The organism is Pseudomonadota bacterium, assembly GCA_039193195.1.
Classification (GTDB): domain Bacteria; phylum Pseudomonadota; class Gammaproteobacteria; order Steroidobacterales; family JBCBZW01; genus JBCBZW01.
Map to the genome: position 1 here is coordinate 459,636 of JBCCWS010000001.1, position 82,894 is coordinate 542,529.

The 82,894-nt window shown below is 64.3% G+C and carries 69 protein-coding genes, 2 tRNA genes, 1 pseudogene and 1 riboswitch (1 of these 73 running past the window's edge); of the genes and pseudogenes, 35 read left to right on the forward strand and 37 right to left on the reverse strand.

Translation table 11 applies throughout. The features are described from left to right. The 7 genes from AAGA68_01970 to AAGA68_02000 form a co-directional block, all read right to left on the reverse strand. Nucleotides 1-601, reverse strand: partial view of a chemotaxis response regulator protein-glutamate methylesterase gene (locus AAGA68_01970; GenBank protein MEM9383800.1) — the 5' portion only. 497 nt of this gene lie to the left of the window's left edge; the window shows 601 of its 1,098 coding nt (coding positions 1-601); its start codon is at nt 599-601; its stop codon lies off the left edge, out of view. Then, nucleotides 598-1,413 carry a protein-glutamate O-methyltransferase CheR gene (locus AAGA68_01975; GenBank protein MEM9383801.1) on the reverse strand — a complete coding sequence of 272 codons (816 nt, stop codon included), beginning with the start codon at nt 1,411-1,413 and terminating at the stop codon, nt 598-600. The genes AAGA68_01970 and AAGA68_01975 overlap by 4 nt, the downstream gene beginning before the upstream one ends. 128 nt (nt 1,414-1,541) lie before the next feature. Beyond that, a complete protein-coding gene (locus tag AAGA68_01980; GenBank protein ID MEM9383802.1) occupies nt 1,542-3,605 on the reverse strand; it encodes a methyl-accepting chemotaxis protein in 2,064 nt (687 codons plus the stop codon). 11 nt (nt 3,606-3,616) lie between these two features. Continuing rightward, the gene (locus tag AAGA68_01985; protein ID MEM9383803.1) at nt 3,617-4,135 is read right to left on the reverse strand and encodes a chemotaxis protein CheW; all 519 of its coding nucleotides are present in this window, start codon (nt 4,133-4,135) and stop codon (nt 3,617-3,619) included. Then, a complete protein-coding gene (locus tag AAGA68_01990) occupies nt 4,132-6,186 on the reverse strand; it encodes a chemotaxis protein CheA (GenBank protein ID MEM9383804.1) in 2,055 nt (684 codons plus the stop codon). The genes AAGA68_01985 and AAGA68_01990 overlap by 4 nt, the downstream gene beginning before the upstream one ends. Next, nucleotides 6,183-6,548, reverse strand: coding sequence for a response regulator (locus AAGA68_01995; GenBank protein ID MEM9383805.1), 366 nt, complete (start codon nt 6,546-6,548; stop codon nt 6,183-6,185). Before AAGA68_01995 ends, AAGA68_01990 begins: the two co-directional genes overlap by 4 nt. After that, a complete protein-coding gene (locus AAGA68_02000; GenBank protein MEM9383806.1) occupies nt 6,541-6,828 on the reverse strand; it encodes a hypothetical protein in 288 nt (95 codons plus the stop codon). Before AAGA68_02000 ends, AAGA68_01995 begins: the two co-directional genes overlap by 8 nt. A 197-nt stretch (nt 6,829-7,025) precedes the next feature. Here AAGA68_02000 and AAGA68_02005 point away from each other — a divergent pair, with 197 nt between their 5' ends. Both AAGA68_02005 and AAGA68_02010 read left to right on the forward strand, forming a co-directional pair. Beyond that, a complete protein-coding gene (locus AAGA68_02005) occupies nt 7,026-8,963 on the forward strand; it encodes a hypothetical protein (protein ID MEM9383807.1) in 1,938 nt (645 codons plus the stop codon). Between the two features lie 106 nt (nt 8,964-9,069). Further along, nucleotides 9,070-9,777: a DUF2490 domain-containing protein gene (locus tag AAGA68_02010; GenBank protein MEM9383808.1), complete on the forward strand. Its 708-nt coding sequence runs from the start codon at nt 9,070-9,072 to the stop codon at nt 9,775-9,777. A gap of 34 nt (nt 9,778-9,811) precedes the next feature. Here AAGA68_02010 and lipA read toward each other — a convergent pair whose 3' ends face one another. The 12 genes from lipA to AAGA68_02070 form a co-directional block, all read right to left on the reverse strand. Beyond that, nucleotides 9,812-10,753 carry a lipoyl synthase gene (gene lipA / locus AAGA68_02015; GenBank protein MEM9383809.1) on the reverse strand — a complete coding sequence of 314 codons (942 nt, stop codon included), beginning with the start codon at nt 10,751-10,753 and terminating at the stop codon, nt 9,812-9,814. 65 nt (nt 10,754-10,818) lie between these two features. After that, a complete protein-coding gene (gene lipB / locus AAGA68_02020) occupies nt 10,819-11,505 on the reverse strand; it encodes a lipoyl(octanoyl) transferase LipB (GenBank protein MEM9383810.1) in 687 nt (228 codons plus the stop codon). A 32-nt stretch (nt 11,506-11,537) separates the two neighbouring features. After that, nucleotides 11,538-11,873: a DUF493 domain-containing protein gene (locus tag AAGA68_02025; protein MEM9383811.1), complete on the reverse strand. Its 336-nt coding sequence runs from the start codon at nt 11,871-11,873 to the stop codon at nt 11,538-11,540. Nucleotides 11,874-11,916: 43 nt separating this feature from the next. Then, on the reverse strand, nt 11,917-12,801 hold the full coding sequence (locus tag AAGA68_02030) for an aminotransferase class IV (protein ID MEM9383812.1): 885 nt from the start codon (nt 12,799-12,801) through the stop codon (nt 11,917-11,919). A 19-nt stretch (nt 12,802-12,820) separates the two neighbouring features. After that, entirely contained in the window at nt 12,821-13,954 is a 1,134-nt protein-coding gene (locus AAGA68_02035; protein MEM9383813.1) for a D-alanyl-D-alanine carboxypeptidase family protein, read from the reverse strand. Between the two features lie 97 nt (nt 13,955-14,051). After that, nucleotides 14,052-14,903 (reverse strand): septal ring lytic transglycosylase RlpA family protein, encoded by an 852-nt coding sequence (locus AAGA68_02040; protein ID MEM9383814.1) that lies wholly within the window; start codon nt 14,901-14,903, stop codon nt 14,052-14,054. Continuing rightward, nucleotides 14,900-15,895: a lytic murein transglycosylase B gene (gene mltB, locus AAGA68_02045; GenBank protein MEM9383815.1), complete on the reverse strand. Its 996-nt coding sequence runs from the start codon at nt 15,893-15,895 to the stop codon at nt 14,900-14,902. The genes AAGA68_02040 and mltB overlap by 4 nt, the downstream gene beginning before the upstream one ends. Then, nucleotides 15,892-17,040 carry a rod shape-determining protein RodA gene (gene rodA, locus AAGA68_02050; protein ID MEM9383816.1) on the reverse strand — a complete coding sequence of 383 codons (1,149 nt, stop codon included), beginning with the start codon at nt 17,038-17,040 and terminating at the stop codon, nt 15,892-15,894. Before rodA ends, mltB begins: the two co-directional genes overlap by 4 nt. Before the next feature lie 6 nt (nt 17,041-17,046). Further along, the gene (gene mrdA, locus AAGA68_02055; GenBank protein ID MEM9383817.1) at nt 17,047-18,936 is read right to left on the reverse strand and encodes a penicillin-binding protein 2; all 1,890 of its coding nucleotides are present in this window, start codon (nt 18,934-18,936) and stop codon (nt 17,047-17,049) included. Nucleotides 18,937-18,961: 25 nt separating this feature from the next. Then, nucleotides 18,962-19,456, reverse strand: a complete 495-nt coding sequence (gene mreD / locus AAGA68_02060; protein ID MEM9383818.1) for a rod shape-determining protein MreD — start codon at nt 19,454-19,456, stop codon at nt 18,962-18,964. Then, nucleotides 19,453-20,418 (reverse strand): rod shape-determining protein MreC, encoded by a 966-nt coding sequence (mreC, locus tag AAGA68_02065; protein MEM9383819.1) that lies wholly within the window; start codon nt 20,416-20,418, stop codon nt 19,453-19,455. Before mreC ends, mreD begins: the two co-directional genes overlap by 4 nt. Nucleotides 20,419-20,624: 206 nt before the next feature. Further along, nucleotides 20,625-21,665, reverse strand: coding sequence for a rod shape-determining protein (locus AAGA68_02070; GenBank protein MEM9383820.1), 1,041 nt, complete (start codon nt 21,663-21,665; stop codon nt 20,625-20,627). Between the two features lie 115 nt (nt 21,666-21,780). On the opposite strand from AAGA68_02070, the gene gatC reads away from it, so the two are divergent. The 9 genes from gatC (at nt 21,781) to AAGA68_02115 (ending at nt 33,478) form a co-directional block, all read left to right on the forward strand. After that, nucleotides 21,781-22,068, forward strand: coding sequence for an Asp-tRNA(Asn)/Glu-tRNA(Gln) amidotransferase subunit GatC (gatC, locus tag AAGA68_02075; GenBank protein MEM9383821.1), 288 nt, complete (start codon nt 21,781-21,783; stop codon nt 22,066-22,068). A gap of 69 nt (nt 22,069-22,137) precedes the next feature. After that, the gene (gene gatA, locus AAGA68_02080) at nt 22,138-23,604 is read left to right on the forward strand and encodes an Asp-tRNA(Asn)/Glu-tRNA(Gln) amidotransferase subunit GatA (protein ID MEM9383822.1); all 1,467 of its coding nucleotides are present in this window, start codon (nt 22,138-22,140) and stop codon (nt 23,602-23,604) included. Beyond that, complete coding sequence (gatB, locus tag AAGA68_02085; protein ID MEM9383823.1) at nt 23,601-25,049, forward strand: Asp-tRNA(Asn)/Glu-tRNA(Gln) amidotransferase subunit GatB; 1,449 nt, start codon at nt 23,601-23,603, stop codon at nt 25,047-25,049. Before gatA ends, gatB begins: the two co-directional genes overlap by 4 nt. Beyond that, complete coding sequence (locus AAGA68_02090) at nt 25,033-26,010, forward strand: Hsp33 family molecular chaperone HslO (GenBank protein ID MEM9383824.1); 978 nt, start codon at nt 25,033-25,035, stop codon at nt 26,008-26,010. Before gatB ends, AAGA68_02090 begins: the two co-directional genes overlap by 17 nt. 21 nt (nt 26,011-26,031) lie before the next feature. Then, nucleotides 26,032-26,961 carry an aminotransferase class IV gene (locus tag AAGA68_02095; protein MEM9383825.1) on the forward strand — a complete coding sequence of 310 codons (930 nt, stop codon included), beginning with the start codon at nt 26,032-26,034 and terminating at the stop codon, nt 26,959-26,961. A gap of 151 nt (nt 26,962-27,112) precedes the next feature. Next, complete coding sequence (locus AAGA68_02100; GenBank protein ID MEM9383826.1) at nt 27,113-28,093, forward strand: metalloregulator ArsR/SmtB family transcription factor; 981 nt, start codon at nt 27,113-27,115, stop codon at nt 28,091-28,093. A gap of 57 nt (nt 28,094-28,150) precedes the next feature. Continuing rightward, nucleotides 28,151-29,041 (forward strand): methylenetetrahydrofolate reductase, encoded by an 891-nt coding sequence (gene metF / locus AAGA68_02105; protein ID MEM9383827.1) that lies wholly within the window; start codon nt 28,151-28,153, stop codon nt 29,039-29,041. 108 nt (nt 29,042-29,149) lie between these two features. Continuing rightward, a complete protein-coding gene (gene metH, locus AAGA68_02110; GenBank protein MEM9383828.1) occupies nt 29,150-32,899 on the forward strand; it encodes a methionine synthase in 3,750 nt (1,249 codons plus the stop codon). Nucleotides 32,900-33,007: 108 nt separating this feature from the next. Continuing rightward, nucleotides 33,008-33,478, forward strand: a complete 471-nt coding sequence (locus AAGA68_02115) for a hypothetical protein (GenBank protein ID MEM9383829.1) — start codon at nt 33,008-33,010, stop codon at nt 33,476-33,478. A gap of 9 nt (nt 33,479-33,487) precedes the next feature. On the opposite strand, the gene moeB is transcribed toward AAGA68_02115, so the two are convergent. Together moeB and prmC are read right to left on the reverse strand one after the other, a co-directional pair. Beyond that, nucleotides 33,488-34,243 (reverse strand): molybdopterin-synthase adenylyltransferase MoeB, encoded by a 756-nt coding sequence (gene moeB / locus AAGA68_02120; protein ID MEM9383830.1) that lies wholly within the window; start codon nt 34,241-34,243, stop codon nt 33,488-33,490. A gap of 11 nt (nt 34,244-34,254) precedes the next feature. Beyond that, the gene (gene prmC, locus AAGA68_02125) at nt 34,255-35,136 is read right to left on the reverse strand and encodes a peptide chain release factor N(5)-glutamine methyltransferase (protein ID MEM9383831.1); all 882 of its coding nucleotides are present in this window, start codon (nt 35,134-35,136) and stop codon (nt 34,255-34,257) included. Nucleotides 35,137-35,259: 123 nt separating this feature from the next. Between prmC and AAGA68_02130 the strand changes: the two are divergent. After that, nucleotides 35,260-36,615: pseudogene (locus AAGA68_02130) on the forward strand (pyridoxal-phosphate dependent enzyme). Between the two features lie 115 nt (nt 36,616-36,730). Beyond that, a complete protein-coding gene (locus AAGA68_02135; protein ID MEM9383832.1) occupies nt 36,731-37,903 on the forward strand; it encodes a cystathionine gamma-synthase in 1,173 nt (390 codons plus the stop codon). A 17-nt stretch (nt 37,904-37,920) separates the two neighbouring features. Here the strand turns inward: AAGA68_02135 and AAGA68_02140 are convergent, their stop codons facing one another. Next, nucleotides 37,921-38,916, reverse strand: coding sequence for an NAD(P)H-quinone oxidoreductase (locus AAGA68_02140; protein MEM9383833.1), 996 nt, complete (start codon nt 38,914-38,916; stop codon nt 37,921-37,923). A gap of 325 nt (nt 38,917-39,241) precedes the next feature. Here AAGA68_02140 and AAGA68_02145 point away from each other — a divergent pair, with 325 nt between their 5' ends. The 3 genes from AAGA68_02145 (at nt 39,242) to AAGA68_02155 (ending at nt 42,804) form a co-directional block, all read left to right on the forward strand. After that, nucleotides 39,242-40,612 (forward strand): MATE family efflux transporter, encoded by a 1,371-nt coding sequence (locus AAGA68_02145; GenBank protein MEM9383834.1) that lies wholly within the window; start codon nt 39,242-39,244, stop codon nt 40,610-40,612. A gap of 135 nt (nt 40,613-40,747) precedes the next feature. Further along, nucleotides 40,748-42,367 carry a bifunctional diguanylate cyclase/phosphodiesterase gene (locus AAGA68_02150; protein ID MEM9383835.1) on the forward strand — a complete coding sequence of 540 codons (1,620 nt, stop codon included), beginning with the start codon at nt 40,748-40,750 and terminating at the stop codon, nt 42,365-42,367. Between the two features lie 8 nt (nt 42,368-42,375). Beyond that, nucleotides 42,376-42,804, forward strand: coding sequence for a BLUF domain-containing protein (locus tag AAGA68_02155; GenBank protein MEM9383836.1), 429 nt, complete (start codon nt 42,376-42,378; stop codon nt 42,802-42,804). A gap of 9 nt (nt 42,805-42,813) precedes the next feature. On the opposite strand, the gene AAGA68_02160 is transcribed toward AAGA68_02155, so the two are convergent. The 5 genes from AAGA68_02160 to hemA are packed head-to-tail and all read right to left on the reverse strand — an operon-like array spanning nt 42,814 to nt 48,866. Further along, nucleotides 42,814-45,030, reverse strand: coding sequence for a S9 family peptidase (locus tag AAGA68_02160; GenBank protein ID MEM9383837.1), 2,217 nt, complete (start codon nt 45,028-45,030; stop codon nt 42,814-42,816). Continuing rightward, entirely contained in the window at nt 45,027-45,389 is a 363-nt protein-coding gene (locus AAGA68_02165) for a hypothetical protein (protein MEM9383838.1), read from the reverse strand. Before AAGA68_02165 ends, AAGA68_02160 begins: the two co-directional genes overlap by 4 nt. A gap of 38 nt (nt 45,390-45,427) precedes the next feature. After that, on the reverse strand, nt 45,428-46,465 hold the full coding sequence (locus AAGA68_02170; protein MEM9383839.1) for a cysteine synthase A: 1,038 nt from the start codon (nt 46,463-46,465) through the stop codon (nt 45,428-45,430). Nucleotide 46,466: 1 nt separating this feature from the next. Beyond that, nucleotides 46,467-47,558, reverse strand: coding sequence for a peptide chain release factor 1 (gene prfA / locus AAGA68_02175; GenBank protein ID MEM9383840.1), 1,092 nt, complete (start codon nt 47,556-47,558; stop codon nt 46,467-46,469). Between the two features lie 51 nt (nt 47,559-47,609). Beyond that, entirely contained in the window at nt 47,610-48,866 is a 1,257-nt protein-coding gene (hemA, locus tag AAGA68_02180; GenBank protein ID MEM9383841.1) for a glutamyl-tRNA reductase, read from the reverse strand. Between the two features lie 208 nt (nt 48,867-49,074). Between hemA and AAGA68_02185 the strand changes: the two genes are divergently transcribed. The 7 genes from AAGA68_02185 (at nt 49,075) to ychF (ending at nt 55,342) form a co-directional block, all read left to right on the forward strand. Beyond that, nucleotides 49,075-50,724 carry a tetratricopeptide repeat protein gene (locus tag AAGA68_02185; protein MEM9383842.1) on the forward strand — a complete coding sequence of 550 codons (1,650 nt, stop codon included), beginning with the start codon at nt 49,075-49,077 and terminating at the stop codon, nt 50,722-50,724. Further along, nucleotides 50,652-51,461, forward strand: coding sequence for a lipoprotein insertase outer membrane protein LolB (gene lolB, locus AAGA68_02190; GenBank protein ID MEM9383843.1), 810 nt, complete (start codon nt 50,652-50,654; stop codon nt 51,459-51,461). The genes AAGA68_02185 and lolB overlap by 73 nt, the downstream gene beginning before the upstream one ends. Before the next feature lie 177 nt (nt 51,462-51,638). Then, a tRNA-Gln gene (locus tag AAGA68_02195) sits at nt 51,639-51,713 on the forward strand. Between the two features lie 41 nt (nt 51,714-51,754). Further along, the gene (locus AAGA68_02200) at nt 51,755-52,729 is read left to right on the forward strand and encodes a ribose-phosphate diphosphokinase (GenBank protein ID MEM9383844.1); all 975 of its coding nucleotides are present in this window, start codon (nt 51,755-51,757) and stop codon (nt 52,727-52,729) included. A gap of 85 nt (nt 52,730-52,814) precedes the next feature. Next, nucleotides 52,815-53,459, forward strand: a complete 645-nt coding sequence (locus AAGA68_02205; protein ID MEM9383845.1) for a 50S ribosomal protein L25/general stress protein Ctc — start codon at nt 52,815-52,817, stop codon at nt 53,457-53,459. A 129-nt stretch (nt 53,460-53,588) separates the two neighbouring features. Next, on the forward strand, nt 53,589-54,251 hold the full coding sequence (gene pth / locus AAGA68_02210; protein ID MEM9383846.1) for an aminoacyl-tRNA hydrolase: 663 nt from the start codon (nt 53,589-53,591) through the stop codon (nt 54,249-54,251). Next, nucleotides 54,251-55,342 carry a redox-regulated ATPase YchF gene (gene ychF / locus AAGA68_02215; GenBank protein MEM9383847.1) on the forward strand — a complete coding sequence of 364 codons (1,092 nt, stop codon included), beginning with the start codon at nt 54,251-54,253 and terminating at the stop codon, nt 55,340-55,342. The genes pth and ychF overlap by 1 nt, the downstream gene beginning before the upstream one ends. A 640-nt stretch (nt 55,343-55,982) precedes the next feature. Here the strand turns inward: ychF and AAGA68_02220 are convergent. Then, nucleotides 55,983-56,195 (reverse strand): hypothetical protein, encoded by a 213-nt coding sequence (locus tag AAGA68_02220; protein ID MEM9383848.1) that lies wholly within the window; start codon nt 56,193-56,195, stop codon nt 55,983-55,985. A gap of 514 nt (nt 56,196-56,709) precedes the next feature. On the opposite strand from AAGA68_02220, the gene AAGA68_02225 reads away from it, so the two are divergent. After that, nucleotides 56,710-56,786: transfer RNA gene (locus AAGA68_02225), tRNA-Met, on the forward strand. Between the two features lie 412 nt (nt 56,787-57,198). Here AAGA68_02225 and AAGA68_02230 read toward each other — a convergent pair. Beyond that, nucleotides 57,199-59,595, reverse strand: a complete 2,397-nt coding sequence (locus tag AAGA68_02230; protein MEM9383849.1) for a serine/threonine-protein kinase — start codon at nt 59,593-59,595, stop codon at nt 57,199-57,201. Nucleotides 59,596-59,767: 172 nt separating this feature from the next. Here AAGA68_02230 and AAGA68_02235 point away from each other — a divergent pair, with 172 nt between their 5' ends. Both AAGA68_02235 and AAGA68_02240 read left to right on the forward strand, forming a co-directional pair. Next, nucleotides 59,768-60,319 (forward strand): ECF-type sigma factor, encoded by a 552-nt coding sequence (locus tag AAGA68_02235; protein MEM9383850.1) that lies wholly within the window; start codon nt 59,768-59,770, stop codon nt 60,317-60,319. 116 nt (nt 60,320-60,435) lie between these two features. After that, nucleotides 60,436-60,822, forward strand: a complete 387-nt coding sequence (locus AAGA68_02240; protein ID MEM9383851.1) for a hypothetical protein — start codon at nt 60,436-60,438, stop codon at nt 60,820-60,822. A gap of 113 nt (nt 60,823-60,935) precedes the next feature. Here AAGA68_02240 and AAGA68_02245 read toward each other — a convergent pair whose 3' ends face one another. Further along, complete coding sequence (locus AAGA68_02245) at nt 60,936-63,512, reverse strand: carboxypeptidase-like regulatory domain-containing protein (protein MEM9383852.1); 2,577 nt, start codon at nt 63,510-63,512, stop codon at nt 60,936-60,938. A gap of 146 nt (nt 63,513-63,658) precedes the next feature. Further along, a riboswitch (cyclic di-GMP riboswitch) is annotated at nt 63,659-63,744 on the reverse strand. Between AAGA68_02245 and AAGA68_02250 the strand changes: the two genes are divergently transcribed. From AAGA68_02250 to AAGA68_02265, 4 genes are all read left to right on the forward strand, one after another. Continuing rightward, a complete protein-coding gene (locus tag AAGA68_02250; protein MEM9383853.1) occupies nt 63,706-63,915 on the forward strand; it encodes a hypothetical protein in 210 nt (69 codons plus the stop codon). (Overlaps the previous riboswitch by 39 nt.) A 155-nt stretch (nt 63,916-64,070) precedes the next feature. Beyond that, entirely contained in the window at nt 64,071-64,799 is a 729-nt protein-coding gene (locus tag AAGA68_02255; GenBank protein MEM9383854.1) for a hypothetical protein, read from the forward strand. 285 nt (nt 64,800-65,084) lie between these two features. Beyond that, nucleotides 65,085-65,735: an ATP-binding cassette domain-containing protein gene (locus AAGA68_02260; GenBank protein MEM9383855.1), complete on the forward strand. Its 651-nt coding sequence runs from the start codon at nt 65,085-65,087 to the stop codon at nt 65,733-65,735. Continuing rightward, nucleotides 65,732-67,135, forward strand: coding sequence for a hypothetical protein (locus tag AAGA68_02265; GenBank protein ID MEM9383856.1), 1,404 nt, complete (start codon nt 65,732-65,734; stop codon nt 67,133-67,135). Before AAGA68_02260 ends, AAGA68_02265 begins: the two co-directional genes overlap by 4 nt. 206 nt (nt 67,136-67,341) lie before the next feature. Here AAGA68_02265 and AAGA68_02270 read toward each other — a convergent pair whose 3' ends face one another. After that, complete coding sequence (locus AAGA68_02270; protein ID MEM9383857.1) at nt 67,342-67,500, reverse strand: hypothetical protein; 159 nt, start codon at nt 67,498-67,500, stop codon at nt 67,342-67,344. A 373-nt stretch (nt 67,501-67,873) separates the two neighbouring features. Here AAGA68_02270 and AAGA68_02275 point away from each other — a divergent pair, with 373 nt between their 5' ends. Continuing rightward, nucleotides 67,874-68,314 (forward strand): DUF6491 family protein, encoded by a 441-nt coding sequence (locus AAGA68_02275; GenBank protein ID MEM9383858.1) that lies wholly within the window; start codon nt 67,874-67,876, stop codon nt 68,312-68,314. Nucleotides 68,315-68,346: 32 nt separating this feature from the next. Here the strand turns inward: AAGA68_02275 and AAGA68_02280 are convergent, their stop codons facing one another. From AAGA68_02280 to AAGA68_02290, 3 genes are read right to left on the reverse strand one after another with little or no spacing between them, the layout of a single operon-like run. Further along, the gene (locus AAGA68_02280) at nt 68,347-69,555 is read right to left on the reverse strand and encodes a hypothetical protein (protein ID MEM9383859.1); all 1,209 of its coding nucleotides are present in this window, start codon (nt 69,553-69,555) and stop codon (nt 68,347-68,349) included. Next, entirely contained in the window at nt 69,545-70,270 is a 726-nt protein-coding gene (locus tag AAGA68_02285; GenBank protein MEM9383860.1) for a hypothetical protein, read from the reverse strand. The genes AAGA68_02280 and AAGA68_02285 overlap by 11 nt, the downstream gene beginning before the upstream one ends. A gap of 17 nt (nt 70,271-70,287) precedes the next feature. Continuing rightward, nucleotides 70,288-71,154 (reverse strand): radical SAM protein, encoded by an 867-nt coding sequence (locus tag AAGA68_02290; GenBank protein ID MEM9383861.1) that lies wholly within the window; start codon nt 71,152-71,154, stop codon nt 70,288-70,290. A 393-nt stretch (nt 71,155-71,547) separates the two neighbouring features. Between AAGA68_02290 and AAGA68_02295 the strand changes: the two genes are divergently transcribed. Both AAGA68_02295 and AAGA68_02300 read left to right on the forward strand, forming a co-directional pair. Further along, nucleotides 71,548-72,510: an AraC family transcriptional regulator gene (locus AAGA68_02295; protein MEM9383862.1), complete on the forward strand. Its 963-nt coding sequence runs from the start codon at nt 71,548-71,550 to the stop codon at nt 72,508-72,510. Between the two features lie 81 nt (nt 72,511-72,591). Next, on the forward strand, nt 72,592-74,220 hold the full coding sequence (locus AAGA68_02300) for a hypothetical protein (protein MEM9383863.1): 1,629 nt from the start codon (nt 72,592-72,594) through the stop codon (nt 74,218-74,220). 75 nt (nt 74,221-74,295) lie between these two features. Here AAGA68_02300 and AAGA68_02305 read toward each other — a convergent pair whose 3' ends face one another. Then, nucleotides 74,296-75,780: an alanine/glycine:cation symporter family protein gene (locus AAGA68_02305; protein ID MEM9383864.1), complete on the reverse strand. Its 1,485-nt coding sequence runs from the start codon at nt 75,778-75,780 to the stop codon at nt 74,296-74,298. Nucleotides 75,781-75,931: 151 nt separating this feature from the next. On the opposite strand from AAGA68_02305, the gene AAGA68_02310 reads away from it, so the two are divergent. Continuing rightward, nucleotides 75,932-77,695, forward strand: coding sequence for a DEAD/DEAH box helicase (locus tag AAGA68_02310; GenBank protein ID MEM9383865.1), 1,764 nt, complete (start codon nt 75,932-75,934; stop codon nt 77,693-77,695). 240 nt (nt 77,696-77,935) lie between these two features. Here AAGA68_02310 and AAGA68_02315 read toward each other — a convergent pair whose 3' ends face one another. Then, nucleotides 77,936-81,097 (reverse strand): hypothetical protein, encoded by a 3,162-nt coding sequence (locus tag AAGA68_02315; GenBank protein MEM9383866.1) that lies wholly within the window; start codon nt 81,095-81,097, stop codon nt 77,936-77,938. Beyond that, nucleotides 81,094-82,008: a hypothetical protein gene (locus AAGA68_02320; protein MEM9383867.1), complete on the reverse strand. Its 915-nt coding sequence runs from the start codon at nt 82,006-82,008 to the stop codon at nt 81,094-81,096. Before AAGA68_02320 ends, AAGA68_02315 begins: the two co-directional genes overlap by 4 nt. Before the next feature lie 417 nt (nt 82,009-82,425). Between AAGA68_02320 and AAGA68_02325 the strand changes: the two genes are divergently transcribed. Further along, nucleotides 82,426-82,776, forward strand: a complete 351-nt coding sequence (locus tag AAGA68_02325) for a dihydrofolate reductase (protein MEM9383868.1) — start codon at nt 82,426-82,428, stop codon at nt 82,774-82,776. The last annotated feature ends 118 nt before the right edge of the window (nt 82,777-82,894 follow it).

Consider the following 82,894-nt stretch of genomic DNA (forward strand, 5'->3'; position numbering starts at 1 on the left):
GGGCCGTATCGTCGAGGTCTTCGAACACGGTCTCTAGCGCTTGCGTGCCTCCGGTAGAGGCGCCGATCGCGACCAAGGGGCTGCGCCGCTTGCTTGCGGAAACCGCCAGGCGTTTGGCCGGGAGCACCACATCGGCCGTGTGCCTTTCCTGTCGTCCGATCGGCGGCGCTTGGCGCACCGTGCGCTTGCGTACTGGGGACAGCTGAACGCTCGCGGCTGCTCGCACCTTGTCCGTGATGATGATCTTGCCCTCTTCGATCGCCGCCGAGGAGCTGAGCTTGGGCTTGCTCATCACATCGACGGCACCCGCTCGCAGCGCTTCCACGCAGGTTGCGTTCTTGCCGTTGATCAAGGTGGAGCAGATCACTACGGGAATCGGTCGCTGGGACATGATTCGGCGCAAGAACGAGAGGCCGTCCATGCGCGGCATCTCGATGTCCAGCACGATCACATCCGGCACCCGCTGTTTGATCACGTCGACGGCCTGAAACGGATCGTGGGCGGTCGCCATGACACGCATGTCCGGTTGGCTATCGATCATCTCGCGCAGTGCCTCACGCACGGTGGCAGAGTCATCGACGATCAGGACCTCGATGCTCATCGAGTACCTCCGCTACGACGCTGGTAGAGCGAAGGCCCGACCGCCTCCATGTCGAGGTCCTTCGCAGGAAAGTGTTCGGAATGTCCGGTGATCAACAGCCCCCCGGGCGCAAGTCGGTCCCGCAGAGCTCGAACCACCTTGAGCCTATTCGGACTATCGAAGTAGATAAGGCAGTTGCGGATCATGATGACGTCAAATCCGGTGGCGACTGAGTAGGGTGTCTCCACCAGATTCAGCTGCCGCGAGGTCACGCGGCGTCGCAGGTCGGGCGCTATGCGAACGTACCCGGTCAGCCGACCGTGGCCGCGCAGGAAGTAGCGCTCGCGCAAGGCTTGATCGAGCGTGTCCACGTCCTTCGCCGGATAGATGGCGTTTTGTACCTGGCGTAGCGCCTGCGCATTGATATCCGTGGCCAAGATCTCAAAGGCGGGTCCGCCCTGAAGTCGCTGGTATTCGGCCAGCGCGATCGCTAACGTGTACGCCTCCTGGCCGATAGAGGCGGCTGCACTCCACGTGCGCAGGAGTCGTCCTCCGCGCCGATGGGCGCCAAGAATCTGCGGAAGGTAAACCTGCGTGAGGTACTCAAAGTGGTGAGCCTCGCGCATGAAGCTGGTGGTCTGCGTGGTCACTGCTTCGCAGATCAGATCGCGCTCCCTACCGATACCCCCCTGCCTGAACAGGTACTCGCAGTAGGCTTCCAGCGAGTGCTTGCCGAGTTCGCGCATGCGACGCTGAAGGCGGGTCTGCAGCATGGACCGGTGGCGCTCGTCGATGACTAAGCCCCAGTGGTCGAAAATGTAGCGTGCGAGCATCGCAACGGGTCCCGCGGCGAACGCGCTTGCAGTGATCGGTTGTTGCACTGGTAATGGTCGACGACAAGTTGGATGTACCGGAGCTGAGCGGTGCACCAGCTAACTGCTGGTGCACCGTTCCAGAAGTCTTAGCCAGCGTCTCTATAAGGTTCGAAGTGCGTGTCGTCCACCTCTTCTCCGCCCAAAAGGTCGATGGCGAAGCCATCGTCATGGGCGGCAGGTGGTGGGGAGGGTCGGCGAGTCGCGGTGGACGTCGTCGAGCGCGTGGGTGCCGTTGCGCTGCTGGCGCCGAGCACGGGCGTGCCCTGGCGGACGTGGTCATCGAGCTTGAAGAACGCGAGCAGCGACTGTAGCTCCGAGGCCTGGCCGGCAAGCGCATCGGATACGCTCGAGACCTCTTCCGAAGCGCTCGCGTTCTGCTGCACGACGCCGTCCATCTGGCGCATCGCTTCGTTGATCTGCTCCGCGCCGATATTCTGCTCTCGACTCGCCGCTGAGATCTCTCGCACGAGCTCAGCAGTGCGCTCTATGTTCGGCACCAAGGCCTCTAGCTTCGCGCCAGCCTCCTTGGACAAGCCTAGGGTTTCGCTGCTCAGTTCGTTGATCTCCGCCGCAGCCTGTTGGCTGCGTTCGGCCAGCTTGCGCACTTCTGCAGCTACCACTGCGAAGCCCTTGCCATGTTGACCAGCACGCGCGGCCTCCACCGCCGCGTTGAGGGCGAGAAGATCCGTTTGACGAGCGATCTCCTGCACGATGTTGATTTTCTCGGCGATCGTCTCGATGGAGGCCAGGGCCTTGTTGACCACCTCGCCGCTCGAGCGCGTATCGCCCGACGCGTTGTCGGCGATCGTCTCGGTGGTGGAGGCATTGTCCGCGGCGTGACGAATGTTGGCTGCCATCTCCTCCACCGCTGATGAGGCTTCCTGCGTGGCTGACGACTGCTCGGTGGCGCCGCGGGAGAGTTGTTCCGCAGAGGAGGCCAGCTTAGTGCTCCCGTGGGCGACCTGGTTGGCGGTGTGGGCCGCGTTACTCACCACGTCGCGAAGGCGTGTGAGCATCGTCGCGTTGGCATCGAGCAAGTCCTTGAATTCATCGTTACCGCTCACGGTCTCCGACACGGTCAGATCGCCCTTGGCCACCGCCTGGGCCATCCGGACCGCCTTGTTGAGGGCCGTGGTGATCGTGCTGGAGATCCACAGGCCTGCAGCGCACCCCACGACGAGTACGGCCACCACCATCTGCAGCAGCGTATTTCGGGCCGACTTGTAGCTCTGATCGCTGATCTGCGTGTCTCGCTCCATGGCGGCGAGGTTGCTAGTGACGAGGTTGCGCAGTGCCTCGCGGGTGCGAGAGAGCGACTCATCGCCCTCGCCCGCGGAGCGCTCGAAGGCGCGCCGGTTGCCATTCTCCATGGAGGTCTCCATGGCGGCGGTGGCGTAGCGCTTGTAGCCTCCCCACCCCTCTGTCAGCTGCGACATCGCTTGCCCGCCGCTGCCGGCGAACAGAGTTCGCAGCACTTCGACCTTCTCATCGGCGGAGGCGTAACGGGCTTGTGCGTTGTCAAAGTGCTTGCTCATCTCGTCATCGTCGTTGGCGATGATCAGGTTCTTCTCAGAGCGTACGGACTGCACCATGTCTTCCTTCAGGCGCGCGATAGTCAGCAGGGCCTGATCCGCAATCTGCGGGATGCTAGCGGCGCGATCGAGAAGCGTGGTTATCGCCCGTTCGGCGGTGCCAATCGCCTCCCGCGCCTCGTTCGACGACAGCTCACGGGCGCGAGCGTTGGAGTTGAGCATGGACAGGCGGATCACCTGGGCGTTGTTCTCCACGTAGCCCGCCCAGGCAGCTTCGAATTCGGCCACGTCCGCGTTGCTGCCATCACCGATGAGCGCCTTCAGGGTGCTCAGCTTCTGCTCGATCTCTTGACGATTGCTGTCGATCAGGCGCTGATAGCGCTCCACGACTACCGGGTCCTCGGCGAGCACGATGTTCTTCTCGGAGCGGGCGATCTCCAAGGCGAGGCGCTGAATGTCCTGCGCCGTGGTCACTCGCATCGTCGACTCGGTGGCGAGCGTCTTGAGTCGAGCGTTCATGCCCCCGAGCTTGTCGATACCGATATAGCCAAGGCCGCCGGCGAACGCGAGTAGAAGCGTGAAGGCACCTGTGAGCTTGAGTTTGATGGTAAGTCGCATTGGGCGATCTCCTACGCGATCAGCGGCTTGGTGGATTCGACGCTTGTGTCGAAGACATTTTCGAGGTTCAAGATGATCGTCAGTCGCTCACGGATCCGGGCGATGCCCGTGATGAGTTTTCCGTTCCATTTGCTGCCGCTCTCCGGCAGCTCTTCGATGGTCAGTTCTTGCACAGGTTCGACGTTGTAAACAGCGTCTACGGCCATCGCCACGCGCGTTGTCTCTCCCTCCACTCTCACTTCGAAGACCACCGTTCGGGTGCTTTTTCCCTGGTCCCTAGGCGGCATGCCAAAGCGGTAGCGTAGGTCGATCACGGGCACGACGTTGCCACGCACATTGATGACGCCAGGGGCGAACCTATTGGCGTGCGGCACGGGCGTCATAGAGACGATGTCGAGAATCTCCTGCACGCGCATCACGTTGATTGCGAACACCTCGCCACCGAGCTCGAAGGTGAGCAGGGTGTTGACGGTCTCTTCCTCAACGATGACGTCGGGCGGCGCTGTCGCCGGTGTGGCTGCGTCATTCATGCAGCACCTCGAGGTTTGCTTCTGCGGTCAGTGGAGCCAGTCTTGGCGATCGGGATCAGGGCGCCCACATCGACGATCAGGGCGACGCGCCCGTCGCCGAGAATGGTGCCCCCCGCGATCCCTCTGCAGTGGCGGTGGAGGCGCGTCATGGGCTTGATCACCGTCTGGCGCTGTCCGATGATCTCGTCCACCACCAAGCCAAGGCGCTCACGCCCCACGCGGACGACGACCACGCGACGATCCTTCCCAGGCGTGTACGGGAAGTCGAACAGCTCATGCATGCGTGCGAAGGGTACGTACTCATCGCGGATCGTAATCATGCGCCGGCTCTCGCTGGCCAGATCTTCCTGCGCGCTGATGTCTACGCACTCCTCGATAGCATCCAACGGTAGGACAAAGGCGCCTCCGTTCACGTTCACGTGGAACCCCTCAACGATGGCAAGCGTTAGGGGCAGGCGCAGGGTGATGCGAGTGCCACGACCCTGCTCGGTCTCCACGAAGATGCTGCCGCGCTGGTCTTGGATCGTGCGTCGAACCACGTCCATGCCGACGCCGCGGCCGGACACGTTGGAGACCACGGTGGCGGTGGAGAAGCCGGGTTCGAAGATCATCATCTGCAGGGTGGTATCGGGAACTTCCTGGTCCTCCGTCAGTAGGCCGCGCTCGATCGCGCGCTCGCGCACCTTGGATAGGTCGATGCCGGCCCCGTCGTCGGTGATGGTGATGTGAACCTCACCGCCCTCGTGTCGAGCGGCCAGCTGCAGGCGGCCCTTCTCCGGTTTACCAGCCGCGACGCGCGCTTGCGGGGACTCCAGGCCATGGTCCATCGAGTTGCGGATAAGATGGACCAAGGGGTCGTTCAGTAGCTCGATGAAGTACTTATCGATTTCCGTCTCCTCGCCGAGCACCTCGAAGGAGATGTTCTTGCCGAGCTCCTTGCTCAGGGTGCGCGTGATGCGGCGGAACTTCGAGAACAGGAGTCCGATGGGCACCATGCGAATGTCGAGGGTGTCGTCGCGCAGGTTCGTCACCAGGCGATCGATGTCTTCGGACACCGCGCGCAGGGCGGGGTCCGCGTAGCGATCTGAGATGTCAGCGAGGCGTGACTGAGCGATTACCAACTCACCTACCTGGTCCATCAGACTGTCGAGCTTCTCCGCCGATACGCGAAGACTCTCCGATCCCTTGCTAGCACCATTAGAGGTGCTGGGAGCGGCTGGTTTCTCCGCCTTGGCCGCGTTCTCTTTGGCGCCCTTCGCCTGCTGTTGACCATCGGGGGGCGGCGCAGCTGAAGGGGGTGAGCTATTGGCGGCTGCGTCTTCCCTGGCAGCCTCGAGCAGAGTGATCTCCAAGGTGGCGTTATCGGCCACAAACACGAACACATCTTCGACCCGCTCGCGTCCCGCATCGCTCTCGAGGGTTATCTCCCAGCCTAGGTGGCAGGCCGTTGGGTCGAGTTCGCTTAGAGGCCGTACACGGTCGCAGAGCAAAGACGCTTCGATGGCGCCCAATTCGCGCAGCTCCTCGAGCAGCAGCAGCGGGTTGGTGCCGTAGCGAAACGCGTTGTCTTCCGGGTAGAAGACAATGCGGTAGTTGCACATCTCGCCGCTGCCGTCGTTGCGCCCGCGTCCCTCGCCCGCGGGAGCCGCTGGTGCGCCACCTTCGCCGGGGGCTGTGGGTCCCATCGCGGCTTCCAAGCGGGCTGCGATCGGATCGCCGTCGGCGGGTTGCGCGCTGCCGTCGAGTAGGTGGGCGATGTGATCCCCGGCCTCGAGGGAAATCTCGATCAGCTCGGGGGTGAGCGCCACCTGACCGGTCCGCACCGTATCGAAGGCGGTTTCGAAGCGATGGGCGAAAGCGACGATGTCATCGAAGCCGAACATCCCGCCCGAGCCCTTGATTGTGTGTAGGGCACGAAACGCTTCGTTGATCAGTTCGGCATCTTCATTACCGTCCTGCATCGCCAGCAGGGCGGTCTCCAGACGCGTCAACAGCTCAGCGGCTTCCTCGCGATAGGTATCGCTTGGGTCGCGTCTGCTGGCGTCGCTCATGAGCCGACCAGCTTGCGCACGACAGCGACGAGCTGCTCGTTCTTAAAGGGCTTGACGATCCAACCGGTAGCGCCGGCTGCCTTGCCTTCGGCTTTGCGACTGTCCTGGCTTTCGGTGGTGAGCATTACGATGGGGCGCCCAGTGAAGCTGGCCTTCGCTCGCAGGCCCTTGATCAGCCCGATGCCATCGAGGTTGGGCATGTTGAGGTCTGTGATCACCATGTCCACCGTGTCATCTGCTTTGTCGAGCCCATCTGCTCCGTCCACGGCGGTGACCACCTGATAGCCGGCAGTTTCGAGTGTTAGCTTTACCATGTCGCGGATAGACTCGCTGTCGTCCACCGCCAAGATGCGTTTACTCACAGATCTGACTCCACAATGGGGCAAGGTCGGGTTGCTCGCTGCTGCTCTTGGCGAATGCTCCACCCTCTTCGAGTAGATTTCTAACTGTATTAGCTGAGAGGCAACCACGGACTCGTTTCTCGAACTCATCGCGACCTTCTAGGTAGATTGCGATGAGTAGTTGCAGGCCGGCGAAGTCGATCTGCTCCACCCGGTCGAGGTCCAGACCGTCCGACATTATTGTCGCGGAAAGCTCTTGAGATGAAGTGGCGCTCATGGCTGAAATTGTCAGGCTTTTCATGCTCGCTGCTCCTTACCAATTCGGACCTTACGAATGAGATTGCCAGCTAATAAAAATCAAAAACTCAGGGTGGTTCACGCTTTTCCTGACGGTACGGCAAGTACGATCAAAAACCGTGAATTCGCCGAGGTGGCACACTAGGTAGTGCCCCTTAGGATCGGTGTTCACGATTACCACAGCGGGCGAAGCTAATTCCCATGCAGAGCAGTGCCAGCGTATTGACGGTCGCCGATTCCGAAGCGGAGTACGCCGGCTCAGCGATGACCCCTTCTTTGACGCTCGAAGACCTCGCCGGTGTCAACAAATCGTTGGGGGATGTGTCTGCTGCCGTTGAGAGGACTTTTCTCGGTGCAAGCAAGCGCACGATGCAAACTGCGCGTGACCTGCATCACGTGAGCCAATTGGTCGAGAAACTGGTTACGCCAGCCGAGCGCCCCATGGAAGAGCAGGTCGCCTCTCTCGCTGGGGATGCGTTTGCGGTGCAACCGAGCGTAGAAGACTCATCCTCCGAGTGGGCAGCTCTCCAGGAGATCGCGCGCAAGGCGGAGGCGATGTGTGCGGAGCTCGAGTCGCTCGACCGCTGCTATCAGATGTTTCCCGTGCTGCGCGTTCTCACGCAGATCCATGGCAGCTCGCTGAATGAGGAGAGCCGCGACCTCGACTGGTTCGCCGACGCCATCGGTAGTGAGGCGGATCGCGGCGGACAGGTAGTGGGTAATCTGCTGGTTACGGTCAAACGGCAGGCTTCGAAGCTCCGCGGGTCCATCCGCCAAGCCTTCGAGGGTGAGCAGCAATTGCGCGACGCCTTGGCGGAGTCAGAGGTGGTCATGGCGCGCTCCGCCGAGCAAATCGGCGCGCATGAGCGTGCCCACGAGCGCGCGTTTCGTGCCGTCCACGATCGCCAGCGCGCGATCAGCTCCGCCACGAGTGAACTCGTGTCCTCCATGCAGTTTCAAGATGCCTTTCGCCAGCGCGTGGAGCACGTTCAGCATGCCCTCGAGCAGCTGGTGTCCTTGCGTGAGCGGCAGGTGCTTCCCGGCTTCGAAGCCGATCGGATGCTGGACGGCGCCGAACTATCGGTCGCTCAAGCGGTGTTGGTCAGTATCGTAAGAGACCAGACCGAGTCTCTGGCGCAAGACTTGGCTCAAGAGCATCGGCAGCTTGAAAGTGCCTTGAGTCGACTCGTCGAGCAGGTAGATGCGCTCGGTTCGGACCTGGCCAATGCCCTTGGCGGTTCCGAGCGGCAGGTAGCCGAGCACACGCTCGACTCGACCCTGCGCAACTACGCGGTGCAGGTGGGAATGCTCGCGAGGGTGTTTCACGGACGCTCGGCGATCACCAGATCTTTGAGAGCGGCGCTGGCCGAAATGGACACGGATCTTCTCGACTTGGAGCAGGTGGGAGAGGCGATCTTCCTCCTTGCCGTCAACGCGGTCGTGCTCGCGGCCCGCCTGGGCGCTGAGGGGCGAGCGATCGAGCAGATCGCTCAGCAGGTGCGTAGCAACAGCACGGAGGCGGGCACGGCGATTCGCCTCGTGCGCAAACTAACCGATGAGCTCCGTGCCCTTTGCATGAACGCGACCCAGGACGAGCAAACCGTAGCCGCTAGATCTGACGCGCAACCGTCGGTCACAGACCAAGAGGTTGCCGACAACCCTAATGGGGAGGCCCTTGACGAAGCGCCCGCGGCGGACGACCCTGCCGTCGCAGGGGGCGCCGACCTGCGCTCAGCTGGTGCTTTGCGCGCTCGCTCTGCAGCGCTCATGGCGGCGCTTGAGCAGCGTGGCGAGCAAAGCGATGAGGTGCTCGGATTTTGCCGGAACATCTACGCCGGGTTTGCCGCAACGCGCACGGAGTTCTCAAGGTTGGACGGCGCGGTGCGTAGCTTATCGGCAACGAGTGCCGCTTGGGCGGCCCGCGCGGGCGAACACTCGCTCGACCTTCACCTGCGGCCGGATCTGGTGCGTGCCCTGGCAGACTACTTCAACGCGCACTACACGATGCAGAGCGAGCGGATCACGCAGGGCCTTGCCCTAATGCTGGGCGATGATGCTCCGGCCGCGGACGCCGCGGACGACAATGCCTCACCTGCCGTTGAGGAAAAGGAAGACGACTTGAGTGACATCCTATTTTAGAGGTTATCGTGGTCACCCACCCACCCGTTGGCGAGTGGTGTGCTGTCACACCTAGAGAGCCCGCCACACCACGGGCGTCGCCCGGGATAACCGAAGGGGATCTGCGATGAAGCCGGCTTGTTTGACGGCCGTGTTGATGAGTGCCGCGCTGGTGATGCCGGCTCTCGTATCCGCGCAAGCGGTGGACGAGGATCAACTCGGCGCCTGGTACATGTACTTTTACGATGTTCGTTTCGAGGACTCACGCTTTGGCTTGCAAGGCGATGGCCAGTGGCGTAACTGGGATCTCGGCGGCGATCTCGAGCAGCTGCTATTGCGCAGCGGCGCCACCTTCACTCCGGAGGACAGCAACACTACCTTCACCTTCGGGTATGCGAGTATCACCTCCGGGTCCTTCGGGCCTAGCGATGCGAGTCAGCACGAGCATCGCATCTACCAAGAGGCCCTGATCCGCCAACGAGTGGGGTCGAGAGTGCGCCTACGTCATCGCCTGCGCACGGAGCAGCGCTTCGTGGAGGACCAGGACTTCCGCACCCGTTTCCGCTACGCGCTGTTCGTCGACATCCCCCTCAATCGGCGCGAGATGAACCCCGGGGCGTACTACCTGGCCCTGTACGACGAGGTGTTCATCAATTTGGAACGTAACATCGGCGATGGCCGTCGTGTCGATCGCGTCGACCGTAACCGCCTCTACGGCGCCCTCGGCTATGTCGTCACGAGCACGCTGAAGGTGCAAGGGGGCGTGATGCTACAGTCGAGCGGCAGCATCGATAAGCCGCAGCTTCAGCTGAGCCTGCACCAGGCATTCCGCTGATCCCGGGCCCTGGCGGCGAGGCCGCCCGTGCAGCTCACGTTGTGGGGTGGCCCTCACGCCCCGCGAGCACCTGGTCCGCCTGCACATCCGCATGGTACGAGGATCTCACCAGCGGGCCGCTGGCCACGTGGGTGAAGCCCATCGCGTAGCCTTCGCGTTCGTACTCGGCGAACTCGTCTGGGTGCACGAAACGCTCCACGGGAAGATGGTGTCGCGTCGGCTGCAGATACTGGCCGATCGTCAGCATCTCGCAGTCGTGGGCGCGCAAATCGCGCATCACTTCGAAAATCTCCTCGCGCTGCTCGCCTAGACCCACCATCAGGCCCGATTTCGTCGGCACCGTGGGATGAGAGGCGTGAAACTCGCGAATGAGCTTCAGTGAATGCTGGTAGTCAGAGCCCGGGCGCGCCTGGCGGTATAGGCGAGGCACGGTCTCGAGGTTGTGGTTGAACACGTCCGGCGGTGCCCGGTGCATGATCTCCAGCGCACGGTCCATGCGTCCGCGGAAGTCCGGTACCAGCACCTCCACCTTGGTGTTCGGGCTGCGCTCGCGAACGGCCTGAATGCAGTCCACGAAGTGGCCGGCACCCCCGTCGCGCAAATCGTCGCGATCCACCGAGGTGATGACCACGTAGCGCAGTGCCATGTCGCGGATCGTGTTGGCGAGGTTGACCGGCTCGTCAGCGTCCAGCGCCTTCGGTCGTCCGTGTGCGACATCGCAGAAAGGGCAGCGGCGGGTACAGATGTCCCCCATGATCATGAACGTGGCCGTGCCCTTGCCGAAGCACTCCGCGATGTTGGGGCAGGACGCCTCCTCACATACGGTGTGCAGGGCGCTATCGCGCAGGATCTTCTTCAGATCGCTGACAGCGGTGGTGGCGGGCGACTTCACGCGAATCCAGCTTGGCTTGCGCACGCGCTCGGTGGTCGGCTCCACCTTGATAGGAATCCGCGCCATCTTCTCCTCGGCGCTCATCTTGCGGCCGGGTTCGAGACGTCGCGCCCGAGCCGGCGGCGGCGCGGGTGGGGTTTGGGTGTCGCTCATGCGGGGTGTTCCTCGTGGGCACGGGGTGCGCAGGTCGGAGCGCGCTCGACGTAGCGCAGCGATTGCCCCGTATTGTACGCGAGGCGGCGCAACAGTTCGGCGCTCACCAGATCGCCCATCCGCGCGACCGTGAGATCGCGGGGGGCACCCTCGTCGATCATCCGAGTCACCTCGAGTCCCTGGTACCCGCAGGGGTTGATGCGGCCGAAGGGGCTCAGATCTGCATTTACGTTCAGGGCGATGCCGTGGTAGCTGCAGCCGCGCCGGATGCGCAGGCCAATGCTGGCGATCTTGCGTCCCTGCACGTAGACGCCTGGCGCTGATGGATCCGCCGCTGCTTCGATGCCAAATGGGGCGAGCGAGCTGACTACGCTCTGTTCGAGCACGCTCACGAGCGAGCGTGCCCCGAGGCCGTAGCGGCGCAAGGCCAGCAGGGGGTAAAGCACCAGCTGACCCGGCCCGTGGTAGGTCACTTGGCCGCCGCGATCGGTCTGCACCACGGGGATGTCCTCGCGCGCCACCCGCACGTGATCATGGGATGCGTTCAAGCCGAGCGTGAAGACCGGCGGATGCTCCACCAGCCACACCTCATCCGGTGAGACGCCGCCGCGCTCACCGGTGTACCGCGCCATCGCGTCCCGGGCATGCGAGTAGGCGATTGGGCCCACGCGACACAGATGCAACGCAGCGAGGGGAGGCTCGCCGGCGGCGACGCTCACAGGGCCCACAGCACCTCGTCGTTGGCCGTTAGGGCCGCGTAGGCAGCGTCTAGCTGATCCTTGCTCTCGGCGCGCACGGTGGCGGTGATCGAGGTGTACTTGCCGCCGCGGCTGGGGCGCTCGGCGATCCCGTCGCGCTCGACGGCGGCGAAGTGGCAATCGAGGATACCGATCACCACGTCGCGAAAGGGCCTAGCGCTTTCGCTATCGCGGCCGATGACTTTAATCGGGAAGTTGACGGGAAACTCCAGGGGCGTCTCCTCCAGCGCCTTCAGGCGATTGGCCTGAGACAGCACGCGCGGCGGCGTGTCGTTGCCGTTTTGGTTGGTCATAACGCTCCTCCTTTCGTCGAATACTCATCTAGGCGACTTGGTCTCAGTCGCGATCCTCTGGCCCCCCTGCGGCGACTGATGCTCGGTAGCGGTCCCACGCGTCGCGCCAGTGACGACCGGGCCGGCCGTCGCCGATCGAATGCTCATCCAAACGCGTCACGGGCAGCACTTCGCGCGTTGTGCTGGTGATCCAGACCTCCTCTGCTTCGCGCAGAGCCTGCAGGGCAATCGGCCGTCTCTCGCAGCGTACGCCAGCCTGGGCTGCCTGCTCCAGCACCCAGTCGCGGCTGACACCCGGCAGGATATCGGGGCCGTCGGGCGGGGAGACAAGGGTGTCATCGATCCAGGCCAGCACGTTGCTCGTAGAGCCTTCGTTCACCAGGCCGTCGCGGTGTAGGAGTGCTTCGGCGGCACCGGCCGCTCGGGCCTGCTCGCGTGCCAGCACGTTGCCGAGCAAGGAGGTGGTCTTGATATGGCAGGCGCGCCAGCGCAGGTCATCCAGGGTTACTGCGTGCAATCCCGCCTCGCGTGCTGCAGCGGGAGGTGGGGGGCTATCCATCAGCATTACCAGGGTGCGCGGCTCGGCGGTGGCGGGGAATGTGTGCGCGCGCTTTGGGCTGTCTCCCCGAGTCACCTGCACGTACAGGGCAGCCCGAGGAGGCACGAGCTGTGCATTGGCCGACAGCACGTCGTGTAGCAAGGCAGCCCAGTCCTCAGCCGCGAAGGGGTTCGCACAGGCGATGAACGCTAGGCTGCGTGCCAGCCGCGCCAGGTGGCGGTCGGTGAGAAACGGCAGCCCGTCGTAGGCAGCGATGACTTCGTAGACAGCATCACCGAACAGAAACCCTCGGTCGAGTACGGGAATGCGCGCCTCCTCCACGGGCAGGAGCTCGCCATCGAGGTAAGCCATACCGAGTACATTGGCCATCGTCAGTGCCCCCAGCGCCCTAGTTGAACCACATTATCACCTGGTCCCAGGTGCGCTTGACGAAGCTGCCAGGGATCACCGGTGTCAAGGTGGTCAGGGGCGTATCGACCACCGTCTCGCCGTCCAGCGTCACCTGCAGGCGGCCGAGCGTCTGTCCACCGTCTACGGGCGCGACGGCACGCTCACTGACCGTGGTGCTCGCCTGGAGACGATCGTAGCTACCGCGCGGGATGGTAATCCACAGGTCTTGCTCGATACCGAGTGGCACCTGTTCCACATCGCCCTTCCACACCCTCACGCTGGCGATCGTGTCGCCTGCGCCGTAGAGACGATGGGTGGCGTAGTAGCGAAATCCGTAATTCAGCAAGGCGCGGCTAGCGCTGGCGCGTGCCCGCGCCGATTTGGTCCCCATCACCACGGAGATCAGGCGCTGGCCGTCGCGTTCGGCGGAGGCTGCCAAGCAGTAGCCGGCGGCCGCCGTGTAGCCGGTCTTCAGACCGTCAGCACCCTCGAAGTTCCCGAGCAGGGGGTTACGGTTGCGCTGGGGTTTCTCGATCGGGCCGAACTTGAACTCGCGCTCGGAGTAGAGCGGGTAGTACTGGGGGAAGTCGGCGATCAGTCGTCTCGACATGGCGGCCACATCGCGAGCCGTGACTCGGTGGCGCTCGGCGGGCATTCCCGTGGCGTTGCGAAACTGGCTGTTCACGAGTCCCATGGCCAGGGCCTGCTGTTCCATGCGCAGGGCGAAGGCGTCCTCCGTGCCCGCGATGTGCTCGGCCAGGGCCACGCTGGCGTCGTTGCCGGACTGCACGATGACCCCGCGAATGAGGTCTTCTACGCGCACCCGATCGCCCACCTCGATGAACATCTTCGAGCCGCCCATGCGCCAGGCACGCTCGCTCACAAGCACCTCTTCATCGAGCGTGAGGCGGCCATCGCGCAGCTCGGTGAACACTAGGTAGGCTGTCATTATTTTCGTTAGGCTGGCGGGATCGACAACAAGATCCGCCTCCCGTTCGGCCAGCACCTTGCCCGTTTGGAAGTCGATGAGGATGTAGCTGCGGGCGTCGACCTGTGGGGCGGCGGGGACGGGTAGCGAGGGCAGCTGCGCCGTCACGCTACCAGCAGCGATCGACAGTAGGCAGGAAAACACCAATCGGGAGCACATCGAATGCATGCGTAACCTTGGGCCTCTCGGCGGTTAGATCTTGACCGGGGCGCTGCGAGGTCGCCGCAGCAGCCTGCACTTGCTAGTAGCCGGTCAGGAATGTATCGGTAATGTTCGCGAGTCGCATCCGCTCGACGAGCTCGTCGTAGGCGCGGACGTCTGAGAAGGGTCCGACCCGAACGCGGAAGGCAGGTTCCGGTGGTTGCGCTCGATGGATCACGACGTTCGCAAAGCCGAGCGCCTGCAGGCGCGTGCGCAGGCGCTCGGCGTTAGCGGCGTCGGAGAACGCCCCGACCTGTACGAAGAACTCGGCGAAGCCCCCGGACGGCGCCCCCTGCGTTGGGATAACTTCCGGCGGCGGCGCAGCGTACGTCGCTGGGGTGGCGAGCAGCGTATCGGCGCGGGGGGCGGGCGCAGCGGGCGCCGAAACCACCTGTACCTCCACCAGACCCGTGCCCGGGCCGATCAGCTCCAAGCGGCGAGCGGCTTCGTAGCTCAGGTCGATCAAGCGATTCTTGACGAAGGGGCCGCGGTCGTTGACGCGCACCACGATAGCGCGGCCGTTGGCGAGGTTGCGCACGCGCACGTAGGTCGGGATCGGCAGGGTCTTGTGCGCCGCGCTCAGCGCGTACATGTCGTAGATCTCGCCGCTCGCCGTCGGCCGACCGTGGAACTTTGCGCCGTACCAGGAGGCGACGCCGCGCTCGCGGTAGTCGGCCGCCTGCATCATCACGTAGTAGCGCTGTCCCATCACTTCGTAGAAGGGAGCGTTGCCAGCGCGATTCACGCGGGCGCTCGAGTGCGAGGCCTTGCTGGAGCTACTGCTGCTATCTGCGCCACCTGAGCTGGCGCAGCCGGCGATCGCCATGGCCAGCGCGACGATGATGATGGTGCCCAGCCAAGATCGCCGGCGATGTGCGCCGGTGCTGCTCACCGGGCGGCTTGCTCCAGCTTGTCAGCCACCGACCTGCCCAACGTCACGACGGCCATGGCGTAGAGCACGCTATGGTTGTAACGGGTGATGACGTAGAAGTTGCGCAGCCCGACCCAGTATTCGGGTCCGTCGTCACCATCGAGGCGCATGAAGACCGCCTTCGCGTCATCCGCTAGCGCCTCATCGATGCGCAGGCCCGCGGCACGCAGGCTGCCCACCGTGTGCGAGAGGGCCAGTTTGGTCGCCGGCAATGAGGCGGGATCGGTGCCCGCCGTTAGCGTGGCTGGCACGACGATAGGCTCACCCGGTCGCCAGCCATGCTCGTCGAGGTAATTACCGATGCTGGCGATGATGTCTGGCCAGTTCTGCCACAGATCTCGGCTGCCGTCCTCGTTGGCATCGACCGCGTAGGCCATGTACGAGCTCGGCATGAACTGGGGTGCTCCCATCGCGCCAGCGTAGGACCCCATGGCAGTGTGCGGATCGAGATCACCCGCGTGGGCAAGCTCGAGGAAGCGGGTGAGCTCACTTCGGAAGAACTTGGCGCGCGGTGGGTAGGCGAAAGCTAGGGTGCTGAGAGCGTCGATGACCCGATAGCCGCCCTGGGTGGTGCCGTAGTTGGTTTCGATGCCGAGGATGGCCACGAACACGCGTGGTGGGATCCCGTAGCGCTCGGAGGTGGCGTCGAGAGCCTCGCGCTGGCTGGCCCAGAAGCGCGCACCGGCACTGATGCGCGGTTCGCGGACGAACAGATCGCGGTAGTCATGCCAGGGCTTGGTGCGCTCGGCAGGCCGGCTAATGGCCTTCACTATCGACGATTTTACTTGCGCGTCGGCGAGTAATTCCGTTAGCCACGCGCTGTCGATAGAACGCTCGCGGGCGGTGGTCTCGATGAATGCGGCGACGTCGGCATCGGCCACATCCAGGGCGTGGGCCACGTTGGCGACGGCGACCAGCGCCAGCCAAGCGGCGCAGGAGAGTCCTTTGCTCACCTCGAGAGCAGCCTCCGGTGTGTCTGCACGGACATGAGGATACCGAAACCGGCCATGATGGTCACCATGGAGGTGCCGCCGTAGCTCACCAGAGGCATGGGCACGCCGACCACCGGCAGCAGGCCACTCACCATGCCCGTGTTGACGATCAGATACACGAAGAACGTGAAGCTGAGGCTGCCGCTGAGTAGGCGCGAATAGGTGTCTTGCGCTTGTACCGCGATCATCAAGCCACGACCGATCACGAGCGCGTAAGCGGCGAGCATCGTGAGCACGCCCATCAGCCCGAATTCCTCGCCGAGCACAGCAAAGATGAAGTCCGTGTACGGCTCTGGCAGAAAGTCCAGGCTGGCCTGACTGCCGTTGGTCCAGCCCTTGCCGAACACCCCCCCTGAGCCGATTGCAATCTTCGACTGGATGATGTGGTAACCGCTGCCGAGAGGGTCGCTCTCCGGGTTGAGGAAGGTGAGCACGCGTTCTTTCTGATAATCGTGCAGGTAGACAAACCACAGGGCAGGTGCGGCGGCGGTTGCGGTCAGGCCGCCGACCGTGATCAGGCGCCAACTCAGACCGCCGAGAAAGAGCACGATGAGGCCGCTGACGGCGATCAGCAGGGCCGTTCCAAGATCCGGTTGAAGTGCGATCAGTGCGGTCGGAACCAGCACCATCGCCAAGGCGAGAAACATGATCCATAGGGAAGGCGGGAGGGGCCGTGGATGCAGCAGCCAGGCGACCGCCATCGGGACCGCCAGCTTCATGATCTCCGAGGGTTGGAAGCGCATGAAGCCAAGGTCGAGCCAGCGTTGGGCACCACCGCCTTCGTCGCCGAGAAAGAGCACGGCCACCAGCAGCCCAGTTCCACCCAGAAACGCCCAGGGTGACCAGATGCGCAGGTAGTTGGGCGGGATCTGAGCGATCACCAGCATGGCGATAAAGGCGAGGCCGAGGCGAACGGCTTGGCGAATTAGCAGGTACTCGCTCTGTCCGCTCGCGCTGTAGAGCACAACCAGGCCCAAGGCGCAGAGGGCAAAGAGGGCTAGCAGCAGAGGCAGATCGAGATGGAAGATACGGAACAGTGCGCCCGCACGGCTCGGGTTGGCGGAGCCGTCGGCATAGCCGGTGGACAGGGGATTGGCGCTGCTCATGGAGCGCTAGTTCCCCGCTACCGTGCCGGCGGCTGGCGTGGCCGGCAGTAGGTAAGCGTCCATCACCGTACGCGCGATGGGCGCTGCCACGCGGCTGCCGCTACCGCCATTCTCCACGATCACGGCCACGGCGATCTGTGGGTATTCAAAGGGGGCGAAGGCCACGAACCACGCGTGGTCGCGCAGGGCCTCGGCGATCTCCTCCTCGTTGTATTCGTCATCCTGGGCCACGGTGAACACCTGTGCGGTGCCAGACTTACCTGCCATCAAGTACGGGCTGGACCGGCCGACCGCGCGGGCCGAGCCTCGCGTACCGTGCACCACGCCCTGCATCGCCTGGAGCACCTCCTGCCAAGCCTCCGCAGTCGCCTCCAGAGGAGCCAGCTTCTGCGTGGGCTGCGTTTGCATGCGGCCATCTTCTTCCCCGCGCACCGCCTCGACGATGCGAGGAGCGTAGCGCTCGCCGCGGGCGCCGAGGATCGCCGTGGCACGAGCGAGCTGCAGCGGGGTGCTGAGCATATAGCCCTGGCCGATGCCCGCGATTACGGTCTCTCCCGGGAACCACACCTGGTCCGCTCGCCGACGGAACGCCGTACGTTTCCATTCGGTGGAGGGCACTAAGCCGGCGTGCTCGCTGCCGATGTTCAGGCCGCTGCGTGAGCCGAGGCCGAAGCTCGTGAGGAAGTCGTGCATCACGTCCACCCCTAAGCGTGTTGCAAGCTCGTAAAAGTACACGTCGCAGGATTGCTCAATCGCGCCGTGCAGATCCACGTGCCCATGGCCCTGAGGCTTCCAGTCGCGGTAGCGATGTGAATCGCCGGGAAGTTGGAAGTAGCCAGGACACCAATGAGTCTCCGTGCCGTCGATGGCTTGCAGGGTCAGTCCCGCTAAACCGAGGATCGGCTTGATCGTGGATCCCGGCGGGTACGCGCCCTGTAAGGCGCGATTGAATAGGGGCTTGTCGTCGCTGCGCACGAGCAGGTCGTACTGAGCCTGCGAGAGTCCTGTGCCGAATAAGTTGGGATCGAAGGATGGGCTGGAGTAGAGGGCGATGACCGAGCCGTCGCGCGGGGAGACGGCGGCAATCGCGCCACGGCGTCCTTGCAGCGCTGCCGCGGCCGCTCGCTGCACGCGCACGTCGAGCGTCAGCATGATATCCCGGCCCGCCTGCGGCGGGTCGTTCTTAAGAGTCTTCAGTGAACGGCCTTGGGCGTTGACCAGAATCTGGCGATAGCCAGGCCTGCCCTGGAGCGTGTCTTCCAACGCGCGCTCGATGCCCGTGCGCCCCGTGTGCGTGGTGCCTGCGTAGCGTGCCGACTCCAACCGTTCCAGATCGCGTTGGCTGAGGCTGGCGACGTAGCCCACCGTGTGAGCGGCTATGCTGCCGAGTGGGTAGCGCCGCGCCAGGCGCGCGCGCACGTCGGCGCCCGCGAAGAACTGGCGCTGGACGGCGAATTGCGCAACTTCGTCATCCGTTAGCTGATACTTCAGGGGTACCGGCTCGAAGCGCCGATGGCGCTTGTAGTCCCTTCGGAAGCGCTCCAGGTCACCGTCGGAGAGGGTGATCACGTGGCCCAGGCGAGCGAGGGTCTCGTTGAGGTCATCAACGTCTTCCGGGGTGATCTCCAGCTGGAAGGACGGCAGGTTGTCGGCGATGCGGATGCCGTTGCGGTCGCTGATCAAGCCGCGGGTCGGCGGAATCGGCTCGATCTTCACCCGATTCCCCGTTGAGAGCGCCTGGTAGTGCTCGTGGTTGAGGACCTGCAGGAAGGTAAGGCGACCGATCAAGGCGAGGACGGCGACCAGCGAGAGCACGGCGGCGACGGCCATGCGCGTCGCGTACAGACGCACCTCCCGATCCGTGTCCTTTATGTTGCGTCTGTCTTGGGCACTCATGGGTGCGGGTGGCGCCGCCAGGCGCTCAGCTGTCGGTGGCGGTGGTGGCGACGCGCGTACTGCTCACCAGCGCAAGTAGGGGCCACAAAGCCAACACGGTCGCGGCGCTCGTGAAGCGGGCGAAGCCACCGGTAGGTTGCCCTGCCACGCCGTCCACCCACATGAGCAAAAACTCGTAGAGCGCGGCCAGCAGCGCCACGCTTGCGGTCTGGTGGCTGATTGGTGAGACCCGCATACGTAGGCGGAAACGTTGTGCGAGGGCAGCCACGATGATCAGGGCTAGGGCATGCTGACCGAGGAAGGTGCCTTGAAGTGCATCGAGCAGAACGCCGCACACCCAGGCAGCAATCAGGCCGAAACTCTCCGGACGGCGCAGCACCCAATAGACTGTGAGCATCGGTAGCCAGGGCGGGCGTGCCAATTCGATCTCGGGGGGGAGTGGCATCACGCTCAGGGCAAGGGCGAGGATTACCGAGACGACGATGATCCCGGTGGCGGTCTTGCTGACGCCGCCGGTCATCGCTCCAGAGTGCTGGCGGTAAGTGCGCTGCTTGCGCTCTTGGCGTCGGCGTCGTCCTTCGTCGACGAACTCGCACTCGCATCGGCCGTGAGGGTGGCTGGGTTGCCGCTGGTGCCCGCACCCTCCTGCGACCACACGAGCAGGAGCTCGCGAGTTTGGTTTAGGCGTGCGGCGGGCTCTGCCTCGACAGTGGCGAAGGACTCGTCACCGTGGTGATCGATGGACGAGACCCTAGCCACCGGGTAGTTAGCCGGGAAGCTGCCACCAAGGCCGGAGGTAACGAGCAGGTCGCCCTCCCGAATGTCTGCTGACTTGGGTACGAAGGGAAGGTTCAGGCGCCCCGTGTCGCCCGTTCCATAGGCGATCGTCAGCAGCCCCGTGCGGTTGACGGCCACCGGGATGGCGTGGCTGGGGTCGCTGATCAAGATCGCCTCTGAGGTCATGTCGTCGGCACGCAGCACCTGGCCTACGATCCCCTCTGCGTTGACCAGCGCTTGGCCGGGGAATGCTCCCGCATGCAGCCCGCGGTCGATGACAACGCGGTGGCGAAAGCGGTCGTCGATGTCCACGGCCATGATTTCGCCGTGGAGCACACGATCGCTGATGCGCGCAGTCGAGTCCATCAATGCTCGAAGGCGTGCGTTCTCGGCTTCCAGCGCCGACAGGCGTAGCAAACCGACGCCGAGTTCTTGCTGGCGTTGGCGCAGGGCAGCGTTCTCGCGCCTAAGGCTGCGCTGGTCTCGAAAGTTGTCGCCCACCCACGCGACCATGGACGCTGGCGCATCCACCACGAGTTGTACGGGGTAGACGACGGCCGACAGAACCCGGCGAATCTGATCGAGGTGGTGGAAGCGCGCATCAGCCCACATGAGGCAGATGGACATCGCGCCGAGGAGCACCAGCCTCAGGCCCAGATTGCCGCGTTGAAAGCGAGGGTTTGGCTGATGATCGTCGTACGTCACAGCTCGGTGGTGCTCGGCAGCCTGCGTTGCAAGAATTACTCCACAATTCTCGCCGTTTTACAGGGCAATGCAAACAGTTACAAGTGTTAGATCAACAAATTGCGCCTGACAACGACGTTATGTGTCCAATCCGCGGGCACGCGATGGCAGATTCGTGCGCCAGTTCAAAAACCCGTGCGCGTGGGAGTCGGCCGTCGGCGTCTGATCTAGTCCAGGCTGAAGATGCCCGGCCCTTGCTCATCGAGCAGTTCCAGGGCCCGACCACCGCCTTTGGCCACGCAGGTGAGCGGGTCTTCGGCGACGAGCACGGGCAAGCCGGTTTCCTCTTGTAGCAGCTTGTCGAGGTCCCGTAGCAGGGCGCCACCGCCGGTGAGGACTATGCCGCGCTCGGCCACGTCAGCACCCAGTTCTGGCGGCGTCTTTTCCAGCGCCGTCTTCACCGCCCCGACGATGCCCTGGAGGGGCTCCTGCAGCGCTTCCAGGATCTCGTTGCTGTTCAGAGTGAACGAGCGAGGTACACCTTCGGCCAAGTTGCGCCCCTTCACGGAGATCTCCAGCACCTCGCGGCCGGGATACGCCGAGCCGATCTCATGCTTGATGCGTTCGGCGGTGGCGTCCCCGATGAGGATGCCGTAGTTGCGTCGAACGTAGCTCATGATCGCCTCGTCGAAGCGGTCACCGCCAATGCGGACCGATTCCGCGTAGACGATGCCGTTGAGCGAGATCACGGCCACCTCCGAGGTGCCGCCTCCCACATCGAGCACCATTGAGCCGCGGGCTTCGTGCACCGGCATGCCGGCGCCAATCGCCGCGGCCATCGGCTCGTGGATCAGGTGCACCTTGCGCGCGCCCGCATGGACGGCGGAATCCTCGATCGCCCGCCGCTCCACGGGGGTGGAACCGTAGGGAACGCAGACCAGCACGCGCGGCGAGGGCCGCATTAGGCGGCTCGCGTGGGCGCGACGGATGAAGTACTGCAGCATCTTCTGGGTGACCACGAAGTCGGCGATCACCCCGTCCTTCATAGGCCGGATCGCCCGGATGTTGCCTGGCGTGCGGCCAAGCATCAGCTTGGCTTCCGTGCCGACGGCACAGACGCTCTCGCCGCGCCCAGCATTCTCTTTGATGGCCACCACGGAGGGTTCGTCGAGTACGATGCCGACACCGGGCGCGTAGATCAGCGTGTTGGCGGTGCCTAGGTCGATGGAAAGGTCGTTGGAGAAGTAACCGCGCAGAGTCTTGAGCATGGTTCACGCATGGCAATGGTGAAGCCCGCCACGATAGCAATGGGTGTCACCATGAGCAAGGCGCGTGTATCATCCTGCGCGTCTTCGGATCCCTTTTTTTCGAGGAAACTGCGCCATGTCCCTGACCCCCGATGAGGTCAAAAAGATTGCTCACCTGGCACGCCTATCCATAGGCGAGAAGCAGGTACCGGACTTCGTCGACAACCTCTCGCGGATCATCGATTTCGTCCAGCAACTGGAGTCTGCTGACACCGCCGGCGTACAGCCGATGGCGCATCCCGTGCCGAGTACCCAGCGCCTGCGCGCGGACGAGGTGAGCGAGACCGATCATCGCGAACGCTATCAGCGCAATGCCAGCAGCGTGCAGGAGGGCCTCTACCTGGTCCCCCGTGTCATTGAGTGATGGCCCGTAAGCGCTCGCACGTGGCGCCCTGGGTCACCGTCTTGTCCTGCTGCTGTCCGAGACGCCCTCATGCATGATCGATCCCTGTCCGAGCTGGCTGCCGCCCTGCGCACTCGGGAGGTGAGTGCCGTGGAGCTGGCGCGCCATTTCCTTGAGCGAATCGCGACCCACAACCCGCGCCTGAACGCGTTCATTACCGTGACCGAGGCGCAGGCGGTGGCTCAGGCCGAGGCGGCCGACGCGCGCATCGCCGCTGGCGAAGGTGGCCCGCTCACGGGCATTCCGATCGCTCATAAAGACCTCTTCTGTACGCGGGATGTGCGCACCACCTGCGCCTCGCGCATGTTGGAGCACTTCATCGCCCCCTACGACGCGAGCGTCGTCGAACGGCTCGGCGCCGCCGGTTGCGTGATGCTCGGCAAGACCAATATGGACGAGTTCGCGATGGGCTCGTCTAACGAGAACAGCTACTTCGGGCCCGTGCTTAATCCCTGGGACGAGGCGCGAGTGCCTGGCGGGAGCTCGGGGGGCTCGGCCGCCGCGGTGGCCGCGCGCCTGGTCCCCGTCGCCACGGGCACGGACACGGGAGGATCGATCCGCCAGCCCGCAGCGCTCACGGGCATCACCGGCGTCAAACCCACCTACGGCGCGGTGCCTCGCTACGGCATGATCGCGTTCGCGTCCAGCCTCGATCAGGGCGGCACGCTCACACATAGCGCCGCCGATGCAGCCCTGATGCTCGAGGCGATGTGCGGCTTCGATCCGCGCGACAGCACGAGTGTCGATCGGCCGATGGGCGGCTACGCAGATGCGATCGCCAACGCCGAGCGCCTGGACGGCCTCAAGGTTGGGCTGCCCTTGGAGTTCTTTGGGGATCAGCTCGACAGCGCGATGCGCGCGCCCCTCGACGCGGCCGTCGCCACCCTGCGTGAACTCGGTGCCGCGGTGGTGGACGGGGTGAGCCTCGAGCACGTCGATCTCTCGGTGCCGGCCTACTACGTGGTGGCGCCCGCCGAGTGTTCCTCCAACCTGTCGCGTTTCGACGGCGTTCGCTACGGCTACCGCTGCGAAGACCCCAAGGACCTGCTCGACCTCTACACGCGCAGCCGAGGCGAGGGCTTCGGCGAGGAGGTCAAGCGGCGCATCATGACCGGCACCTACGCGCTCTCCGCCGGCTACTATGATGCGTACTACTTGAAGGCTCAGCAGGTGCGTCAGCTGATAAGCGGCGACTTCGCCAAGGCCTTCGAGCAGGTGGACGTTTTGCTCGCGCCCACTTCGCCGACGCCTGCCTTTCCCCTCGGCGAGAAGACTGACGATCCGATCACCATGTACCTGAACGACATCTACACCATCGGCGTCAGCCTCGCCGGCCTGCCCGGCATGTCCGTGCCCTGCGGTGCGGTCGAGGGGTTGCCCGTGGGGATGCAGATCATCTGTCCTCACTTCGAGGAGGCGCGCATGCTGCGAGTCGCTCACGCCTACCAGCAGGCCACGGATCATCACAAGCTTGCCCCTGAGGGGGTGGTCTCATGAGCTGGGAAGTGGTGATCGGCCTCGAGGTTCACGCGCAGCTGCTTACGAATAGCAAGATATTTTCTGGGTCCCCAACGGCCTACGGCGCGGATCCTAATACGCAGGCTAGCCTCATCGATCTGGGCTATCCCGGTGTCTTGCCAGTGCTGAATGCGAAGGCGGTAGAGATGGCGGTGCGTCTGGGCTTGGCGATCGACGCCGAAGTAGCCTATCGGTCCGTATTCGCGCGCAAGAACTATTTCTATCCCGATCTACCAAAGGGCTATCAAATCTCTCAGTACGAGCTCCCGATCGTTGGGAGCGGGCATCTGGATATCGTCCTCGACGACGGCAGCGCCAAGCGCGTAGGGATTACCCGTGCGCATCTCGAAGAAGATGCGGGTAAGTCCTTGCACGAGGATTTCGATGGTCAGTCTGGGATTGACCTCAACCGCGCCGGCACGCCGCTGTTGGAGATTGTCTCCGAGCCAGACCTGCGCAGCGCGAAGGAAGCGACGGCCTACCTGCGAAAGCTGCGCACGCTCGTGCAGTATCTGGATATCTGCGACGGCAACATGCAGGAAGGCTCTTTGCGCTGTGATGCGAACGTCTCCATTCGCCCTCGCGGCGAGCGTACGCTGGGCACTCGGGCAGAGCTGAAGAACCTGAATTCAATTCGCTTTCTCGAGCGCGCCATCAACTACGAGGTGGAGCGGCAGATCGATGTGATCGACGGCGGCGGGCAAGTGGTGCAGGAGACTCGTCTCTACGACGAGGGCAAGGACGAGACGCGCGCAATGCGCAGCAAGGAAGAGGCGAACGACTACCGCTACTTCCCGGACCCGGATCTGCTGCCGGTGGAAATCGACGACGCTTACATCCGTGAAGTGCGGGCGAGCCTGCCGGAGCTTCCCGACGTCAAGCTCGCTCGCTTCGAGCAGGACTACGGCCTCGGCCCCGTTGATGCGCAAGTGCTCACCGCCAGCCGAGCGGTTGCGGATTACTTCGAGACCGTGGTGGAGAAGGTTGGCCAAAACAACGCCAAGCTCGCCGCCAACTGGGTGATGGGGGATCTCTCCGGGGCGTTGAACAAGGAAGCTCTGGAGATCGACGAGAGTCGCGTGGCGGCCGATCATCTGGCAGGCCTGTTGAGTCGGGTCATCGACAAGACGGTCTCCGGCAAGCTCGCCAAGCAGATCTTCGAGGCGATGTGGGCTGGCGAGGGCGATGCCGATGCGATCATCGAGGCGAAGGGTCTGAAGCAGATCACTGACAGCGGCGCGATCGAAGCGATGGTGGATGAGGCGATCGCCAACAACCCTAAGCAGCTCGAGCAGTACAGGGCGGGTAAGGAAGCTCTGCTGGGGTATTTCGTAGGTCAGGTGATGAAGGCGAGCAAGGGTAAGGCAAATCCCGCTCAGGTGAACGAATTGCTCGAGGCCAAGCTCAATGCCAGTGACGGGTGAACCGCCAGCGCCTCCGCGAGACGATCCGGCGGATGAGGATGCGCAGCGCATCGAGCGCCATCCTGACAAGGTGCGGCGCTTCGTGTTCGAAGACACGCCCGTGCGCGGACAGCTCGTCGATCTAACGTCGAGTTGGAAGACTGCCCTGGCCTCTCGTCCGTACAGCATTCCCGTGCGTGAGGTGCTCGGTCAGGCGATGGGCGCTGTCGCCCTGCTCGCCTCCTCGCTCAAATTCGATGGCCGCATGACGCTGCAGGTGACTGGCGAAGGCCCCTTGCGCATGCTGGTGGTCCAGTGTCGAAGTGATTTGACCATGCGCGCAATGGCGCAGGCAGAGGACAGGGCACGCGAGGTGAGCTGCTTTCGCGATCTCGTGGGTGAAGGACGTCTCGTGCTTAGCATAGAGGCCACCGACGGCCAGCGATACCAAGGCATCGTCGCGCTGGACCAGCCGACGTTCGTCACCTGCCTAGAGGATTACTTCGCAAACTCGGAGCAGCTTCCAACACGCTTATGGCTGTCGGCGCAGCGCCAGCGGGTGGTAGGCTTGTTGCTACAGAAGATGCCCCTTGAAGAGAACGCGCCTGAGGCGAGCGTGTTGGAGGCGGGTAACCACTGGAACCGCTTGCAGGGTTTGGTCGACGTGATGCCGCCCGACGTCCTGACCCGCCATGGCGATGGGGCGCTTCTGCGCTATCTGTTCCCGCGCGACGATGTGCGCTTGTTTGATCCCACACCCGTGAAGTTCCGCTGTCCGTGCTCGCGGGAGCGTATCGAGCGCGTCCTGCGCATGATGGGGCGTGAGGAGGTAGAGGCAGAAATCGTCGAGAGTGGGTCCCTGAGCGTGTCCTGCGAGTTCTGTGGTAGCGCCTACGCGTTCGACGGGGAAGATGTACTCGAGGTGTTCTCCCGCGTTGACGACCGACCCGCAGGCGGCACGGGCGACGTCATTCTGCACTGAACCGCTTCAAGGGTAGGCACTATGAGCAGCAATAGGGGCACGCACGAATATGTCGACGATCCGCGCAATGCGCAGATCCTGATCAACGTCAGCGGCGAACTCGTGCCACGCGCCCAAGCCACCGTTTCTGTGTTCGACTCGGGGTTCATCTTAGGCGACGGCGTATGGGAGGGCTTGCGGGTGCACGATGGCGGCATCGCCTTCCTCGATCAGCATCTCGATCGTCTGTTCCAGGGGGCGAAGGCCATCGACATGGACATCGGCCTGTCGCGCGAGCAGCTCACCGCGCGTCTGTTCCAGACCCTAGCGGCGAACGAGATGCACGACGGGGTACATATCCGCCTGATGGTGACCCGGGGAATCAAGGCTACGCCTTACCAGGACCCACGTGTCACTATCGGCCAGGCCACCGTGGTGATTATCGCCGAGCATAAGAATCCCCTGCCGAGCACGGTGGAGCAGGGTATCCGCCTCGCCACCGTGCACGTGCGGCGCGGCTACCCCGATGTGCAGGATCCGGCGCTCAACTCCCACAGCAAGCTCAATTGCATCACCGCCTGCATTCAAGCGGCCAAGGCCGGCGCCGATGAAGCCCTGATGCTCGATCCACACGGCTTCGTCGCCACCTGCAACAGCACCCATTTCTTCATCGTGCAGCCGAACGGGGAGCTGTGGACTTCGAGTGGAGACTACTGCTTGGGTGGCATCACGCGGGCGAATGTCATCGCCCTAGCGCGAGAGCAGGGCATGACCGTGCGCGAGCGCAACTTCACGCTGACTGACGTGTACTCGGCGGCCGAGGCTTTCGTGACGGGCACCTTTGCCGGTCTTGTGCCTGTGACGGAAGTCGACGGGCGATCGCTGACACCGAGGCGCGGGCCGGTGGTCGAGCGGCTCCAGCAGGCCTACCAGGCCTGGCTCGTTCAGCACCTGGTGCGAAAGCGCGCCTGAGGGCATGGGAGCCGCGTCCGGCGCGCCCTCGAGTCCCGAACCTCCCTGTTGCTTCCCGCCATCGCCGAAGGCAAGGCGTCCTGGCGCTGATCAGGCTCCGCCGTGACGCCGGTCATTTGCAAAGTATAAAGATATCTGCATACTCGTATGCATGGGTGAAGCGCTGGCGCACACAATCGAGAGCTTGAAGGCGGTCGCCGAGGAGAGTCGGCTGCGCCTACTTGCCGTTTGTAGCCAAGGTGAGCTAAGCGTCACCGAATTGACGCGCATCTTGGGGCAGAGTCAGCCGCGGGTGTCCAGGCACCTGAAGGTGTTGCAGCACGCGGGGCTGCTGCTGCGCTTTCGGGAGCGTCATTCGGTGCTTTATCGCGCTGTCACCCGCGGCCTCGGCGCTGAGCTGGTGCGCCAAGCCTTGGCCATGGTCGCGGACGACGACCCGCAGCTGCTTCGAGATCGCGAGCGCCTCGCGGAGATTCGCGCCGAGCGCGCGAGCGCAGCTGCCAGCTACCTGCGTTTTCACGCGGAGGATTGGCACCGTCTGCTAGACGCGAGCATTGGCACTGCCGAATTCGCCAGGGCCGTATTGAACGCACTCGATGGGATGCGCGATGGCCACCTGGGGGAGCTGCTCGATATCGGCACCGGAACTGGGCGGATCCTGAAGCTGCTCGGGCGCCACGCGGAGAGCGCCGTTGGCATCGATCTGGATCCGGAAATGCTGAAGGTGGCGAGGGCCGCGCTGCACGAGTCGGGCTTGGATCGGCAGGCGATGGTGCGCCAGGCAGATATGTACAACCTGCCCTTCGCCGCGGCGAGCTTCGACACGGTCACGATGGATCAGATCCTGTTCGAAGCGCAGCGGCCGGCGGAGGTGGTGGCCGAAGCCTCGCGGGTGCTACGGGCAAACGGTTGCCTGCTAGTGGTCGATTTCGCCAGCAGTGCAGACGCCGCCAAGGCGCTCGATGGCGAGGGCCTCGCGCAGCAATTCGGCGTTAGAGAGTCCGACGTCGAGGAGTGGCTACGACGCGCCGGCCTCACCCATCAGCGCACCACGCGACTCGCCAGCGAATCGTTAACGGTGATGCTCACCGTTGCCCAGCGTGCCCCAGCCCAGCAGGTCGTGGCCGCATGAATACAACAACAGTACGAGTCCGCGCCTGCGGGCCCCTGAGATGACTTGGAGTTACCGATGAAAACGTCTAGCCGCCCTGCGCCAGCGGTCTCCTTCGAGTTTTTCCCGCCGAAAGACGAGACGATGGCGGAGACGCTGTGGCGCTCCGTGGAGCATCTCGAGCGCTTGAGCCCAAGCTTTGTCTCCGTTACCTACGGCGCTGACGGCTCGACGCGCGACCGCACCCACGAGGTGGTCACCCGCATCAAGCAAGAGACCACCATGGAGCCGGCGGCCCACCTCACCTGCGTGGATGCCACGCGGGAGGAGATCGATGACATCGCCCGCCAGTATTGGGATGCGGGCATCCGCCACATCGTCGCTTTGCGCGGAGATCCCCCGGGCGGGCAGACCAGCTATACGCCGCACGCCGGTGGCTACGCTTACGCCGCTGATCTGGTGGAAGGGCTGAAGCGTATTGGCGACTTCGAGGTCTCGGTGGCGGCCTATCCGGAAGTGCATCCCTCCGCACCGAGCGCACAGTTTGATCTCGTGAACCTCAAGCGCAAGGTCGATGCCGGCGCCACCCGCGCCATCAGCCAGTTCTTCTTCGACTGCGACCACTTCCTTCGCTTTCGCGATCGCTGCGCATCGGTGGGTATCGAGGCGGAGATCGTGCCCGGTCTGCTGCCCGTGACAAATTACGCACGCATGCTGGTGTTTGCCGATCGCTGCGGCACCTCCGTGCCCGACTGGCTGGCGCAGCGCTTCGAGGGTCTCGACGACGATCCCGTGACTCGTCGCCTGATCGCGGCTAACACTGCGATTGAGCAAGTCGATTATCTGCGTGAGCGAGGAGTGGAGAACTTCCACTTCTACACGCTCAACCGCTACGAGCTCGTGTACGCCATCTGCCATTGGTTGGGCGTGCGCGGAAAGACTCCGAGCGATAGCCACAAGGCCGCGTGATCGGCAGGCACTAGCGAGCACGGCCAACGCCGCACGCCGGCCGCCCACGGAGCGACCGGCGCGACGTCGTCTCCAACGCATCCCAACTCTCCCCTAGGAATCTCCACCATGGCTTCAGCATCCGAAACGCGCATCGCCGCCCTGCACGCCCTTCTCGAGGAACGCATCCTCGTGCTCGATGGCGCCATGGGGACCATGATTCAGCGCTACAAGCTGGATGAGGCCGCCTACCGCGGTGAGCAGTTCAAGGACTGGCACCTCGATGTGAAAGGCAACAACGACATGTTGGTGCTGACCCAGCCGCAGATTGTGAAGGAGATCCACCGCGCTTACCTCGAGGCAGGGGCGGATATCGTTGAGACCAACACCTTCTCGGCTAACCACCCTGCGCTCGCGGACTACGACATGCAGGATTACGTGCGCGAGGTGAACCTCGCCGGCGCACGCCTGGCGCGCGAGGTGGCTGACGAGGTGACCGCTGAGACGGGCCATCAGCGCTTCGTCGCTGGCGTTCTCGGCCCGACCAACCGAACCGCATCCCTATCGCCGGACGTCAACGATCCGGGGAAGCGCAACATCACCTTCGACCAGCTCGCCGACACCTATGCCGACGGTGCACGCGCGCTTATCGAGGGCGGCGCAGATATGATGCTGGTTGAGACGATCTTCGACACCTTGAATGCCAAGGCAGCCCTATTCGGTATCCGTCGCGTGTACACCGAGCTCGGTATCGAGCTACCGATCTTCATCTCGGGCACGATTACGGACGCCTCCGGTCGCACGCTCTCTGGCCAGACCGGCGAGGCCTTCTGGAACTCCGTACGCCACTCCAACCCGCTGCTCATCGGCCTCAACTGTGCGCTGGGTGCCGAGGAGCTACGCCCCTACCTGGAAGAGCTCTCGAACATCGCTGACACGAACGTGAGCGCGCACCCGAACGCGGGTTTACCCAACGAGTTCGGTGAGTACGATCAAACGCCGCAGGAGATGGCGGCGATCATTCGCGAGTTCGCGCAGTCAGGGTTCCTCAATGTGGTCGGCGGCTGCTGCGGCACGACGCCCGATCACATTCGCGCCATCGCTGAGACCGTGCGTGATATGCCCCGTCGGCAGATCCCCGACGTGCCGCGCAAGATGCGCCTTAGTGGCCTCGAGCCGCTGAACATTGGTGCAGACAGCCTGTTCCTCAACGTGGGGGAGCGCACCAACGTCACCGGTTCGGCAAAGTTCCGTAAGCTGATCGAGGCCGACGACTACAACGCCGCCCTCGACGTGGCTCGCCAGCAGGTGGAGAGCGGAGCCCAGGTGATCGATATCAACATGGACGAGGGCATGCTCGACTCCGAGGCTGCAATGGAGCGGTTCATGAACCTGATCGCTGGCGAGCCGGATATCGCTCGCGTGCCGGTGATGATCGATTCCTCCAAATGGAGCGTGATCGAGGCGGGCCTTAAGTGCACCCAGGGCAAGGCCATCGTCAACTCCATCAGCATGAAGGAAGGCATCGAGCCCTTCCTCGAACAGGCGCGCATGGTGCGCGACTACGGCGCAGCCGTGGTGGTCATGGCTTTCGATGAAAAGGGTCAGGCAGACACGATCGAGCGCAAGCACGAGATCTGCAAACGCTCCTATGAGCTGCTCACGCAGGAGCTCGATTTTCCGCCCGAGGACATCATCTTCGACCCGAACATCTTCGCGGTAGCGACGGGTATCGAGGAGCACAACAACTACGGCGTAGACTTCATCGAGGCCACGCGCCTGATCAAGGAGAACCTCCCTCATGCGGCAGTGAGCGGCGGCCTCTCCAACGTGTCCTTCTCCTTCCGCGGCAACAACCCCGTGCGCGAGGCGATGCATAGCGTGTTCCTCTACCATGCGATCCGCGCGGGCATGGACATGGCCATCGTCAACGCTGGCCAGCTGGCGATTTACGACGACATTCCCGACGAGCTTCGCGAGCACGTGGAGGACGTAATCCTCAACCGTCGCGACGACGCCACGGAGCGTCTCCTGGACATCGCCGCCAAGTACAAGGGCGACGGGTCGGCAGCGAAGAAGGTCGATAACAAGGCATGGCGCGAGCTGCCGGTGGAGAAGCGCCTGGAGCATGCCCTTGTCAAGGGCATCGACGAGTTCGTGATCGAGGACACGGAGGAGGCTCGCCAGGGCGCGGAGCGTCCCCTGCACGTGATCGAGGGGCCGCTGATGGACGGTATGAACGTGGTCGGCGATCTCTTCGGTGCCGGCAAGATGTTCTTGCCCCAGGTAGTGAAATCGGCTCGCGTAATGAAGAAGGCTGTGGCCCATCTCGTGCCGTTCATCGAGAAGGAGCAAGAGGAGAGTGGCGGTGGTGCCCGTAAGTCGAACGGCAAGATCCTGCTCGCCACGGTGAAGGGCGACGTGCATGACATCGGCAAGAACATCGTCGGCGTCGTGCTCCAATGCAACAACTTCGACGTGCTCGACATGGGTGTGATGGTTCCAGCGGAGAAGATCCTCGATAGGGCCCGCGAGGAGAACGTCGACATCATCGGATTGTCCGGTCTTATCACCCCGTCCCTGGACGAGATGGTGCACGTGGGATCAGAGATGCAGCGCCTGGGTATGGATATCCCGTTGTTGATCGGTGGCGCGACCACCTCACCAGCGCACACGGCCGTGAAGATCGATCCGCAGTACGAAGGCCCTGTGGTGTACGTGAAGGACGCCTCGCGCGCCGTGGGCGTGGCCCAAGCCCTGGTGGGCGAGGACTCCCGCGTCACCTTCATGCAGAAGGTGAGCTCGGACTACGAGAAGCGTCGAAAGCAGCACGCCGGTCGCCATCGCAAGACGCCGAGCCTGACGCTCGAAGAGGCCCGCGCCAACCGCCTGCAGCCGGACTGGTCTAGCTACACCCCGCCCCGCCCCCTGAAGTCGGGCATTCACACCTTCGAGGATTATTCGCTCGAGGAGCTGATGCCGTACTTCGATTGGAAGCCGTTCTTCAACGCCTGGCAGCTGGCCGGTAAGTTCCCCCAGCTCCTGGAGGATCCGGTGGTCGGCGAGGAGGCGACCAAGCTCTACGTCGATGCGAAAGCAATGCTGAAGCAGATGGTGGACGAGCGCTGGCTGCAAGCTAAGGCAGTAGTTGGGTTCTTCCCCGCCAACACGGTCAATCAGGATGACGTAGAGATCTATGCGGACGAGTCGCGCAGAGAAGTGCTGCAGACCTTGCGCAACCTTCGCCAGCAGAAGACCAAGCCCGATGGCCACTCGCACCTGTGCCTCTCGGACTTCGTGGCGCCGCGCGAGAGCGGTGTCATCGACTGGGTGGGCGGCTTCGCCGTGACCGCCGGCATCGGGATCGAGGAACACGTGGAGCGCTTCGAGGCGGCCCACGATGACTACAGCGCGATTATGCTCAAAGCCCTCGCAGATCGTTTCGCCGAAGCCTTCGCTGAGGCCATGCACGAGAGAGTGCGCAAGGAATTTTGGGGCTATCAGCCCGAGGAGTCACTCAGCAACGATGAGCTCATCGACGAGCGCTACCAGGGGATCCGCCCAGCCCCCGGCTACCCCGCGTGTCCCGATCACACCGAGAAACAGACCCTGTGGCGCTGGCTCGACGTGGAGGCGCGCACGGGAATTCGCCTGACCGAGTCCCTGGCGATGTATCCAGCCTCATCTGTAAGCGGTATGTACTACTCCCATCCCCAGTCTCAGTACTTCGTGCTCGGCACGATCGCTCGCGATCAGGTGGAGGACTACGCCGTGCGCAAGGGTATGAGCGTGGAGGAAGCCGAGCGCTGGCTGGCTCCCAATCTTGGTTACGACCCGCGGCAGGAGACCGCCGAGTCCGCCCGCGAGTCAGCTGCCTGAGCCGTGCAGGCGGCGTGCATTAATGGGAATGACTCTCATTTGCGTTTAGCTTTGGGGTAGACTATCGTGACACGGGAACGATAGACGCCACTGAACGACGGAGTGCCGATGACCGCCATCCCCGTTACGCGAATGAGTGAGCTGAGCACGGGCGCTCAGCTAATTCTCTGGGCGGCACGCCACCTGGTGGGCGCCGCCATCCGCGACAAGGGAACCCCCTGGTGTGTGCCGCGCAGCTTCGAGATCGCGGGCGCGGCCAGCGCCCTGGAGAGCCTCAAGGATCTGGTGGTGGCCGTCGCCCAGCAAACGCCGCGTCAGTTGGTGGTCGCCAATCCCTCAGCGGGGCAGCTCACGCGCGATGAGGTCACCTTCGCGGCCGCCCTGACGGGCGATCGGGACGCTGCCAGCGTAGTGGAAAGCACCGGTGAGGAGATCCCTGAGTACCTGAGTCGGCTGCGTGAAGTCATGGCCTCGGCGGGCCTACCGCTCACGCGCTTGGGCACCCCTGACCGAGGACTACTGCGCAGCGGGCGTGCTCCGGCAATGTATGCCAACCCGGGCCTGGCCGACCTGCACTGAGCCTTCCCGTCAGGCGCACACCGGGCACGCGGGGTCGCGTGCGAAGCGCAAAGAACGCCACTGCATAGTCAGGGCGTCGTAGGTCATCAATCGCCCGGCGCTGTCTTCACCTAATCCTAGAATAAGCTTAAGCGCCTCCGTTGCCATCATTGCCCCTACGGTGCCAACCAGGGGGGCAAACACGCCGTTGCCCTGACAGTTCTCGCTCGCCTCATCGCTCTCGGCGAACAGGCAGCGGTAGCAAGGTGTCTCCTCACCATGCAGGCGACGACGGTCGTGCCTGAACACCGCCAGCTGCCCTTCGAAGCGGATGGCTGCGCCGGAAATGAGGGGTGTACCGACCTCGGCGCAGGCGGCGTTCACGGCGAAGCGGGTGGCGAAGTTGTCGCTGCCATCCAGTACCACGTCGACCGCGGCGACAGCGTCCCTCAGGCCCTCTTCGTCCAATCGCCTGTCGAGTGGATGCAGTGTCACCTGATCGTTGACATCACGCAGGGCGCTAGCCGCGGCCGCCGCCTTCCGCTCGCCCACATTGCGGGTCCTGTAGAGCACCTGACGCTGCAGGTTCGTCGCGTCCACGCGGTCGAAGTCGTTCAACCACAGGGCCCCGAGGCCGGCCGCCGCGAGGTAGAGGCTGGCCGGTGAGCCAAGCCCGCCCAGACCCACGATCAACGCGCGCCCCGCGCCAATCCTCCCCTGCCCGGCCTCGCCCACCTGGGACAGGGCTATGTGTCGGGCGAAGCGCAGGCGTTCGGCGTCGCTCAAGGTGGGGCTCGTCACTGCTGTAGCCCCGGCGGCGGGCGCAGGCCCGGGCTACGGCCTTGGGTGACGCGTTCGTGACCGCTCAAGTCCAACCCCGTGTCGATCTCTGCGTAGCCGGCGGCCGTGAACAGTTCGCGCACGACTGGGCCCTGCTGATAGCCATGTTCGACGATCAACCAGCCCCCTTCACGCAGGTGGGAGCGGGCGCCGCGAACGATCTCTCGCATGGCATCCAGCCCGTCCTCCCCGCTGATCAGAGCGACGCGCGGCTCGAAGCGCAGGTCCCCCTCGCGCAGGTGTGGATCGTCCCGCGTCAGATAGGGGGGATTGGAGGCGATGAGTTGGAATCGCTCATCGGACTCAAGCGCCTGCCACCAGTGGCCGTGGCGCAATCGCAAACTGAGTCCGAGACGCTCGGCGTTGACCCGGGCTAGGCGTAGGGTGTCGTGATTGATGTCGGTCGCCGTGAGCTGCCAGTGGGGGGACTCGCTGGCGAGCGCCAGGGCGATCGCGCCGCTGCCCGTACCCAGGTCGAGGACGCGGGCGGCGGGCACGGCCCAGCGGTCGATCGCATCGCGCAAGCTCAGCGCACGCTGCACGAGGGTCTCCGTATCGGGGCGCGGGATCAGCGTGCGCTCGTCCACGCGCAGGGGCAGGGACCAAAACTCCCGTTCGCCGAGAATGTAGGCGATCGGTTCACCCTCGGCGCGGCGGCTGATGAGGGCGTCGCACGCGTCAAACTCCGCCCGCGTGCACGGATGCTCGGCCCAGGCCCTGAGCCAGCTCCGCGGGCGGCCGAGCGCTCGCGCCACGAGCACTTCTGCATCGAGGGGGGCGAGGCCGCGCTCGCGGGCGTGGCTGAGCACCTGAGCGATCGACAACTCCTGGCCAGTCATGGACGCGATGGTAGCCGAATCGCGGCTCTGGCGGTCAGGCGAGCGCTTCGTGATCGCGGGCTCCCTTGATGCGGTGCGATTAGGATTAGAATTCCGCCGAGATCGCAGGAGGCCGAGACGCAGATGATCTACTCCAACGTGCTCGAGATGGTCGGCAACACGCCGCTGCTCGAAGTTCAGCGCCTAGACACGGGACCGTGCCAGCTGTTTCTGAAGCTTGAGCTGCTCAATCCGGGCGGGTCGATCAAGGATCGCATCGGGGTTGCGATGATCGACGCTGCCGAAGCGCGCGGTGATATCAAGCCCGGCGATACGATCGTGGAGGCCACCGCCGGCAACACGGGGATCGGCCTGGCGCTCGCCGCTTCCCAGCGCGGCTACCGTCTGGTGCTGGTGATCCCGGACAAGATGAGCCAGGAGAAGATATTCAACTTGCGCGCCATGGGCGCGGAGATACTCCTCACCCGCTCCGATGTGGGGCGCGGCCACCCGGAGTACTACCAAGACCTGGCCAAGTCCTACGCCGAGGAACACGGCGCCTACTACATCAATCAATTTGCTAACCCGGACAATCCGACCGCCCACGAGGAACACACAGCGCCGGAGATTTGGGAGCAGATGGCGCATGATCTCGACGCGGTGGTGGTCGGCGTTGGCACCTCCGGCACGATCAGCGGCATGACCCGCTTTTTCAAGCGCGTGGCGCCACACGTGAAGATGGTGCTGGCCGACCCGCGCGGCTCGATCCTCGCGGACTACATCGCCACCGGCGAGATCGGCGAGAAGGGCTCCTGGCTGGTGGAGGGGATCGGCGAGGACTTCATTCCTGACATCGCCGATCTGAGCGGCATCGGCAGCGCCTACAGCATCAGCGACGATGAGTCCTTCGCTGCCGCGCGCCAGCTGCTGCGCGAGGAGGGCCTGCTCGCAGGGTCGTCTTCGGGTACGCTGCTCGCCGCGGCCTTGAAGTACTGTCGGGAGCAGACCGAACCGAAGCGCGTGGTCGCTTTCGCCTGCGACACGGGCAATAAATACCTCTCCAAGCTGTACAACGACTTTTGGATGGAGGATCAGGGCTTCATCGAACGCCAGACCCACGGCGACCTGCGCGACCTTATCGGTCGCCCCCACGGTCAGCGTGCCACGGTGACCGTGGGCCCAGACGATGTGCTCACCACGGCTCACAACCGCTTGCGCAACGCCGGCTTCTCCCAGCTTCCGGTGATCGAGGACGCCACGCTGGTCGGCGTACTCACGGAAGAGGACATCATGCGCTATGTCTTTGGCCACCCCGGGCGCTTGCGACACCCGGTGCGCAGCGCGATGCGCACGGCTTTCGCCAAGGTGGAGAAGGACTTCTCCATGAACAATACGGTCTCTCTGCTCACGGGGGTGCCCTACGTGGCGGTCACCGACCACGACCAGTTCCTAGGCCTGATCACCCGTGCCGATATGCTCAACTACATGCGCAAGCAGATGAACATGCCGGAGGGCACGGAGCTCGCGCCCAATGTCGACGCTGACGCCGCGGCTGCCGCGCTCCTTTCACCGTCCGGTGCCGGCGACTGAACAGATTCGATAATCGAGGAACTTCATGAGCGATCAGTCTTCCCACGGCGCCGACCAGCACCTGGCGACCCGAGTCATCCACGCCGGCCAGCACCCGGACCCTGTGACCGGTGCCGTCATGCCGCCGATCTCCCTGAGTTCCACCTACGCTCAGGAAAGCCCCGGCGTGCACAAGGGCTACGAGTACTCACGTTCGGAAAACCCCACGCGCATGGCGTGGGAGCGTTGTATCGCGGACCTCGAGAGCGGTGTGCGCGGCTGTGCCTTCGCGTCCGGGCTCGCGGCGATCGCGACCATCCTCGAACTGCTCCCTGCTGGCAGTCACCTGGTGGCCAGCGATGATCTCTACGGAGGCACCTACCGCCTGTTCGATCGCGTGCGGGCGAACAGCGCTGGCCTGCAGGTCACCTTCGTCGACACTGGCGATGTCGATGCCGTGCGCGCGGCGATCACACCGGAGACGCGCATGCTCTGGGTGGAGACACCGAGCAACCCGATGATGCGGCTCACAGATCTAGCCGCGCTCGGTGCACTGGCGGGAGATCACGACTTGATCGCCGTGGCCGACAACACCTTTGCGACGCCGCTGATCCAGCGTCCCCTGGAGCTCGGCTTCGACATAGTGATGCACTCGACCACCAAGTATCTCAACGGCCACTCGGACATCATTGGGGGCGTGGCCGTGACCCGCGAACAAGAGCTCGGCGAACAGCTCGGCTTCCTGCAATTCGCCGTCGGCGCCGTAGCCAGCCCCTTCGATAGCTTTCTAGCCCTGCGCGGCGTGAAGACTCTCGCCGTGCGCATGCGCGCCCACAACGAGAACGCGGCCAAGCTGGCGGACTGGCTGTGCCGGCATCCTCAGGTGCTGCAGGTGTTCTATCCCGGTTTGGAAGGTCATCCGCAGTTTCAGCTGGCGCAGCGCCAGATGGATGGCTTTGGCGGCATGATCAGCCTGCGCGTGGCGGGCGGCCTTGATGGGGCCAAACGGATGCTTGAGCGGCTCGGCGTATTCACCCTGGCGGAGAGTTTGGGTGGCGTGGAGAGTTTGGCCAACCACCCTGCCATCATGACCCATGCTTCCGTGCCTGCCCAGCGGCGCGCCGTGCTCGGTATCGGCGATGACCTGGTGCGCTTGTCCGTCGGCATAGAGGGTGTGGAAGATCTAATGGCTGATCTGGAGCAGGCCCTCGACGGCTGATCGCGGCCTCGATCCCACTAGGCACCGTCTGGGTCCACCACTAACACCACCTTGCCGCGTGTCTCGTTGCGGGCGAGAAGGTCGTGAGCCTCTTCCACCTTGGTCCAGGGGAGGATGCGATCTATCACAGGTCTTAGGCGTCTTTCAGCAAATGCTGGAGTTAGGTGCGTCTCGAAGTCTCGGGCCAGCTGAGTCTTGTGCTCCAACGGGCGGTTGCGAAGGGTGGATGCCTGAAGCTTAAGCCGCTTGCGAAAGAACAGGCCCAGGTTGACCCGTTCGGCCGCCGCGCCCCCCATGAGCGCCAAGGTGACGATACGCCCGTCCTGGGCGGCTGCGCGAATGTTGGCATCGAGATAGGACGCGCCCATGAAGTCGACGATCACGTTGGCCCCGCGCCCGCCGCTGAGTTCGCCTACTCGCTCAGCGAAAGACTCCGCTCGGTAATCGATGGCTGCGCAAGCACCTAGGGATAAGCATAGCTCATGCTTGCTCGTGCTCGCGGTGACCAGCACCCGGGCCTCTAGCAAGTTCTTGGCGATTTGGATGGCGGCGGTGCCCACACCGCTCGCGCCCGCGTGCACTAGGGCGGTTTCTCCGGCCTGCAGTTGCGCCTGCCAGACAAGGGTTTGCCAGGCGGTCATGAAGACTTCCGGAAGGGCCGCCGCCTCGATGGTGTCGAGGCCCGCCGGCACCGCCATCGCGAGCACCTCGGGAATGATGACGTACTGTGCAAAGCCGCCGCCCGCAAGCAGGCTGCACACGACATCGCCAACGTCGAATCGCTGACACGCCTTGCCCGTAGCCACGACCTCGCCCGCCATCTCCAAGCCCAAGATCTCGCTTTCGCCTGGCGGTGCAGGGTAGTGGCCAGTGCGTTGCATGAGATCCGCGCGGTTGGCGGCCGTAGCCACTACGCGCACGAGCAGCTCATCGTGGGCCGGCGCCGGGTCGGGCCGGTCGACGAATACGAGTCGGCTATTCGGCCCCATGTCTTGGATGGCCACGGCGCGCATACTGGTCTCCCGGCTGAAGCTCCCCCGAACGTGGTGCTGGCGAGCTTTTAGTGCCTCGCCCTATCCTTGGCTCGTCTTGCTCTGCCCGTGCGGATATCACGATCGTACGTGATGCTTCGCATGCGCAGCGCGTCCGCCTAGGATCCCTAGCCTGGACTATTCATGAGTCTTCTGCAGCGACCGGCGATACAAAGGAAACACACGGCGCGTTCAGTTATGGCGCTCGCCGCATGGCGGAGTACGCCTGCGCGCCATCCCGTGCTCTCCTGCGTCTCGCCACCCTTGCGACGAAGACTGATGAATCATCCAAGCTAGTGTGCCCGTCATGATGCCTGCATCCGCCGCCGCTGCCACGCCGACGCGTGGCGAGGTCTTGCGAATCGCCACGCCGCTGATCCTCTCGAACCTCTCCGTGCCGCTGCTCGGCATGGTGGACACAGCGGTCGTTGGGCACATGGGGGAAGTGCACTACTTGGGCGCCGTCGCCGTAGGCGCCAGCGTGTTCAGCCTGCTCTTCTTTGGTCTGAACTTCCTGCGCATGGCGACGACCGGGTTGGTGTCCCAGGCCGCGGGAGCGGGCGAGGGCGACACTCTGCGAGTCACCTTGATGCAGGGCGTATTGGTCGCGCTTGTGTGTGCCACGCTGCTGCTGCTGCTGCAGCATCCAATGCGCGAACTGGCCATGTCGTTGCTCGGCGTGACCGCGGCGGTCGGGCAAGCAGCGCGCGCCTACTTCGATGTACGGGTCTGGAGTGCGCCGCTAGTGTTGGTCAACTTCGTGCTCGTGGGGTGGCTGGTGGGGCTGGCGCGCACGCGCGCCGTGCTAGCGGTTACCTTGACCATCAACCTTGCCAACATCTTGCTCGACCTGCTGTTCGTATATGGCCTTGGCTCAGGAATTCGTGGCGTTGCCGCGGCTACCGTTCTGGCCGAGTTGCTCGGCATGCTCACGGCGGTCATGGCGGCGCGCGGTGCCCTATTGGATTACCCTGCACGGCATCTCCAGCAATGGTCGCGAAGCACCTTCAGCGCGGCCATTGCTTGGCGGGGCTTATCGCGTCTGTTCGCATTGAACGGCAACCTGCTGGTGCGGACCTTGGCCCTTCAACTGGCGTTTCTCGCGCTGACCGGGCGCGGAGCACGCCTGGGCGAGACGATCCTGGCCGTCAATGCGGTCCTGCTGACCTTCCAGCACGTGATTTCCTACGGCTTAGATGGCTTCGCTCAGGCGGTGGAGGCATTGGTCGGCCGAGGGCTCGGCGCTCGGCGACAGCTCGCGGTCGAGCACGCCGTGCGCTACGGCTTTGAATGCGCGGTCGCCGTGGCCGCGTGCGGCGCGCTCGTGCTCGCCTTGGGAGGTGGCGCACTGGCCGATATGCTGACCGACCAAAGCGCCGTGCGCGAGGGCGTGCGGCGCTACCTACCTTGGCTCGTGGTGTCACCCCTGATCAGCCTGTGGAGCTTCATTTTCGACGGCGCTTTCATCGGCGCCACCGCCGCTCGTGAGATGCGAAACGCCATGGTGCTTTCCACCTTCGTCGTCTACTTGCCCGCGCTGTGGCTGCTCGCCGATTGGGGCAATCACGGGCTGTGGGCTGCCTTTTCCTTATTCATGCTTGCCCGCGCAATCACTATGGCCGTGGCCTTTCCGGGCGCGGTCCTGGCGCGTGCCGTAGCGACCGACGCGAAAGTGTGAACCCAGTTGTCCGGCGATGGGATGTCCCATCGGAAGCTGCGGAGAACTGTGAAGTGGACGCTGTGGTGATTGTCAGGTGTACCGGACACTCACGGGTCAGACCGTGACCTCCGCGCAGTGCCGCCCGGGATGCCTGTGACCTCGCCCACGCCCACAGCTCAACGACCCTCGTCCTCCCCCTCTGCCGACGCCCAGGGCGTTCCCCCGCAGGCCCTCCACCTGTGGGAGCTAGTCTCTACGGCGAGCACACCCCTAGGGGTGGTGGATGAGGCCGGTGCGGTGGTTCACAGCAACGCGGCCTTGGACGACCTTCTCGCGCAAGCGACCTTCCTCGCCGAGTGGCTGCGCGACGTCGAGGCGACGCAAGCTAAGCGCACTTCCGTCTCGGTGCCTGGCCAGTCGCCGGTGGAGCTCTACCTCGAAGCCCTGCGAGACGGTCATCGATTGCTCTTCGCTTGGCGCGAAGATGCGACCGAGCCGGGCGCCGATCGAGACCCCCTGACTGGGCTTGGCAGTCGTGCTCGCTTCGAACGTCTCTTGAAGAGCGAGCGCTACGACACGCTCCTGCTGCTAGATCTGGATCGTTTCAAGGCGATCAACGATACGCTTGGCCACGACGCCGGGGATCAGCTCCTCAAGCTCGCCGCCAAGCGCCTCCTCAAGGCGATTCGCAACGATGACCCAATCGTGCGGCTAGGCGGTGATGAGTTCGCGATCTTCCACTGCGTAGGCGAGGGCGGCGTCGCGACGGCGGTCAGGATTGCCGAGCGGATCATCAAGCTCCTCGGCGGGCCGTTTCTGGTTGATTCGCAGACCGTACACGTAGGCGCAAGCGTCGGCGTTGCGTCCCTGCGCGCAGGGGACACCTCCCGGGAAGAGCTGTACCGCCACGCAGACCTTGCCCTCTACGCAGCCAAAGCGAACGGTCGAAACAGGTACTGGTGTTTCGAGGAGGCGCTCGAGGCGCAGGCCAATGACCGGCGCGAGATGGAGGCGCAGCTGCGCCAGGCCTTGATGTTGGGGCAACTCCGACTCTACTACCAACCCCAGGTGGACACGACGGATCGACATGTATGCGGCGTCGAGGCCTTGCTGCGTTGGGATCACCCCCATCGCGGTGAGTTGACTCCGGAACACTTCGTGCCGATGGCGGAGGAAATCGGCGAGATTCGTCCTATCGGTGAGTGGGTGTTGCGCCATGCCTGTGCCCACGCAAGCGAGTGGCCGAACGAGCTGTCGGTGGCGGTCAATGTTTCCGCCGGGCAGATCATAGACCCGCGCTTCATCGACACGGTCCGAGCGGCCCTGGACGCTGCCAAGCTCGCGCCCGCGCGCCTGGAGTTGGAGGTCACCGAGGGGGTGTTGATGTCCAACTTCCCCCTGATCCTCGAGCGCCTGAGTGCGGCCAAGGCGCTCGGAGTGTCCGTGACCTTGGATGAGTTCGGTACGGGTTACTCCTCCCTGAACTACCTCAACCGCTTTCCCTTCAGTCGGATCAAGATCGCGCGTTCCTTCGTGCGCGGCCAGCAGGATGATCCACGCGCGCGAAACCTCGTGAAGTGCGTGCTGGCATTGGGCGATAGCTTGGGGATCAGCACCTTGGCATCGGGCATTGAGACGCAAGCGCAGTGCGACGCCCTCATCGCCATTGGCTGTCGTGAAGGGCAGGGGTGGCTATTCGGCGCGCCACTGAATCACGAGGACTTGGGCGCCTACTTGCGCGAACACGAATTGTCCCCACTCGATACACCATAGGAGTCCCCATGGCGACAGACATCTATCAGCTCGTGTACGTGAGTCGCTGCGTCATCGAAGGCGATGAGAAGGAGTACCGCGCGCAGATCGACGCGATCCTCAAGGCCTCACGCGAGAACAACCAACGCGACGAGATCACTGGCGCACTCCTTTGCAACCGGCGCTACTTCGCCCAGGTGCTCGAGGGCGGGCAGGACGTGGTGCAAGACGCCTACGAGCGGATCCAATGCGATGAGCGCCACGAGCAGACCACGGTGCTACGCTTTCGGTCGGTACCGCGCCGTGACTTTGGCGAGTGGACCATGGCGTACGAAGGACACGACAGCGAGGCGCTGGAGTCCTTCGATCGTTTGACGCAGGAATCGCGCCTGAAGCTCGAAGAGCTGGACGGCCTCGATCTAGTTTCGTTGCTGCAAGCGCATCTGCAGGTTGCCTAGGCTACTCATTCATTTCGGGGCGGGCGAACCAAGGCCCACGACGCCGATCAGAAACGCGTACTCGAGGGCGTAGTCGCGTAGGCGCTGATAGCGCGCCGCAGACCCTCGGTGACCGGCCTCCATGTCCGTGTACAGCAGCAGTGGATGCGTGTCCGTCTTCGTCGTCCGTAGGCGGGCCACCCATTTGGCCGGCTCCCAGTACTGCACCGCCGGATCCTGCAGGCCGGAGGTCACCAGCATCGCGGGGTACGCCTGATCGCTCACGCGATCGTAGGGCGAGTACTGGCGCATGTACGCGTAATCCCCCGGTTCGTTCGGGTTCCCCCACTCGTCGTACTCGAAGGTGGTGAGCGGGATCGACTCATCCAACATGGTCGTGAGTACATCAACGAACGGCACGCCGGCGATAAGCGCGCGAAAGCGCTTGGGCGCCATGTTGGCCACCGCCCCTATCAGCAACCCGCCGGCGCTTCGCCCGCTGCCGACGAGCCCGTCTGGCGCCGACCAGCCCTGCTCGACCAGCGCCTGCGCGACGTCGATAAAGTCGGTGAAGGTGTTCAGTTTGTGCTGCATTCGGCCATGTTCGTACCACGCGCGCCCCAGCTCCTGACCGCCGCGGATGTGGGCGATGGCAAAGACGAAGCCACGGTCGACCAAAGGCAGCATGCGCAGGGCGAAGTCAGGCTCCGAATCGATGCCGTAGGCGCCGTAACCGGTGAGGTACAGGGGCTGGCTGCCGTCGGGCTCCATGTCGCGACGGCGTAGGAGCGTGACCGGTACCTGAGCGTCGTCGCGTGCGGTGACCGTGAAGCGCTCCACCGCGTAGCGCTCGCGATCGAAGGTGGGGCCCGCGTAGTCTTGCTTGAGCACGCGCCTCTCGCCGCTCAGTAAATCGAGTTCGAAGATCGTCTCAGGTGTTGCGAGGGAGGAGTAGCTGTAGCGCAAGGAGGAGCTCGATGGATCTGGGTTGTCGTCGATGCTCGCCACGTAGGCGGGTTCGCTAGCGGCGATGAGGTATCCGGTGTCGAGGCGAGGTACATCGTCCTCGCCGCGTGGCAGTACCCGCAGGCGACCGATACCGGACTCGGTCTCCCCTAGCACGACGGCGTGGTCGAATACGGCGAAGTCGGTCAGCAAGACCTCCTCGCGCTCTGGGACCAGCAGCTCCCAGTTCTGGCGCTTATCGGCGTTCACTACGTCCGTGCGATACAAGCGGAAGTTGGGGGCGTCCCCGTTGGAGAGCAGGTACACGGCATCGCCCGCGGTCTCCACGACGTATTCATGGCCGGCTTGGCGCGGCAACAAGGGAACGGGCGTGCCGTCGGGGGTATGGGCGTCGAGCAGACGTACCTCGGTGGTCAGGGTGCTCGTGAGGTCAATCTGCAGGTAGCGCTCGTCGCGCGTGCGCCCGATCGTGAGATAAAAGGTGCTATCGGGCTCCTCGTACACCAGAGCGGGTGGTGTAACAGGCTGGTCTAGGCGAATCCTGAAAACCCGATGGGGGCGTAGGGTCTCCTCCTCTCGGCGCACGAAGAACAGGGTTTGGTTGTCCGCCGCCCACGCCAGGTCCGCTTCTAGTTGCTCAATGCGCGGCACGAGCACCGATTTTCCGGTGGCGATCTCGCGCACGTGCAGGTCGTACTCGCCGCGGGCGCGCGTGTCCTGGGTGTACGCTAGGAGGCGGCCATTATCGCTGACGGCAATGGCGCCTACCTCATAGAATTCATGGCTGGCCGCTTCCACGTTTTCATCGAGCAGGATCTCCTCTCGCGCCTCCAGGGTCCCCTTGCGGCGCGCGTGGACGGCGTACTCCCTGCCCGCTTCGTAGCGAGCGTAGTACCAGTAGCCTGAGTCGAAAACGGGGACGGTGGCATCATCGGGCTTCAAGCGGGAGAACAGATCCTGGTAGAGCGCCTCGCGCAGGGCCGCGTGGGGTGCCAGGCTAGCCTCGGTGTAGGCGTTTTCAGCACGCAGGTAGTCGAGCACTTGAGGGTTGGACCGCGCGTCGTCGCGCAGCCAGTAGTAGGGATCGACGCGCGTCTCCCCGTGAGCAAACAGCTCGTAGGGCTGTGCAGGCGCGATCGGTGGCTTGGGCGTCGGCTTCGCGTCATGGGACATCGGGGCGGTGGTCTCCTGGAGCGTTGGCGCGGATTCGGTTATGGCGGCGTCGTGGACGGTGGCGCCGAGCACTAGCCACCAAAGGGCGGCTCGTGCGGCGCCTGTCATCGCTCGCGCGCGAGAAGTGAACGGGTGCGGTTGTTCCAACGCAACCCGCTCGTACGGCTCGGTGCGGGCGCGTGAACCGTGAGACTGAGCAGCGCGGCGGAGCGCACGCCGTGGTAGTTCTCGGCGGGAGCGAGGCCGCGGTGGGTCATTCTCGCGCCGTCGATGATGAGGGTGCTCATGTCGCTGCGCACGAGCAGCACGTCGGCACCAGCCCCTGAGCGCAGCGGCTGTGATCCTTGGGTTGTCTCACCTGTCAGACGCCCGAACATGGCCACGGCGCTGAGCAGTAGGCTTAGGGAATCGATGGCGAACAGGCGTGATGCCAACGTGGCCTCAGGGGCGGTGGTAAGGCGCGGCATGGGGGCATTCTCGGCGGTGAGTGATTCGAGGTCTTGGCTTACGCGGAGGGCGTGATGGTCTCGGCCTGTCGCAAGAGCCAGTCGGGCACGGCAAAGCCGCGGTCCCGTAGCCAGTCGGGATTGTACAAACGCTTCATGTAGCGCAGCCCCGTATCGCACAGAATGGTCACGATCGTCTTGCCAGGTCCCAAGGCCTGGCCGAGGCGAATGGCGCCGGCCACGTTCACGCCGCTGGACGAGCCGAGCAGCAACCCCTCCTCGCGCATCAGGTCGAACACCAGAGGAACGGACTCCTCATCCCCGATGCGGTAGGCCACGTCCACCCTCACGTCCTCGAGGTTGGCGGTGATGCGGCTGTTTCCGATGCCCTCGCTAATGGAGCTACCCTCCACCTTCAGTTCGCCATGGCGGTAGTGGTTGAACAGCGCGGAGCCGGTCGGGTCGGCGAGGCCGATCTTCACCTTCGGGTTGCGAGCACGCAGGGCCATGGCCACGCCGCCGAGGGTGCCGCCGGTGCCTGCGGCGCATATGAATCCGTCCACAGTGCCGGCGGTCTGATCGAAGATCTCGGGGCCTGTAGTCGCGGCGTGCATCTCGCGGTTCGCCGTGTTGTCGAACTGGTTTGCCCAGAAGGCGCCGCGCGGGTCGCTCTGCGCCAGCGTCTCGGCTTCTCGCTTGGACACGTGCACGAAGTGGTTCGGGTCTTTGAATGGGACAGCGGGGATTAACTTCACTTCCGCTCCGTAGGCTTGAAGGGTCTGCACCTTCTCCACGCTCTGCGTGTTTGGCATGACTATGCGAACCCGATAGCCGAGGGCGTTGGCCACCACCGCGAGGCCGATGCCCGTGTTGCCTGCTGTGCCCTCGACGATGGTGCCGCCCGCCTCGAGCATGCCGCGCGCTTCGGCGTCGCGCACGATGCCCAGTGCGGCGCGATCCTTCACTGAAGCGCCGGGGTTCATCCACTCGGCCTTGCCGTAGATCTGGCAGCCGGTGAGCTCGCTAGCGCGCTGCAGGCGGATCAGCGGAGTGTTGCCGATCGCCTCGCAGACGTCGCGATAGGGTGCGCGTGCCATGTTAGTTAGATTCCTTGGCTAACCTTGCCATGAGGTCTGCCTGATGTTGACTGACGAGGGGCTCCACCACGAGATCGAGCGCACCGCCGACGACTTCTTCTAAGCGGTAAAGGGTCAGGTTGATGCGATGGTCGGTGACGCGGCCCTGGGGGTAGTTGTACGTGCGGATTCGCTCGGAACGGTCGCCGGAGCCCACCTGTAGCCGCCGGTCTTGCGCTATAGCGCTGGTTCGCTTTTCCTGCTCCGCATCCTGCAGGCGAGCCTGTAGCAGGCTCATGGCCCGAGCCTTGTTCTTGTGTTGGGAACGTTCGTCCTGACACTCGACGACGGTACCCGTCGGCAGGTGGGTGATGCGCACGGCTGAGTCCGTCTTGTTGACGTGCTGGCCGCCGGCGCCTGAGGCGCGGTAGGTGTCAATGCGAAGCTCGTCCGAGCTGATCGTGATCTCGCCGAGGTCGTCCGCCTCGGGTAGGATCGCTACGGTACAGGCAGAGGTGTGGATGCGCCCCTGCGTCTCCGTGGCAGGCACGCGCTGTACGCGGTGGGTGCCGGATTCGAACTTCAGCTTCGAAAACGCACCCTGACCTTCCACGCGGGTAATGATCTCCCTGTAGCCGCCGTGCTCGCCCGGCGCCTCGCTGAGTATCTCCACACTGAAGCGGTGCTTTTCCGCGTAGCGCTGATACATGCGGAAGAGGTCGCCAGCGAAGATCGCGGCCTCATCGCCGCCAGTGCCCGCGCGGATTTCGAGGAAGATGTTCTTGTCATCGTTTGGGTCGCTCGGCAGCAGGTGCGTGCGCAGGGCGAGCTCGAGTCGCTCGATGTCGTCCTTCGCCTGGGCGATCTCCTCGTTGGCGAGCTCGCGCATCTCTGGGTCAGAGTCTTTGGCGAGCTCCTGTGCCGAGGTCATCGCATCCTGTGCCTCGCGCCAAGACGAGAAATCACGCGTCACCGGCTCCAGCTTGCCGTGTTCGCGCATGAGCTTTTGGAAGCGGGGTTGGTCGGCGATCACTTCCGCCTCGCCCAACAGGGCGCCCACCTCTTCAAAGCGTTCACATAATGCTTCTAACTGATTGAGGATGCCCTGCTGCATAGGCCCTTGGTTTGAGTGAATAGATTGGGTAGCCGCCGGTAGGCGGCTGAGCTACTGCGGCTTGGTGACGCCGAACAGCTCACGCGAGGTGGCGAGGAGGGTCTCGTCACCGTCTTCGCCCGCCACGCGCATGCGGGTGGTCGGCGCGTGCAGCAGCTTGTTGGTGAGCGTGGTGGTGACCCACGCCAGCACCTCGTCCGCGTCACGACCGGCGGCCAGCATGCGACTGGCATGCTCCTGCACATCCGCGCTCACCACTTCAGCCTGGTGGCGCACTTCTCGGATCACAGGCACTGCATCGAGGAGCTTTAGGTTGCGCTCGAAGCGGGTGACCTCGTTGTCCACAATCTTGACCGCCGCCCGCGCCGCTTGTTCCCGCAGGCGCATGTTGTCTCGGACCACCTCTTCAAGATCGTCCACCGTGTACAGGTAGATGTCTGGTAGTTCACCCACCTCGGGGGCGACATCGCGCGGCACGGCGAGATCGACGATGAAAATGGGCTTACGCTTGCGCGCCTTGAGGGCCCGTTGCACCAGCGGCGCATCAAGGATCGGCTCTGGGCTGGCCGTGGAGCAAATCACCATGTCGGCTTCTGCCAGGTGCTCGCCGATGTCCGACAGGGGAACGGCGAAGGCGGAGAGTGAGTCCGCCAGGCGGCGGGCTCGATCCGCGCTGCGATTGGCGAAGATCATGCGCCGCAGGCCGCGGCTGCGCAGGTGACGCGCCGCCAGCTCGATGGTCTGCCCAGCGCCCACGAACAGTGAGGTCTGGCGCGAGAAGTCCGAGAAGATGCTGCTCGCAAGGCTTACGGAGGCGGACGCCACGGAAACTGCCGAGGCGCCGATGCCGGTGTCGCTGCGAACTTGCTTGGCCACGGAGAAGGCCTGCTGAAACAGGCGATTCAAGACCGGCCCGACCGCACCGTGTTCGCCGGCGAGGCGGTACGCGTCCTTCACTTGGCCGAGGATCTGCGGCTCGCCCAGGACCATGGAGTCTAGGCCGCATGCGACCCGGAAGGCATGGCGGATCGCGTCTCCCTGTTCCTTGGTGAACAGCGACTTATCGGCCTCGCCGCCGAGCGCGCGTGTCTCGCGCAGCCAATCGTTGGCCTGGGTACTGCCGTCGTCCGCGCCAACCACGTAGAGTTCTGTACGATTACAGGTGGAGACGATCATCCCCTCCTGCACGTCGGGCAAGCTGACCAGCGAGCGCAGCGCGTCCGGAATCCCAGCGGGGTCGAAGCTCACGCGCTCGCGCACGGCGAGGGGCGCGGTGTGGTGGTTCAACCCGAGAACGAAAAGCGACATGCGATTGCTATCCGGCCCAAAATGCCGACGATGACCTACTTTGGGATTTTCCGAGGTTCTGGCTGTCAACACAAGATGTCTCAGCCGCTGTCAGGTGCTTTTGTCATGTCGCCCGTCCATGCGTGACGACACCCACAGGCTCCCCTCCCTGTTGACGCGGCGCCCGCTTTGGGTACTCGCCGCCTTCCTAATGCCTATGGGTTGCGCAATGCAGCAGTCCTCGGATCGAGGTGAGGCGGAGGTGCCCTACGACGGCCAGCTCCCCTTCGTCAGCGCCAGTGGTGAGGCCAGTTACCACGTGCTGATGGGAGAGATTGCCCTGTCTCGCGGCGAATGGGGCGTGAGTGCGTCGGAATATCGAAAAGCCGCCGAGCTGAGCGAAGATCCCCAGACCGCCGAGCGCGCCGCCCGTGTCGCCTTCGATCACGGCTTGTGGGAGGACGCTCACGCCAGCGCGCGGCGCTGGTACGCCCTCGCCCCGCAGGCCACCGGCGCGCGCAGCATGCTCACGGCCATGGAGGTCCGCCGCGGTAACCGGGCACAAGCGCGGTCCCTGCTCGATCGCCTGCTCGCCGACGCCGAGCGCGAAGGTTGGCTCGGCGACGGCATCACGATGGCGGCGGCGCTGCTCAACGCCGAGGGCGCCTGGGGCACTGCCCTGCCGCTCATGGACGAGATTGCTAGTCGCTACCCGCAGATGCCCGAGGCGCAGGTGAGCTTGGCGACGCTCTACCTGCGCGCCAACCGTGCAGAGCGGGCACTTGCCCCGGCTCGCGAGGCCGTCCGTCTGGATCCTCAGTGGCTGCGGGCGCACACGCTGCTGGCCACCGTACTGCTCGAGTTACGGGAGATCGACGAGGCCTTGGACGTCGCTTCCGCCGCCGCCGAGCTCGCGGACGCAGGGCCCGACTACCGCTTGCGTCACGCGATGCTGCTGATCTCCGCCGGCCGCGAGGGCAAGGCGCGCGACATGCTCGCCGACCTGGTCGAGGAGTACCCGACCATGTCCGCCGCCTCGCGCCAGGCCGGCCTGTTGGCCCAGCGCCAGGGCCGCTACGACGACGCCAGGTCCTACTTCCGCCGACTTCTGGGCACCGGGCAGCAGACGGCCGCGCTCTACTTTCTGGGGCGCACGGAGGATCTGGCCGGCAATCGTACTGGCGCCTTGCGTTTCTATCGTCAGGTGAGCGGCGGGGAGTACCTGCTGCCCGCCCAGATACGCGTCGCCGCGATACTCGGTGAGCAAGGCCGAGTGGACGAAGCGCTCGAAGGCCTCGACGCCCTTGCCCAAACCGAGCCGCGCCATGCGGTTGACGCAGCGGAGGCCAGCGCTGCCGTCATGCGCCGGGCCGGTCGGGCGGAGCAGGCGCTCGCCACCTACGATGACGCCATTGTGCGTTGGCCAGACGAGCAGGGCTTTCGCTACGAACGTGCGTTCTTGCTCCTGGAACTTGACCGTGCGGGCGAGGCGATCGTGGCCCTAGAGGCGCTTGTCGACGACTATCCCGAAGACGCGAACGCCCTGAATGCGCTCGGCTACACCTTGGCCGATCGAACCGACCGCTACCGCGAGGCCTGGCGGCACATCCAGAAGGCGATCAGCCTGGAACCGGACAATGCCGCGATCATCGATAGCTTGGGCTGGATCGAGTACCGCCGCGGCCGTTTGGGCAGAGCCATCGCGCATCTACAGCGCGCCTATGCGCTGCTGCCCGATCCGGAGATCGCCGCACATCTGGGTGAGGTGCTGTGGATCGCCGGGCGGCGCCAAGAGGCGCGGTCCGTATGGCAGGCCGCCCTCAAGAGCTTCCCGGGCGATCAAGATTTGAGCGCCGTCATGGCGCGCTTCGCCGAGTGACGGGCGCGCCACAAGGGGACGAGCCTTGCGATTTCGTGCCCGTTCGTTGCGCACTGGCGGTCGTTCGCAACCCTTGTCGTCGTTGCCGAACGCCGCATTCCCCTCGCCGCCGATTGCTGCTATCACTCGGTGCGTGGGTCGTCGCCACCACCGGGGGATTGCATGGGTGCGCGACGACCCCTTCATTGCCACCGGGGGTAACGCCGAACATGGCCAGATACGAGCAACTGGAGCGGTTGCGCGACCTCGACTCGTGGTCGTTACAGGGCAGGGTAGCCCTTTCCACGAAAGCCGACAGTTTCAGCGGCTCCATCTTCTGGGAGCAGGTCGACGAAGACCTGAATCTGCGCTTTCGGGCTCCCCTCGGCCTCGGCGGGTTCCGCGTCAGCGGCGATGATGAGATTGTCGAGGTGGAGATGTCGTCGGGGGATTCGTTCATCGCTGAGGATCCCGGCCCGGAGTTCGAGCGGGCCTTTGGCTGGTCCTTACCCGTCCACAGCCTGCGCTACTGGATGCTTGGGCTTCCCGGCCCCGGCGAGTACCAAGAGTTGCTCGACGGGCGCGGCACACCGAGCCGCCTCAGCCAGGACGGCTGGACAGTAGAATATGAAGGATTTCAGCGCATTGACGACAGCTATCTGCCGACCAAGCTGCGCATCACCGGGCGCGGTGTGCGTATCAGGCTAGCGGTGGATCGCTGGAATCTGGAGCCCGTGGCAGCCGCGACGGCCCTCTAGGGCACCGCGTTTGCCCGTGCGCACCAGGGGCTCGGCCAAGACCTGCCGCACGGATGCGCCGCCCCCGCGTTGACACCCCTCGCCAACCCTCGGAAAATCGCGGGTTTCCCGGGTTCTGCCGCCGGCTCCGCGATCGACCATAGACGCTCGCCGGGGTAGGGTCCGAGGACCGATTTTTGGGGCGTAGCCAAGTGGTAAGGCAGCGGGTTTTGGTCCCGCCATGCGTAGGTTCGAATCCTACCGCCCCAGCCATCTTTCCTTTCCGTCGCTCAAAGGCTGTCGAGATCAACACCGTGCTGCCGCTTAAGGAACCCCAGTCCGAACGGGCCATGTCGGTGTTCGCCGGTAATGCCACGCCGGAGCTCGCCGCCAGCATCGCGCGCTACCTCGGCTTGCCGCTGAGCAAGTGCTCCGTCGGCCATTTCAGCGATGGCGAAGTGGCGGTGGAGATCATGGAGAATGTGCGCGGTCGCGACGCCTTCATCGTCCAATCGACCTGCCCGCCCACCAACAACAACCTGATGGAGCTCCTCGTGATGGCCGACGCCTGCCGGCGCGCCTCGGCGGAGCGCATCACGGCGGTGGTGCCGTACTTTGGCTACGCGCGTCAGGATCGTCGCCCCCGCGCCCAGCGCGTGGCGATCACCGCGAAGCTGGTGGCGAACATGATCACCACCGCAGGCATCGATCGGGTGCTAACCATCGACTTGCACGCCGACCAGATTCAAGGCTTCTTCGACATTCCCGTGGATAACGTGTACGCCTCGCCGGTGCTCCTCGGCGACATGTGGAAGCAGAAGATGCAGGATATCGTGGTGGTGTCGCCGGACGTGGGCGGCGTGGTGCGCGCGCGGGCCTTGGCCAAGCGCCTGGACGATGCGGATCTCGCCATCATCGACAAGCGGCGCCCGCGCGCCAACGAGGCGCAGGTGATGAACATCATCGGTGAGGTGGAGGGCAAGTCCTGTGTGCTTGTCGATGACCTCATCGATACGGCCGGCACGCTCTGCCAGGGTGCGGCCAAGCTAAAGGACAGCGGCGCCGCAGCCGTCGTGGCATACGTGACGCACCCAGTGCTGTCCGGCCCCGCCGTGGAGCGCATCGCCAACTCCGAACTCGACGAGCTAGTGGTGACCGATACCATCCCCCTCGACGAGCACGCGCGGGCCTGCCCGCGCATCCGTCAGCTCAGCGTGGCGGGGCTTTTGGGTGAGTCCATGCGACGGATTTCCGATGAGGAGTCCGTGAGCTCCCTCTACGTCGACTGAGCCTACTGAAAAGCTTTGGTGCGTGCGGTGACCAGGTCGCGGGTCACCGTGCGCTGTGTATCACGCTTCAACCTTGGAGATAACCATGAGCGTGGATTTTGAAGTGAGAGCAGACTTCCGGGAGGACCTGGGGAAAGGTGCGAGCCGCCGCCTGCGTCGTTCCGGTAAGGTGCCCGCCGTGCTGTACGGTGGTCACCGAGACCCTCGTGCCCTGAGCCTCGATCACGATCGGCTGCTGCATCAGCTCGACAATGAGGCCTTCTACTCGCAGGTGTTGACGATCACCGTCGGTGAGAAGTCCCAGCCGTGCATTTTGAAGGATGTGCAGCGACATCCGCACAAGATGCTGATCATGCACGTGGACTTCCAGCGGGTGATGGAGGACGAAGCCATCCGCATGCTGGTGCCGCTGCACTTTGAGGGCGAGGACAAGTCTCCCGGCAAGCGTGAAGGCGGTGTGTTCCAGCACACCCTGAACGAGATCGAGATCTCGTGTCTGCCCGCGAACTTGCCTGAGTTCATCGTGGTGGACTGCTCGGCGCTGGAGATCGACGGCAACTTGCACCTCTCGGACCTGACCTTCCCGGAAGGTGTCGAGAGCATCGAGCTCGCCAACCACAGCAACGACCTCACGGTGGTCAGTGTCTCTAAGCCGCGTGCGGCCAAGGCGGACACGGATGACGATGCTGGTAGCGCCGAGGGTGGCGGCGAGGAGAGCAGCGAAGGCTAAGGCTGCTCGCGCGTTCTCAAGGGATTATCCCGGCGGCCGGGTGACCGTAAGGTGGCCCGGCCGCTCTCTTTTCAGACCGGCAGTAGTGGGATGCGTAGGCCCGAAAGCGGTCCGCGATACGAAGCGACCATGAGTAACATCAAACTGATCGTTGGCCTCGGCAACCCGGGGCCCAAGCACGAGGCCGATCGCCACAATGCGGGCTTCTGGCTCGTCGATGCCCTCGCCAGCGCCGGCAGCGCCGGCAGCTTTGCCAGCGAGCGCAAGTTCCTGGGTGATATCTGCCAAGCCTCAATAGCGACCCGCAACGTGCGTCTGCTCAAGCCGACCACATTCATGAACCGCAGTGGTCAGTCCGTGCGTGCGGTGATCGACTTCTACAAGATCGAGGCCGAGGAGGTACTGGTGGTGCATGATGAGCTCGATCTACCGCCGGGCACAGCGCGCTTCAAGCGAGGCGGCGGCCACGGTGGTCACAACGGCCTGCGCGACCTCATCGCTCACATCGGCAAGCAGTTTATGCGTCTTCGGGTGGGGATTGGTCATCCCGGCAGCCGAGAGCAGGTGGTCGGATTCGTGCTCAAGGCGCCCGGTAAGAAGGAGGCAGAGCGAATCGACGATGCGCTACGTGAGTCGCTGAGCGCCGTAGAGTTGCTGTTGCGAGAGGGAGAGCAGAAGGCGATGAATCAGCTGCATACGCGTGCCAACGCCCCTGATGAACCCCCAGGTGAACACACCGCGACCCTAAGGCAGCAGGGCGTTGCGTCTAATGACAAGAAGGAAGAATCCTGATGGCTATTCGATGCGGCATCGTTGGCCTGCCCAATGTCGGTAAGTCGACCCTGTTCAACGCCCTTACCTCTGCGGAGATCCCGGCCGAGAACTACGCCTTCTGCACCATCGACCCGAACGTGGGGGTGGTGTCCGTGCCCGATCCGCGCTTAGGGAAGCTAACGGATATTGTGAGTCCCCAGAAGACGATTCCTACCACCGTCGAGTTCGTCGATATCGCCGGTTTGGTGGAGGGCGCATCTCGCGGTGAGGGGTTGGGAAACAAGTTCCTCGCGAACATCCGCGAGACTCATGCGATCGCCCATGTCGTGCGGTGCTTTGAGAACGATGACGTGATGCACGTAGCCGGGCGCGTGGATCCAGTGGGTGACGTGGAGGTGATCAACACCGAACTCGCCCTGGCGGACCTGGCGACTGTAGATAAGGCTCACGACAAGGTACGGCGCCAAGCGAACACGGGCGATAAGTCCGCGGTCGTGCAGCGAGACCTTCTCGCTCGCGTTCAAGCCCACCTCGATGAGGGCAAGCCGGTGCGTTCCCTGGGGTTGGAAGCGGAGGAGCTGGCGACGCTGCGTGAGCTTCACTTGCTGACGGTAAAGCCCGTGCTGTACGTGGCAAACGTCAACGACGACGGGTTTGAGCAGAATCCCCACCTGAACGCGCTGCGCGTGCTCGCCGAAGAGGAAGGTGCCCAAGTGGTCGTCGTGTGTGCGGCGATGGAGGCAGAGATCGCCCTTCTCGATGATGAGGACAAGTCGGAGTTCCTCATTGAGATGGGGCTGGAGGAGCCTGGCCTGGATCGCGTTATCCGCGGCGCCTACCGCCTGCTCGGCCTACAGACTTTCTTTACTGCAGGCGAGAAGGAAGTGCGTGCCTGGACCGTACGAGCTGGTGCTACCGCGCCACAAGCCGCCGGCGAGATCCACACGGATTTCGAACGCGGCTTTATCCGAGCGGAAGTCGTCGCCTACGAAGACTTCGTTGAGCACAACGGTGAGAGCGGCGCCAAGGAAGCTGGTCGCTGGCGCTTAGAGGGCAAGGACTACCTGATGGCCGAAGGCGATGTCATCCACTTCCGCTTCAACGTCTAGCGGCGTTCGGCGAGCTTGTAGATGATCCAAGTGGAACGGGGCCTTGTTCCCAGGCGCGGGCGCGACCACGAGAGTGCAGGCTCTACGGCATTAATGGCAGCGTGCCTGAGGTAAGGGCGTACCGGCGACTTCTCCGACATGCCGTGTTCGCCTCAGTAGTAAATGCGATCGATTTTTCGCATGTCGGCGTAGCGTCGCCTGTAAGGGCGGCCGACCCTTCCAGGTACTTCGCTGCGGCCTTGCGTCGAGACTGCCAAGAAACAAGTTGTCCACAGCGAGTAGCGTTAGTTTGCTAGCCAATCAGTTGTCGCGCTACCTGAAGCCCTTGCCGGTGGATAACCCTACGATTTCTCAGGCGGTCACCTGGTTTTGTGACTCAGTTGGCACTTTTTGGCACGCTTATCCCCAGCGGGCAGCGCGGGTGGTGGGTTTGGGCGACACCGGGAAATGTGTCCCAAATGGGTGGCGTGACGAGTAATCCACAGGATGTGAACATCGCTGATTGCTGCGTTGCAGCGCCATAAAAGTGAGCGAGATAAGCGAGCGTGTCGCGGTGCGGTGGCGAGTGTTTGACGATAGGAGGGCCGGGCCTAAGCCCGGTCGCTAGCTCTCGCCAGCGGATCCGGGCCGGCCCGCCGGGTCAGTGCACCGGGGGCTTCCCCTGGCTCCGCGCTAGGCGGCGAGTCAGCGCTCGCGCGAAGGCGGAGCGGCGATGGTCGAAGGTCTCCACGTGCTTGCGCTTGAGTGGATCGAAGTAGCGGTAGGTGCCCGGACCAAGGACTTCCTTGATCTGACCGTTCTCGTAGAGCACGCCGCGTTCATGGTCGGCGACGATGAAGGTCTGAGTGAGCATGCTGGTACCTCCCTTGGCGACACGCTCGAGCACGCGGCGAGGCCGTTCGGTCCTCGCGGGCTCAACCGCAACGCGGTCCTGCGATGGCTAGGGGCACAAAAAAGCCCCGCGCGGGTGATCCGACCGGGGCTATCCGGAAGGGCGCCGCTGGCAGCCCCTCGAGGTCCTTTGCTAGGAGGTTCGTGGGGCCTGTTCAGCCACCACTGCACAGCGTGATGGCTTGGGTATCGCTGTGTTGTGATGCGCCTTCCCGCTCGGGGCGGCAAGGCTGCGAAGGTTGCGAGTCCAATGAAGGATCCCTATGGCGGCGCGTACTCACGCCAAAGCCTGCTGAGTATGGCGGATTCGCTGTGGAGCAGCAAGGCAAGGGGTTCACGAAGCGGGAATTCCTTGGCAGCGGCCTGGACTTGCAACCCCTCACGAGGGCGTTGGCAGCTGCCGAAAATCCTTGCCGGGGGCGTTGACAGGATGTGGGTGTGGCGCCAGAATCGCGGGCTCGCTTCGGCGAGCGCGTGGCTATGTAGCTCAGCTGGTTAGAGCGCGGCACTCATAATGCTGAGGTCGGTGGTTCAAGTCCACCCATAGCCACCATCCTTCCCTACCTAGCCCTGGCGGCCGCTGCTCCCCCCTTTCTGAGCGGTGGTTGTGGCGCCCGTCCACCCGCGTCTGCGCACGGGCGGGGGTGCTCGTAAGCACGGATGGGCCACAGCGGTTCTCGACAGGCGCCTGGCTGCAGTCGGCCGCTTCCTCGACAGCGGCCCTCGTGGCCGCGGTTCCTTGACCTAGAGCCGGCGGCACGGGATCGCTTAAGCACTCCCGTAGGTTCGCGTAGCTTGCAACCGGATGAGGATCCGCAGTCATAGCCTAAATTTTCCGTTGGGCACTTTCCTGTCCTCGGCAACAGTAGGGAGTCGCAGCTGGCATCGTCGTGGGCTCTGGTGCTGGCGTCCGTGCGACGGTGCGACGCTTGCTTGATCTGGGTAGGGCTTGGCGTGGGGCGCGTCTATCGTCCCTCGCTCGCCGCCCGCACATCCGCCAGCCGCGCCTTCGCCAGCACGGTCGCCCGATCCTCAGCCCCGCGCAACTCGCTCAGCTGCTGGATAGCGCTCGTCAATAGGGACTCCGCCCGCTCGTAGTCCCCTGTCCTCCCGGCGCAGAGCCCCAGTACGCTCTCGCCCGAGGCGATGGTCCAATGCCCCTCAGGCAAGATCTGGCGTCGGGTCGCCAGCGAGCGCTCCGCCATGGTGAGCCCCAGCTGCGGTTTCGAGCCGGTGCAGTAGGTGATGCCGGCGATGTTCTGCACGTACGCCGTAATGAAGTGATCGGGGGCGAGGGCGGTCGCCGCCTGCGCTAGGGTGAGTGCGATCTGCGTTTCGGCTTCAGGCACGCGATCGTCATTGACTAGGAAGTGCGCAAAGCCGGTGCCGGTGATGATCGCTTGTGGGTGCGCCAAGCCCACTGACGCTTCGAACGCCGTCAGCGACTCGCGGTACATCTCCTGAGCCGCCTGCGTGCGCTCGAGTTCGCCGTACACGCCGGCGAGATTGGCGAGTCCGATCGCGCGCTGCACAGGGCGCTCCGTCAAATGACTCAGGGCCTCGCCGTAGAGCTCGGCGGCGGTTTCGAGCTCGCTGCGCTTGTGGTGTAGGCGACCGAGGTTGTTGAGTACTTGCGCGAACTGTGGCCCGTCGTCGAGCGCCGTTGTCTCGTAGAAGTCGATCGCTTCGTGGTAGAGCGCTTCCGCCTGCTCCTCCTGGTTGAGGTCTTCGTAGACCGCGCCGAGAGTGGCGTAGGCGGCCAGTGCCGTGGAGCCGCCACGCGCAGGTAAATCCGCCGTCAGTGACAGCGCCTCCCGTAAGGCATCGCGTGCCTGCGCATTCTGATCATTGTTGTGCAGCACCAGTCCGTACCAAGCGAAGGCGAGCGCCTTGCGAGCATCGCTCACGCCGGTGCCTTCGAGCTTATCGATGGCGGCTTGTGCGTAGGTCAGCGCCTGTGCGTACTCACCCCGCCCATCGTGCACGCGGCTCAGGGCACTCTCCACGTAGGCTCTGGCCACGGGGCTGGAAATGGACGGCACCTGCTCGGAAGCGATGCCGAGGATGTCCTTTACGGTTAGCTCTTGCTCACCACTCTCCCAGGGATTGGCTTCGGCGAGTAGAGACGTTAGAAAGTCGACCGTGTCCTGCGCCGTGTCACGTTCGCGTTGCGCGATCTGGCTTTGGTGGTCTGCCTCTAGATACGCCTGGCTGGTGGCGATGAGCGAGGCGACGAGTGCGGCCAAGGCAAGGCTCGCCGCGATCACGCCCTCACGATAGCGGCTCACGAAGCGACCGATTAGGTAGCGCCAGTCATCGGAACGTGCGCTGATCGGTTTGCGCGCGAGGAAGGCGCGCAGATCAGCAGCGAGGGCGGCTGCTGACGCGTAGCGGCGCGTCGGGTCCGAGTGCGTGGCGCTCGCGATGATTTGCGCGAGGTCCTTTGGCCCGTCATAGCGTCCCGCGAGATCTGCCTCGATGACCTCCCGATGGGCCTGGGCGAGCGTGAGGCCACTCAGGTCGAAGGCGCGCTCACCACTTAGCAGCTCGAACAGGTAAACGCCCAGAGAGTACACATCGGTGCTGATGGTGGCGGCATCGCCGTGCAAGCGCTCCGGGGCGCTGTAGGTGAGCGTCATCGGTGCCTGAGCTGCGCCGGTCAGATCGAGGGTGCCGACGCCGGCGATAGCCTGGTTCAGCTTGGCTACGCCGAAGTCGAGGAGCTTGGGTTCGCCGCTCTTGTCCACCAGTACGTTGCCCGGCTTGATGTCCCGGTGTAGCACCAGGTTGTCGTGGGCGAAGGCGACGGCGTCGCAGACCTTGGCGAACAGCGCCACGGTGCTGTTGCGGGGGCGCTCGGTGTCGTGTACCAGCAGCGCGCCGTCGATGTACTCCATGACTAGGAAGGTGCGGCCCTGGTCCGTGCCACCATCGAGCAGTTGGGCCACGTTCGGATGGTTCATTCGGGCTAGGATCTGGCGCTCGTTGGCGAAGCGCCGCTGAGCCTCGTCGCTGAACGCGCTGGCCCCCGCGCCAATTAGCTTGATCGCCACCGTGCGCTCGAAGGCCCCGTCGTCACGCTCACCGCGATAAACGATACCCATTCCACCCGCGCCGAGCGTATCGACGATGCGGTAGGGCCCGAGCTGCTCCGGCATCGGCTCGCTCGTGGCAGATAGGGCCCCGCCCGTGCGCAGACGGTCGGTATTGGCAGCATCTGCGGCGAGCAAGCGCCTCACGGTGGCCAGCAACTGGGCGTCATCGCCGCACTGCAGGCCCAGCCAATGCTCGCGGGTACCATCGGGTTGGGCGATGGCCTCTTGGAAAAGGGCCAGGGCCCTGGCTTGGAGTTCTCTTTCCATAGTCTTGCGTGTCCATGGCGACATCACCGAATGCACCTTAGGCGATTTCTTCCGGTGGGTGCACTTCGAGGGCTGCGGCTGTAAGGAGTCTCGCTGGACGCCCCGTTGGCGCCTGCCACCGCCGCAGATGCCCACGTATACTCTGCCTTTTGGTCGATCGCCGCAGCACGCAATGAATCTCGATGAGGATCTCACCCAGTTGCTCCACGCCTGGATGGAAGGGGATGTGGCGTCGCGCGATAAGCTCTTTGGGCTCACCTACGAGCCGATGCGCAAGATCGCCGCCAACCTGTTGCGGCATGATCGCCAGCGCCAGGGCATGCAGCCAACCGAGCTAGTCAACGAGTGCGCTATCCGCATGTTCGGTCTCAAGCAGATGGACTGGCAGGACCGTGCTCACTTCGCAGCGCTGGCGGCGACGATGATGCGGCGCATTCTCGTGGACGAAGCGCGCCGGCAGCGAGCGGGCAAGCGTGATGGCCAGGAGATCACCCTAGCTACCAGTCACCTCACAGACGGGGAAGAGACCTTGTCGGTGTTGGCGGTCGATGCGGCGCTGTCGGAGCTCGCCACGATCTCGCCGCCCCTCGCACAGGTGGTGGAAGTGAAATTCTTCGCCGGGCTTACCAACCACGAAGTCGGTACGGCGCTCGGGATTTCTGAGGCGACTGTCAAGCGTCATTGGCGCGCGGCGCGCGCCTGGTTGGTGGACGCGCTGCGGTAATCCTCAACCTGGGCGTTCACTCGACGCACGCTACACAAGCGCTGCGGCCGGAACACCTGAACATTCCGCTTGGTGCCGGCATCAGCCCAACACACCGTTGGCGACGGGAAAGGGCCATGACGCCACTAACGCTACTACTCCTCGTGATGATAGCCGTTACCGCTGTGGTAGTCGCGGCGCCGCTACTGCTGCTCGCGCCCCAGCGTCTGGATGAACTCTCCGGTGCGGGTCCGGGCTCCGCTTTGCTCTATCGCCTTTACGGCGTGGCCATTTCCGCGCTCCTCGTGGCGTATGGGGCGGGCGCTTTGGCGGCTCAAGCCGGTGTGTTTCCGGCGGCCGTTGTGGCAATGGGGATCGTCTCCAATGCCGGTGCAGCCGCAGTCCTTATCGTGCATCCTGAAGTGCGCAAGCGAGCGGTGGGAATCGCCTTCTTCGGGGTCATCGCGGTGGGCCTGGCCGTCGCCGCATTCGCCCCGGAGTGGGCGACCACTAGGTTCGCTTAGGCCGTTCTTGGCGCTGCCGGTGGCCGCCTTGCGCGCCAGCCCTCCATGGATGAATGAAAAAGGGGGCGCCGCATACGCGGTCGCCCCCAACTGGAGAGTGTTGTCGCTAGCGCTTAGGGCAGGCGCGAGAGCGTCACGCTCACGAGCACATTCGGCGCCTGCTCGTCGGCGAAGGCCTCATCCTCCTCGTCCGGCCCGCCGCTAAGCTGCGGGTCGAGCTCACCGTCTACGCGGAACACCTGCACCACCCGCAGGATGTTCTCATCGCTTGAGGCCAGCTTGTAGAAGGTCACGGTGAGTATGCCCTCCGGGTCCTCAGGTCCGGCGATCGGGAAGACGTGCAAAGTGCCTTCATCGTCGACGGCCCACTCGAACTCCGTCGGGTTCTCTCCCTGGATATCGTATACGCCGAAGCCGCCGCCCTCGAACTGGATCATCGCCGTTTCTTCGCCAGCGAGGGTCTGCTCGATCCACAAACCTAGGAGGTTCTCTTCGTCGAAGCTCGTCACCCGATCGACCACGATGGAGCGCTGCTCGTCGGGTTCCACCAGCAGTGTCATCTGATCCTCGCCGAGGCCTGCCACCACAAGAACGTTGGCGACATCGTCATCGTCGTCTTCGAAGTTCACGCTGAGTACGCCCTGGCCGTCGATGATCCACTGGCCTTCGTCCTCACCGAAGTCGTAGCCGCCGATCTCTCGGCGTTCGAAGATCTCGGTGAAGGTGCCGTCGGCACCGAACGTGAACAGGCCAATCTCCTGGTCATCGACCTGGGCGTAGGTCTTGCCAGCCAGTGCTGCCGTATTGGCGGCGTCGGGCTGCGGGCCTTCAGCGATCTCTTCCGAGTACTGCAGGGTCTCTACAAATATCTCTCGGAAACTGGTGCCGTCGTCCTCCAGTTCCGTAGCCACCACGAGCACTGTGAGCAGGCCCGTGCTGGTACGGTCGAGGAGGGTCATCGTAGCGTTCTCGCCGTCGGCTTCGGCGAGGTTCAGCACGCCGCTATCGTCGACCCGCCAGGTGAAGCCGCCGTCCTGGAAGCCGCTCTCGAGGTCGAGCTCGTAGCCGTTGCCGTCGCCGAGGAAGACGAGGGCTTCCTCATGGTCGTCTTCGAAAGCGTTCTCTTCAGCCTCATCGTCCTCGAACTCCACCTCAAAGATGGTGTAGGTGCCTGGGACGGTGGCGGTATCGAAGCCCATGTCGGCGAAGCGTAGGAACACGGCGGAGTCGGTCTGCGGGCCGTCCTCTTCTTCCGCCTCGCCCGAAGGCTCGTCATCGCCGCTGCGCTCTACGGACACTTTGACTACATCGCCGGAGACAGCAATCAGAGTCACTAGCTCAAACTCGACCGTGCCGTCGGCCTCAGTGAAATCGATGCGCAGCTGACCTGCCTCGTTGATGGACCAGGTGAAGTCCTCGGCAGGGACGGCGTCGTAGTAATCGTCGTAGTCGTCGCGGTCGCCGACGTCACGATCGTCCTCGAACCCTTCGCAGAACTGCTCTTCACCGGTATCGGACCCGCCGGTGGGATCCTCGCCCGGAGCGACACCTGCATCGTCTTGTGCTACGCCGTCCTCACCGACGCCGGAGCCGTCGTCGTTCTCGACGCTGTCGTCGAAGCCATCGCCCGTGCCGTCGTCTAATGCGTCCTCATCAACGCCGTCATCTTCCTCGACAGGCGGCGGTGCCGCGCCGTCAGGGGGCGGTAGGCAAACCTCTGGCGCGTCGTTGCCGTCGCGCTCGAAGTCGTCGTCGAGTTCGCCATCGTCGTCGAAGCCGAAGTCTTGGCGTAGGCCTTGGCCGCCGGCGAAGAACACGAAGACGGAGTCGTCATCACTCGGCATGTAGACGCCCGGGACGGTCTCTTCGGTCCAAGCGACAGTGGCGTTGCCGTCAGTGAGCACCAGGTCCACCGCCTCGTCGAGCGTGCCGGGGTTGGTGACCTCGAGGTCCTCCACGAAGGTGGTAGTGCCCTCGGCGATCGCTTCCGCGAGCGCCTGCGTGTCGTCGATGCCCTCGGGCAGGGTGACTCCCTCGATGGCCTCGACCACCACCTTGATGGCGGCAGACAGCTCCAAGAGTTCATCGGCGTCAACCATCTCAGCGGCCGTCTCTAGCTCGTCGAGGTCGTCGATTTGGCCGTCGTCGGTGAGCTGCGTCGCGAGCACGAACTGGGCAGTAGTGACGTTGGTGATGTCCACCGCCTCCACTACGCCTTCCTCGTTGGCCGCTTCCTGGAAGCCTTCGAAGTCATCGAGCAGGGCAGTGAACCGGGCGGCGCCGTTGGGGTCGACCGCTTCGCACAGCACCAGCGCATCTGGATCCGTACTCGAGATTTCCACCGTGTAGGCGCCGTTGGCGTCGGTAGGGGTGGGCGCTTCGAACTGCTGGCCGTCCACCGTCAGGGTGACGATGGCGTTGGCGATCGGCGCATCGGTGACCACACCACTGACGGTGACGGTCTGCGCAACGGAATCATCACCCGTATCGCCGCCGCCCGTGTCGTCGCCGGCATCATCGCCACCGGTATCGCTGCCACCGGTGTCACCACCTGCGCCGCCACCGCCGGTGTCGCCGCCCGTGTTGCCGCCGCCGGTGCCACCACCGCCCGTCGAGCCACCGCCGCAAGCGCTCAGCCCAAGCGCAAGAAGCGCGCAGGTGAGCAGTGCGAGTAAACGTTGTCGCGTCATTCGAGGTTCTCCCCACAGAGATAGTTATCGATACGGATAGTCCGCTTCAGATCCGTACGATGCGGACGCTCGCTCGGGTCGTGCGCGACAGTGCGGGAGAACCGGGTAGCCCGGAGAGCTCGAGCGGATTTCACAGGCTCGGCGCCTTCGGCAGCTCCGCTGTCCCCACCTCGCGAAGTGGGGACCGGTGGCTTTGCGACCCTGCCTCGCGACAGGTGTGCCGTTCTCGATGCGCTGTGGCGATACGCTCACATCGGATCGCCTCGAAGTATTGCTATCCGTCCGCCGCTCGAATGTGATCGCCTTCAACGGATGGGACGTTCGCGACAGCGAGCTGCATCAAAACGGTGCGCTAGCGCACATCGCGCTTGACCTAATCCGGGCGGAGGTGACGGCGACCTAGCTTGTCGCGATGCAGCGCCTTCGCGACCTATCCGTAGCGCGCGGTCGCTCAGCTCCGCCTTGTCCGCCGCGTTGTTGTGCTCGCCTGCGTCGCGCTCCTTGGGAGGCCTGATATGATCAGGCGCAGACTCAGGATCGATCCAAGGAGAGTTGGCTATGAACGCTTTCGTCACCGGGGTGCGGGCGCCGGCAGCAGCCGCGATCGCGGCGCTACTCCTGTCCGGTTGCAACGTCGGTATCAACGAGTCCATCGCCATCGGCCCCAACGAGTCCTCGCGCGGTGCGGCGGTGGTAAACGGCTCGATCGACATCGGCGAGGATGCGCAAGTGAACGGCGATGCATCCACAGTCAACGGCGACATTACCATTGACGACGGTGCCAGCGTGCGCAGCGCGAACACGGTGAACGGATCCGTCAGTCTCGGCGATAAGGCAACCGCGCGCAGCATCAAGAGCGTCAATGGCGACATCGACCTAGGCCAGGATGCGGAGCTTGAAAAGTCGATCAAGTTGGTTAACGGCGATATCGACCTGGCGCCCGGTGCCAAGGTGGGGGGGGACGTGGATATCGTGGCGGGCGGGGTCTCCCTACGCGCCGCGCAGGTGGAGGGGGATGTCACCACCGTGAGCGCTGATATCGAGCTGGCCGAGCAGAGTGTGATCGGCGGTGATCTTCGCGTGGAGAAACCCGATCGCGGGATGTCGGCGGAGGAGCCGACGATCGTGGTTGGGCCCGGAAGTCAGGTGAAGGGCGAGCTGTTCTTCGAGGCGCCTGCTCGCGTGTTCGTCAGCGAGCGGGCCCAGATCGGCGGTGTGCGCGGGGTCCTGTCAGATGGCGACATCGTGCGCTACGCCGGTGACAGGCCGCCCGAGCCGTCCTCCTGACGGCGCCCGGTACAGCCTCAGCATGCTCTTCGGTGTTCTTCTTCGCGCCGAAAATGCCTCGCGCGGCGACCTGGGCGTCGATGCCGCAGCGTGCGAGCTTGTCGCCATCCACGTATCTCAGGTAGCGATCGCCCTCATTGAGTGAACTCGGCCATAGCGGGGACCGACTCCTGGGTCGCGTACGTAGGAAGCTCGGTGTGCCAGGGCTGGGTTGCGATGGCGAGGAGCGAATCGCGCCAGGCTCCGCGCGCGCCAGGCTACCCTGGCAAACGACCATCAAGACGGATGATCAGAACCGTGCCTAAGCTGGAACTCGACGGAATCGGCCAACGCTACGCGAAGCAAATCGTGTTCGAGGGTATTCACCAGACCTTCGGTGCCGGCGTGCACTTGCTCACGGGACCGAGCGGCGTGGGTAAGTCCACCTTGCTGCGTCTGTGCGCGACGGCTGAGAGGGCGGCGAGTGGCGTCGTGCGCTGGAATGGCACACCCCTGCCGCGTAGCCGCAAGGCCCTACGGCGTGTGCTTGGCTATGCGCCGCAGAGCGTGGACCTACCGCTCGACCTAACGGCGCTCGAGTTCCTCTCGCACATGGCGGCGCTCAAAGGACTCGGGCGGGCGGGCTCGCACAGCCTCGGCCTGCTCGAGCAGCTCGCCTTAGGTGCTGATGCGAGCAAGCGCATCATGGCGTTCTCCGGAGGCATGCGCCGTCGTTTGGTGCTAGCCCAGGCGTTTTTGGGGGCACCGGAACTGCTCGTCCTAGACGAGCCCACGGCAGAGCTGGATGGGGAGACGGCAGCCCAGGTGGCAAGCCTTGTAGCTGCGCGTGCGGAGCACACGGTGGTGCTGCTAACGACTCATCTGCGCGCTCACTTTGACAGCGTGCCCCTCGCGGCATACGTAGTGACCGAGCGCTCCCTGCGGCCTTGTTCGTGAAGTCCCTTGCGGTATTGAGCAGCGCGCTGCTCACTGACTTCGTGCGCTATCGCCGCAGTCCTGCCCTCCTGTACGTCGCCCTGGCCACGCCGATCGCGGCTCACTTCATGGTGCCGGTCCACGAGTCCGCCTACTCGGTTCTGCTGGTCAATGGCGCGGCCCCGATCCTGACGCCCCCTGTGCTGGGTTTCGAGCTCGGTATGATCACAGCTACGGTACTGACGCCGCTCGCCTACATACTCCTGCGTGTAGGTCCGACCCGGCGCCGTCCCTGGCAGGTGACCGATACGCTGGCGCACTCCCGTGTGGCGCTCGCCCTAGGTGGTTGGCTGGCGGATACGGCAGCCCTGTGGCTCTTACTCGTCGCTCTCACCTTGGCTGGTACCATTCTGATGTTCCTGCGCGCTGAGGCACAGGTGCTGTCGTTGCTGCCGGACTTTGCCTCGATGGCCGCTTGCCTGTGGCTGACGGCGGGGCCCGCAGTGGCCCTGACGGCGAGCGTACGAGCGGTGCTAGGGGCACTGCCCTTCACGCGGGGCTGGGGCGGCGATGTGACGTTCTTCTTCTACTGGATCTTGAGTCTGGCGCTGCCGGTCACCCTGGTCGCCGCTTCCGGGGCCATCGAGGCACCGTCTCCCCTAACCGATCCCTTCGGTATGATCTATCCGGTAGTGAAGGCGGTGGACGTGCCGGTCACGGACCTTACGGTGGGGGGCGGTCCGCCTACGGCACAGCTGATCGAGTTCGATGCCCTGCGCGGTACGCTGGCAATTCCCTTCGTCGTGTCCCGGCTGATCTGGCTCGGCGTGGCCGCCTCGATCGCGGTACTGGCCGGGTCGCTCATGGCACCGCATCACTTGCGCGCGTCAGCGCAAAAGCCTGCCCGCATCGAGGACACACCGCGGCGGGATGTGACCTACGTTGCGGCACGCCGGGTGACGCTTGGCTCCGGCCACCTCTTCGCGAGCCATCTGAATTTGCTGCTGCGTCCGCGATGGCTGGCCGGCGCCATGGTCGGCTTGGCCCTCGCGGGCTGGGGCTTGCCCTATCGTGAGGTGGTTGGGCCAGCGCTGTTCCTGCTGTTGATATTCCCTCTGTCCGCCGCCGCGGCTCGCTGGGAGGGGGGCGATCTTCCTGCATTTCTTCGCACCACTCTGATGGCGCAGCAGGGTGGGCGCTTGGCTTTCCTGGCCGCCGCCGTGCTGCTCGGGGCGCTGCTCCAGCTGCCTTCGGCCCTAAGTGCAGCGCTCACCGGATCAACTCATCTCCTGGCGCAGATGGCGGCAATCGCTGTGGGGGTGGCAACGTTCTCCCTGCTCGGGGCCGTGCTCACCCGGGGTGCCGTGACAGCTCGACTCCTGTTGCTGATCGTCTGGTACGCTTACTTCGCCTCCGCTTGACGCGTCGCCTCTAGGAGCCGAGCCACCAGTCCGCTCGCCACGCTACCCGTGCCAGCAGCAACGCCGCCGCAAAACCCGATTCGCAGTCGAGGGCTCTCCATGCATCGGAGCGTGCTTCTGCCATCAGAAAGCTAACATTTCGTATCGATGGCGTTTGAGGCGCTTACGCGGATGCTCGTGCGGACCTCAAAGAGAGCTGCGGGGCGCTAGGAGATCTTATCGGTGAGGTATCGGGGCAGCGCTGGCCCTCGGAAGGGGCGATCGCGCAGGCGCAGGCCACCAGCAAAGCGCTGGCCAGTACCCTCGAGCCTATGCAGGTGATCGCGGCAGGCAGCGGTCACGGCGTTGGTGGCCGCGGTGCGCACAGGGTCGGATGCCTTGCCGCTTCAGATCTATGCAGAATCACGCCGGCACGACTCCATACAGGTGTTCGACAGGGCGTCGCAGTCGGTTGGATAGCGGCAGGATGCCCAGCCAAGTCGCCACACGCACATGCCGCAGCGCAAGGCGCAATCGTTGCCACTACTGAGCGCACTACCTGATGAAAAAATTCACTGGGCGCCGCATCGCGGTGCATCAACTATGGCGTGGCTTTCAGTGGGATCAGGGGCTTACGGTTGGTTGCGGTGCACGAGGATTTGGCGATCTGAGGCCCAGTTCTCAGTTAGTGAGGTTCAAGTGGCATTAGCGGCGAGTCGCGTCCTAGCATCGATGTCCTACTTCGGCTCAGGTTGTGCCATGTGCTTGCTTATCCCACGACGTCTTCGGCGCGGCTGCACCCTGCTAGGGGCGCTCGCGGTGGTGACCTTGCTTTCGGCTTGCGGGACGACCGGAAGCGACTACGCACGACGCCAAGAGATGGTGTACGTGCCTGCCCACGCGCAGCCCGTCGACCACGTGCGTTGGGATCACGTGCGCAACTTCAAGCCCCTCAATCAACGCATGATCTTGATGGATGTTCGCCGTCGCCCCCATCTGCTGGTGTTGGCGAAGTCCTGCGTTGGCCTGCGTCGAGACAGCATCATCGTGTTGAGGCAGCGTTCGTCCCGCTTCGATCCGCGGCGGGATGCGATCGGTTTTGCCAACCGGGGCAGCGTCGGCAACACGATCACCTGTTTCCCCGACGCGCTCTACGCCCTCGAGGACGAGGATGTAGACGCGGTGATCGCCTCTCTCTGAGCGAGGGCGTAATACCCCAGTTGCGCACGGACCTAGTCCGCGGTCGGCGCGCACTCCTGCCCACTACGCCAGCGCCACACCTCCAAGCCCATGCGCGGCGCGAATGGGCGCGAGTCCTGGGCGGTGCCTAAGTAGAGTTGCCCCTGAAACTCAGCGAGTGAGCGGGTGCCAATGTTTGCGCTATCGCCAAAGCCCCAGCCCAGGTAAGTGGCACGAGGACTGCCGACGAGCTCTTCCCACTGCTGCCCGTCCGCACTGCGCCACACGCCCGCACCCGTTGAGAAGCCAAAGAACGAGAACGCGTTCAGGGTGCCGAGCCAGAGCTGATCTTCGTAGGTGATATAGCGCCAGGAGTAGTCATTGCCCGGCACCCCGAAGCCATCGGCGCCGATCTTCTCCCACTGCTCGCCGTTCGGTGAGCGCCAGACGCCGAACCCGTTGAAGGCGTTGATCGTGCCCACGTAGAGTTGGTCCTGGAAGGTGTGCAGATCGACTACTGCGCCTGTACTTTCGTAGTCGAAGCCGCCCGGCGTGTTAGCCGTGGGGCCGACCACGGCGCTGAAGCTCACACCATCGAAGGTGCGCCAGATCTGTAGCCCGTCGGCGGCGTTGCGTGTGCCCGCGTACAGAGCGCCCTGAAAGAACTCCATCTCGTGAATGGAATCATTGCGCGCATCCCCGAAGCCGTTCAGCACTAGGGGCTGGATACCCTGCTCGCGCGTTCGAAACAGCTTGGCGCCCCCCTCCGTGTCTTGGGCGCCGAAGTAGAGGTACTCAACGTCGCTAAAGGTGGCGCAGGTTAGGGAGCGCACACTGCGCACGGTGGGGTCGCCGATGCCGCCATCGGCGGCCACGTTCCACGTCACCCCGTCGGCGCTGCGCCACAGCTGGGCACCTTCCGTAAGGTTGTCCGTGCCCGCGTAAAGGGCGCCACGGCAGACGGCGAGGTTGCGCACGCCCTCGTTCTCGACGCTGCCGAGGCCGTCGGTGACCACTCGCTCCCACACGCTACCGTCGTAGCGCCAGATCTGGGCGCCTGCCAGGCGGTTCAGTGTGCCCACGTAGAGGTGATTGCCGAACACGGCCATGCTCCAAGCGTAGCGGTTGTTGCTATCCCCGAAGCCGTCTTCAGACACCTGCTCGAAGGGGGTGTCGCACTCCTGAGCGCCAAGCCATCCCGCAGGGGCGATCGCCAACATGAGCGCCACCGAGATCGCGCGCGCCGCGCGCTTACCCAGCATCTCGTTGGCCCTGCGTGTCGAGGTCTTCGAGCAGTGTCCGTACCGCATCCTGATTCTCCGGTCGTAGCAACTTGAACAGCAGCCCGCGTCGGGCGAGATGACGCGAGACGAGGTGGTTGTGGCAGTCGTGTTGGTGTAGGTGCACACCTGTTGTCTGCGCTAGGTGGTTAGCGGCGTACCGGTCGCTAGCGCAGCCGGTGCAGTGATGTACATGGTAGTGCGTGTGCCCATTGTGAGTGGCCAGCACCTGGGCGAGGTCGAAGTTGTCCTGTGCCGTAGTGGGCAGTGACCAGAGTTGCTGGTACCAGGCACGCTTTTCCTCGTCGAGCTCGCGGTGGCGCTCGGCGTAGTCTTGCGTGAGGCATGTGATCGGGGCAAAAGCCTGCACCGTATCGGCGCCGAGCAGGTGTCCGTAGAGCAGGGCAGCGAAAGCGCCGACGGAGTTACCGATGAACAGCGTGCGCTTGGGGGCGAGGCGCTCGATCTGCCCGTGTAGCCAATCGAGAGCGGCGTCTAGGCAGGGCGTCGAGGAGTCGAAGCCTTCAAGGTAGGCCCGATCGTGCACATCGCGGCAGAGGATACGGCTGTAGCGCAAGCGGTTTGCGGTGCCGGCAAACTCGTGCCCGCCCATGCCCCAGCGCTGGGCGAGGCCTGAGAACACCACGAGCAGTGCGCTCGTGTCCTCGCCAAGCTCGACGCTGACGCCGCTAGTCATCGCCGACCTTCCGAGGCTCAGTAGCCGCCTTCATTGACGAGCACGTGCTCGAAGGCAGGCTGCAGGGTGCCGTCCGGCGCCAGGCGACCGCGCGTCGCGCTCTCCAGATCAGGCCACTGGGTGATCTGCATCCGAAGGCCGTCGACCGCGAAGTCGATGTGACCCTGGCCTTCATAGTCGCCGACCAGTGAGCGGTCGAGGCTTGTGTGCAGTACGAGCCGGTCGACCATCTCTGCCATCTGCAGGGGAGGGCTTTCCATGTAGCGGCCGATCGGCCCGATGGAGCGTAGGTGCAGCTCACGCACCGCTCGGCGCGCGGCCGCGGCGCGAAAGACTGGACCGATCACGTGTTCGTTCACCTCACGGGCCAGGATCACCCCAAGTGAGATGTACATGTTCTCAGCGCACAGGCTGTCGAGCGCTGCGGCTTTTCGCTTAGCGCAGCGAAGGTCGTCGATAGCATCGTAGGCGTCGTCGTCGAAGCCACCGTTGAAGGAGAGGTACACCGTACGTAACCCGGCCTCCTTGAGCTTGCGCACGTACTGGCGGTTGGCGAGCTTCAAGCCGTTGGAGAGGATCATCGGCAAGTGGCCTGCATCGCGTACGCGGCGGATTAACTCTGGCAGGTCCTTACGCACGGTGGGTTCGGCGCCTACCAGGCGGATGTGCGTGCGTCGTGGGAAGCGTGAGATGGTGTCGATCAGCCAGTCGGCGTCCATGTCTGGGATGTGCCGGTTTGGGATGTAGCAGTTGCGGCATTCCATGTTGCAGCGGTGGGTTATGTCCACCATCACAGTGCGGTACGGATTCTCCTCTGGGGCGTAGACCTGGGAGGTGGCCTGATGCTCGATCCCTACTGCAGCTTGCGCTTCCGTGGCCGACATCTGTTCTTCCTTGAATTTAACTTATTATTTTTGCTCGGCGTCTAGCCGGCATCTCCCGCCGACTATAGCCAACCTCTAAACGGGATTGCCAATGCTCCCGCTTGCATCGAATGGCCACTTTGGGCGCGGTTGGGATGCCTGTCCCAATCGTGTGCTGGGGTGGTCGCGCGCGGCGCCAGAGGTCGGTGAAGCTATCGAAAAAATTAGTTTGCCTAACAGAGACATTGGTGATTGCGGGCCCTTAGCACCACTGCCCTAGGTGGCGTTGGGTAGGCAGTTTTCTGCATTGCAGCAAACGGCATTCGCTGGGACGCTCTTGGATCGGGTGCGTGCTTGGGGAATCTCCGCGCGCACCACAGGTCGAATAAACCGGACATCTCATGCGTGAGTACTATGCCCAGCTGCCCGCCCGGCAATGATCCTGCTGATCCCGAGCGATACCTGGCACCGGAGCGGCGCATCTACCGCAGCCCGCTGCTGGCGATCGGGAAGTTCCGCTGTCCCCTGGGCCACCCCGCCTTCCACGGGGGCGCCGTGAACAACGGAAATCTAGTGGTGTTCCCCCGCACGAGCGTCATCATTGAGCAGACCGGCGCGCGGCCCTTAGTCGCCGATCCGAACACTGCCGTGCTGTACAACGACCGTCAGGAGTACCGTCGCGAGGCCAATTCACAAGAAGGGGACCGCTGCGAGTGGTTCGCCTTTGGGGACGCCACGGTGGTGGAGGTCATGGCACGGCGGGACCCGAGTGTGCTCGAGCGCGTGGAGCGCCCCTTCCACACCAACCACGCATTCGCCGATCGACGGACGTACCTGCTTCAGCGCCAGCTGGTCACTTATCTCGATGGCACACCGCAGCCGGATCTGTTGCTGGTGGATGAGCTCGCCCTGCGAGTGCTGGCCAAGGTGGTGCAACGGGTTCCTCCCGAGGTGCCGGGGCGGGGCGCTCGCGTTGCACGGTCGCGGCCGCGAGCGCGCGTCGAGCTGGCCAACGCTGCGCGCCGCTTGCTGGCGCTGCAGTACGCCACGCCGGCGAACCTGTCTACGCTGGCTGAGCAGCTTTCCTGCTCTGAGTATCACCTATGCAGGACCTTCAGTAGCTGCTTCGGCACCTCCCTCCATCGCTACCGAGATCAGCTGCGCTTGCGCAGTGCCCTGCAGTGGCTCACCGACACCACTGCGCCCTTGACTGCCATCGCTCTGGAGCTCGGATACTCCAGCCACAGCCACTTTGGCGCACGCTTTCGCACCGCCTTCGCCATGTCGCCCTCGCGCTTTCGTCGCCGCGCTAGCGGCTCGTTGGTCGCGCAACTGCGCAAGAATCTGATAGCTGATCCGAGCAGCTCCTTCGAATAATCGCCGCTGCGCCCACGCGCAGCCGACGCAATGGCCGATGGTGGGCGCTGAGCCATACCACAGCCAACGAAGGAGATTCGCATGTCCAAACCAACCTCGACTGACGGAGCTCAGCCCCCGGGTATCGCAATGCGCGTGGTGTCGACCCTGGGAACGCTAGCGGTGTTGCCACTGCTGTTGCCGAGCGCCGCGGCTCAGCCGTTCGTGGAGCCTGGCGTAGAGGTCTTGACCACGCTTTTTGAGGAGAATCCGCTCGACAGCTTCGGTTTTGTCGCTGAGGCCCTCGGCGATCTCGACGGCGACCTGCGGCCTGACTACATCATCGGCGCGCCCGGTTTCCCGGGCGGAGCATTCAGCGGAAAGGTCTACGTCTACTCCGGTGCCAGCGGCGAGCTGCTCAATGCGATCGAAGGCAATCCGGGAGATGGCCTTGGCTTCTCCGTGGTCGGCTTGGGCGATGTGAATGGTGACGGCGTGCCTGACTACGCCACCGGGGGGCCCTTCGCTGACGGTGTGCAAGCCTTCGGCCGCTTACTTATCGTGTCCGGTGCCACCCACGAGATCCTCATCGACCTGAACGGCGTGCCGGGCTCCGTATTCGCCTACGACATCAACCTCGCCGGCGATCTTAACGGCGATGGCGTCGACGATGTGATCGTGGGCGCCATCGGCGGTGGCAGCGGGGGAGAGGGCGAGGTCGCCATCGTGTCCGGTGCGGACGGGGCCATCCTCTGGCAGGTCCAAGGCGAGGTCTCCGGCGATAACTTCGGCAGCGGTGTCTCCGGGCTTGGGGCCGACATCTCCGGCGACGGCATACCGGATCAGGTGGTGGGTGCCCTGGCCGGCGGCGACAGCAACACGGGCCTCGCCTACCTTCTTTCCGGCGCCGATGGCTCGACGCTCTTCGAACTAGAAGGTCTGGAGACAGCTGGCTCCCTTGGGTGGTTCTTCGCGCACCGCGCTGGCGATGTGAACGCGGACGGCGTCGTCGATGCCTACGTGGGAGACTTCAGCGACAGTGCTCTGGGAGGGCTCGACGGCCGCGCCTACGTGTTCTCTGGCGCTGACGGCACGCGCCTGCAGGTGTACGACGCAGAGTTTGCCAACGACGGATTTGGTATCGGCCGCACGGTCGGCGATATCGATGGCGATGGTCACTCGGATCTGTTTCTCGCCGCCTATACCCACAGCGTGGGCGCGGTTGTACAGGGTGGCAAGGGCTACCTCTACTCTGGACGTGATCAGAGTCTGATCCGCAGCATGACCGGAAGCGTCTCTGGCGATCAGCTCGGCTTCGACGCCCTGCCGGTAGGGGATTTAGACGCAGACGGGTTTGCGGAACTGATGCTCACGGGCGTGGGCGTGGTGCACGTGGTCCGCGGTACGGATCCCTCCCCCGCCGCGCGCGTAGCTTCTGTCTGCGATCTGCTCGCCGGCTTCCCCGACGAGGCGTATCTCGAGCCCGCGGCCCCACGCAAGGAGCGACTTTGCGCCCTGCTGACCCAGGTACGAGGGCTGGTGGATGCGCAGCGCTACCTGCTGGCCAACGCGCGACTGCGCAACCGCGTGTTGCCCCGCGTGGATGGAGTGGTTGGGGAGGATCTGGCGCAAGACTGGTTGCTCGATCCCGTGCTTCAGGGAATCGCTCTACCCTGGGTGGAGGGATTGATCACGCTCACTCAGAGTCTGGCGGAAGATAACTTACCTTAGGCTATCGAAAAAGATGGGTGGCCTGCGATTCGGCAGGCCGCCTGGCTTGAGTCGATAATCCTGCAGCGCGTTTGCCTAGCGCTTGCGCCAACGGTCCTCCCAGAAGTGCGCCTTGCGAATCCCTAGGCTCTTGGGATCGAAGCTGTAGGTCGTGGCGCCTTCGCGCCGCTGGCGCTCGTAATCCTTCAGTGCCATCAATGACGGCTTGCCGATAAAGAAGATAATCAGGATGCCGACTACGTTCAGCCACGCCATCAGACCCACGCCGAGATCTCCCATAGCCCAGGCCAGTGTGGCCGTGCGGATGGTGCCGTAGAACACCGCCCCCATCAGCACCAGCTTGAGCACGAGCAGCTCACCCGGGATGCGAATCGTGCGGCGAATGTAGGCCACATTTGTCTCGGCGATGTAGTAGTAGGCGAGCATCGTGGTGAAGGCGAAGAAGAACAAGGCCACAGCAACGAACGGCTTGCCAAGGCCAGGCAGCATGCTTTCCACCGCGTACTGTGTGAAGGCGGAGCTGTTTGCCTCGACCATCGGCGAGAGGTTCTGCACCAGAAAGCCGCCGTCTGGATTGCTCACGTTGTAGGCGCCGGTGATCAGGATCATCAACGCGGTGGCCGTGCAGACGAACAGGGTATCTATATACACGGAGAAGGCCTGTACCAGCCCCTGCTGTGCCGGATGTTCAACCTCAGACGCAGCAGCGGCATGCGGGCCCGTGCCCTGGCCAGCCTCATTCGAATAAACGCCGCGCTTGACCCCCCAGCCGATGGCAGCCCCGAAGCCGGCCATGGGCGTGAAGGCGTCTCCCACGATCATGCCAAGGATCTGGGGCACCTTGCCGATGTTCAGTGCAACGATGATCACAGCGCTGATGACGTACGCTAGCGCCATCAGCGGTACCACCACTTGGGTGACCTTAGCGATGCGCTTCACACCGCCGAAGATGACGATGCCAAGCAGTGAGACAAGGACCGTCGCCGTGATGAGTTTGGTGACGCCGACAGGGCCGAAGAAGGTATCGATCGTACCGCCCGTGCCTACGGCTACTTCCATCGCCTCTCCGATGGCGTTCGACTGCACCCCCGGCAGCAGGAAGCCGCAAGACAGCAAGGTGATCAGCGCAAAGGCCCAGCCGTACCAGGCCTGGCCCATGGCTTTCTCGATGTAGTACGCCGGCCCGCCGCGGTACTCGCCCTCGTCCACTTCCTTGTAGATCTGGCCGAGGGTGGACTCTACGTAGGCGGTCGAGGCGCCGAGGAAGGCCACGATCCACATCCAGAACACGGCGCCCGGACCGCCGAAGCCGATGGCGGCGGCCACGCCGGCGATGTTGCCGGTGCCGACGCGTCCGGAGAGGGAAACTGAGAGGGCTTGGAAGGAGGAGATGCCGCTGTCCGAGCCCTTGCCGCTGAACAGCAAGCGCAACATCTCGCCCAGCAAGCGAACTTGGACAAAGCGTGTCAGCACCGAGTAGAACAGGCCGGCACCCAAGAGAAGGTAGATGAGTGCGGGGCTCCAGATGAAGCCGTTGAGAGTGCTGACGAGGGAATCCATAGGCGCTGCGCTTCCGTCCGGTGAGTGGCAGCGGCCGAGTCTAACCCGGTTTTCGCCCCACCTGCTGAGCGGTGCGGCGCCGGCAGGAGTATGATGCGCGACCCACGCCGCCTCCGCGCGACGTTCCCGAACCTCACCTCGCAGAGATCTTATGGCCCCCGACGACGCCACCTCCACGCCCGCATTTCGCGAACTCGGCCTCGCGCCTGATGTCGTGCAGGCCCTCGACGCCCTGGGCTACGAGCGCCCCACGCCGATCCAAGCGCAAGCCATCCCGCCGCTCTCGGCTGGGCGCGATTTGCTCGGCCACGCGCCCACCGGCACGGGTAAGACAGCGGCCTTCGCCCTACCGCTGCTTTCCCGCTTGGATCTGAAGGCCCGTGGCGTGCAGCTGCTCACGCTGTGTCCCACGCGCGAGCTCGCCATCCAGGTGGCGGAGGCCTTCAAGCGCTATGCCGCGCATCTGCCGGGCTTTCGCGTGCTGCCGATCTACGGCGGCCAGGAGTACGGCGGGCAGCTGCGCCAATTGCGGCGCGGTGTGCACGTGGTGGTGGGTACTCCCGGGCGGGTGATGGACCACATGCGCCGCGACACGCTGCGCCTGGACGCGGTGTCGGCGATGGTGCTCGATGAGGCGGACGAGATGTTGCGCATGGGCTTCGTCGAAGAGGTGGAGTGGATCCTCGAGCAAACCCCCGCGCAGCGTCAGCTAGCACTTTTCTCAGCCACGATGCCCGCCGAGGTGGAACGCATCGCCCGCCGGCACCTGCGATCGCCGCAGGAGATCAGCGTGCGCGCCACCACGGCGACCGCGGAGACCATCCGCCAGCGCTACTGGCAGGTGAGCGGTTTGCACAAGCTCGACGCGCTCACGCGCATCCTGGAAGTGGAGCCCTTTGACGGGTTGCTGATCTTTGTGCGCACGCGCACGGCCACGGTAGAGCTGGCTGAACGCCTGCAGGCTCGCGGCCACGCCGCCGAGGCGCTGAGCGGCGACATGGCGCAGAAGCACCGCGAGCAGATGATCGAACGCTTCCGCGGTGGCTCCCTCGATATCCTGGTGGCGACCGATGTGGCCGCCCGCGGCCTCGATGTGGATCGCCTGAGCCACGTGATCAACTACGACATTCCCAACGATCCGCAGGCCTACATCCACCGCATCGGTCGCACCGGTCGTGCGGGGCGCCAGGGAGATGCGATACTTTTCGTCGCGCCGCGCGAAAAGCGCCTGCTGTACGCCATTGAGCGGGCCACGCGCCAGCGGATCGAGCGCCTAGCCCTGCCGAGCACGCAGGCGGTGAACAACCAGCGCATCGTCAACTTCAAGCAGAAGATCACCGACACGCTCGCTGCCGGCGAGACCGCCTTTATGCGCGGGTTGCTTGAGCAGTATCGCGACGAACACGACGTTGCTGAGCTAGACATCGCGGCCGCCCTGGCCCAACTGTTCCTAGGCGACAAGCCGCTGCTGCTGGAGGAGCGTGAGGCGGCGGCGCCGCAGTTGGATCGAAGTGAGCGCCCCAAGCGGTCCTCCCGATCCGACGATGGGTTCCACCGCGCGAAGCGCGCACCGCGGCGGGAGCCGCGTGAGGACGGTCGACCGGCGACTCGTCCGGCGCGCCGAGATCGAGGCCCAGATCCAGACAGCGAGCGTTTTCGAATCGAGGTGGGCGCCAGCCACGGCGTGAAGCCGGGCAACATCGTGGGCGCGATCGCCAACGAGGCGGGCCTCGACGGGCGCTACATCGGCCACATACGAATTGAGGATGATCACAGCTTCGTCGACCTGCCGAAGGGCATGCCGAAGGCGATCTTCCAGGCGCTGAAGAAGGTGCGTGTCTGCGGCCAGGCACTCGCCATCACCCGCCAGCGCCACGGTAGCGGCGGCGAGGACGGTGATCGCCTGGATCGCTGAGCCCGTCGCTGCGTCCATTGCGGTCACCCGGGATAGGTGCTCGCGCAGCAAGTCGATGAGCCGTGGTAGGTGAGTCGGTACCTGTCGCGCGCTCCGGTAGACCAGGGAGACGGGGCTTGGTGAGACTTCCCGCAAAGTGAATAATTTTACTAGGTAGTCAGTCGCCGCGTGCGCGTGCACCTGATAGTGTAGAGCCTACTAGCTTGCCTATCGAGGCCGTTCGTATCCGCTCAGAGCGCCCTACTCGCGCTCGAAATGGGGCAGGACGCGTAAGCGTACATACGGCTGATGCTGTTGGTTCGAGAATACTGCATCGAACTGCTGCAGCCCCGCTAGGGCTCCTGCCAGGCGGCCCGCCTCGGCACCCGTCGCGCGACCGAACACCCCTGTGACGATGCGCCGGCGCCGTTGCGCATCGGAGTTGTACAGGTAGAGCTTGCTGGCAAGATTGCCCACCAGGTCGGGCGAGAGATCGTCGGGGAACTGGGTGCCGACCACCACCGCCACGCCGAAGGCACGGCCCTCTCGCGCGAGCTGAATCAGGCGCTCCGATTGAGAGGCGCGCCACGCCTCATCGAACACCAGTACCCGACGCAGGGCGCGCGGCTGCTCGCCGCGCAGCATGTACCCCTGCAGCTGGATCAGAATCATCTCCGCCAGGGCGGACTTCAGGCGATCATCGTTCGGCAGGTTGTTGAACGAGAGCACGTAGCGCCCTGCCATCAGCTCTGCGAAGGACAAGCGCGCGCCGGCATCGCCCGGTAGCAGGCGCATCTCATGGAGCAGGCCTAGGCGGTTGCTCAGGCTCGTCGCGGTGGTGGATTCCTCGCGCAGGGCGATGGTGATCGCATCGTGCAGGGAAGGTGCCTTGATCGGCTCCACCGGCAGCCACTCGCGTAGAGGCTGCAGCCTGTCCTCGAAGCCCTGGATGATGCTGGCGCGCAGGAGCGCCGTCTGTTGCTCCCCGAGCTGCAGTGTGGTGGCTAGCACGCGAGCGATCTCGAACACGTGGGGCATGATCTGTGCCCCACTCTCGCCTTGGGGCGGTGGGCGAAAGGGGTTGAAAGGCACGCCGTCCTGGAGGTCGATCACCTCGAAGCCGTGCGTGCGCGCGAACTCCCCCGAGTAGTCGTTCTTGAAGTCGAAGACGAGCGTTGGGCAGTCCAGGCGCGCGGCGTCTGCAAGCAGAGCCTTGATGATCTGCGTCTTGCCCTGGCCCGCGTCACCGGACACGGTGAGGCCGAAGTTCGGCAAGGCGCGGTTCGCTCCCGGATCGAGGTGCCAGAAGATCGGTCGTTCACCATCGCCGTGGCCAAGCAGCATGCGCGCCGTGTCGCGGGCGTCGCCGTTGGTGCGGGCGTGAATCGGGCGCACCAGGACTGGCAGCGGGCCGTTCTCAGCCTGCTGAGGCGCAGGCCCTGTGGGGGCCGCGAGGGGGGGGGGGTCCTCTGCCAAGGTGGGCGCAGCCTCCGAGGGGGCAGTATCGCTTTGCGGTGCTTCTTCGCTGGGCGCATCTGTGCTTGCCGTCGTGACCAGCGTGAGGCGGGCAGGGTTGGCTCGCGGTCGGGCCAGGGAGGCGAGGGGGCCGATCGCGACCTCGCGGGTGAGGAAGCGTCGCTCGCGTCGCCACTCGCCAACGCCGGCCGCGTCGGCGAATTCGCCGACGAACTCCCGCGCCGTGGCTAGTTCGGTCCAGTGTTGCTTCTCCGTGGGCGCTACCCGACCGCCCGCCTCGAGCAGGTTCACCAAGGCGGGCCCCGTCGCGAGGCGGCGCAGCTCCTTGAGGCTGCGATTTGGCTCCGTGCCGTCGAAGCCGCTCACGGTGCCCAGGCGGAAGATGGCCGGCAGGGCGTCCGTGCAATGGCGCAGGAACAACTCGATTTGCCGGCGCAGGGCGCGACCGCGCACGGGCGCATCGGCGAAGGCGATCTCCCACGCTTCCAGCCGCGTTTGCTCCTCGACCATAAACGCCACGCGCAGGATACGACAGGGGTGGGGTCCTCCCAGGTGCCTGCGGCTGAGCTGTGTGCCCGTGAGGCCGATGATCTCGATGGCTGACTCGTTGATCAGCCAGCTGAGCAACTCGATGCGCTGTTCATCGGAGAAGCTTCGCGCACCTCCCACCGCCTGATCGCGCCGATCTTCCCACGCCTTGTCGAAGTCGACCGTTTGCGACGCGGGGCTCAGTCCGGGCACCTTGCCGCGGAAGGCGTTCTGGCCCAGAAACTCATTGGCCGCTACGCATCTCTCACGGTATGCGCGCACCGACTCGAGCACGTGACGCGGCTGCAGTGAGCCTTCGCGCCACAGCCATGCAGGGGAGATACGATCGGCCGCCTGCACCTCGCTGACGTCGATCTCGGTACGCTCGAGCAGCACCTGTGCGCGGCGCTGGAGGATGCGCTGTATCTCCGTGGGCTTCGGCGGGCGCATCTGCACGGGAGATGGCTGCATCTCCAGGCGCTGGCGCAAGCTGGCGGGCAGAGTTGGCAGGCGCGCGAGGATGTCCGACAGGGCGCAAATGATGACTCCAGTGCCCTGGATCCCGTCCTCGCACAGCTGGATTGCGGAGGCTAGGAAACTCTCGAGCAGGGCGAGCGAACCGATTTGTTCGGTGCTCTCGATTTGATCGATAGCGAGGATGAACGGCGCGCCGGTGGCGTGGCAGATGCGGGCGAGGCTGAGCAAAACATCTGTACGCTGGTCGTTGTGACGCAGGGGCTCGAGATACAGGGCGCCGAAGGTCTGGTGTGACGAAGAGCCGTTGACCCAGGCTTTGAAGGGTAGGCCGCAATCATCAGCTCGGGCCAGTAACCCTGCGACCACGACGCGATCATCGGCGGTTACGCCAGCACTCTTTAGCTGCTTGGTGATCTTGCGCGCCGCGGTGACAGCCAGCTTGTCCAGCACCTCTTCGCTCGCATCAGCATCGCGCTTGGCTCGGAAGCGCTTGCGCTGATCTGCGGCGTGGGACCACAGAATCGTAGCCAGGCGCTCGAGGGGGGAGAGGCCGTCTTGGTCGCCGAACTTGTCCGTGGCGAGCTCGTCGAAGATCTTCTTCACGAACCAGCGCGATAGCTCGCTGGCGTCGATGTCGACGGCAAGCTGCATGAGCACCGGATAGGCCTTCCCGCGGCGGGCGAGCTTGGCCAGCTCCGTGGTCAGGCAGTGCGTCTTACCAAGGCCAGCCTCGCCCTTGACCAGCAGTACTCGATCGCCCGGGCTCGCGTCTTCGTGCGCTGCCCGTACCACGTTCAAGATGCCCTGACGGACTTCCGCATGGATGCTCGGCACATCGAGACTGATCGCATCGCGGGCCCAGGTGGCGGTGGCAAAGCGCGAATAGATCCCGCTGAAGTGTTCGCTCGCCAGCGCGTGGAAGAGAGTGTCTTCGATGCTCACAGGCCGCGCTCCACGAAGTGCAGGGCACCGCTTGGCACGGTGATTTCGCTGCGCTCGCGCGTGGCGGTATCGAGGGCGCGCGGGTCATCCAGGGGGAGCAGGGCCAATAGTCCGGCGTGCGAAGCTTGCAGTAGGCGCGCCTTGAACTGAGCCAAGGTGCCCGCGTCGGCATGGCGCCGCCCGTACTCGTCGTACACGTGGTCGACGGGTGTTTTGTGACCGAAGGGGCCTGCATGGGCCGTACGTGCGATGTTCACTACGTGCTGGGCGAATTGGCGCAGGCCCGGGCTGGCCTTGCGCGAGCGGTGGGTACTGACGAGCGCGGGCGTGGCGCTGGCCAGCCCGTACTCCAGGGCCAGCTGAGCGACGACCTGGCGCAAGCGTGCGACGTGGGCTAGGTCCGTGCTGATACGCCGCGCGGTCTCGTGCAGCTCGGCGGCGGCGCCGCGCGGTGCCAAGCCGACGATGCCGCGCAGGACCAGCGCGCCAGAGGCCTGGCTCAGGGTGACCGTGTCCTCATCTAGCGGCAGGGTGTAGAGGCGGGTGAGCAGGACGGCACGAAGCGTATCCGGGCGGGCCGTGCGCGCCGCGCGGTCGCTGTCGGGGCGATAGCCCAAGCAAAGGGCAGGCTCCACCCGGGGGCGCCATCCTCCGGCATCGTGCCCGAGCGCACCGAAGCGCTGTTCAGCCTCGCGGCGGCCAGTGTCTGTGAGGGTGACCTGCCTAGCGTGCGGATCGATCCAGGTGAGGTGTGCGAGCTCGCCAAGCGCCTTGATCCAATGAACTGCCGGAAGGCGAGAGCCCAGATCGCACGCCAGCTGACGGGGCGTTCTACGGCCGTCCCCGACCGCGGCCAGACGCGCCAGCAGATAGTTCTGCGTGCTAACCGGCGCGATCGGCGGAGAGGTCACGTGAGAGTTCCTTTCTCGGTGTGGGAGGGGCAACCCGTGGGGTAGGTCATCCACAGCTGACGCTTAGCATACCGCGTTGGCGTGTTGCGCGGGGGCGACGCTCGTGTCGGCGGTGCGGGTCGCAGACTCGACGGCTCCCGCAGGCGCATCAGTGGCCACGCCCCGGCACGGTACCGACCCAACAGTCGGGCCATCTGCGCCACCGTGTTTGGGCGTCTCCCCTCGGCGGGCGCCGCGGGCGGTCTGTTACGCTTTCTCTCCACGCCGGTGCGGCGGGGGCGTTGCTGCCTTGTGCTTCGCGGTGATATCCGCATATAGCGCCTCTTGCCATCAAAGTTAGGTATTTCATAAGCTAAGAGCGCGCTGATGAGTTTTTCTGAGCAGACTTATAATAATTTTGTTCGTTTGAGGTGATCGGTGGAGTTGATACTGATTAGTGCCATGAGTAGCGAGCGCGTCATCGGCAGCGGCGATGGCCTACCCTGGAATCTGCCGGAGGAGTACGCGAATTTCTTAGGTAAAGTGCGTGGCCATCCCATCGTGATGGGGCGACGGAGCTACGAGATCTTCGGCGCGGATCTAGTGGATTCGCCACTGCTCGTGGTGAGTCGCAGCCTCAGGGAAGTGCCTGCGGCCAACGTGCAGATTTGCGCGTCCGTCGACGAGGCTTTGCGCGAAGCGGCGTCGCTCGACGAGCGCGTGTTCGTGGGCGGTGGAGCGCGGGTGTACGCTGAGACCCTACCGCGCGCTAGCCTGCTTTATTCATGAGGTGTGGCGTTGAGCCCCTGAGATGAGATCGTAGGGCGTTGACCGCAGCTGAGCGAGTGCCTGTGAGGCGTTCTCAGGGTTGAGGCCGGCGTTTTCCGAGTGTTGGGGTCGCTCATGC

Bases quoted from the DNA above. Each gene is read 5' to 3' on its own strand.
- AAGA68_01975 (MEM9383801.1), bottom strand. From the start codon at position 1,413: ATGCTCGCACGCTACATTTTCGACCACTGGGGCTTAGTCATCGACGAG.
- AAGA68_01980 (MEM9383802.1), bottom strand. From the start codon at position 3,605: ATGCGACTTACCATCAAACTCAAGCTCACAGGTGCCTTCACGCTTCTA.
- AAGA68_01985 (MEM9383803.1), bottom strand. From the start codon at position 4,135: ATGAATGACGCAGCCACACCGGCGACAGCGCCGCCCGACGTCATCGTT.
- AAGA68_01990 (MEM9383804.1), bottom strand. From the start codon at position 6,186: ATGAGCGACGCCAGCAGACGCGACCCAAGCGATACCTATCGCGAGGAA.
- AAGA68_02000 (MEM9383806.1), bottom strand. From the start codon at position 6,828: ATGAAAAGCCTGACAATTTCAGCCATGAGCGCCACTTCATCTCAAGAG.
- AAGA68_02005 (MEM9383807.1), top strand. From the start codon at position 7,026: ATGCAGAGCAGTGCCAGCGTATTGACGGTCGCCGATTCCGAAGCGGAG.
- AAGA68_02010 (MEM9383808.1), top strand. From the start codon at position 9,070: ATGAAGCCGGCTTGTTTGACGGCCGTGTTGATGAGTGCCGCGCTGGTG.
- lipA (MEM9383809.1), bottom strand. From the start codon at position 10,753: ATGAGCGCCGAGGAGAAGATGGCGCGGATTCCTATCAAGGTGGAGCCG.
- AAGA68_02025 (MEM9383811.1), bottom strand. From the start codon at position 11,873: ATGACCAACCAAAACGGCAACGACACGCCGCCGCGCGTGCTGTCTCAG.
- AAGA68_02030 (MEM9383812.1), bottom strand. From the start codon at position 12,801: ATGGCCAATGTACTCGGTATGGCTTACCTCGATGGCGAGCTCCTGCCC.
- rodA (MEM9383816.1), bottom strand. From the start codon at position 17,040: ATGAGCAGCGCCAATCCCCTGTCCACCGGCTATGCCGACGGCTCCGCC.
- mrdA (MEM9383817.1), bottom strand. From the start codon at position 18,936: ATGAGTGCCCAAGACAGACGCAACATAAAGGACACGGATCGGGAGGTG.
- mreD (MEM9383818.1), bottom strand. From the start codon at position 19,456: ATGACCGGCGGCGTCAGCAAGACCGCCACCGGGATCATCGTCGTCTCG.
- AAGA68_02070 (MEM9383820.1), bottom strand. From the start codon at position 21,665: ATGCTCAAGACTCTGCGCGGTTACTTCTCCAACGACCTTTCCATCGAC.
- gatC (MEM9383821.1), top strand. From the start codon at position 21,781: ATGTCCCTGACCCCCGATGAGGTCAAAAAGATTGCTCACCTGGCACGC.
- gatA (MEM9383822.1), top strand. From the start codon at position 22,138: ATGCATGATCGATCCCTGTCCGAGCTGGCTGCCGCCCTGCGCACTCGG.
- gatB (MEM9383823.1), top strand. From the start codon at position 23,601: ATGAGCTGGGAAGTGGTGATCGGCCTCGAGGTTCACGCGCAGCTGCTT.
- AAGA68_02090 (MEM9383824.1), top strand. From the start codon at position 25,033: ATGCCAGTGACGGGTGAACCGCCAGCGCCTCCGCGAGACGATCCGGCG.
- AAGA68_02095 (MEM9383825.1), top strand. From the start codon at position 26,032: ATGAGCAGCAATAGGGGCACGCACGAATATGTCGACGATCCGCGCAAT.
- AAGA68_02100 (MEM9383826.1), top strand. From the start codon at position 27,113: ATGGGTGAAGCGCTGGCGCACACAATCGAGAGCTTGAAGGCGGTCGCC.
- metF (MEM9383827.1), top strand. From the start codon at position 28,151: ATGAAAACGTCTAGCCGCCCTGCGCCAGCGGTCTCCTTCGAGTTTTTC.
- metH (MEM9383828.1), top strand. From the start codon at position 29,150: ATGGCTTCAGCATCCGAAACGCGCATCGCCGCCCTGCACGCCCTTCTC.
- AAGA68_02115 (MEM9383829.1), top strand. From the start codon at position 33,008: ATGACCGCCATCCCCGTTACGCGAATGAGTGAGCTGAGCACGGGCGCT.
- prmC (MEM9383831.1), bottom strand. From the start codon at position 35,136: ATGACTGGCCAGGAGTTGTCGATCGCTCAGGTGCTCAGCCACGCCCGC.
- AAGA68_02135 (MEM9383832.1), top strand. From the start codon at position 36,731: ATGAGCGATCAGTCTTCCCACGGCGCCGACCAGCACCTGGCGACCCGA.
- AAGA68_02140 (MEM9383833.1), bottom strand. From the start codon at position 38,916: ATGCGCGCCGTGGCCATCCAAGACATGGGGCCGAATAGCCGACTCGTA.
- AAGA68_02145 (MEM9383834.1), top strand. From the start codon at position 39,242: ATGATGCCTGCATCCGCCGCCGCTGCCACGCCGACGCGTGGCGAGGTC.
- AAGA68_02155 (MEM9383836.1), top strand. From the start codon at position 42,376: ATGGCGACAGACATCTATCAGCTCGTGTACGTGAGTCGCTGCGTCATC.
- AAGA68_02160 (MEM9383837.1), bottom strand. From the start codon at position 45,030: ATGACAGGCGCCGCACGAGCCGCCCTTTGGTGGCTAGTGCTCGGCGCC.
- AAGA68_02165 (MEM9383838.1), bottom strand. From the start codon at position 45,389: ATGCCGCGCCTTACCACCGCCCCTGAGGCCACGTTGGCATCACGCCTG.
- AAGA68_02170 (MEM9383839.1), bottom strand. From the start codon at position 46,465: ATGGCACGCGCACCCTATCGCGACGTCTGCGAGGCGATCGGCAACACT.
- prfA (MEM9383840.1), bottom strand. From the start codon at position 47,558: ATGCAGCAGGGCATCCTCAATCAGTTAGAAGCATTATGTGAACGCTTT.
- hemA (MEM9383841.1), bottom strand. From the start codon at position 48,866: ATGTCGCTTTTCGTTCTCGGGTTGAACCACCACACCGCGCCCCTCGCC.
- AAGA68_02185 (MEM9383842.1), top strand. From the start codon at position 49,075: ATGCAGCAGTCCTCGGATCGAGGTGAGGCGGAGGTGCCCTACGACGGC.
- lolB (MEM9383843.1), top strand. From the start codon at position 50,652: ATGGCAGGCCGCCCTCAAGAGCTTCCCGGGCGATCAAGATTTGAGCGC.
- AAGA68_02205 (MEM9383845.1), top strand. From the start codon at position 52,815: ATGAGCGTGGATTTTGAAGTGAGAGCAGACTTCCGGGAGGACCTGGGG.
- pth (MEM9383846.1), top strand. From the start codon at position 53,589: ATGAGTAACATCAAACTGATCGTTGGCCTCGGCAACCCGGGGCCCAAG.
- ychF (MEM9383847.1), top strand. From the start codon at position 54,251: ATGGCTATTCGATGCGGCATCGTTGGCCTGCCCAATGTCGGTAAGTCG.
- AAGA68_02220 (MEM9383848.1), bottom strand. From the start codon at position 56,195: ATGCTCACTCAGACCTTCATCGTCGCCGACCATGAACGCGGCGTGCTC.
- AAGA68_02230 (MEM9383849.1), bottom strand. From the start codon at position 59,595: ATGGAAAGAGAACTCCAAGCCAGGGCCCTGGCCCTTTTCCAAGAGGCC.
- AAGA68_02235 (MEM9383850.1), top strand. From the start codon at position 59,768: ATGAATCTCGATGAGGATCTCACCCAGTTGCTCCACGCCTGGATGGAA.
- AAGA68_02240 (MEM9383851.1), top strand. From the start codon at position 60,436: ATGACGCCACTAACGCTACTACTCCTCGTGATGATAGCCGTTACCGCT.
- AAGA68_02245 (MEM9383852.1), bottom strand. From the start codon at position 63,512: ATGACGCGACAACGTTTACTCGCACTGCTCACCTGCGCGCTTCTTGCG.
- AAGA68_02255 (MEM9383854.1), top strand. From the start codon at position 64,071: ATGAACGCTTTCGTCACCGGGGTGCGGGCGCCGGCAGCAGCCGCGATC.
- AAGA68_02260 (MEM9383855.1), top strand. From the start codon at position 65,085: ATGATCAGAACCGTGCCTAAGCTGGAACTCGACGGAATCGGCCAACGC.
- AAGA68_02275 (MEM9383858.1), top strand. From the start codon at position 67,874: ATGTGCTTGCTTATCCCACGACGTCTTCGGCGCGGCTGCACCCTGCTA.
- AAGA68_02280 (MEM9383859.1), bottom strand. From the start codon at position 69,555: ATGCTGGGTAAGCGCGCGGCGCGCGCGATCTCGGTGGCGCTCATGTTG.
- AAGA68_02285 (MEM9383860.1), bottom strand. From the start codon at position 70,270: ATGACTAGCGGCGTCAGCGTCGAGCTTGGCGAGGACACGAGCGCACTG.
- AAGA68_02290 (MEM9383861.1), bottom strand. From the start codon at position 71,154: ATGTCGGCCACGGAAGCGCAAGCTGCAGTAGGGATCGAGCATCAGGCC.
- AAGA68_02295 (MEM9383862.1), top strand. From the start codon at position 71,548: ATGCCCAGCTGCCCGCCCGGCAATGATCCTGCTGATCCCGAGCGATAC.
- AAGA68_02300 (MEM9383863.1), top strand. From the start codon at position 72,592: ATGTCCAAACCAACCTCGACTGACGGAGCTCAGCCCCCGGGTATCGCA.
- AAGA68_02305 (MEM9383864.1), bottom strand. From the start codon at position 75,780: ATGGATTCCCTCGTCAGCACTCTCAACGGCTTCATCTGGAGCCCCGCA.
- AAGA68_02310 (MEM9383865.1), top strand. From the start codon at position 75,932: ATGGCCCCCGACGACGCCACCTCCACGCCCGCATTTCGCGAACTCGGC.